The 110284-nt window shown below is 61.9% G+C and carries 114 protein-coding genes and 1 tRNA gene (2 of these 115 cut by a window edge); 56 read left to right on the forward strand and 59 right to left on the reverse strand.

What is annotated here, in order from left to right:
• From K1X12_RS15435 to lon, 3 genes are all read right to left on the reverse strand, one after another.
• Positions 1 to 255, reverse strand: partial view of a CPBP family intramembrane glutamic endopeptidase gene (locus tag K1X12_RS15435; protein WP_220988474.1) — the start only. It extends 636 nt beyond the left edge of the window; 255 of the gene's 891 nt are visible here — the first part of the coding sequence; its start codon is at positions 253 to 255; the stop codon falls past the left edge of the window.
• A gap of 22 nt (positions 256 to 277) precedes the next feature.
• Positions 278 to 1099: a helix-turn-helix transcriptional regulator gene (locus tag K1X12_RS15440; RefSeq protein ID WP_220988476.1), complete on the reverse strand. Its 822-nt coding sequence runs from the start codon at positions 1097 to 1099 to the stop codon at positions 278 to 280.
• A gap of 218 nt (positions 1100 to 1317) precedes the next feature.
• The gene (gene lon / locus K1X12_RS15445; protein WP_220988478.1) at positions 1318 to 3735 is read right to left on the reverse strand and encodes an endopeptidase La; all 2418 of its coding nucleotides are present in this window, start codon (positions 3733 to 3735) and stop codon (positions 1318 to 1320) included.
• 351 nt (positions 3736 to 4086) lie between these two features.
• Between lon and parE the strand changes: the two genes are divergently transcribed.
• The 3 genes from parE to K1X12_RS15460 all read left to right on the forward strand — a co-directional run bounded on the left by parE (position 4087) and on the right by K1X12_RS15460 (position 8086).
• Positions 4087 to 6084: a DNA topoisomerase IV subunit B gene (gene parE, locus K1X12_RS15450; protein WP_220988479.1), complete on the forward strand. Its 1998-nt coding sequence runs from the start codon at positions 4087 to 4089 to the stop codon at positions 6082 to 6084.
• Between the two features lie 178 nt (positions 6085 to 6262).
• Entirely contained in the window at positions 6263 to 6988 is a 726-nt protein-coding gene (locus tag K1X12_RS15455) for a hypothetical protein (protein ID WP_220988481.1), read from the forward strand.
• Positions 6989 to 7117: 129 nt separating this feature from the next.
• Positions 7118 to 8086: a hypothetical protein gene (locus K1X12_RS15460; protein WP_220988482.1), complete on the forward strand. Its 969-nt coding sequence runs from the start codon at positions 7118 to 7120 to the stop codon at positions 8084 to 8086.
• Here the strand turns inward: K1X12_RS15460 and K1X12_RS15465 are convergent.
• Positions 8070 to 8492 (reverse strand): BLUF domain-containing protein, encoded by a 423-nt coding sequence (locus tag K1X12_RS15465; protein WP_225908004.1) that lies wholly within the window; start codon positions 8490 to 8492, stop codon positions 8070 to 8072. The two genes, K1X12_RS15460 and K1X12_RS15465, sit on opposite strands and share 17 nt — an antisense overlap.
• 184 nt (positions 8493 to 8676) lie before the next feature.
• Here K1X12_RS15465 and K1X12_RS15470 point away from each other — a divergent pair, with 184 nt between their 5' ends.
• The 3 genes from K1X12_RS15470 to ald all read left to right on the forward strand — a co-directional run bounded on the left by K1X12_RS15470 (position 8677) and on the right by ald (position 11638).
• On the forward strand, positions 8677 to 9489 hold the full coding sequence (locus K1X12_RS15470) for an SDR family NAD(P)-dependent oxidoreductase (RefSeq protein ID WP_220988486.1): 813 nt from the start codon (positions 8677 to 8679) through the stop codon (positions 9487 to 9489).
• 197 nt (positions 9490 to 9686) lie between these two features.
• A complete protein-coding gene (locus K1X12_RS15475; protein ID WP_225908005.1) occupies positions 9687 to 10358 on the forward strand; it encodes a TorF family putative porin in 672 nt (223 codons plus the stop codon).
• A gap of 158 nt (positions 10359 to 10516) precedes the next feature.
• Positions 10517 to 11638 carry an alanine dehydrogenase gene (gene ald, locus K1X12_RS15480; RefSeq protein WP_220988487.1) on the forward strand — a complete coding sequence of 374 codons (1122 nt, stop codon included), beginning with the start codon at positions 10517 to 10519 and terminating at the stop codon, positions 11636 to 11638.
• A gap of 75 nt (positions 11639 to 11713) precedes the next feature.
• Here the strand turns inward: ald and K1X12_RS15485 are convergent, their stop codons facing one another.
• Entirely contained in the window at positions 11714 to 13024 is a 1311-nt protein-coding gene (locus K1X12_RS15485) for a metal-dependent hydrolase family protein (protein ID WP_220988489.1), read from the reverse strand.
• 119 nt (positions 13025 to 13143) lie between these two features.
• Here K1X12_RS15485 and K1X12_RS15490 point away from each other — a divergent pair, with 119 nt between their 5' ends.
• A complete protein-coding gene (locus K1X12_RS15490; RefSeq protein ID WP_220988491.1) occupies positions 13144 to 14010 on the forward strand; it encodes a pirin family protein in 867 nt (288 codons plus the stop codon).
• An 18-nt stretch (positions 14011 to 14028) separates the two neighbouring features.
• Here the strand turns inward: K1X12_RS15490 and K1X12_RS15495 are convergent, their stop codons facing one another.
• On the reverse strand, positions 14029 to 15600 hold the full coding sequence (locus K1X12_RS15495; protein WP_220988494.1) for an ATP-binding protein: 1572 nt from the start codon (positions 15598 to 15600) through the stop codon (positions 14029 to 14031).
• Positions 15601 to 15784: 184 nt separating this feature from the next.
• Between K1X12_RS15495 and K1X12_RS15500 the strand changes: the two genes are divergently transcribed.
• The 5 genes from K1X12_RS15500 (at position 15785) to K1X12_RS15520 (ending at position 20380) form a co-directional block, all read left to right on the forward strand.
• Positions 15785 to 17059: an FAD-dependent oxidoreductase gene (locus K1X12_RS15500; RefSeq protein ID WP_220988495.1), complete on the forward strand. Its 1275-nt coding sequence runs from the start codon at positions 15785 to 15787 to the stop codon at positions 17057 to 17059.
• Positions 17060 to 17205: 146 nt separating this feature from the next.
• Positions 17206 to 17832 carry an FMN-dependent NADH-azoreductase gene (locus K1X12_RS15505; RefSeq protein ID WP_220988497.1) on the forward strand — a complete coding sequence of 209 codons (627 nt, stop codon included), beginning with the start codon at positions 17206 to 17208 and terminating at the stop codon, positions 17830 to 17832.
• A 156-nt stretch (positions 17833 to 17988) separates the two neighbouring features.
• Positions 17989 to 18074: transfer RNA gene (locus K1X12_RS15510), tRNA-Leu, on the forward strand.
• Positions 18075 to 18135: 61 nt separating this feature from the next.
• Positions 18136 to 19584 carry an SLC13 family permease gene (locus tag K1X12_RS15515; RefSeq protein WP_220988499.1) on the forward strand — a complete coding sequence of 483 codons (1449 nt, stop codon included), beginning with the start codon at positions 18136 to 18138 and terminating at the stop codon, positions 19582 to 19584.
• Between the two features lie 130 nt (positions 19585 to 19714).
• Positions 19715 to 20380 carry a DUF2490 domain-containing protein gene (locus tag K1X12_RS15520; protein ID WP_220988501.1) on the forward strand — a complete coding sequence of 222 codons (666 nt, stop codon included), beginning with the start codon at positions 19715 to 19717 and terminating at the stop codon, positions 20378 to 20380.
• Positions 20381 to 20469: 89 nt separating this feature from the next.
• On the opposite strand, the gene K1X12_RS15525 is transcribed toward K1X12_RS15520, so the two are convergent.
• Positions 20470 to 20679, reverse strand: a complete 210-nt coding sequence (locus tag K1X12_RS15525) for a cold-shock protein (protein ID WP_220988503.1) — start codon at positions 20677 to 20679, stop codon at positions 20470 to 20472.
• Between the two features lie 208 nt (positions 20680 to 20887).
• Positions 20888 to 22099, reverse strand: coding sequence for an acetyl-CoA C-acetyltransferase (locus K1X12_RS15530; RefSeq protein ID WP_220988505.1), 1212 nt, complete (start codon positions 22097 to 22099; stop codon positions 20888 to 20890).
• Positions 22100 to 22272: 173 nt separating this feature from the next.
• Here K1X12_RS15530 and K1X12_RS15535 point away from each other — a divergent pair, with 173 nt between their 5' ends.
• On the forward strand, positions 22273 to 23049 hold the full coding sequence (locus K1X12_RS15535; protein ID WP_220988507.1) for a DODA-type extradiol aromatic ring-opening family dioxygenase: 777 nt from the start codon (positions 22273 to 22275) through the stop codon (positions 23047 to 23049).
• A 199-nt stretch (positions 23050 to 23248) separates the two neighbouring features.
• Here K1X12_RS15535 and K1X12_RS15540 read toward each other — a convergent pair whose 3' ends face one another.
• From K1X12_RS15540 to K1X12_RS15555, 4 genes are all read right to left on the reverse strand, one after another.
• Positions 23249 to 24031: an enoyl-CoA hydratase gene (locus tag K1X12_RS15540; protein WP_220988509.1), complete on the reverse strand. Its 783-nt coding sequence runs from the start codon at positions 24029 to 24031 to the stop codon at positions 23249 to 23251.
• A gap of 79 nt (positions 24032 to 24110) precedes the next feature.
• Complete coding sequence (locus K1X12_RS15545; protein ID WP_220988511.1) at positions 24111 to 24602, reverse strand: hypothetical protein; 492 nt, start codon at positions 24600 to 24602, stop codon at positions 24111 to 24113.
• 93 nt (positions 24603 to 24695) lie between these two features.
• Positions 24696 to 25454, reverse strand: coding sequence for a competence/damage-inducible protein A (locus tag K1X12_RS15550; RefSeq protein ID WP_220988513.1), 759 nt, complete (start codon positions 25452 to 25454; stop codon positions 24696 to 24698).
• Positions 25451 to 26779 (reverse strand): serine hydrolase domain-containing protein, encoded by a 1329-nt coding sequence (locus tag K1X12_RS15555; protein WP_220988515.1) that lies wholly within the window; start codon positions 26777 to 26779, stop codon positions 25451 to 25453. The genes K1X12_RS15550 and K1X12_RS15555 overlap by 4 nt, the downstream gene beginning before the upstream one ends.
• Before the next feature lie 113 nt (positions 26780 to 26892).
• Between K1X12_RS15555 and map the strand changes: the two genes are divergently transcribed.
• Complete coding sequence (gene map, locus K1X12_RS15560; RefSeq protein WP_220988517.1) at positions 26893 to 27714, forward strand: type I methionyl aminopeptidase; 822 nt, start codon at positions 26893 to 26895, stop codon at positions 27712 to 27714.
• A gap of 8 nt (positions 27715 to 27722) precedes the next feature.
• Here map and K1X12_RS15565 read toward each other — a convergent pair whose 3' ends face one another.
• Complete coding sequence (locus K1X12_RS15565; protein ID WP_220988519.1) at positions 27723 to 28463, reverse strand: cupin domain-containing protein; 741 nt, start codon at positions 28461 to 28463, stop codon at positions 27723 to 27725.
• Between K1X12_RS15565 and radC the strand changes: the two genes are divergently transcribed.
• A complete protein-coding gene (gene radC / locus K1X12_RS15570) occupies positions 28446 to 29168 on the forward strand; it encodes a RadC family protein (protein WP_220988521.1) in 723 nt (240 codons plus the stop codon). The two genes, K1X12_RS15565 and radC, sit on opposite strands and share 18 nt — an antisense overlap.
• Here radC and K1X12_RS15575 read toward each other — a convergent pair.
• On the reverse strand, positions 29146 to 30744 hold the full coding sequence (locus tag K1X12_RS15575) for an ABC-F family ATP-binding cassette domain-containing protein (RefSeq protein ID WP_220988523.1): 1599 nt from the start codon (positions 30742 to 30744) through the stop codon (positions 29146 to 29148). The two genes, radC and K1X12_RS15575, sit on opposite strands and share 23 nt — an antisense overlap.
• Positions 30745 to 31031: 287 nt before the next feature.
• Here K1X12_RS15575 and K1X12_RS15580 point away from each other — a divergent pair, with 287 nt between their 5' ends.
• The 5 genes from K1X12_RS15580 to rnhA are packed head-to-tail and all read left to right on the forward strand — an operon-like array spanning position 31032 to position 36140.
• The gene (locus K1X12_RS15580; protein ID WP_220988524.1) at positions 31032 to 32528 is read left to right on the forward strand and encodes a spinster family MFS transporter; all 1497 of its coding nucleotides are present in this window, start codon (positions 31032 to 31034) and stop codon (positions 32526 to 32528) included.
• Between the two features lie 37 nt (positions 32529 to 32565).
• Positions 32566 to 34062: a spinster family MFS transporter gene (locus K1X12_RS15585; protein ID WP_220988525.1), complete on the forward strand. Its 1497-nt coding sequence runs from the start codon at positions 32566 to 32568 to the stop codon at positions 34060 to 34062.
• 11 nt (positions 34063 to 34073) lie between these two features.
• Positions 34074 to 35060 carry a homoserine kinase gene (locus K1X12_RS15590; RefSeq protein WP_220988526.1) on the forward strand — a complete coding sequence of 329 codons (987 nt, stop codon included), beginning with the start codon at positions 34074 to 34076 and terminating at the stop codon, positions 35058 to 35060.
• Positions 35057 to 35647, forward strand: a complete 591-nt coding sequence (locus K1X12_RS15595) for a hypothetical protein (protein WP_220988527.1) — start codon at positions 35057 to 35059, stop codon at positions 35645 to 35647. The genes K1X12_RS15590 and K1X12_RS15595 overlap by 4 nt, the downstream gene beginning before the upstream one ends.
• 43 nt (positions 35648 to 35690) lie before the next feature.
• On the forward strand, positions 35691 to 36140 hold the full coding sequence (gene rnhA, locus K1X12_RS15600) for a ribonuclease HI (RefSeq protein ID WP_220988528.1): 450 nt from the start codon (positions 35691 to 35693) through the stop codon (positions 36138 to 36140).
• A 92-nt stretch (positions 36141 to 36232) separates the two neighbouring features.
• Here the strand turns inward: rnhA and ctrA are convergent, their stop codons facing one another.
• The 3 genes from ctrA to K1X12_RS15615 form a co-directional block, all read right to left on the reverse strand.
• Complete coding sequence (gene ctrA, locus K1X12_RS15605; RefSeq protein ID WP_220988529.1) at positions 36233 to 36946, reverse strand: response regulator transcription factor CtrA; 714 nt, start codon at positions 36944 to 36946, stop codon at positions 36233 to 36235.
• 134 nt (positions 36947 to 37080) lie between these two features.
• The gene (locus K1X12_RS15610; RefSeq protein ID WP_220988530.1) at positions 37081 to 37917 is read right to left on the reverse strand and encodes a nucleotide-binding protein; all 837 of its coding nucleotides are present in this window, start codon (positions 37915 to 37917) and stop codon (positions 37081 to 37083) included.
• A 3-nt stretch (positions 37918 to 37920) separates the two neighbouring features.
• Positions 37921 to 38928 (reverse strand): flagellar biosynthesis protein FlhF, encoded by a 1008-nt coding sequence (locus K1X12_RS15615; protein ID WP_225908006.1) that lies wholly within the window; start codon positions 38926 to 38928, stop codon positions 37921 to 37923.
• Between the two features lie 240 nt (positions 38929 to 39168).
• On the opposite strand from K1X12_RS15615, the gene K1X12_RS15620 reads away from it, so the two are divergent.
• The 6 genes from K1X12_RS15620 to K1X12_RS15645 all read left to right on the forward strand — a co-directional run bounded on the left by K1X12_RS15620 (position 39169) and on the right by K1X12_RS15645 (position 45129).
• Entirely contained in the window at positions 39169 to 39570 is a 402-nt protein-coding gene (locus K1X12_RS15620) for a hypothetical protein (RefSeq protein WP_220988531.1), read from the forward strand.
• Positions 39571 to 39595: 25 nt separating this feature from the next.
• On the forward strand, positions 39596 to 40516 hold the full coding sequence (locus K1X12_RS15625; RefSeq protein WP_220988532.1) for a pseudouridine synthase: 921 nt from the start codon (positions 39596 to 39598) through the stop codon (positions 40514 to 40516).
• Positions 40517 to 40607: 91 nt separating this feature from the next.
• Positions 40608 to 41885 carry a cytochrome P450 gene (locus tag K1X12_RS15630; RefSeq protein WP_225908170.1) on the forward strand — a complete coding sequence of 426 codons (1278 nt, stop codon included), beginning with the start codon at positions 40608 to 40610 and terminating at the stop codon, positions 41883 to 41885.
• A gap of 80 nt (positions 41886 to 41965) precedes the next feature.
• The gene (locus K1X12_RS15635) at positions 41966 to 43297 is read left to right on the forward strand and encodes a cytochrome P450 (RefSeq protein ID WP_220988534.1); all 1332 of its coding nucleotides are present in this window, start codon (positions 41966 to 41968) and stop codon (positions 43295 to 43297) included.
• Positions 43294 to 44037: an enoyl-CoA hydratase/isomerase family protein gene (locus tag K1X12_RS15640; protein WP_220988535.1), complete on the forward strand. Its 744-nt coding sequence runs from the start codon at positions 43294 to 43296 to the stop codon at positions 44035 to 44037. Before K1X12_RS15635 ends, K1X12_RS15640 begins: the two co-directional genes overlap by 4 nt.
• Positions 44038 to 44058: 21 nt before the next feature.
• Entirely contained in the window at positions 44059 to 45129 is a 1071-nt protein-coding gene (locus K1X12_RS15645) for a DUF2855 family protein (protein WP_220988536.1), read from the forward strand.
• Positions 45130 to 45132: 3 nt separating this feature from the next.
• Here K1X12_RS15645 and K1X12_RS15650 read toward each other — a convergent pair whose 3' ends face one another.
• From K1X12_RS15650 to K1X12_RS15675, 6 genes are all read right to left on the reverse strand, one after another.
• Positions 45133 to 45990 carry an OmpA family protein gene (locus K1X12_RS15650; protein WP_220988537.1) on the reverse strand — a complete coding sequence of 286 codons (858 nt, stop codon included), beginning with the start codon at positions 45988 to 45990 and terminating at the stop codon, positions 45133 to 45135.
• Positions 45991 to 46104: 114 nt separating this feature from the next.
• Complete coding sequence (locus K1X12_RS15655; protein WP_220988538.1) at positions 46105 to 47382, reverse strand: metal-dependent hydrolase family protein; 1278 nt, start codon at positions 47380 to 47382, stop codon at positions 46105 to 46107.
• Between the two features lie 71 nt (positions 47383 to 47453).
• A complete protein-coding gene (locus K1X12_RS15660; RefSeq protein ID WP_220988539.1) occupies positions 47454 to 47801 on the reverse strand; it encodes an MmcQ/YjbR family DNA-binding protein in 348 nt (115 codons plus the stop codon).
• The gene (locus tag K1X12_RS15665; protein ID WP_220988540.1) at positions 47798 to 48706 is read right to left on the reverse strand and encodes a hotdog family protein; all 909 of its coding nucleotides are present in this window, start codon (positions 48704 to 48706) and stop codon (positions 47798 to 47800) included. Before K1X12_RS15665 ends, K1X12_RS15660 begins: the two co-directional genes overlap by 4 nt.
• Positions 48707 to 48759: 53 nt before the next feature.
• On the reverse strand, positions 48760 to 49920 hold the full coding sequence (locus K1X12_RS15670; protein WP_225908007.1) for an MFS transporter: 1161 nt from the start codon (positions 49918 to 49920) through the stop codon (positions 48760 to 48762).
• Positions 49921 to 49988: 68 nt separating this feature from the next.
• Positions 49989 to 51077, reverse strand: coding sequence for a phosphotransferase family protein (locus K1X12_RS15675; protein WP_220988541.1), 1089 nt, complete (start codon positions 51075 to 51077; stop codon positions 49989 to 49991).
• A gap of 102 nt (positions 51078 to 51179) precedes the next feature.
• Here K1X12_RS15675 and K1X12_RS15680 point away from each other — a divergent pair, with 102 nt between their 5' ends.
• Together K1X12_RS15680 and K1X12_RS15685 are read left to right on the forward strand one after the other, a co-directional pair.
• Positions 51180 to 51779 carry a murein L,D-transpeptidase catalytic domain-containing protein gene (locus tag K1X12_RS15680; RefSeq protein WP_220988542.1) on the forward strand — a complete coding sequence of 200 codons (600 nt, stop codon included), beginning with the start codon at positions 51180 to 51182 and terminating at the stop codon, positions 51777 to 51779.
• 52 nt (positions 51780 to 51831) lie between these two features.
• Positions 51832 to 52086 carry a DUF3297 family protein gene (locus K1X12_RS15685; RefSeq protein ID WP_220988543.1) on the forward strand — a complete coding sequence of 85 codons (255 nt, stop codon included), beginning with the start codon at positions 51832 to 51834 and terminating at the stop codon, positions 52084 to 52086.
• Between the two features lie 3 nt (positions 52087 to 52089).
• On the opposite strand, the gene K1X12_RS15690 is transcribed toward K1X12_RS15685, so the two are convergent.
• Positions 52090 to 52749: a TetR/AcrR family transcriptional regulator gene (locus K1X12_RS15690; RefSeq protein ID WP_220988544.1), complete on the reverse strand. Its 660-nt coding sequence runs from the start codon at positions 52747 to 52749 to the stop codon at positions 52090 to 52092.
• 171 nt (positions 52750 to 52920) lie between these two features.
• On the opposite strand from K1X12_RS15690, the gene K1X12_RS15695 reads away from it, so the two are divergent.
• The 3 genes from K1X12_RS15695 to K1X12_RS15705 are packed head-to-tail and all read left to right on the forward strand — an operon-like array spanning position 52921 to position 55329.
• Positions 52921 to 53457, forward strand: a complete 537-nt coding sequence (locus tag K1X12_RS15695; protein WP_220988545.1) for a cupin domain-containing protein — start codon at positions 52921 to 52923, stop codon at positions 53455 to 53457.
• A gap of 8 nt (positions 53458 to 53465) precedes the next feature.
• On the forward strand, positions 53466 to 54251 hold the full coding sequence (gene budC, locus K1X12_RS15700; protein ID WP_220988546.1) for a meso-2,3-butanediol dehydrogenase: 786 nt from the start codon (positions 53466 to 53468) through the stop codon (positions 54249 to 54251).
• A gap of 16 nt (positions 54252 to 54267) precedes the next feature.
• Positions 54268 to 55329 (forward strand): zinc-binding dehydrogenase, encoded by a 1062-nt coding sequence (locus K1X12_RS15705; protein ID WP_220988547.1) that lies wholly within the window; start codon positions 54268 to 54270, stop codon positions 55327 to 55329.
• 118 nt (positions 55330 to 55447) lie between these two features.
• Here K1X12_RS15705 and purD read toward each other — a convergent pair whose 3' ends face one another.
• Together purD and K1X12_RS15715 are read right to left on the reverse strand one after the other, a co-directional pair.
• Positions 55448 to 56743: a phosphoribosylamine--glycine ligase gene (gene purD, locus K1X12_RS15710; RefSeq protein ID WP_220988548.1), complete on the reverse strand. Its 1296-nt coding sequence runs from the start codon at positions 56741 to 56743 to the stop codon at positions 55448 to 55450.
• Positions 56744 to 56793: 50 nt separating this feature from the next.
• Complete coding sequence (locus tag K1X12_RS15715) at positions 56794 to 57633, reverse strand: class I SAM-dependent methyltransferase (protein ID WP_220988549.1); 840 nt, start codon at positions 57631 to 57633, stop codon at positions 56794 to 56796.
• A 224-nt stretch (positions 57634 to 57857) separates the two neighbouring features.
• Here K1X12_RS15715 and xseA point away from each other — a divergent pair, with 224 nt between their 5' ends.
• From xseA to K1X12_RS15745, 6 genes are all read left to right on the forward strand, one after another.
• Positions 57858 to 59264, forward strand: a complete 1407-nt coding sequence (gene xseA / locus K1X12_RS15720; RefSeq protein ID WP_220988550.1) for an exodeoxyribonuclease VII large subunit — start codon at positions 57858 to 57860, stop codon at positions 59262 to 59264.
• A 93-nt stretch (positions 59265 to 59357) separates the two neighbouring features.
• Positions 59358 to 60683, forward strand: a complete 1326-nt coding sequence (locus K1X12_RS15725) for a tetratricopeptide repeat protein (protein ID WP_220988551.1) — start codon at positions 59358 to 59360, stop codon at positions 60681 to 60683.
• A gap of 75 nt (positions 60684 to 60758) precedes the next feature.
• Complete coding sequence (locus K1X12_RS15730; protein WP_220988552.1) at positions 60759 to 61379, forward strand: FMN-binding negative transcriptional regulator; 621 nt, start codon at positions 60759 to 60761, stop codon at positions 61377 to 61379.
• Positions 61380 to 61437: 58 nt separating this feature from the next.
• Positions 61438 to 62850: an FAD-binding oxidoreductase gene (locus tag K1X12_RS15735; RefSeq protein WP_220988553.1), complete on the forward strand. Its 1413-nt coding sequence runs from the start codon at positions 61438 to 61440 to the stop codon at positions 62848 to 62850.
• Between the two features lie 96 nt (positions 62851 to 62946).
• Positions 62947 to 64326: an endonuclease/exonuclease/phosphatase family protein gene (locus tag K1X12_RS15740; protein ID WP_220988554.1), complete on the forward strand. Its 1380-nt coding sequence runs from the start codon at positions 62947 to 62949 to the stop codon at positions 64324 to 64326.
• Between the two features lie 67 nt (positions 64327 to 64393).
• Entirely contained in the window at positions 64394 to 64726 is a 333-nt protein-coding gene (locus tag K1X12_RS15745; protein ID WP_220988555.1) for a hypothetical protein, read from the forward strand.
• Here K1X12_RS15745 and K1X12_RS15750 read toward each other — a convergent pair.
• The 3 genes from K1X12_RS15750 to mutL are packed head-to-tail and all read right to left on the reverse strand — an operon-like array spanning position 64709 to position 68538.
• Positions 64709 to 65950 carry a serine hydrolase domain-containing protein gene (locus tag K1X12_RS15750; RefSeq protein ID WP_220988556.1) on the reverse strand — a complete coding sequence of 414 codons (1242 nt, stop codon included), beginning with the start codon at positions 65948 to 65950 and terminating at the stop codon, positions 64709 to 64711. The two genes, K1X12_RS15745 and K1X12_RS15750, sit on opposite strands and share 18 nt — an antisense overlap.
• Positions 65951 to 65959: 9 nt before the next feature.
• Complete coding sequence (locus tag K1X12_RS15755) at positions 65960 to 66628, reverse strand: HAD family hydrolase (RefSeq protein WP_220988557.1); 669 nt, start codon at positions 66626 to 66628, stop codon at positions 65960 to 65962.
• Between the two features lie 5 nt (positions 66629 to 66633).
• A complete protein-coding gene (gene mutL / locus K1X12_RS15760) occupies positions 66634 to 68538 on the reverse strand; it encodes a DNA mismatch repair endonuclease MutL (RefSeq protein WP_220988558.1) in 1905 nt (634 codons plus the stop codon).
• 206 nt (positions 68539 to 68744) lie between these two features.
• Here mutL and K1X12_RS15765 point away from each other — a divergent pair, with 206 nt between their 5' ends.
• On the forward strand, positions 68745 to 69299 hold the full coding sequence (locus tag K1X12_RS15765) for a c-type cytochrome (protein WP_220988559.1): 555 nt from the start codon (positions 68745 to 68747) through the stop codon (positions 69297 to 69299).
• A gap of 4 nt (positions 69300 to 69303) precedes the next feature.
• On the opposite strand, the gene K1X12_RS15770 is transcribed toward K1X12_RS15765, so the two are convergent.
• The 5 genes from K1X12_RS15770 to K1X12_RS15790 all read right to left on the reverse strand — a co-directional run bounded on the left by K1X12_RS15770 (position 69304) and on the right by K1X12_RS15790 (position 73437).
• Complete coding sequence (locus K1X12_RS15770) at positions 69304 to 70008, reverse strand: hypothetical protein (RefSeq protein WP_220988560.1); 705 nt, start codon at positions 70006 to 70008, stop codon at positions 69304 to 69306.
• 122 nt (positions 70009 to 70130) lie between these two features.
• Complete coding sequence (locus K1X12_RS15775) at positions 70131 to 70496, reverse strand: hypothetical protein (protein ID WP_220988561.1); 366 nt, start codon at positions 70494 to 70496, stop codon at positions 70131 to 70133.
• Between the two features lie 369 nt (positions 70497 to 70865).
• Positions 70866 to 71375, reverse strand: a complete 510-nt coding sequence (locus K1X12_RS15780) for a DUF1543 domain-containing protein (RefSeq protein ID WP_220988562.1) — start codon at positions 71373 to 71375, stop codon at positions 70866 to 70868.
• A gap of 238 nt (positions 71376 to 71613) precedes the next feature.
• On the reverse strand, positions 71614 to 72108 hold the full coding sequence (locus K1X12_RS15785) for a MarR family winged helix-turn-helix transcriptional regulator (protein ID WP_225908008.1): 495 nt from the start codon (positions 72106 to 72108) through the stop codon (positions 71614 to 71616).
• Between the two features lie 264 nt (positions 72109 to 72372).
• A complete protein-coding gene (locus K1X12_RS15790; RefSeq protein ID WP_220988563.1) occupies positions 72373 to 73437 on the reverse strand; it encodes an enoyl-CoA hydratase/isomerase family protein in 1065 nt (354 codons plus the stop codon).
• Between the two features lie 125 nt (positions 73438 to 73562).
• Here K1X12_RS15790 and K1X12_RS15795 point away from each other — a divergent pair, with 125 nt between their 5' ends.
• On the forward strand, positions 73563 to 73850 hold the full coding sequence (locus tag K1X12_RS15795; RefSeq protein WP_220988564.1) for a PilZ domain-containing protein: 288 nt from the start codon (positions 73563 to 73565) through the stop codon (positions 73848 to 73850).
• Between the two features lie 44 nt (positions 73851 to 73894).
• Here the strand turns inward: K1X12_RS15795 and K1X12_RS15800 are convergent, their stop codons facing one another.
• Positions 73895 to 74734 (reverse strand): TauD/TfdA dioxygenase family protein, encoded by an 840-nt coding sequence (locus tag K1X12_RS15800; protein ID WP_220988565.1) that lies wholly within the window; start codon positions 74732 to 74734, stop codon positions 73895 to 73897.
• A gap of 112 nt (positions 74735 to 74846) precedes the next feature.
• Entirely contained in the window at positions 74847 to 75428 is a 582-nt protein-coding gene (locus K1X12_RS15805) for a TetR/AcrR family transcriptional regulator (protein WP_220988566.1), read from the reverse strand.
• Positions 75429 to 75483: 55 nt separating this feature from the next.
• Between K1X12_RS15805 and K1X12_RS15810 the strand changes: the two genes are divergently transcribed.
• Positions 75484 to 76293: an amidohydrolase family protein gene (locus K1X12_RS15810; RefSeq protein ID WP_220988567.1), complete on the forward strand. Its 810-nt coding sequence runs from the start codon at positions 75484 to 75486 to the stop codon at positions 76291 to 76293.
• A gap of 2 nt (positions 76294 to 76295) precedes the next feature.
• Here K1X12_RS15810 and K1X12_RS15815 read toward each other — a convergent pair whose 3' ends face one another.
• Both K1X12_RS15815 and K1X12_RS15820 read right to left on the reverse strand, forming a co-directional pair.
• Entirely contained in the window at positions 76296 to 76847 is a 552-nt protein-coding gene (locus K1X12_RS15815; protein ID WP_220988568.1) for a cytochrome b, read from the reverse strand.
• A 43-nt stretch (positions 76848 to 76890) separates the two neighbouring features.
• A complete protein-coding gene (locus K1X12_RS15820) occupies positions 76891 to 77280 on the reverse strand; it encodes a globin (RefSeq protein WP_220988569.1) in 390 nt (129 codons plus the stop codon).
• Between the two features lie 169 nt (positions 77281 to 77449).
• On the opposite strand from K1X12_RS15820, the gene K1X12_RS15825 reads away from it, so the two are divergent.
• On the forward strand, positions 77450 to 78298 hold the full coding sequence (locus K1X12_RS15825) for an SDR family NAD(P)-dependent oxidoreductase (RefSeq protein ID WP_220988570.1): 849 nt from the start codon (positions 77450 to 77452) through the stop codon (positions 78296 to 78298).
• Positions 78299 to 78301: 3 nt separating this feature from the next.
• Here K1X12_RS15825 and K1X12_RS15830 read toward each other — a convergent pair whose 3' ends face one another.
• Together K1X12_RS15830 and K1X12_RS15835 are read right to left on the reverse strand one after the other, a co-directional pair.
• Positions 78302 to 79282: a glycerophosphodiester phosphodiesterase family protein gene (locus K1X12_RS15830; protein ID WP_439649740.1), complete on the reverse strand. Its 981-nt coding sequence runs from the start codon at positions 79280 to 79282 to the stop codon at positions 78302 to 78304.
• 205 nt (positions 79283 to 79487) lie between these two features.
• Positions 79488 to 80627 carry an isobutyryl-CoA dehydrogenase gene (locus tag K1X12_RS15835; RefSeq protein ID WP_220988572.1) on the reverse strand — a complete coding sequence of 380 codons (1140 nt, stop codon included), beginning with the start codon at positions 80625 to 80627 and terminating at the stop codon, positions 79488 to 79490.
• A 60-nt stretch (positions 80628 to 80687) separates the two neighbouring features.
• Between K1X12_RS15835 and K1X12_RS15840 the strand changes: the two genes are divergently transcribed.
• Both K1X12_RS15840 and hemB read left to right on the forward strand, forming a co-directional pair.
• Positions 80688 to 81233 (forward strand): GNAT family N-acetyltransferase, encoded by a 546-nt coding sequence (locus tag K1X12_RS15840; RefSeq protein ID WP_220988573.1) that lies wholly within the window; start codon positions 80688 to 80690, stop codon positions 81231 to 81233.
• Between the two features lie 29 nt (positions 81234 to 81262).
• The gene (hemB, locus tag K1X12_RS15845) at positions 81263 to 82261 is read left to right on the forward strand and encodes a porphobilinogen synthase (RefSeq protein WP_220988574.1); all 999 of its coding nucleotides are present in this window, start codon (positions 81263 to 81265) and stop codon (positions 82259 to 82261) included.
• Positions 82262 to 82336: 75 nt separating this feature from the next.
• Here hemB and K1X12_RS15850 read toward each other — a convergent pair whose 3' ends face one another.
• Positions 82337 to 82774 carry an FKBP-type peptidyl-prolyl cis-trans isomerase gene (locus K1X12_RS15850; protein WP_220988575.1) on the reverse strand — a complete coding sequence of 146 codons (438 nt, stop codon included), beginning with the start codon at positions 82772 to 82774 and terminating at the stop codon, positions 82337 to 82339.
• A 200-nt stretch (positions 82775 to 82974) separates the two neighbouring features.
• Here K1X12_RS15850 and K1X12_RS15855 point away from each other — a divergent pair, with 200 nt between their 5' ends.
• Positions 82975 to 83328: a hypothetical protein gene (locus K1X12_RS15855; protein ID WP_220988576.1), complete on the forward strand. Its 354-nt coding sequence runs from the start codon at positions 82975 to 82977 to the stop codon at positions 83326 to 83328.
• Positions 83329 to 83343: 15 nt separating this feature from the next.
• Here K1X12_RS15855 and K1X12_RS15860 read toward each other — a convergent pair whose 3' ends face one another.
• The 3 genes from K1X12_RS15860 to K1X12_RS15870 are packed head-to-tail and all read right to left on the reverse strand — an operon-like array spanning position 83344 to position 85669.
• Positions 83344 to 83778, reverse strand: coding sequence for a DUF1801 domain-containing protein (locus tag K1X12_RS15860; protein WP_369426142.1), 435 nt, complete (start codon positions 83776 to 83778; stop codon positions 83344 to 83346).
• Positions 83779 to 83790: 12 nt separating this feature from the next.
• The gene (locus K1X12_RS15865) at positions 83791 to 84801 is read right to left on the reverse strand and encodes a TIGR00341 family protein (protein WP_220988577.1); all 1011 of its coding nucleotides are present in this window, start codon (positions 84799 to 84801) and stop codon (positions 83791 to 83793) included.
• Positions 84802 to 84805: 4 nt separating this feature from the next.
• Complete coding sequence (locus K1X12_RS15870; RefSeq protein WP_220988578.1) at positions 84806 to 85669, reverse strand: NAD(P)-dependent oxidoreductase; 864 nt, start codon at positions 85667 to 85669, stop codon at positions 84806 to 84808.
• A 180-nt stretch (positions 85670 to 85849) separates the two neighbouring features.
• On the opposite strand from K1X12_RS15870, the gene K1X12_RS17130 reads away from it, so the two are divergent.
• From K1X12_RS17130 to K1X12_RS15900, 6 genes are all read left to right on the forward strand, one after another.
• Positions 85850 to 86482 (forward strand): OmpA family protein, encoded by a 633-nt coding sequence (locus K1X12_RS17130; RefSeq protein ID WP_304608261.1) that lies wholly within the window; start codon positions 85850 to 85852, stop codon positions 86480 to 86482.
• Positions 86483 to 86588: 106 nt separating this feature from the next.
• The gene (locus tag K1X12_RS15880; protein ID WP_220988579.1) at positions 86589 to 87350 is read left to right on the forward strand and encodes an arginyltransferase; all 762 of its coding nucleotides are present in this window, start codon (positions 86589 to 86591) and stop codon (positions 87348 to 87350) included.
• Between the two features lie 70 nt (positions 87351 to 87420).
• On the forward strand, positions 87421 to 88530 hold the full coding sequence (locus K1X12_RS15885; protein ID WP_220988580.1) for a TRAP transporter substrate-binding protein: 1110 nt from the start codon (positions 87421 to 87423) through the stop codon (positions 88528 to 88530).
• Between the two features lie 18 nt (positions 88531 to 88548).
• Positions 88549 to 89220: a TRAP transporter small permease subunit gene (locus K1X12_RS15890; RefSeq protein WP_220988581.1), complete on the forward strand. Its 672-nt coding sequence runs from the start codon at positions 88549 to 88551 to the stop codon at positions 89218 to 89220.
• Positions 89210 to 90793 carry a TRAP transporter large permease gene (locus K1X12_RS15895; protein ID WP_220988582.1) on the forward strand — a complete coding sequence of 528 codons (1584 nt, stop codon included), beginning with the start codon at positions 89210 to 89212 and terminating at the stop codon, positions 90791 to 90793. The genes K1X12_RS15890 and K1X12_RS15895 overlap by 11 nt, the downstream gene beginning before the upstream one ends.
• 19 nt (positions 90794 to 90812) lie before the next feature.
• A complete protein-coding gene (locus tag K1X12_RS15900) occupies positions 90813 to 91958 on the forward strand; it encodes a pyridoxal phosphate-dependent aminotransferase (protein WP_220988583.1) in 1146 nt (381 codons plus the stop codon).
• Here the strand turns inward: K1X12_RS15900 and K1X12_RS15905 are convergent.
• Together K1X12_RS15905 and K1X12_RS15910 are read right to left on the reverse strand one after the other, a co-directional pair.
• A complete protein-coding gene (locus tag K1X12_RS15905) occupies positions 91952 to 92590 on the reverse strand; it encodes a hypothetical protein (RefSeq protein ID WP_220988584.1) in 639 nt (212 codons plus the stop codon). The two genes, K1X12_RS15900 and K1X12_RS15905, sit on opposite strands and share 7 nt — an antisense overlap.
• 202 nt (positions 92591 to 92792) lie before the next feature.
• Entirely contained in the window at positions 92793 to 93356 is a 564-nt protein-coding gene (locus tag K1X12_RS15910) for a LemA family protein (RefSeq protein WP_220988585.1), read from the reverse strand.
• Between the two features lie 147 nt (positions 93357 to 93503).
• Here K1X12_RS15910 and K1X12_RS15915 point away from each other — a divergent pair, with 147 nt between their 5' ends.
• A complete protein-coding gene (locus K1X12_RS15915; protein WP_220988586.1) occupies positions 93504 to 94205 on the forward strand; it encodes a VIT1/CCC1 transporter family protein in 702 nt (233 codons plus the stop codon).
• Between the two features lie 28 nt (positions 94206 to 94233).
• On the forward strand, positions 94234 to 95436 hold the full coding sequence (locus K1X12_RS15920) for an Aq_097 family APC-type transporter (RefSeq protein WP_220988587.1): 1203 nt from the start codon (positions 94234 to 94236) through the stop codon (positions 95434 to 95436).
• Here the strand turns inward: K1X12_RS15920 and K1X12_RS15925 are convergent.
• Positions 95433 to 95768 carry an ArsR/SmtB family transcription factor gene (locus tag K1X12_RS15925; RefSeq protein ID WP_220988588.1) on the reverse strand — a complete coding sequence of 112 codons (336 nt, stop codon included), beginning with the start codon at positions 95766 to 95768 and terminating at the stop codon, positions 95433 to 95435. The genes K1X12_RS15920 and K1X12_RS15925 overlap by 4 nt on opposite strands.
• 51 nt (positions 95769 to 95819) lie before the next feature.
• Between K1X12_RS15925 and K1X12_RS15930 the strand changes: the two genes are divergently transcribed.
• Both K1X12_RS15930 and K1X12_RS15935 read left to right on the forward strand, forming a co-directional pair.
• Entirely contained in the window at positions 95820 to 96290 is a 471-nt protein-coding gene (locus tag K1X12_RS15930; RefSeq protein ID WP_220988589.1) for an SRPBCC family protein, read from the forward strand.
• Between the two features lie 33 nt (positions 96291 to 96323).
• Positions 96324 to 97073 carry an SIR2 family NAD-dependent protein deacylase gene (locus K1X12_RS15935; RefSeq protein ID WP_220988590.1) on the forward strand — a complete coding sequence of 250 codons (750 nt, stop codon included), beginning with the start codon at positions 96324 to 96326 and terminating at the stop codon, positions 97071 to 97073.
• Positions 97074 to 97150: 77 nt separating this feature from the next.
• Here K1X12_RS15935 and K1X12_RS15940 read toward each other — a convergent pair whose 3' ends face one another.
• A complete protein-coding gene (locus K1X12_RS15940) occupies positions 97151 to 97492 on the reverse strand; it encodes a hypothetical protein (protein WP_220988591.1) in 342 nt (113 codons plus the stop codon).
• 120 nt (positions 97493 to 97612) lie between these two features.
• Positions 97613 to 99847 carry a DNA topoisomerase IV subunit A gene (parC, locus tag K1X12_RS15945; protein WP_220988592.1) on the reverse strand — a complete coding sequence of 745 codons (2235 nt, stop codon included), beginning with the start codon at positions 99845 to 99847 and terminating at the stop codon, positions 97613 to 97615.
• A 132-nt stretch (positions 99848 to 99979) separates the two neighbouring features.
• On the opposite strand from parC, the gene K1X12_RS15950 reads away from it, so the two are divergent.
• Positions 99980 to 100663 (forward strand): extensin-like domain-containing protein, encoded by a 684-nt coding sequence (locus tag K1X12_RS15950; protein ID WP_220988593.1) that lies wholly within the window; start codon positions 99980 to 99982, stop codon positions 100661 to 100663.
• Positions 100664 to 100731: 68 nt separating this feature from the next.
• Here K1X12_RS15950 and K1X12_RS15955 read toward each other — a convergent pair whose 3' ends face one another.
• The 9 genes from K1X12_RS15955 to rpoZ form a co-directional block, all read right to left on the reverse strand.
• Positions 100732 to 100920 (reverse strand): hypothetical protein, encoded by a 189-nt coding sequence (locus K1X12_RS15955; RefSeq protein ID WP_220988594.1) that lies wholly within the window; start codon positions 100918 to 100920, stop codon positions 100732 to 100734.
• Between the two features lie 86 nt (positions 100921 to 101006).
• On the reverse strand, positions 101007 to 101738 hold the full coding sequence (recO, locus tag K1X12_RS15960; RefSeq protein ID WP_220988595.1) for a DNA repair protein RecO: 732 nt from the start codon (positions 101736 to 101738) through the stop codon (positions 101007 to 101009).
• 10 nt (positions 101739 to 101748) lie between these two features.
• Complete coding sequence (era, locus tag K1X12_RS15965) at positions 101749 to 102696, reverse strand: GTPase Era (protein ID WP_220988596.1); 948 nt, start codon at positions 102694 to 102696, stop codon at positions 101749 to 101751.
• Positions 102693 to 103448, reverse strand: coding sequence for a ribonuclease III (gene rnc, locus K1X12_RS15970; protein WP_220988597.1), 756 nt, complete (start codon positions 103446 to 103448; stop codon positions 102693 to 102695). The genes era and rnc overlap by 4 nt, the downstream gene beginning before the upstream one ends.
• Positions 103445 to 103855, reverse strand: coding sequence for a holo-ACP synthase (acpS, locus tag K1X12_RS15975; protein ID WP_220988598.1), 411 nt, complete (start codon positions 103853 to 103855; stop codon positions 103445 to 103447). Before acpS ends, rnc begins: the two co-directional genes overlap by 4 nt.
• On the reverse strand, positions 103852 to 104595 hold the full coding sequence (locus K1X12_RS15980) for a pyridoxine 5'-phosphate synthase (RefSeq protein ID WP_220988599.1): 744 nt from the start codon (positions 104593 to 104595) through the stop codon (positions 103852 to 103854). The genes acpS and K1X12_RS15980 overlap by 4 nt, the downstream gene beginning before the upstream one ends.
• Positions 104595 to 105176, reverse strand: coding sequence for an orotate phosphoribosyltransferase (gene pyrE / locus K1X12_RS15985; protein ID WP_220988600.1), 582 nt, complete (start codon positions 105174 to 105176; stop codon positions 104595 to 104597). Before pyrE ends, K1X12_RS15980 begins: the two co-directional genes overlap by 1 nt.
• Positions 105166 to 107433 (reverse strand): RelA/SpoT family protein, encoded by a 2268-nt coding sequence (locus tag K1X12_RS15990; protein WP_220988601.1) that lies wholly within the window; start codon positions 107431 to 107433, stop codon positions 105166 to 105168. Before K1X12_RS15990 ends, pyrE begins: the two co-directional genes overlap by 11 nt.
• 8 nt (positions 107434 to 107441) lie before the next feature.
• A complete protein-coding gene (gene rpoZ, locus K1X12_RS15995) occupies positions 107442 to 107792 on the reverse strand; it encodes a DNA-directed RNA polymerase subunit omega (RefSeq protein WP_220988602.1) in 351 nt (116 codons plus the stop codon).
• Between the two features lie 157 nt (positions 107793 to 107949).
• Between rpoZ and K1X12_RS16000 the strand changes: the two genes are divergently transcribed.
• Complete coding sequence (locus K1X12_RS16000; protein WP_220988603.1) at positions 107950 to 108519, forward strand: LabA-like NYN domain-containing protein; 570 nt, start codon at positions 107950 to 107952, stop codon at positions 108517 to 108519.
• Positions 108520 to 108576: 57 nt separating this feature from the next.
• On the opposite strand, the gene K1X12_RS16005 is transcribed toward K1X12_RS16000, so the two are convergent.
• Positions 108577 to 110284, reverse strand: partial view of a phosphatidylglycerol lysyltransferase domain-containing protein gene (locus K1X12_RS16005; RefSeq protein WP_220988604.1) — the 3' portion only. It continues 5 nt past the right edge of the window; the window shows 1708 of its 1713 coding nt (coding positions 6-1713); its start codon lies off the right edge, out of view; its stop codon occupies positions 108577 to 108579.

Below are 110284 nucleotides of genomic sequence, written 5' to 3' on the forward strand. Positions count from 1 at the left end.
CGACCGGCGTTCGACGAACAATACCCACCCAAGCACCAGCGCCCCGGTTATCGCGAAAGGTATCAGAAGGAAGGCATATATACCGTTTGCGCCGATCGGGTTGCCACGGTCATCTACGAACCCCCATTGAATGAACGGCTCGTCAGTCAAGATGACCGGGGCGGCCACAAAGAAGATCAGGAGAAACGGGGCCAGCGCCCCCCACGGAAGCCATCCCTTTGCGGGTTCTGGCGAGTATAGCGATGTTGTTTTCATGGTGCTTCAATGCACCGATGCCCTAGGCCCTTATAGAACGATCGTGCGAATTCCGCACGCTCCCGAGCCAAGTTTTGGGTGTCAATCCAAAGGCCTGCTTGAACGCACGCCCGAAATGGCTCTGGTCCGAAAAACCACACTCATGGGCAATTTCGGCGATCGTGCCGCCGTCGCGCATCATCCGGCGCGCCAGATCCAGCCGCCGTAAAATAAGGTATCTGTACGGACTCGTGCCGAACATGGCGCGAAAATCTCGTGACAACTGCCAGCGGCAATGGCCCGTCGCATGCTCCAGGTCTTCGAGCGAGAATCCGCTTGAGAGATTGGCCTCGATGTAATCGCGTGCGCCGGCTGCCGCCTCACGATTGACCCGCTTGATGACGACGCCGGCGCCCGCTGCGGCCTGCAGCGCAATCGCCAGATCGTAGAGCCCGTCCTGATACTCTAGTCTCGACAGCGGCCGCTCGTAGTCTCCCAGCAGGGCTGTGGCCGACCTTTGCAGGCGAGCGTCAATCGAAACGCCGCCTTCAACGAACGGCAACGCCCTTCCGTTCAGCGCTTCTTGAATGTCGGCTGGAGAGATATAGGCGGCGCGATAGCGAAAGGCCGCATCGTCACCGGCGCGGCCATCATGCTTTTCGTCGGGGTGCAGGATGACCGCCTGGCCGGGATAAGAAGCTCTTTCAGCGCCACGATACGTGAAGCTCTGAATGCCGCTCAATGTGATGCCGATTGTATAGGTGTCGTGGCGGTGGGGCGCGTACGCTGCGCCGGTAAGGCACGCTTCTATTCGGTGAATGTCGCCGGGGGCTTCGACAAACCAGTTTTCGGCGGGCTCGGTCACTTCAAACTCACCACAATTTCCCGCTGAACCGACTGGGACGGCCGCGATCCGTCGAACCGAACGACCGCTCTCATGTATCAAGCGGACGGCAAGCCCTCAAGTCCCGCATCCGCACCGGGTCATTCGCGGGCTCCCACAGTCTGCCCATCACAACAAAAAAGAAAAACCCCTCCTCCGTCCGGAGAAGGGGTTTTCAGATTTGTCCGCCTGGGGACCGCTCAGTGCGTGCGCACAGCGTCGGAATCCCCGGCATTGGCCGCGCCGCCACCAAGGCTCGCCTGCAGGCGGGCTTCATCCTCTGCCGACCATTCGATCGGGGCGAGCGGGCGTGTCAGCGCCAGTTTCAGCACTTCCTGAATGTCAGAGACCGGAATGATCTTCAGGCCGGTCTTCACATTCTCGGGAATCTCGTCGAGATCCTTCTCGTTCTCCTTCGGGATCAGCACCGTCTTGATGCCGCCGCGCAGGGCCGCGAGCAGTTTCTCCTTGAGACCGCCAATCGGCAGCACCCGGCCACGCAGGGACACTTCCCCGGTCATCGCCACTTCGCGGTTCACCGGCGTGCCGGTCAGCAGCGAAACGATGGCCGTCGTCATGGCGATACCGGCGGATGGGCCGTCCTTCGGCGTAGCGCCATCGGGCACGTGCACGTGGATGTCGGTCGTGTTGAACACGGTCGGCTTGATGCCGAGATCGACCGAGCGCGAGCGCACCAGCGAGCTGGCCGCCTGGATCGATTCCTTCATCACATCGCGCAGGTTCCCGGTCACCTTCATGGCGCCGCGGCCTGGCATTTTCACCGCCTCGATCGTCAGCAGGTCACCGCCCACTTCCGTCCAGGCAAGGCCGGTGACGGCGCCGACCTGATCGGTCTCGTCCGCGAGGCCATAGCGATACTTGCGCACGCCGGCATACTCGGAAAGGTTTTCCGCCGTGATCGTCAGGCTCGGCAGGTCCTTCGTCGCAATGTCGCGCACCGCCTTGCGGGCAAGGCGTGCCACTTCGCGCTTCAGGCTGCGCACGCCCGCTTCACGGGAGTAGTAGCGGATCAGGTCGCGGATGGCTTCGTCGGTGACGATCCACTCCTCTTCCTTCAGGCCGTGATCCTCACGCACCTGCGGAACCAGGTGGCGTTTGGTGATCTCCAGCTTTTCATCTTCCGTGTACCCCGCAATACGGATGATCTCCATCCGGTCCAGCAGGGGCTGGGGCATGTTGAGCGAGTTCGCCGTCGTCACGAACATTACGTCCGAAAGGTCGTAATCGACTTCCAGATAGTGGTCGTTGAACGTCGCGTTTTGCTCCGGGTCGAGCACCTCAAGCAGGGCCGACGCCGGATCGCCGCGATGGTCCATGCCCATCTTGTCGATCTCGTCGAGAAGGAAGAGCGGGTTGCCCGTCTTCGTCTTCTTCAGGCTCTGGATGATCCGGCCCGGCATCGAGCCGATATAGGTGCGGCGGTGACCGCGGATCTCGCTTTCGTCGCGCACGCCGCCCAGCGACACGCGCACAAAGTCGCGTCCCGTGGCTTCGGCAATCGAGCGGCCCAGCGAGGTCTTACCCACGCCCGGCGGTCCGACGAGGCAGAGGATCGGGCCTTTCAGGCGGCCGGTCCGTTTCTGCACGGCGAGGTATTCCAGGATACGCTCTTTCACCTTGTCGAGGCCGTAATGGTCGTCGTCGAGCTGGTGCTCGGCTTTCACAAGGTCGGTCTGGATGTCCTTCCGCTTGCCCCAGGGCAGCGACAGCAGCCAGTCGAGATAATTGCGCACGACCGTGGATTCGGCAGACATCGGCGACATCTGGCGCAGCTTCTTGATTTCGGCCTCGGCCTTGGCGCGGGCTTCCTGGCTCAGCGGCGTGTCGGCGATCTTCTGGTCGAGTTCGGCCAGCTCATCGCGGTCAGAGCCTTCGCCCTGATCGCCCAGCTCGCGCTGGATCGCCTTCATCTGCTCGTTCAGGTAATACTCGCGCTGCGTCTTCTCCATCTGACGCTTGACGCGGTTTTTGATCTTCCGCTCCATCTGGAGCATGCCCATCTCGCCTTCCATCAGTGAGAAGACCTTCTCCAGGCGCTCCTTCACGTCCGGCATCTCCAGCAGGTCCTGCTTGTCGGAGAGCTTGACCGACAGGTTCGACGCCACCTGGTCTGCCAGGCGGCCCGGCTCGGTGAGCTGGCTGATGGTCGTCACAGCTTCCGGCGGGATCTTGCGGTTGAGCTTCACATAGCTCTCGAACTGCTCCTGCACGGCGCGCATCAGCGCCTGGATGTCGGAGCCAGCCACATCGGCTTCCGGGATCGTCTCGACCTCGGCTTCGAAATACTCCACCCGGTCGTGCAGCTGCACGAGGCGCGCACGGGCGCGGCCTTCCACCAGCACCTTCACGGTGCCGTCGGGCAGTTTCAGCAATTGCAGGATGGTGGCGAGCGTCCCGGTGGCGTGCATGTCCTCGGCCACGGGATTGTCGATGGCGGCGTCCTTCTGGGCCACCAGCATGATCTCATTGTCGGACTCCTCGATCATCTCGAGCGCCCGGACAGACTTGTCGCGGCCGACGAACAGCGGCGCAACCATGTCGGGGAAAACAACGATGTCCCGAAGCGGCAACACCGGCACTGTCTTGGATTTTGGCATCTGGAAGTGCCTCCTTTGATTCGGGCCCCGCTGAGCGGCAACCCAGTATACCCTCAAAACACCTGTCACAGCATCCTTCGGGCGACATACCGAATGTGGAAACCCCAGCTTAACCCTTCAAGCTGAACGCTGCTCAACAATCCTGTGAATATAAGTGATCGTTTCAGGGCAGGTAGACGGGCTGAGAGACAGCAGGTGAACCTCTCCCCTTGCCCAGCCACACGAACCCCGCCAGATGTCTGGCCTTGGCAGAAAGCCGAAGGTTAATGCGCCGTTAAGGAAATTGCCCTCCTGTCTGCCTCGCCCATTCCGCCGGGGATTCCGGCGTTTTCAGAGACGGAGAAGCAGTCCATGTCCTCAGCGCGGCAGATGAAACAGGATGATCTGCTGGCCGGCACTGCCGGCTATTCTGCCAAGGATATCGAGGTTCTCGAAGGCCTTGAGCCCGTCCGCAAGCGCCCCGGCATGTATATCGGCGGCACCGATGAGCGCGCCTGGCACCACCTGTTCGCCGAAGTCCTCGACAACTCGATGGACGAAGCCGTCGCCGGCCATGCCAGCCGCATCGAGATCAAGCTCACCGCCGACGGTTTCCTGACCGTCACCGATAACGGACGCGGCATCCCGATCGATCCACACCCGAAATTCCCCAAGAAATCTGCGCTCGAAGTCATCATGACGACGCTGCACTCGGGCGGCAAATTCTCCGACAAGGCCTACTCAACCGCCGGCGGCCTCCACGGCGTCGGCATCTCGGTGGTCAACGCGCTCTCCGAAAAGGTCGTCGTCGAGGTCGCCCGCGACCGCACGCTCTACCGGCAGGAATTCTCGCGCGGCCTGCCCGTCGGCAAGCTCCAGAAGGTCGGCCCCGTGCCCAACCGGCGCGGCACCTCGGTCAGCTTCAAGCCCGACCACCAGATTTTCGGCGACAAGCTCCGCTGGCGCCCCCAGCGCCTGTTCCAGATGGCGCGCTCGAAAGCCTATCTCTTCCGCGGCGTTGAAATCCGCTGGGCCTGTGATCCGGAGCTTCTGCCGGAGGACTCCAAAGTCCCCGCCGAAGCCGTCCTCTCCTATCCCAATGGCCTGGCCGACCAGCTGCTGGAAGTCTTCGGCGATAAGGGCACGATCACGGAAAGCCCCTTCACCGGCCTCGTGGACATGGGCGCCGAAGGCAAGGTCGAATGGGCCATCGCCTGGACGCAGGCCGGTTTCGGCGATGCCGACGGCTTCTCCCGCTCCTATTGTAACACCATCCCGACGCCCGAAGGCGGCACCCATGAGGCCGGCTTCCGCTCGGCCATCACCAAGGGCATCCGCAATTTCGGCGAGCTGACCGGCAACAAGAAAGCCTCCGAAGTCACCGCCGAGGATGTCATGGGCCATTCCGGCCTCCTCCTCTCGGTCTTCATCCGCGGGCCTGAGTTCGTCGGCCAGACCAAAGACAAGCTCTCCTCCACCCACGCTTTCCGCCTGGTGGAAAACGCCGTCCGCGATCACTTCGACCATTGGCTGGCCGGTTCGCCCAAAGAGGCCAACAAGCTGCTGAGCTGGGCCATCGACCGCGCCGACGAGCGGGCCCGCCGCCGCAAGGCGAAGGAAATCTCCCGCAAATCGGCCACCAAGAAGCTGCGCCTCCCCGGCAAGCTGGCCGACTGTTCGGCCAAGGGCCCGGAAAGCACCGAACTCTTCCTCGTCGAGGGCGACTCGGCCGGCGGCTCCGCCAAACAGGCGCGCAACCGCGAGACGCAGGCCATCCTGCCCCTGCGCGGCAAGATCCTGAACGTCGAAAGCGCGTCGGACGACAAGCTGATGGCCAACCAGGAACTGGCTGACCTCTCCCTTGCTCTGGGCACGGAGCTTGGCCGCAAGTTCAACATCGACGACCTTCGCTATGAGCGCATCATCATCATGACCGATGCTGACGTTGACGGCGCCCACATCGCATCGCTGCTGATCACTTTCTTCTACCGGATGACACCGGGTCTGATCGAGGCTGGCCGCCTCTTCCTCGCCCTGCCCCCGCTCTACAAGCTGTCAAACAAGGGTAACATCCACTACGCGATGGACGATGCCGACCGTGCCCGGATCATGAAGGAACACTTCAAGAGCAACCAGAAGGTCGACATGACGCGCTTCAAGGGCCTCGGCGAGATGAACCCCGCCCAGCTGAAAGAAACCACCATGAACCCGGCCACCCGCACGCTCGCCCGCGTGACGCTGCCCGCCACCATGGACGACCTGGAAGTCAAACCGGCGGACCTCATCAACACGCTGATGGGCAAGAAGGCCGAACTGCGTTTCCGCTTTATCCAGGAAAACGCCGCCTTCGTCGAAGAGCTGGACATCTGATCCTCGCCGCCCCGCGCCATACGGGGCGGCAGGACACCCCCTCCCCATTTCGGGGCAGGCATGTCCCCCAGCGCCTTATCCAACAGGTGCGCGGGAAAATCCCTCATTCCTTCAAGCCCCTGCAGGTTTTTTCTGCGATCTTGTCCACGCCTCTCCGGCCCATGCTAGTCTTTCAGGCATGGACACACCCGATCAGCCTGCGGACGATTACACCGAGCTAGACTACCTGCTTGGCCGGGCGTTCTATCTTGTCATGGATCTGATCGAGCTGGTCACCGGCGCCCTCACGCGTCTTGGCGCGGCCCCTATGGGCGCAGCCTTGCGCCGGCATCTGATCGCCCATGCGGTCGTCCCGGCGGAGGCGGCCATGCGCCGCGCCATCCTTCTCATCGCGGGCACCCTGCCCGTGCCCGCCGCGCCCGCCCCCGCATCCGGCCCCAAGCCCAAGGCCGCGCCCACCGGCGAGATGCGGGAAACCAGCGGCCCCCGCGCGCCGGTGTTCAGCATGTTTGAACCTCAGCCCAGCGCCGCAAAAAATCCGGGAACAGATTACCTGCTCGAACACCTGCTCCCGCGCGTCACGGCGCTGGTTGATTCCGTTCTCTATGCCCGCCCGGACGCGCCGAAGGCATCTGCGCAGGCGGCAGACCCGATGGCCCGCTTCCTGCGCCGGTTCGAGGCTTTGCAGGCTGCCCTGGATTGTCCCTTGCGGGAGGCGCGGCGCTGGGTGCGCCGTCAGGCCCGCCTGACTGCCGCCGCTGCGCCCCCGCGCTCTCCACTCTCACCCCGTAGAATCCCCGGCGACCGTCCCAGCCTCAATCATCATGCGCGAAGCCTTCTAAATGAGCTGAACGAGGCGGCAAACGAAGTCCTCGCCGGCGGCGCATTGCCCAACACGTCCTGACAGATCCCCAAAACACGCGGCCAAAACCACCTCCCAGCCCCGCTGGCGGGGATCGCGGCGCTTGCCGCTTGCACCTTTTGCCCAGATATGTTAGTGAACACTCACTTCTTTTGATCTGGAGTGAGTGCCATGACTGTGATCCGGCTTGATCTGGATGCCCTCGTGCAGGCGTCCCGCCTGACGCCCGAGGAGGCTGCCCGGCTTGCGGGCCTTGCCCTGCCGGACAATCGCGCAGGGCTCGCCGCCAATATCCTCCTGATCTTCGGCGCGGTCGCCGTGGCCATCGCCACCATCGCGCTGGTGCCCAATGCCGCCACAGGCCTCCTGCTCGCCGCCGCCGCGCTCGGCGGGGCAGAGGCGCTCCGCCATTTCAGCAAGGGGGAAAGCTTCGCCCTGCTCGCCATCGCCCTTGCCCTGATGGGCACGCTCGGTCTCGCCGGCTGGGTCGCGTGGGAGTTTGAGGACGCGCCCGTCACCGCGCCCGCCCTCCTCGTCACGCTGATCCTGTCGGCCGGTGCCATTCGTTATCGTTCGGCCTTCCTCGCCGCCCTCTCGATGGTCGCCCTCGGCCCGGTCCTCGGAACGGGCACAGGCTACTGGCACGCCAGCTATGCCCTGTTCGTTGAAGAACCCGTCCTCAGCATCCTGATCTTCGGCGCCCTCAGTGCCGGGCTCTATCGCCTGCGCCGGGAACTCGCCCCCGCCTGGCAATCGCTTGCCACCTCCGCTGCGCGCACGGGCCTAATCCTCCTGCATTTCAGCTTCTGGGTCGGCTCGCTCTGGGGCGATGTCATTGGCGATGCCTGGCTGCCGTATGACAGTGCCGGCGACGCTGGCCGCATTGCTCCGGCCTGGTTCTCGGTCGGCTGGGCCGCCCTTTCGCTTGCCCTCGCCCTGAAAACCCGCCGGGGCGGATTTCTCTCGGTCAGCGCGCTCGTCTTCCTGACGATCCATGCTTACACCCAGTATTTCGAGACCTTCGGGGCAGAGCCCGCCACACTGCTGGTGGCCGGTATCGCGCTCATCGGGCTCGCCATCGTCACCGCCAAACTCACACGGTTCGGCAGCGCCAAAGACAAGGTCAGCCCTGCCGGATGAACTTTGAGAAGGTGTAGATCAGGTCGCGCGGCGCGTCGGCAGACATCAAGCTGTCCACAGGATCATCCCGGCGCGCCAGCATCGAACCGTTTTGCCCGGAATGGTCCACACGGAAATAGTTCATGGACCAGCGGGGGAAGGCCCGGTGTTCGGCTTTCTCCGCCAGGATCCGCACAAGGCCGGTATGGCGCTGGTCGTGCATGATGCGGGTGTAAATGCCTTCAATCTCCGGGCGCGGGCCTTCAATGAGCTGCATGAAGCTCGGCCCGTTATGCACCAGATAGCCGGTGATATAGCGTTCCTCGTTATTGGATTGAGAAACGTCAAGAATATCCGCCACGTCCTGCTGAGACAGGCCGGGTGTGGCGGTGCTCACATAGATCAGTCTGAATAGGTCGTTGCTCATAGAAGTGGAACGGCCAGGCCCCTGCCCGGGTTCCATTATCAAGCGGCAGAGCGCGGTTGCGTACAAGCCCCCGGTCTGCGCTCGCGTGGCGTGCATTGGCGCCAAACGGCCCGAGGCTTGACTTACCCGCCCTCCCTCCGGCCATCTGCCGCAGGACTCGACAACGACTAAGGGAAGACAGGAAATGACCACGCAGGATCTCGCAGGACGCACCGCCCTGATAACCGGCTCCGCCACCGGCCTTGGCCGCTCGATCGCCCTGAAACTGGCCGAGCGCGGCGCCAGCGTCATCATCAACTGCACCAAATCCATTGCCGATGGCGAAGCCACCGTAGCCGACTGCCAGAAGGCCGGCGCGCAGGCTCGCCTCGTGCAGGCCGATGTGTCCACCGATGAAGGCTGCCAGAAACTGGCCGACGCCGCCGCCCAGTCCGGCCGCCTCGACATTCTCGTCAACAATGCCGGCATCACCAAGCACGCCCGCGATCACAGCGATCTGGATGCGCTGAGCCGTCAGGATTTCCTCGATCTCTACTCGGTCAATGTCGCCGGCCCATTCATCCTTATGCAGAAGACAAAAGACCTGATGGTCGAGGCTTATCGCCAGACCGGTCGCGCCTCCGCCGTTCTCAACGTCTCCTCGATCGCCGGCGTCGCCGGGGTTGGCTCCTCGGTCGCCTACGCCGCCTCCAAGGGCGCCTTCAACACCATGACGATCAGCCTCGCCCGCGCATTGGCCCCGGCCATCCGCGTCAACGCCGTTTGCCCCGGATTCATCGGCACGCGCTGGTTCAAGGACACAATGAGCGAGGAGCAATACAAGAAGATGGAAGCCGGTGTTGCCGCCTCGGTGCCCCTCAATGTGGCCTCCGGCCCAGACGACATCGCAGATTCTGCGCTGTTTCTGGTGACCGACGCGTCCCGTCACATAAGTGGTGAAACACTGCTGGTGGATGCCGGGATGCACCTTGGTTATGCTCCGCTGAAGGCACGCTGACTCGCTGTCTGCACATTTTCTGGACGCGAGGGCGCACAATTGCGAGGCAAAGGCGCCCCCGCCTGCCCAAAACCAGTGCGCAGCGCCCCCTCCCGCCTCAGTTCGCCTAACGGCAGCATCGGCAAGCCCGGTAAAGATCGGCAGGGTCACCTACGGCGCTCAAGCGGGAGCGTGATCAAAAGACGGGGTTAACACGCATGCGTATGAAATTTCTTCAGGCAGGTGTCGCACTGGCCGCCATGGTGGCAGCCGCAGGCACTGCATCTGCACAAGGCGAATTCTCGGGCAACGTCGCTCTGACGTCGGACTATGTCTGGCGCGGTGTGTCGCAATCGGGTGGCGACATGGCCATCTCCGGCGGCTTCGACTACACCAACGGCATGTTCTATGCTGGCACCTGGGCGTCCAGCATCGACTTCGACAGCGGCTCCGACCCGAACGTCGAACTCGACTTCTACGGCGGCCTGGCCGGTGAGTTTGCCAGCGGCATCTCCTGGGATGTCGGCCTGCTCTACTATACCTACCCGGACTCTGAGGATGACGATCTCGACTTCCTCGAGATCAAGGGTGCCCTGGGCTACTCCTTCGACAGCGGCCTCTCGATCGGCGGCGAAGCTTACTACGACCTCGACAATGAGAACCTCTACGTCGCGGCTTCGGCCGGTTACTCGCTGACCGACGCCTTCAGCGTAGACGGCAGCGTCGGCAACTACCAGTTCGACGCTGGTGGCGACTACACCAACTGGTCGCTCGGCGGCACCTACTCGGCAGCTGGCTTCGACTTCGACCTGCGTTACTGGGATACCGACATCGACGGTTCCGACCTGGCCGACGAGCGCGTCGTCTTCACGATTGCAAGGTCCATGTAATCTGCCTTCAGGGCCTGGCGACAGGGTCTGAAATCTGAAGCCGCGTGCGGGTTTCTCCATTTCCCGCACGCGGTTTTCTTTTGCCTGCATTTTGGGCGCAGGGTGGAACCGCCCCAATGTGAGGTTTATAGGCGTGATCTTTCCCAAAGGAGTGGATCATGCGCATTGGCGTTCCAACTGAGATCAAAAAGCAGGAATCCCGCGTCGGCCTGACACCTGAAAGCGTTGGCGAGCTTGTCCGCGCCGGCCATCAGGTGAACATCCAGGCAGGCGCGGGCATCGCTTCGGGCTTTGCGGACGAAGCGTACACAACCGTTGGCGCGCAGATCCTGCCCGGTGCCGACGAAGTGTTCGCCAGCAGCGAACTGATCGTGAAGGTGAAGGAACCGCAGCCGGAAGAAATCGCGCGCCTCACCCCAAACCATACCCTCTTCACCTATCTCCACCTGGCGCCCGATCCGGTCCAGGCCAGGGGCCTTATGAACTCCGGCTGTCTCGCCATCGCCTACGAAACCGTCACGGACGCGCATGGCGGCCTGCCGCTGCTGCGGCCGATGAGCCAGGTGGCTGGCCGAATGTCCATGCAGGTTGCCGCCGGCGCACTGATGCGCACCAAGGGTCGCGGTCGCGGCATCCTGATGGGCGGCGTTCCTGGCGTTGCCCCTGCCAAGGTCGTCATCATCGGCGGCGGCGTTTCCGGCACACATGCCGCGGAGATCGCCGTCGGCATGCGCGCAGATGTCTGGGTCTTCGATCGCAACAATGAGCGCCTCGGCGAACTCGACGAGCAGTTCCGCGGCACGGTCAATACGATGTATTCCACCGCCCACTCCCTGTCCGATGCGATCAAGGACGCCGATCTGGTCATCGGCGCCGTGCTCATCCCCGGCGCCTCGGCTCCCAAGCTGGTCAGCCGCGCGCAACTTTCGACCATGCAACCGGGCTCGGTCCTCGTCGACATCGCCATCGACCAGGGCGGCTGCTTTGAAACAAGCCGTCCGACTACGCATGATGATCCGATCTATGAAGTCGATGGCATCCTGCATTATTGCGTTGCCAACATGCCGGGCGCCGTTCCGCGCACATCCACCTATGCGCTCAACAACGCCACCCTGCCCTTCGTGATGCAGCTCGCCAATCACGGCGCCCGCAACGCGATCAACGCCAACAAGCATCTGGCCAATGGCCTCACCGTCGATCAGGGCGCCATCGCGCACAAGCTGGTGGCCCGCGATCTCGGCGAGAAATACGTTCGCCCGGACTGGCTGACAGTTATCTGATTGCCGCCCCGAAAATGAAAAGGCCCGGAAGGCGTCAAACCTTCCGGGCCTTTGTATTGAGGGGGTTACGTCCCTCTATTCCTTGATGACTTCGCCGCGCGCCATCACGAAGTTGACCGACTTCAACACCTTGATGTCCGCCAGCGGATCACCCTTCACAGCGATGATGTCGGCGCTCTTGCCCGGCTCCAGCGTACCCGCCACATCCGTCACACCCAGCAGGTCTGCCGCGTTCACGGTTGCGGCCTTGATCGCTTCCATTGGCGGCATGCCGAAACGAACCAGAAGCTCGAACTCGTCAGCGTTGCGGCCATGCTTGGAAACACCGGCGTCCGTGCCGAATGCAATCGGAACGCCCTTCGGGTAAAGGATCTCAAGGCTCTTGCCTGTGATGCCGATGCGCCATTCGATCTTGGCGCGCACATCCGGCTCATAGGCGTCGGCATTGGCTTCGATCCGTTCGATATATCCGTTCACGGTCGACAGGGTCGGCACGTAATAGGCGCCCGACGCAACGAAAGCTTCAATCGTTTCGGGGTCGAGGATCGTGCCGTGTTCGATCGAGTCGACACCGGCTTCGAGGGCGAGCCGAATGCCATCGCCACCATGGGCGTGCGCGGCAACTTTCTTGCCGAAAAGATTAGCCGTCTGCACGATGGCATAGGCCTCATCCTCGAACATCTGGCGGCCAAGGCCGGCGCCGATGCGGCTGTTCACGCCGCCGGTCGTTGCCAGTTTGATGACATCTGCTCCACGCGCGACCTGCAGGCGGACAGCCCGGCGGCAATCATCAGCGCCGTCACAGGTGTTTCCTTCCGCGCGGAAATAGGGGCGCAGATCGTCGCGGAAGCCCAATGAGCCGTCCATATGGCCGGATGAAACAGAGATGGACGCTGCGGCATCGAGAATGCGCGGCCCTTGAATCTGGCCATCATTCACGGCGTCGCGCAGCGCCAGCACAGCGCCGTCGCCATCGCCCAGATTGCGCACGGTGGTAAAGCCTGCGCGCAGGGTTTTCATGCCGTTTTCCCAGGCGTCGAATGCCTGAGCCCCAGGAGACAGCGTCACCCCCTGAAGCTGCCCGGCAATCCCGCCGGCGTCAGAGGTAAGGTGGACGTGGGAATCGATCAGGCCCGGCAGGACATAGCTGTCCTTCAGGTCGATCACGCGGGCTTTCTTGTCGCGCGCGGCCTTGAAGCCGCTTTCGAGCGAGACGATCTTGCCATCGGTAACGGTGATGGTGGTTGCGCCGCGCGGCGCGTTGCCGGGAATATCCAGCACCTTTCCGGCATGGATCACGATGGTCTCAGCCATCGCGGGAAACGCGGCAACCGCTGAGATTACGGCAATTGCGGCCGTGCGTTTCAGGCCAGTCAGCAGGGTCATTGGGGCTCTCCTCCAGGATAATTCAGATTTGGCATATGTCTTATAAGACGCATCCGGCGAGAAAACCCGCATCATAAGTCCCATGTGCGGTAGGGTGTTCACAGGCAAGGAGGAAGACCATGATCGAACTCATCATCGACAAGCGCACGCGTGACCTTGGCGGCGGCTTTGAAGTGGGCCGCGTCCTGCCCTTCGCAAAGCGGCGCATGGTCGGCCCGTTCATCTTCTTTGACCAGATGGGCCCTGTGGATTTCGCCGCGGGCATTCCCCGCGAGCTGGATGTGCGCCCTCACCCGCATATCGGCCTATCGACCGTCACCTATCTCTATTCCGGCGCGATGACCCACCGCGACAGCCTCGGCTTCAAGCAGGAGATCCAGCCCGGCGCCGTCAACTGGATGACCGCCGGCAAAGGGATCACCCATTCCGAACGCCTCGAATATGCGCGCATGCACGGCGCCCATATGCATGGCATCCAGGCCTGGGTCGCCCTGCCGAAAGAAGAGGAAGAAATCGACCCCGGCTTCTGGCACCATCCCGCCGACAGCCTGCCAGTCTGGACCGAGCCGGGCCTCAAGGGCCGCCTCATCGCCGGCAGCGCCGAAGGGCTGGACGCGGGCGTCAACGTTCGCTCGCCGATGTTCTACATGCATTGGGAAATGGAAGCCGGTGCCCGCCGCAAAGTGCCGGACGCTCATGCCGAACGGGCCGTCTATGTCGCGAATGGTGTTGCCCAGGTGGCCGGACAAAAGCTGGGCGCCGGCCAGATGGCCGTGCTCGGCAAAGGCGACGCCGTCGTCACGGCCGAAGAAACCTCAACCGTCATGGTGCTCGGCGGCGAGCCGATTGGCGAGCGCTTCATTTTCTGGAACTTCGTTTCCTCGTCCAGGGAACGGCTTGAGCAGGCCAAGGAAGACTGGAAACAGGGGCGGATGAAGCTGCCCGATGGCGACGATCAGGAATTCACGCCGCTACCGGAAAGCTGAGGCAGCCGAAGCCGGGCATCAGGCGGCGCGGTGCGGGCGCCCTGCCGCCAATGCCTGCGCGTCGCCCAGCTTGGTCGAGGTGGCATTGGTGTTGAATTTCAGGATGTAGACGATCGAGCCGTTGCGCGCCTCGCGCATTTCGACCTGCCCACCGATGGTCTGCATCAGGGCGCGCCAGACAAGACGGTTTTCCGAGCTTTCCGAGAGATAATCTTCGGTGATTTCATTGGACATCGGGCCGTTGGCAAGTTTTGCCGCCTCGACCGAGACCCAGCCCTGATCGCCGCGGACTCCGCAACGCACCCGCATCGCCCCGCCACCGCGGCTAACCTGGCCAAGCTCCAGCAACACGGCCGAGAAGACGCGCGAGAGGACCCGCGCCGCCTTGGCGCTGTCGATCATCGTGTCCTGGCCGCTCGGCTCTTCGTCGATCTGAACACCCAGTGTGGTGATGGCAGACTGCTTCTGCGAGATCACCTGAGACAGCGTTGACTTCAGCGACACATCCGAGCCATCGACGATACTGTCGCCGCCCTGGGTAATCGAGAGAACTTCGTCCACGAGGCTGAGGGCCTGATCGGCAAAGCTGACCATCTTGTCGCCAGCCAGGCGCACTTCGCCATCGTCGAACGGGATCTGGCTGCGCGTTTCAAAGCGCGAGGCAATCGTACGCAGCGTGCGCAGCGGCAGACGCAATTCGCGCGTCACCGAGCCAACGAAACGCTCCACCGCCAGGCGGGCTTCTTCGGCGTCGCGCCGAGATTCGTCCGCTTCCTGACGGAGGTCTTCCATCTTGGAAACATCGGTATGGATAATCACGCGGCCGCCCGAGCTGGTCGGCACGCAGGAGCGCATCACGCCGCCAACATCGGCCAGCTTACGCATCTCCGTACCGGGACGGAAATCGGACTTCTCCAGGCCTTTGGGGAACCAGCGCTGGTGCACAGCGTTCTGGATGATCACATTGCCCGAGGCATCGTAAATTGCGAACGCTTCGGGAATCGCAGTCACAGCGTCCAGCAGCTGTTCATGGTTCTGCGCAGCAAGACGCTTGGCTTCCATTTCGAGCAGCAGGTTACGATAGCCGTTGAGGCTCGCGAATGCAGAGGCGAGCGTCAGCACGATGCCGAGCATGACGATCGTGGCCGGCAAGCCAAGCGGCGCCATGAAGAAACCGAGGGTCGCCGTCGTCGCTGCGCCCAGCAGGAAGCGCGCCGCCACGTTGGCAACCGGAGAGACAACGGCCACCACGCCGGCACACATGCCAAACACGATGGCGAACATGGAAACCTTGAGACCGACATCCCCTGTCGGCGCCAGCATGACACAAAGGCCCCACCACGCGCCCACAACGCCGGTGGCAACTTCAGCGCGGCGCAGGAAGCGGCCACGTACCGGGCGCGCCGGTGAGCGGTCCCAGCGGCTGCGCGCCCAGAGAATCTGCGAAATGGCGAACACCCAGATCGGGATCATCCAGCCAAACAGCACAACAAGGCTCGTCTCGGTGTACAGCGTGAACACGACTGCGGCAGAATTGACGAGGTTGATGAAGCCCATCACCGTAAGTAGTGACACCAGGCGATGGTGCATATAGGCAGGGACGTCAGGCGTCTCGCGACGCTTGAATCTTCCGACCCCGACTATGGGGAACAGAACAACATCTGTCAGGCCTATCGACATCTTCATGCGAGCGTTACTAACAGGACATGATGAAGATCGGTTTTTACCGAACTGCGCGACCTTCACGGTCGCGTTAACCGAAGAATAACTATCTATGAGCCTGCCGGACCGAACTTCCCTGGCGATTGTCGGCGCAGGCCCCGGCGGGCTGACGCTCGCGCAATACCTGCGGCTCACAGGTTATTCACAGTTCACCCTGATCGAGCAGGCCGACCGTATCGGCGGCAAATCCGACAGCATGGACCTGGGAGACCTGATCGCCGAGATGGGCACCTGCTACGCGACAGGCGCCTACAAGGATGTGCTGAAGTGGATGAAGCGCCAGCGCAAACCCTTCCGCATGCTCCGCAAGACCACGGTCGATGGCGCGGGCATGCGCGATTATGTCAATGACGCGCCCGGTCCTTCCCTGCCCCAGCAGGTGCTGGCCTATCTGTCAAAACGCCAGGGGCTGCTTGGCCGTCTGAAGAAAAACCCGGACGACCCGCGCGCACTTGCTGAAGCGGCGATGTCCGCCGAGGCCTGGCTGACCGAACAGAAGCTGCCGAAGATCATGCGCATGATGTACCGCGCGGTAACGGCGCTCGGATATGGTTACCTCAACGAGGTGTCGATCTATCAGGCGATGATGTGGGTTGATCATCACGCCATTATCAGCGGCGCGACCGGCAAGCTGATCATGCCCTCCCAGGGCTGGTCGAATTTCTGGGACGTTCTGGCACAAGATTTCGATGTCCGCCTGTCCCACCAGATCACGAAAATCGAGCGCGGCCCGAAAGAATCCCTGCTGCATTTTGCCGACGGTCGCCAGCTCTCGGCGAATGCGTTGGCCTGCACCATTCCCGTCGATGACTGGGCGCGCCTTGTTACTGATCCGACGGCGGATGAAAAAACCGTCGCCGAGGCCGTGACGTGGAAAGGCTACGCCACCTCGCTCATCGTTGTCGAAAACTGGTTTACGGAAGAAGACATCCGCTCCTTCTCGCGCGCCTTCCTGCCGGGCTCCTATCCCGGCCAGCTGATTTCGGCCCGCTATGAAGGCCACAGCCCGGACTTTGGCGGCCATCTTTATGTCACCGGCCAGATCCCCGGCGACTATACGGTGCCGGAACTGCGCATTTTCCTTGAACGCGATCTTGCAGACCAGGGCGCGCAGCTCGTCAACGTGGTGAACGTCAAGAACTGGCGCTACTTCCCCCACCTCAATCTCAAGGCCATCGAAAACGGCCTGATCGGCCGGATGCAGGCAATGCAGGGGCAAAGCCAGTCCTGGTATTCGGGCGCGAGCTTCTCGCACGAATCCGTGGCCAACATCTCCCGCTTCAACAAGGCGATTGCGCCGCAGGTCCTCTCCGCTCTCAAACGCTGAGGCAGCTCCGCCGCGCATGGAGGGGCGCCCGGCGCCTTTATCCATCCCCTCCCCGCATAAATGTTATCAGGTCATCACGGGATCAAAGGCGACCGCACCTGCCCCATTTCCACGGCGTTGAACGAAACGCCATGGAGGCAATTCCAATGTCCAACCTTCTCGTCATCAATTCGAGCGCCAACACGGGCGCATCGGTTTCCCGCGTGCTGATCGAGGAAGCGGTCACCCAGATCCTCAAGGCCGCCCCGAACACCACCATTGTCCGCCGCGATCTTGGCTCCGATCCGATCCCGCACCTGACGACAGCAAACCTCGCCGGCGTGCGTGGCACGCCTTCCACATCGGAAGAACTCGCCGCCCGCGCCCTGTCCGACAAGCTGATCGCCGAGTTGCGCGCCGCTGACACGGTCGTCATCGCCGCCCCGATGTATAACTTCTCGGTGCCCACCTCGCTGCGCGCCTGGTTCGACTTCGTGCTGCGTACGGGTGAAACCTTCCGCTACACCGAAGCTGGTCCGGACGGTCTCCTGAAAGGCAAGAAAGTTATCGTGCTGACCTCGCGTGGCGGCCTCTATTCCGAAGGTCCCGGCGCAGCCGCAGACTTCCAGGAACCTTACCTGCGCCACCTCTTCGCCTTTGTCGGCATTACGGATATTTCCTTCATCCACGCCGAGAAGACCGGCTTTGGCCCGGACGCGCGCGACGCCGCCATCGCCAGCGCAAAGTCGCAGATCGCTCAGGCGGCCCAATCCCTCTCAACCGTCGCAGCCTGATACTTTCCCCATGGCCGGCGCCCCACCGGTCCATCAACTGCGACGCGCGCCCGCACTCCATCGTCCCCGGAGTGCGGGCGTTTCGCGTTTTGCCGGCACGCGCCGATCCCTTGCTTGCCAATCGGCCTGCCACCCCGTATCGCTCCGCCCCAAGGTGCCGGCGTGGTGAAATGGTAGACACAGGGGACTTAAAATCCCTAGGCCCAACGGCCGTGCCGGTTCGAGTCCGGCCGCCGGCACCATTTGCCCAGCCGCGAAAAACCGTTAGCCTTCCAGAAAAACGACACCAATGCGGGGGAATTGATGCCAAACGTAGCACTGCCAGACAGCGCTGTCGCCGGACCGGGTCTGGCCGCGCGGCTCGGGCTAATCATTGGCCCGCTGCTGGCGCTGCTGATCGCGGTGCTTCCCCCCCCTGAAGGGCTTGAACGTGGCGGACTTCTGGTCGCCGCCGTTCTTGTGCTGATGGCCGTGTGGTGGGCTACTGAAGCGGTCCCGATTGCGGTCACGTCCCTGCTGCCCCTCGGGCTACTGCCTCTCACGGGCGTTGCCAGCCTGAAGGAGATCGCCGCGCCTTATGCCGATCATGTCGTGCTGCTGCTGCTGGGTGGCTTCATCATGGCTATCGGCATCGAGAAATGGAACCTCCACAAGCGGATTGCGCTGAACGTCCTGATTGTCTCCGGGGCGCGCCTGAAGCTTCTGGCTGGCGGCTTCATGATTGCCACGGCCCTGCTTTCGATGTGGATCTCCAACACCGCCACCACCCTGATGATGACGCCAATTGCCCTGTCCGTTGCGATCGCGGCGGGCGGCGGCGCGCGCCTTGCCAGTGCCTTGCTGCTCGGCATTGCCTACTCCGCTTCCATTGGCGGGCTCGCCACCCCGGTCGGCACGCCCACCAACCTGATCGCCATGGGCTGGCTGAACGAGAATGCCGGGATCGACATCTCCTTCCGCGAATGGATGAGCTTTGGCCTGCCGATTGTCCTCATCATGCTGCCCTTTGCCTGGTTCATCCTGACCTGGGGTCTGAAGTCGGATACGGCCTCTGCCAAAGCGGCTGAAGCCGTGATCCGCGAGCAGCGCACCGCCCTGGGCCGGATGACGACACCCGAAGGCCGCGTTGCGATCGTTTTCGGCATTGTTGCGCTCGCCTGGATCACGCGGGAACAACTTGTCCACATTCCCGGCTTTGGCGGCCTCACCGACATGGGCATCGCCATCCTCGGCGCGATCTTCATGTTCCTGATGCCCCATGGCAGCCGCCTGCCGGAACACCAGCCCGGCGGCTGGGCACTTCTCAACTGGAATGACGCCAAAGCCGTTCCCTGGGAAGTCGTGCTCCTGTTCGGGGGCGGCCTCTCCCTCGCGGCAGCCGTACAGGCATCCGGACTGGCTGGCTGGCTCGGCACCTCCCTCGCCGGCGCCGCTGCCCTGCCGCCCATCCTTCTGATCCTGATAATCGCGACGCTGCTGATCTTCCTGACGGAAATCATGTCGAATGTCGCGGCGATGACCACCTTCCTGCCGGTTCTCGGCGCACTGGCAGCCGCAACCGGCATCGACGTGCGCAGCCTGATCCTGCCCTGCGCCATGGTCGCGTCCTGCGCCTTCATGCTGCCCATTGCCACCGGTCCGAACGCCGTTGTCTTTGGCGCCCGTCAGTTCTCGATTGGCCGAATGATGAAGTCCGGTTTCTGGCTCAACATTGCCTGCATCGTCATCGTGACGCTGTATTTCGGCCTCTGACATCCGGTTTTCCGGATTGAACTGATATGCAATTGTCACAAAACTAGCGTTGACCTGTAGGCCCCCTCCATCCTAGTTCGCCGCGCGGACTGTCAGGAACGTGTCAGTCGCACGGGGATAATCGGCGGCCATGAAACATACATTTCTTGTCCTGACAGCGCTGGCCTGCTGCCTGTCGCCCACTGCCATGGCCGAAAACCAAATCTGGACTTCAGCCAGCGTGAAGACCAAGCCGTTTACCGACGACCGGATCGAACTCAGCCTCAATAGCGACTTCCGCTACCAGCCCGATGGCGATCTGGACACGATCGAGCTGCGCCCCGGCATCGGTTACAAGCTCAGCAAGCGGTTCAAGGTGTCAGGTGGTTATCTCTGGTCCAGCGCCCGCCGCAGCGGGCCGGACCGCAAGGAACACCGCCTCTGGCAACAGGTGAGCTACGATATCGTAGACGCCCTCGGCGGCGAGTTTTCCGGGCGCAGCCGCCTGGAACAGCGCCAGCGCGAGGGCTGGGACGATACCGGCCTGCGCCTGCGCCAGGAATTCGGCTTCGACCGCCCCATCGAAGGCACGCCGTTCGAGCTGAAGCTCAGCACAGACCTCTACTTTGAACTGAACGAAACCGACTGGGGCCAGACAACCGGCTTCACCGAAGCGCGCAGCGAGATCCTCATCGGATGGGACCTCACCGACACGCTGGACATGGAAGTCGGCTACATGAACCAGTTCGAGAATGAAAAAGGTGGCCCGGACAATACCAACCACCACATCGTTCTCGGTCTCTCCAAACGCTTCTGACCAAAAGAAAAAGCGCGCCCCACAGGGAGGCGCGCTTCATCCGTCTGTTCATTTGACAGAGCAGCCTTTCCGGCGCTCTGCCCCGTGAATTAGACCAGTTCGATCGAGCTGACGGAAGGCTTGCCGGAGCGTTTGTCCATCTCGGTTTCGTAAGCCACTTTCTGGCCTTCGTTCAGAGTGGCAATGCCCGAACGCTCAAGCGCCGAGATGTGCACGAACACGTCATTGCCGCCATTGGTGGGCGCAATGAAGCCGAAGCCCTTCTGGGTGTTGAAGAACTTCACGGTACCGTTTGTCATATAAGTCTCATGGTCGTTTGTGAGCTGACAGTGTGTCAGCTCTTGCATATCGAATTTTGGAGAGTTTCTGAAACTGCAACTCACCTTGATGAGCGCACGCGCCTGATCGTCCGGCCAATGTCGATGGCCGCCATATGCGCTTTCCACAGGCAAATTGCAAGATTAATTTGCTGTCAGGCTCCGGAATTTCCGGAGCCTGACCGATAGTTTAGTTAACCCGCTCGAACACCGCGGCAAGCCCCTGCCCGCCGCCAATACACATGGTTTCAAGGCCGTAGCGCGCGCCGCGGCGGTCCATTTCCCGCAGCATGGTTGCCAGGATACGCCCGCCTGTCGCGCCGACAGGGTGGCCGAGCGAGATGCCCGAGCCATGCACGTTAAGGCGCTTGTAGTCGTCTGCGCCCAGTCCCATCGCCTTGGTGCAGGCGAGCACTTGCGCCGCAAAGGCTTCGTTCAGCTCCAGCAGGTCGATGTCTTTCAGGCTGAGCCCCGCACGCTGCAGCGCCTTCTCCGTGGACGGAACGGGACCGATCCCCATCACCGCCGGACCGACGCCGGCGACCGCCCAGGAAACGAGACGCGCCAGCGGCTTCAGGCCATTGGCCTCAGCCATTTCCCGCGTCATCACGAGGCAGGCAGACGCGCCGTCATTCTGGCCGCTGGCATTGCCCGCCGTAACTGTTGCTTCGGCGTCCTGCTTCTGACGGATCGGCTTGAGCTTCGAGAGCACTTCCACAGTCGAATCCGGGCGGGGGTGCTCGTCGGTGTCGATCACCGTGTCGCCCTTGCGGCCCTTGACCGTGAACGGAATAATTTCTTCCGAGAACACACCGGACTTCTGCGCAGCGACAGCCTTGGCATGGGAAGCGGCTGCAAATTCGTCCTGCGCCTCACGGGTGATCTGGTAATCGCGGCGCAGGTTCTCCGCCGTCTCCAGCATACCGCCGGGCACGGGGAAGTTCTTGCCGCCCGCTGTCAGGCGCCCGGTCACGAGGCCATCATTCACGGTCATGTTGCCCTGGCCGAGACCCCAGCGCAGTTGGGTGGAATAGAATGGCGCATTGCTCATCGATTCCGCGCCGCCTGCGATCACGCAGTCCATCGCGCCAGTGGCCACCTGCATCGTCGCATTGATGATCGCCTGAAGACCCGAGCCGCACCGACGGTCGATCTGCATCCCGGTCACTTCCACCGGCAACCCTGCGTCCAGCGCCACGACACGGCCAAGCGCCGGCGCGTCCATCGACGCATAGCATTGCGCGAAGATCACATCGTCGACCTTGTCTTTTGCAAGGCCCGTGCGCGCCATCAGCCCTGCGACCACAGCCGCGCCGAGGTCATGCGCCTGCACGCTCTTGAAAGAGCCGCCGAAACCGCCAACGGCCGTCCGCACCGGCTCTACAATCACAACATCGCGCATTCATTCCTCCTGGAAACTATCTGACTGGTGCCCTGATAAGCCCGCCGCTGCGCCTCGCGCAACCCGTGCCTTTTCATGCATCATTGGCATAACTGTCAGGCCGGGCGAGGCCTGTCACTGGCAAAGAAGCCGACTTACCTTGGGGGAAGCAAGACTATCGGAGCTCAATCCCCATGACCCCGCCCATTTTCGTTTCGCACGGCTCGCCCACCCTCATCTTCGATGATGTGCCCGCGCGTGACTTCCTGTTGCAACTTGGCCAGACGCTGCCGCGCCCCAAGGCGATCCTCGTGGCCTCTGCCCACTGGGAAACGCCCGCTTCGCGCGTCACGGCCTCGCCTGCCCCGCAGACCATCCATGATTTCGGCGGCTTCGCGCCCATCATGTATCAGCAGCAATATCCCGCTCCTGGCGATCCGGCGCTCGCCGCCCGCGTCAAGGCGCTGCTCGACAAGGCCGGTATCCCGGCTGAGCTGGACCACGCCCGCGGCCTCGACCACGGCGCCTGGGTGCCGCTGAAGCTCTCCTGGCCGGGCGCGGACATTCCCGTGCTTCAGCTGTCCCTGCAAACCCATCTGGGGCCGGCTTACCATCTGAAACTCGGCGAAGCCTTGCGCCCGCTGACGGAAGAAGGCGTACTGATCCTTGGCAGCGGCAGCCTCACGCACGACCTGCGCAGCGTCAGCTGGCGCGGCCCGAATGCCGAGCCTGACTGGGTGAAATCCTTCGGCGACTGGGTGAACCAGGCGCTTATCGAGGGGCGCACGGACGATCTGGTGAACTATCGCAAGCTCGCCCCGAACGCTGCACGCAACCACCCGACGGAGGAGCATTTCCTGCCCCTCTTCGTCGCCCTCGGCGCCGCCGGCCCGCAGCCCCGCATGGAGCTGCTGCATACGTCAGTGACGTTCAGCGTACTGAGAATGGATGCGTTCGAGTTTGCGAGGTGAAGTTAGAACCCCTTCTCCCATTGGGAGAAGGGGTTGGGGATGAGGGGGCGCCAAGATCACAACCGAGGGCAACGCACCTGGCGGAGAGAGAGGTCTCCCTCACCCCTGCCCCTCTCCCAAGGGAGAGGGGTTTAGCGTTGCGTTTGCGGCGAAGCCCCCTTCTCCCTCTGGGAGGTGACGGCTGGCAACCGCCCGAAGCTTACCCCTGCTGATTGCGGCCTCGCGCCGTCACCTGCTTGCGGGCTTCTTCCACGGAATCGGCGGTAACGCTCTGCGAATGCTCGATCGAGCGTTTCACTTCTTCCTTCATGCCTTGCGCAAAGGTCATGCCGAAACCGTCATCGATCAGCGCCTTGTACTTGCGCAGCAGGTCCGGATTGGTCGAGGTCATCTCGCTGGCGAGCTGCAGGGCAGCGGGCACCAGGTCTGCCGCCGGATAGACCCGGTTCACCAGGCCCCACTTCTCCGCCATATGCGCGTCGATGAAATTGCCGGTGAAGGACAGCTCCTTGGCGCGGCTGATGCCGATCAGGCGCGAAAGTTTCTGCGAAAGTCCCCAGCCCGGCACGATGCCGACGCGGGCATGGGTGTCGGCAAAGCGCGCATGTTCGGAGGCGAGCAGCACATCGCACATCAGGGCGAGTTCAAAGCCGCCGGTGATGGCAAAGCCATTGATCGCGCCGATGATCGGCCACGGGTAGGCTTCCAGCGCGGCGAGCATGTTGATCGCCTTGCTGTCTTCATCCGCGCCGAGGGCAAAGCCGGTCTGCCCGGCTTCCTTGAGGTCGATCCCTGCCGTGAAGGCGCGGCCATTTCCGGTCAGCACGACGGCGCGGATTTCCGGGTCATCCTTCAGCTCGGTGAACACGCGCACGATCTCGGCCCGCAGGGCTTTCGACAGGGCGTTCAGGGCGTCCGGGCGGTTCAGCGTGACGAGGCAAACGGCGCCATGGCGCTCGGTCAGGACGATGGGCTCGGACATGGGGCTTCCTCCGGTAATGTTGGCTGCCGAAGGTGTTAGGCCCGCCGGCGCCTGCCGCCAAGCCTGACGCCGCGTCGCGCTAGCCTGGGGCACGCTTGCCAGAGGCCAGCCGGAACAGCGCCACCAGCGCCGCTGCCGCCGCAATGGCTGCGCTGAGCCAGAACAGGCCGAATTTGAGTGGCGTGATCCAGGCTTTCGCATCCAGCGCATTGGCCGCGCCGGAGAGCGCCAGCGCCTGAACGGTGTTCTCGGTCAGATCGAACACGATCACCGCAAACCCCGGCAGCGCCGCCAGCCGCCCCCATTTGCCGAAAAAGCGCAGCGCCATGCCGGCAAACAGCAGGCCAAAGCTCAGGGGAAACACGGTGTCGAGCAGGACGGTCACCCAGAAGTGCGCCGTTTTCTGCTCCGGTGTCAGGCTGGCGAAGAGGGCGTTCACATCGGCGGGCGCCGAGATGAGGTCCAGATAAGCGCCGCCAACTGCCGGGCCGAAAACGCGGAACCCCGCCCCGGCCAGAACCATCAGCACAAAGAGCGCCCACAGAACGGGCGTGCGAGCAATCAATTTCATGGTCTCCCCCTTGGAGTGTTTTTGGAGTTTTCTAGCAGCTCGTTGGAGGAATGGTTGGAGTTTTTTTGTACCCCCTATTCACGCTTTTGGCGGTCAGAGTGGATCGAGAATGGGCTCCACGCCCAGGCCCCGCATAAGGCTTTCCAGCTCGCCCTGCACCGCGGCCAGAACCCCGGTATCGGTGGCGCGGGCCACCAGGGCAACGCCTGTGTCGCCAATGCCCTGATACCAGGGATAAGACCCGATGGACGCTGCAGGATAGGCCTTGGCAATATCGCCGAGGCGTTCGGCCAGATCGCCTTCGCGCAGGCCCGGCCCGCGCAGCTGCACCTTGTGGACAACGGCCCCGCCCTCTAGGCGCGGGCCAATGTCTTCCAGCATGGCGCGGACGATTTGCGGCACGCCTGCCAGGGTGAACACGTTCTCCATCTGGAAGCCGGGCGCGCCGGAGACGGGGTTTTTCACGATGCTGGCGCCATGGGGAATGCGCGCCATCCGCCGGCGGGCGGGCGTGAATTCGGTATTCATTGCCCTGTAGCGTTCAGCCATGTCGGCAAGCACTTCGGGATGTTCCGAAATGCCCGTGCCAAAGGCCGCGGCGATGGCATCGGCCGTGATATCGTCATGCGTCGGGCCGATGCCGCCGGTGGTGAAGACGTAAGTGTATTTCGCCCGCAGCTGATTGACCGCCGCCACGATTTCCTCTTCCACATCGGCCACCGTCCGGCATTCGCGCACAGGAATCCCAATTGGTTCAAGGTATTGGGCGATCTGTTGGAGATTGATGTCCCGGGTGCGCCCCGAGAGAAGTTCATCCCCGATCAGCAGGACGGCGGCGGTGGGCTGGGTCATTCGGCCTCCTCAAGAGCCTCGTAGACTAGGTGGACCGAGGCGGAACGGCCATCGAAACCGCCCTGCGCGCCACCGAAGTGTTGGATCATACCGATAAAATATAGATCGTTTACCGGGTCTACCCAGAACCATGTGCCGGCTGCGCCGCCCCATCTGTAGCTGCCAGCCGGATAAGGCATCGCCGGATCGCGTTCCAGCATGACGGCAAAGTCGAGCCCGAAGCCGACGCCGGTCGGCTGGTCGGTCGCCAAGCCATCATGGCTGATGTGAACGCCGGGCGGCAGGTGATCGGTTGCCATCAGGCGCACGGTTTCCGGTTTCAGGATCTGGATGCCGTCGAGCGTGCCCTCATTCACCAGCATCTCGGTGAAGCGGGCATAGTCGTCCATCGTGCCAACGAGGCCGTGGCCACCGCCTTCAAAGCGGATCGTGTCCTCGCGGAACTGATAGGGCCAGTCAGTTGCGGGCGCCCATGTCTTGCCGTCCCACAGGTAAAGATCGGCGAAGCGGTCATACTGATCGTCAGGCACAAAGAAGGCAGTGTCCTTCATGCCGAGCGGATCGAACAGGCGTGTTTTGAGGAACGCTCCGAACTTCTGGCCGGAGAGCTTCTCCACCAGATAGCCCTGCAGATCGACCGAGATGGAATAGTCCCAGACGGTGCCGGGCTGATGCAGCAAGGGGATGGACGAAACGCGCTCGATCAGCCCCTCCATGCCCGGCGACCGGAAGACTTCCAACTCGCGGAATTTCTCATTCACATAGTCGTTGCCGCGCAGGCCGTATCCAAAGCCTGCCGTGTGGCTCATCAGCTCCTGGATCGTGGGGGGACGGTTCATCGGTTCGAGGATCGGTTGGCCGGCATCGTCCATGCCGGTATAGACCTGCAGTCCCTCAAGTTCGGGGATGTATTTGGTAACCGGGTCGTCCAGCTGGAACTCGCCCTCTTCCCACAGCATCATCAGCGCGACGCCGGTGATCGGCTTGGACATCGAATAGTAACGGTAGATCGTATCGTCTTCGATTGGGGCGCCATCCTCTTCACGGCGGATACCGGCGCGCACTTCGCTGACAATCTTGCCGTCTTTGACCAGCCGGGTTGCGATGCCCTTCACCTGACCGTCGGTGACGTACTGGGCCATGCGCGCCTCCAGCGCAGCGATGCCTCCTTCGCTGAAGGACGAAACTTCCGTTTCCGCCGCAGCAGCCTGCGTTTCCGCACCGCCTGAAAGCGGCGACGCTGCGGGCGTCCCCGCACAAGCCCAAAGTGAAAATGCCAGCGTTACCGCTGCGCATCCTGTTCCGAATTTCCTGGTTGCTGCCATCTGCTGCCTCCCCTTTTATCTGCTTTACGGTCGACAAGCCCCAGTTCACCGCAGACAGCAAGTGAGCAGATATAGGTATGGAAAACGGACGCCGGGCCTGTCATATTACGCGCATGAACGATACGAACCTCCTCCTGCCCATGCGCACTGGCGAAATCCGCATTCACGATGCCGAAGGCTTCGAAGGGATGCGCCGTGCCGGCCGCCTGGTCGCCGAGTGCCTGGACATGCTGGTGCCGGAAGTGAAGCCGGGTGTAACCACCGAGCATCTCGACAATCTCGTTCGGGAGTTTGTGCAGGATAATGGCGCAGTTTCCGCGACCATCGGCTATCGCGGCTATCGCCACGCCTCGTGCATTTCGGTCAATCATGTCATCTGCCATGGCATTCCCGGCACCAAGGCGCTGAAGGAAGGCGACATTGCGAACATCGACGTGACGCTGATCCTGGACGGCTGGCATGGCGACCACAGCCGCATGTACGGCGTCGGCGAAGTGAAGCGCAAAGCCGAACGCCTGATGGAAGTGACTTATGAATCGCTGATGGCAGGCATCGCTGCGGTTAAACCCGGCGCCCGCTTTGGCGATATCGGCGGCGCTATCAGCGAAATCGCCCGCCTCAACCGGTATTCGGTGGTCGATGATTTCTGCGGACACGGCCTCGGCCGTCTGTTCCATGACGAGCCGAATGTGGTCCACTCAGCTCTCGCCGGATCGGGCCCGGAGCTGAAACCCGGCATGTTCTTCACGATCGAGCCGATGCTCAATCTCGGCCGCCGGGACGCGGCGATCCTTCCCGATGGCTGGACCGCCGTGACGCGCGACCGCCAGCTGTCCGCCCAGTTCGAACACTCCATCGGCGTGACCGAAACCGGCGTCGAAATCTTCTCCGCCTCCCCCAAAGGCTGGCATGAACCCTACAAGGTAAAACTCTAAGCGCCCCGCTACTCAGCCGCAGCAGATGGCGGCATGTAGAACTCCGCCGCTTCGACGGGCATTTTTTCCATTGAGATCGTGATGCCATGCTCCGCTGCGAGCTGGCTGATCACCGCGCCAAAATCTTCCGCAGACTCGGGCTTTGCCTCCGCAATCCGTGGCCCCGCCCCATTCATGAAGGTCTCGAAGGAACCGCCGGTCGTTATCATGATAAGTTCCGTCGGCGCGTCCGATCCGTTCCAGAACATGTGTGCATGACCACGATTGAGCGCAGCAAAGTCACCGGGATTTAGACGAAGCACCTGCCCGTTCGACAAGACATCCAGCGTTCCCGACACAACAAAGAAGTATTCGTCTTCGAGCGAATGGGTGTGCGGCGGCGAACCAGGGCTACGCGGCGGGAGCAGAAATTCGTAGACGGTGACATCGCCTGCCGACTCTTCGCTCGAAAGCAAAAGTCGAACCGGATGGAACGGATTGTCCACAGCGTGCCCGGTCGCCGCACGCACGAGCTTGTCGGAATGATCCACCGCCGATGCCCCGGCATGGTCATGATGATGCATATGCCCATGCGCATGATGGGCGCAGGCAGCCAGACTCAATGCCAAAGCTGGCAGGATTGTTGATTTGATTTGCATGTACGTGTCCCCACACTTGATGCCGCCTCCCAGCAGCGCTGCCATCATGGGGTCAAGCGTCCGATGTTTCAACATTCCGCGCGAAGTTGCTTTATGGAACGCAAAATCCATGTTTTCTCCGCGAGGATGAACTCAGAAACACCCCCTCCTCACTGGCATGGCCATAGAGACCGGCTACGCACCAAGCTGCTGAAGCGCGGCGCCAACGCACTGGACGACTACGAGATTCTGGAAGTTCTGCTGATGGCGTTCATTCCACGCAGGGATGTAAAGCCTATCGCAAAGGCGCTTGAGGCAAAGTTCAACAGCCTGTCGGCAATCCTCGCGGCGCCATCAGAAGAACTCGTCAAAGTGGATGGAATCGGCGAAACTGCAGCGGCCTACATTAAAGCCATATCAGAGCTACACTCGCGGGCTGGCCGCGAAGAGATCAAATCGCGAGAAGCAATCTCTTCCTGGTCGGCGTTGATTGCCTATGTGCGCCGCGAACTACAACATGAGAAGCGCGAGCAGTTTCGCGTGATATTCCTTGATCGGAAGAACCAGCTGATCCTCGACCAGATCATGGGACACGGCACCGTGGACCATGCCCCTGTTTATCCACGCGAGATCGCACGCCGGGCGCTTGAACTTCAAGCATCCAGTCTGATCCTGGTGCACAATCACCCTTCTGGCGACCCCAAACCATCCCGAGCCGACATTGAGATTACACGAGAAATTATCGACGCGCTCGAACCGTTCGATATCTCCGTACATGATCATCTTATTGTCGGCACATCCGGAGTCGCCAGCCTCAAGACAGCAGGCCTGATTTAAGATCCATCTTACGGGCGATCCCTGTTTTCTGCAGGAAAGTGTTGTCATGACTGACAACGAGCAGAGCGCCATCATAAGCATTGAGCCCCGCTTCGACGACCTCCAGCGATGAAATATCCAGATGATTGGTCGGCTCGTCGAGGATGAGTAGTTGCGGGGGCGCTTGCCCGCCAAGCACGCAGGCGAGCCCGGCACGCAACCGCTCACCACCACTCAGGGAACCTGCCTGCTGTAGCGCGGCATCCGCACGGAAACGGAAGCGCGCCAGCACGGCGCGGCAGGCATTTTCATCGGCCTCCGGATTTATGCGCCGATAATTCTGCAAAATCGTGTCGGCAGGATCGAGCAAGGTGACATCCTGATCCAACATCGCCATCCGAACATGCGTGCAAACCTCGCCAGCGATCGGCTGCAAGGCGCCCGCAACGGTTTTCAACAACGTTGACTTCCCCGAACCGTTCGGTCCGGAAACACAAACTCGCTCAGGTCCGACCATTTCAAAAGTTAGTCCACGGATCGTTGGATTGGACGCATCATACCCCACGACAAGATCCCGGGCTGTGACAACCTTTCGGCTCTTGGTGAGCCCTGTTCCGGCGAGTTTGACCGTGAAGGGTTGCAGAACTTCGATCCTGGCGCGCGCGGCGGACGCCGCTTCGTTGGCCTCGGACTTCTGCCTCTCGCCAAGCCGATGAATATCTCCCTTTGATGCTTCAGCGCGCCGCTTCAGCGTCCCGCTCAGAATGCGCGGCATGTCTCCCTTGGCACCTTTGCGACTACCCGCACCATCGCGACGGGCCTTGCGCGCTGCTGCAAGTCTCGCCTTTTCGTTCACCTCGCCGATCCGCCTTTCGGCTTCGGCAAGGTCTTGCTGGGCGGCGGCCAGCTCCAGCGCCTTCTGTGCTTCATAAGCACTCCACCCACCCCCATATCGCGCAGCGCCAAGCGTGGTGAGTTCCACAATTGCATCCATTGTTTCCAGAAGGGCGCGGTCATGGCTCACCACAATCGCGCCGCCCGGCCAGCCTCCGAGTAACTCGGCAAGCGCCTCGCGGCCTTCGCGGTCAAGATTGTTGGTCGGCTCGTCCAGCAGCAGGAAATCTGGCTGAGCAAGGATCAGCGCCGCGATGCTGATACGGGTGCGTTGGCCACCTGAGAGCGTGGCAAGCAACGCCCCCGGTGGCATTTCCGGAAGACCCGCCTGTGTCAGCGCCTCGGCAAGCCGCTGTTCGAGCGTCCAGTCAGCGTCTGCAAAGTCGGCTTCGTCGCCGCCGCCTGACTCTATGCGGGCAAGGCGCGCCAGCCCTTCGGTGACGCCCATCAGATCCGCGACGGTTTCAAACGGTTCAGGCTCAAACGACTGCCGCAACAGGCCAGTGGCCCCAACAACGGAAACTACGCCCGTTGTTGCAGGCATTGCGCCGGCAATCAGACCCAGAAGAGTCGACTTACCGACACCGTTCCGGCCAACAAGGCCGATACGCTCATGGCCAAAGCTGAAATTCAGGTCTGAAAAAAGGACCCGGCCGTCAGGTAGCGCAAATGTAAGCGACGAAAGTGTTATGGAAGCGGGCATAGCAGGAACTCATCCGGTAAACTGATCCGTGGGCGGTCGTTTTCCGATTGTTGTTCATGTATTCAGCCTCGCATTGCCACGTTCTGAACCTGTAAACTCTTTAGCTCAGGTTTTTGGACATAGGCCGCCTTCCGGCCGAATTCAACTCTCGCCTTGCGGGAAACGGCTGCGCCTGCCCGCGCCTTACCTAACGATAACACTTGCAGGCGTCGTCGGGCAGGTTACCGTTACTCCACAAAATCCAGCGCGCCGCCAGAAGCGCGTTTCCTTGGGAGGCGAGCTTTAAGATGACGGCACCCGCAGATGCGGCTCAAAGCGACAATGGGCACATCACCGGTTTTGGCACCAAACCTTACCGGTCCTATGTGCTTCTGGCACTCACGCTCATTTATACGCTGAACTTCATTGACCGCACTGTGATCACGGTGGTGGCTCAGCCCATCATCAACACATTCTCGCTGTCCGATGCCCAATGGGGCCTGCTGACGGGGCCTCCCTTCGCGATTTTCTACGCGCTGATGGGAATTCCGATTGCCATGTGGGCTGACCGTGGCAACCGCATCTTCATTATCGCCCTATGCGTTATTGTATGGTCCATCATGACTGTCGCCTGCGGGCTTGCTGCCAGCTTTATCTGGCTGCTCCTGTTCCGCATTGGCGTTGCTGTCGGCGAAGCCGGGTGCACACCACCGGCCAACTCGATCATTACCGATTACTACCCCCCGAAAAGCAGGGCCAATGCCATTGGCATCTACTCCATGGGCGTGACCATTGGCGGCGTCATGGCGCAGCTGTTTGGCGGCGCACTGGCCGGCCTGCAGGGACCTGACTTCGGAAACTTCATCGGCTCTATGGGGCTTGGCGGGTTGTTCTCAGGAATAAACTGGGAAGAGGTCGAAGGCTGGCGGCTGGTGTTCGTGATCGTCGGCGCGCCCGGCATTCTGATCGCTGCATTGCTATGGTTCACCGTCAAAGAGCCGCCTCGTGGATATTCCGATCCCAAAGGCGCGACGCCCGTTGAAAAGGCCGGTTTCTTCGAGGCATTCAAGGAATTTGGCAAAAAGCCTACTTTCTGGACATTGTCTTTGGGCGCCGCATTCGTCGCGTTTGTCGGCTATGGTTTGATTGCCTTCCAGGCGCCGTTCCTCATGCGTGTGCATGGGGTCAGTGTATCGGAAGCCGCCATCCATTATGGCGCTCCGCTGGCCGCCGTCGCGGCACTGGGTACGTTCCTTGGCGGCTTTCTCTCCGAGAAACTGTCTCCCCGCTTTCCCGCAATTGTTGCCTGGCTTCCCGGCGTCGGCCTGCTGGTTTCCATCCCGGCCTATGTCGGCGCCTTCCTTGCCCCCACGCTCAGCATGGCGTTTGGACTCTGGGTCATCGCCGCTGTTGCGCACTACGCCTACCTCGGGGCGCAATACACAGTGTCGACCGCGATCGTGAGCCCTAGATCCCGCGCGACGACCGTGTCGGTCCTGCTCTTGATCGTAAGCCTCATTGGCAACGGTATCGGCCCTCTGTTTACCGGCATCATGAGCAGCGCGTTCATGGGCGGCATCATCGAAAAAAACGGCCTTACGGAAGCGTACGCCACTTTCAATCCGGGCTTTTGCGGTGCTCGCATCGCCGAGCTCGGAGAGCAAGGGCCGGCGCTTTGCTCAGCCTATGCTGAGGGCCTGCGCCAGTCGATGGTTGCCACGGTGCTGTTCTTCCTGGTTGCGGCTGCTTTCTACTTTCTCGCTTCGCGCACCTTCCTGAAGGATCGCTGGAGCCCCGCAACCTAATCCATCAAAATTTGCCTGACTGTCCGTGGAGACCCGCATGACCGACGCCGCCACCCCAAGCCAGACAAGCTCTTCCATTGCTCCGGGCTACATGACCGGGTACGGAACAAAGCAATACCGAGCCTATGTGCTCGGGTCGCTCCTGCTGGTCTACATCTTCAACTTCATTGACCGCTCAATCTTTGCGATCCTGACCGAACCCATGCGGAAGAGTCTTCAACTTGAAGACTGGCATATGGGCATCCTCGGCGGATTGGCGTTTGCCATCTTCTACACCACGCTGGGCATCCCGATTGCACGCATTGCAGAACGCCGCAGCCGGATGACGATCATTGTCATTTCACTGGCGCTTTGGAGCCTGATGACGGTGCTGTGCGGCTTTGCTGTCAGCTTCATGACGCTGTTCCTTTTCCGGATGCTTGTCGGCGTGGGGGAAGCAGGCTGCACACCGCCGGCACAGTCGGTGATTGCAGATTATTTCAAGCCGGGCAGCCGGGCGACTGCAGCGTCGATCTACGCGCTTGGCGTTCCGCTTGGCGGGATGATTGCCGGCCTCGCTGGCGGCCCGATCAACGATTATGTGACTGGCCACAATGTCCACGCGCTCCTGGGCAATCTCGGAATGGGCTGGGCACAGAACCTGGTCGATTGGGAAAATGTCGAAGGCTGGCGGATCGCCTTTGTCGCCGTCGGCCTACCTGGGGTTGTGTTTGCGATCATCATCGGGATGACCGTAAAGGAACCGCCGCGCGGATATTCTGACCCGCCCGGAGCTGTGAAAATCGAACGGGAAACTTTCGGCGCCGCACTGAAAGTCCTGATGCAGAAACCAACTTATGTGCACGTCGTGCTTGGCGCCGCAATCGCCTCCTTCGCGGGCTACGGCATCGCTCAGTTTTCAACATCCTTCCTCATGCGGGTGCACAAGCTGACCCTTAGCGAAGCGGCGCTGATTTTCTCGCTGGTGCTCGGCCTCATGGCGGCGCTTGGAGTGTTCCTGTCCGGCTTCCTTGCTGACCGGCTTTCGAAACGTCACCCCCGCGCTCTTTCCTGGATGCCCGCACTCGGGATGGGACTTTCCGTACCGCTCTACTGGCTCGGCTATCTCAGCCCGTCGATCGCGCTAATGCTACCTCCGCTGATGCTCGCCGCAACACTGCACTACTTCTATCTCGGACCGATGTACGCCGTCTCAGCCGGTGTGGTGGACGCCCGGACACGCGCAACATCCGTTGCAATTACACTGTTTGCGGTCAATCTCATCGGCATTGGCCTCGGCCCGACGGTCGCAGGCTTCCTGTCTACCGGCCTGAAAACCATGTTCCTCAATGGTCATGACCTCAACCTCACGCTGAGCATCTGCAAGGCCGCTGTCGACCTCTCAGCCGAACAGATCGCGGCCTGCACATCTTCTGACGCAAACGGCGTGAAGTGGGCAATCGTCATCTTCACGACGCTCTATGGATGGGCGGCAATACATTACATGATCGCGGGCAAGACGCTTGGCCGTGACATGCTTCCAAAAACTGCGTAAGTGCGCCGCCTATGGCGGTATACACACAGGTTTCTGACGAAGCGCTCGCAAGCTTCCTCGCCGAGTATGATCTCGGCGAGGCGCTGGCATTCAAGGGCATTGCCGAAGGCGTAGAGAACTCGAACTATTATCTCGAGACGCGCAAGGGCCGGTACATTCTCACCCTGTTTGAAAAGCGGGTGAACGCGGCGGACCTGCCGTATTTCATCGGTCTAAAGCAGCACCTCTCGGCGCAGGGTTTCCCGTGTCCGCAGCCGGTGATGGGGCGCGACGGCGAAACGCTGCGCACGCTGGAAGGCCGCCCGGCGGTGATCGTCACCTTCCTCGAAGGTCTGTCACCCAAGCGCCCAAACGCAAAGCAGTGCCGTTCGCTCGGCGAAGGCCTCGCCCGGATGCATCTGGCGCTGGCCGGCTTTGACGGACAGCGGGCAAACGCGCTTGGCCCCTCGGCCTGGGGGCGCATGTGGGGAGGCCGTGCGGCAGACGCGGACGCGCTCACGCCCGGCCTCTCGCAGGAAGTGAATGCCTGTTTCGAGCGGATCAATGCGGCCCGCGCCTTTGCCGGAGAGCTTCCGCGCGGCACGATCCATGCCGACCTTTTCCCCGACAACGCCTTTTTCCTGGGCGACACGTTCACCGGCGCGATCGACTTCTATTTCGCCTGCACAGACGCCCTCGCCTATGACCTCGCCGTATGCCTGAACTCCTGGGCATTCGAGGAGGGCAACGCGACCGATGCTTCGCGCCTGGAATACAATTTTTCCAAGGGGGCGGCGCTGATTGCAGGCTACCAGTCCATTCGCCCGCTGGAGGCCGCGGAACTGGCCGCGCTGCCCGCACTCTGCCTCGGTTCGGCGATGCGTTTCTTCCTGACGCGGCTAGCGGACTGGTCCTCTACGCCGGCCGGTGCCCTCGTCCGGCCCAAAAACCCCCTTGAATACGCCGCCCGGCTGGCTTTCCATCGCAAGATGGAAACCGCCGAAGGCTATGGGGCATGACCGTCCGCACTGCTGCAGACCCTCCTCTTCCTGAGCTAGCGCCACAGAGCGAGCTGCCCGCTTATGCGATGGCAGCACGCCCGCACCGTGTGAAACGGGTGAAGCTGGCGCTGTTCCTTTCCTCTCTGGCCGCCTGCGCGGGCGTGGCCATCATCGGCTTTCTGGTAATAGCGGCCGGCTTCATAGCCCTGGGCATTGCGGGCCGAAGTGGCGACTTTGCCATCAGCAACAATGATTTTGGCAGCGGCGTGCTGCTGGCCGCGCAGCTTTCGGCAATGAATTTTGTGCTGTTCTTCGTAACGGTTCCGGCCGCTGCGCTGGCCCTTGGCCTTTCCATTGCGCGCTTCCCCGGCCGGGGCATCGCGGGCGTAAAACCCTATCTGCGCTGGGGCGCGATATGGGGCGCCATTCTGGTCGGGGGAACGACGTGTCTGTTCGGCCTGTTCGGCGGGGCTGCCTCTGCTGCCGGTGCCCTCATCTGCGGGGCGGCCATCGGCGGATTGGCGGGCTCCTTCTGCGGCTTCCTCTTCCACGCCATCGTGCAGCCCGCGCGCCAGCTGACGGAATTGGATGTGAGTGTCTTCTGATCCCGGCTTGACGCGGCCAGCAAAGCCCCGCACCCCGCCTGCCATGACTGATGATATCATTGAAATCTGGACCGATGGCGCTTGCAGCGGAAATCCCGGCCCCGGCGGCTGGGGCGCGCTGATCCGCTGGAACGGGCACGAGAAAGAGCTTTATGGCGGCGATCCGGCCACTACGAACAACCGCATGGAAATGATGGCGGTGGTCGAGGCGCTGAACGCGCTGAAGCGGCCCTCCAAGATCACCCTGCATGTGGATTCAACCTATGTGAAGGACGGCCTGACCAAGTGGATCAAGGGCTGGAAGCGCAATGGCTGGAAAACCGCCAGCAAGCAGCCTGTGAAAAATCAGGAGCTCTGGATGGCGATGGATGAGGCCTGCAAGCGCCACGACATCACCTGGAAATGGGTGAAGGGCCATAATGGCGACGAAGGCAACGAGCGCGCCGATGCGCTGGCCCGCCTGGGCACGGAAGAAGCCCGCGGCCGGAAATAATCCGCCGCCTGACATGCAGACCGTAAAATGCCAAAACGCCCGGAGAGCAGCACTCTCCGGGCGTTTGATTTTTTTCAGACGATGTCAGACGCTCAGGCGGCTTCTTCGATCTCGCCGGTCTTTTGGCTCGGACGCGGATCACGGAGCACATATCCACGGCCCCAGACGGTCTCGATGTAGTGGTTGCCGCCGGTGGCCTGCTGCAGTTTTTTGCGCAGCTTACAGATGAAGACGTCGATGATCTTCAGTTCCGGCTCGTCCAGACCGCCATAGAGGTGGTTGAGGAACATTTCCTTGGTCAGCGTGGTGCCCTTGCGCAGCGAGAGCAGCTCGAACATCGCATACTCTTTGCCGGTCAGGTGAACGCGCTCGCCTTCCACTTCAACCGTTTTTGCGTCGAGGTTTACAACGATCTCACCCGTGCGGATCACGCTTTCAGCATGGCCTTTGGAGCGGCGCACGATGGCAGTGATACGGGCGATCAGCTCGTCCTTGTTGAACGGCTTGGTGAGATAGTCGTCAGCGCCGTAGCCGAGCGTTTTCACCTTCGCTTCGATGTCCGGGTTGCCCGAGAGGATCATCACAGGCGTGTTCACGCGGCTCATCCGGAGCTGCTTGAGAACTTCAAAACCGGTAATATCCGGCAGTGACAGATCCAGAAGGATCATGTCGAATTCATAGACCTTACCGATGTCAACGCCATCTTCCCCCAGGTCTGTGAGGTATACATTGAAGCCAGCGGCTTTGAGCATCAGCTCGATCGAGCGAGCCAGAGCCCGGTCATCTTCAATTAGCAGGACGCGCATCGCTCGTCTCCCGAATCATCTTAAGGTCAGTCGTACCCGGTTTGGTTAACAATGTGAATCCTAACGCAGCTTTATTAACAGGTATTAAAAAAGCGTTGGACCACAGATGAAATGATTCACTTTCCCTGAACGGATCAGTTGCCAAGCTCAGCTTGAGCCTGCCCCATGACAACTTGCGCGACGGCAAGAACGTCCTGAACAGGCTGAGCCTGGGAATCAATCGACATCAGCGTCTTCTGGCAGCGGATGGCGTCTCTTACCTTCGGGTCGCGCATCACCGTTCCGGCAAGACGCGGCCTGAAGCCTAGGAAAGTCTGACAGGCACGAGCGATCGCTTCGTAGGTCCGTTGACCTGCGGCGCGGGTGTCAGCCTGGTTGATACAAATGACCGGCTCCACCGAAGGTGCGTACCCACGCAGCACCTTGATGAATGCGTAAGCGTCCGTCATCGACGCCGGGTCATCCGTAATCACGATCAGCGCCTTATCGCCCGAGCGGGCAAGACGCATACAGTTCGCCTCGATGCCTGCACCGAGATCGATAACCACGTGATCATATTGTAGCGCAAGCGCCGAGAGGCCGGCGGCCAGGCGAGCGACTTCCTCGGTCGGCAGTTCGGCAAGCGCGCCAGAACCAGAACGGCCCGGCAGCACATCGAACCCGCCATGTCCTGCACCGCCATCAACCGGGGTCACTGCGTCTTCCAGCTCAACCCAGCCAGCGACGACTGCAGCAAGATCTGTCTCCGGCGCGATGCCAAGCTGCACGTCGACGTTGGCCAAGCCCAGGTCACCATCAACGAGCAGCACTCGGCGCCCGGACTGCGCCAGTGATGAGGCCAGAGAAATAGACACGAATGTCTTGCCGACCCCGCCCTTGCCGCTAGCAACGGTGATGATGGAAGCCGGAGTCACCCGCGGAGGGGGGCGAACAGCGGGCCGGTCCTGCGATCTGCGAAGTGCAAAGCTCATGGATCAGGCAGCTCCTTTAAGGGCAATTACATCGCCGCGGGCGTCTTCCATGAGAAGCGCCGCCAGGCGCGAAGGCGCGGCCGGAACGAGGCCTCCTCCGATGAAGGGGGTGATTGCCAGATGCGAGAAAGCGATACCCGAGGAAGTCAGAGCCGCGATGGCCCCGCCCCGGCGCCGAACGACGTCCAACTTGGTAAGGATAGCGCGGCGGACCCCAGCGCGATGAAACGCGCGGGCAGATTCAGCAAGATCGTCCGGGTGCCCCTCCGCAGAAAGTACAAGCACCGGTTCTGCGCGAATAGCGGCAACAAGATCACCGAGGCTGGCGAGATCATCGCCTTCGAACGGATTGATCGCCGGAAGATCGATCACGCAGCGGCGGCTCTCCTTGCGCAGTGAGCGCAGCTCGGAAAACAACGTATCCGGCGTCTCAGCGATACGAATTTGATCCCGCTCGCGCTCGAGATAAGCAGCCAGCTGCTCACCAGCAGCAGACCCATCAAGGTCGGCTGCAAGCGGCGTGATCTCAGTGCGCGCAACCGATGCGCGACGGGTAAGCTTGGCGGCAGTGGATGTGCGGCCATGTCCGGGCGGGCCGACCAGCAGGATGTCGCGGTCGAGGCGCGCCGGGATTGGGTCACATGTCACGAGGCGAGAAAGCCCCTCAGCCATCGCCTCTTCCGGCGTCGTAAATTCACCCGGGCGGCGGCCAGCGCCTTCATTCGCAACCCGTTCTGCGAAGCGCTGCGGGGCACCATGCCAGAGCAGCGCATCCCGGACGCGCGCGAAGAGCGGATTGTCCACACCCCGCCCATGGCCCAGGCTGCGATCGCGCAGGAAAACGGGTTCGTTTCCGATTGCCGAAGCGCCCTTGCGGTCGGTGGCCGCACGCACTTCGACGCCGCCGTCCACTTCGCGTTCGGACAGAATGACCGCATCCTCGCCCATCTCCGCAAAGATCATCGCCTTGGCAGCTTCCATCGATTCTGCGGCGAACATCTTCATGCGCATGGGCGTCGTGTCCTTGAAGCTACGCTTGTGCGGCAGGGATTTGAGTGATTCTCAGGGGCGCCGCTGAACTCAGGACGATCAAGCCGCCCAAAGGTTAATTTTTTCCGAAATTGCGTTAGGGTTTACAGGAAATTCAGCAAACATCCCCAGCTTCCATCGTAGCCAGGACGCGTTTCGCCTGCCCCCTCGCCAGCCGGCGGCTGTGCTCTAGTTTACCGGACACGAATGGAGATGACCGCCATGCCGATCACAGAGATCCTTGCTATTCTGGGACTTGGCGCCGGAGCGGCCATGGGCATGGGGGCTCTCTGCGCACCGGAATGGGCCGCCGGCGTGGTCCGCTTGAAGGCCGATCCTAAAAAAGGCGGCGGGTATTCAGAGTTCCGTGCGACGTATGGTGGCCTGCTGCTAATGTTGCACGCCGTCGCCCTTGTGATCGTCCTGATCACGCCGCCCGCCGGCTCCGCGCTGGTTGTCCTGCCGATCGCGCTCGCGTGGCTGGGAGCAGCGTTCGGACGGTGCGTGGCGCTGCTGTTTGATCGCCAAAGGCTCGGAAATGCCCGGATCATCCCCATCTGGATGGCAACCGAAGTGGCGCTAAGCCTTGCTATTGCCGCGCCAGTCCTGCAATTCCTTCCCTGATATCACTCTGGAGAAAGTAGTCACCATGACGGAGCGTCGAGAGACGGGCCGCCCGCGCCGGAAACCTTCCGGCCCGAAACGCGCCCCCCAATCCCGCAAGCCTTCCGCCGCCCCCACTCCGAAGGACTGGAGCGAGGGCGAACGCATCGCAAAATACCTGGCCCGCGCTGGCATTGCTTCGCGCCGTGAGGTCGAGCGCTTGATCGAAGCAGGTGAGGTGACGGTCAATGGCCAGAAACTGACCTCGCCGGCCTTCAAGGTCACCGGGAAGGAGCTGATCAAGGTCGGCAGACGGACGGTTAAAGCGCCGGACGCGACGCGTCTCTGGCGCTATCACAAACCTTCTGGCCTCATCACGACCACGAACGATCCGGCGGGCCGCCGTACGATATTTGACGAACTTCCAAAATCGCTGCCGCGTGTCGTCACCGTCGGACGGCTCGACCTGACAACCGAAGGCCTGCTGCTGCTGACGAATGATGGCGAACTCGCCCGGTTCCTGGAACTGCCCAATACCGGGCTGGAACGCACCTATCGCGTGCGCGCCAAGGGAACAGTTACTCAGCTAAAGATCGATGAACTGGCCAGTGGCATCACAGTCGAGGGCGTAAAGTATCAGCCCATCAAAGCGGTGTTCGATCGCGAACTCGGCGCCAACTCCTGGCTGACAGTGACCCTTACCGAGGGAAAGAACCGCGAAGTCCGCAAGGCTCTGGAGTCTGTCGGGCTGACCGTGAACCGCCTGATCCGGGTCAGCTACGGCCCGTTTGTGCTGGACGAGCTGAAACCCGGCCAAGTCGAGGAGATCCCCGGCGAGCTGATGAGCGCTGCATTGGCGGAGCTCGGACATGAGGTCAGCGTGGTGGTTGAGAAGCCGTCCCCTGCCCCAAAGTCACGCCTTGGCAGGCAAGCCCCTTCCGGTAGAGTGAGGCGCAAGCGGTCGTAGACGCCGCGCGCCTTGCTCTGGAGGAAATTCGATGTCCGATTCGGCTGTGCTGGCGGTTCCGCCGGACACAAAGAAAGATCCTGCGCGCGCGATGAGTGCGGCGGCGGCGGCGACCTGTGATCAAATCGTGACACCAGCGGTCTATGCAGATCAATCCACGTTGGATGCTGCGTTCAAACGCCTGCGCGAGGAGGATCCCCTCGCATGGTGTGAACCCGAAGGCTTCCGCCCCTTCTGGGCTGTAACCAAGCATGCCGACATTATGGAAGTCTCACGCCAAAATCAGCTGTTCACGAACGGTCAACGTGAGATGCTCTCGTATCACGAAGCCGAAAAAGGCGTGTACGCGAAGTTCGGCCAACCGCACCTGCTCAAAACCCTGGTCCAGCTGGACGATCCGCAGCACTATAAACTGCGCCACCTGACCCAGGAATGGTTCATGCCGCAGAATGTAAAGAAGCGGGATGACGCCGTGAAGGCGATCGCCAAGCAATATGTCGACCGGATGGAAGACCTGGGAGGCGAATGCGATTTCCAACGCGATATCGCGTTATATTACCCCCTGCGTGTAATCATGCAGATCCTCGGTGTTCCGGAGTCGGACGAACCGATGATGCTCAAGCTTACACAGGAGATATTCGGCGCACAGGATGAAGACCTGATGCGCGATAAATCGCTCGCCGAAGAACGCGATGTGGAAAAAGGCCTCGCTTCGATTCAAGCGACACTGGCCGAGTTCTTCATGTACTTCACCAACATTACGGCAGACCGTCGCGCCAACGGGAAAGATGATGTCTCCACGGTGATTGCAAACGGCATGATCGATGGCGAACCAATCGGCCAGCTCGAGGCGATGAGTTATTATATCATTGTTGCCGCAGCAGGACACGACACGACCAGCGCATCCACAGGCGGAGGCGTGCTCGCAATGCTGCAGAGCCCCTCCGAGCTGAAGAAGATGATGAACGATCCGAAAGGCATATCGCGCACCGCTGTTGATGAGGCTATCCGTTGGACGACGCCCGTTAAGCACTTCATGCGCACCGCGCAAGACGATTATATGCTCCGTGGGAAGAACATTCTCAAAGGCGAAAGCCTTCTGCTTTGCTATCCCTCCGGAAATCGTGACGAAGAAGTCTTCGACGCCCCCTACTCGTTCCGTGCCGACCGCACGCCAAACAAACTGATTTCCTTTGGCTATGGCGGCCATATGTGTCTTGGGATGCACCTTGCCCGCCTGGAAATGCAGGCCATCTACGAAGAACTCTTCAGCCGAGTTAAATCGATCGAACTTGCCGGAGAGCCTACTTTCATCAAGGCGAACTTCGTCGGCGGCCCAAAATCCATCCCTGTCCGGTATAAATTCTGAGGCCGCTCGGCAGACAATTATTTACGAGGCCGTGCAGTGGATTGAAGCTGGAAGCGGCCCACTCAAACGGGGAAACTTGAATGGTTTTTCAGAACGTCACAGATACATATCAATCCGAAAGCTCACCTAAAGAGCCGCATTTCGGCAAATCGTATTCCCTGCAGCCCCCGGTGGACCTGACGCAACCGACAGTGTTCTCTGATTTTGGCGGATACACGCACGCTGCGTTTGCTGAAATGCGGAACAATGCGCCAGTGATGTGGCATCCGGAGCAACTAGGCACCGGGTTTTGGGCTGTCACGGCCTATGACCTTGTGAAGAAAGTTGAGCTCGCGCCCGAAACATTCTCGTCTCAAAAAGGCGGCATCCTGATGAACTATGGCATGGAGGGTGTTCCGCGCCATCCATTGCTTCACGCTTCGTCGCTCAATTCCCTTATCAATCTCGATCGCCCCTACCATACGCCACTGCGTATGGAGCATATGGCCTATTTCCGCGCCGATTTTGTAGCTGAGCTGAAGAAACGCGTCGATGCAGAGGTAAACCGCCTTCTGGATGGAATGGAGAAACAGGGCCCAGTTGTGGACATGGTTGAGATGTTCTCCGCCGAGCTGCCCCTGTTCACATTGTGCGAAATTCTTGGTGTGCCCCCAGCAGACCGGCCGAAGCTGGTTCATTGGATGCATTTCCTTGAGACCTCGCAATACCAGGCGCAGCAAGAAGGCCTCGGCAACGTCACACCTGAACAGATCATGACGTTCATGGCCGAGATCCAGGCTATGTTCGAGTATGGTCGCTATCTCTTGGAAGAACGTCGGAAAAATCCGCAGCCTGACCTTCTGTCTGCTATCGCGAATGTGGAAATAGATGGCAAGCCGCTCTCGCCTGAGTTCCTCGATGGGTCGTGGCTGCTAATCGTATTCGCTGGCAACGACACAACCAGAAACTCACTCTCCGGCACTATGCGTCTGCTCACGGAGAATGCACATCTGCGCGCACAGTTACAGGAAAAGCCGGAACGTTTTCCGAACTTTGTGAACGAGGCGATCCGCATGGTGACGCCGGTAACCTATATGCGCCGCACCGCTACGCAGGATACCGAACTGGGCGGCCAAAAGATTGCCGCTGGCGAAAAGGTCATCATGTACTATCCAGCGGCGAACCGCGATCCAGAAAAGTTCGCCGATCCAGATACATTTGATATTGACCGCACCAACGCCAGGGAGCATCTCTCCTTTGGTCACGGGCCACATGTCTGCCTGGGCCAGCGGGTCGCCAATATGCAATTGGAATCCGCCTACCGGAATATTCTCGGTCGCTTTCCGAACGTCCGCTGGACAGGCGAGCAGACCATTGCACCCAATAACTTTGTTCACGCAATTTCTTCACTCATATTGGAACTTGGATCATGATAGTTGTTACTCGACAGGACCGCGATGGCCTCGCCATCCTCACGCTCAACAGGCCCGACAAGCTGAACTCCCTGACCGTCGGCGTATTCGAAGAGCTGCGCGCCCATGTGCTCGCGCTCTACAAGGACGATTCCATCGGCTGCGTGGTACTACGCGGCGCCGGGAAGTGCTTTTCGGCCGGCCACGATTTGGCAGACATCGCCGAAGGGGAGAAGGTTCCTTCCCCAGGCTGGCACTCGGAAACACTCCGCCTGCTGGAGCGCCTGCCGAAACCGGTGATCGCGGCGGTTCACGGACATTGCTACACAGGTGCGCTGGAAGTCGCGCTAGCGGCCGATTTCATTCTGGCTGCGGAAAGCGCAAAGTTTGGCGACACGCACGCAAAATGGGCACTCACGCCTATCTGGGGCATGAGCCAGCGCCTGCCCCGCCGCGTGGGCATCGCGACTGCCAAACGCCTGATGTTTACGGCCGAAATGATCAAGGCCGATGAAGCCTTCAGAATTGGGCTTGCCGAAATCATTGTTCCGGATGCTGAATTCGATAGCGCCATCGACGGTCTCGCTCGGCAGATTCTCGCCAACTCTCCGTTCAGCCACGCTGCCAACAAGCGCCTGCTTGAGGCAACGGATGCGCGGGATATGGACAGCGGCCTGCAATGGGAAATACTTAACAATGAGGGCGTAGGCCCGGACATGCAGGCTCGCATCGGCGCATTCATGGGGAAAGGCCGCAGCTGAGTCCGAACAAGGGGACTATGAATGGCTGACTTTCTGATCCGGCGCAGCGATCTGCGTGACACGTTCTGGGCCGACACGCTCTCGGCTCCGCTTGGGCCTGGCAAGGCGCGCCTAAGGGTCGACGCATTCGCGCTGACAGCAAACAACGTTACCTATGCCAGCTTCGGTGAGGCCATGGGTTATTGGAACTTCTTTCCGACAGCCGATCCTGCGTTCGGGCGCGTTCCGGTGTGGGGCTTCGCGACCGTCATGGAATCCAACGCTGACGGCATCGCGCCGGGCGCCCGCGTTTACGGCTACCTGCCAATTTCCAATCATTTCGATGTTCAGCCCATTCGCACAAACGCCAACGGCTTCATGGATGGCGCACCGCATCGCCAGGGCCTTGCGCCAATCTACAACACCTACATCTTCAACTCGGCTGACCCAGGCTACGATCCGGCATTCGAAGCTCAGCAGATGTTGTTCCGCCCCCTGTTTACAACGGGCTGGATGATTGACGACTGCCTGATGGAAACCGGAGCGGAAATTCCTGAAACGGTTGTCATTTCCTCGGCATCCTCAAAGACCGCACTGGCGCTGGCCCATTGCCTGAAACAACGTGGCGCAGTCGAAGCAATTGGACTGACCTCGACCGCAAATAAACACTATGTCGAGAGCACTGGCCTCTACGCCCGCACTGTCACATACGATGATGTGGATGACCTGCATTCGCGCGGACTGACCGCTTATGTAGACTTCCTTGGCCGGCCCACACTTACGGCAGATGTTCATCACGCACTGAAAGACCGTCTGGTGCGCAGTCTGGTAATCGGCGTTACCGATTGGGAGGGCAACCGGACTCCGGTCGACGCTCCTGGCCCGAAACCAGAATTCTTCTTTGTACCAACGTATGCTGCAGAACGGGCAAAAGATCTTGGTGCAGACGAACTAAATGCCCGGATGGGCCGTGCACTCACCGGCTTTTACGCGGCGTCCTCCAAGTATCTGACCCCGGAAAAAGCAGGTGGTCAGTCAGCAATCACACAAGCCTGGACACAGACTCTGGATGCAAAGATACCGCCCTCAACAGGCTTGATTCTCAGCTTCTGATAGTCAGCGGGAAACAATGGTAAACTCGGTCCGGCGGTTGCGGGCGTGCGCCTCAGCCGTCGTCCCTGTGTCGATCGGGCGGCTTTCACCATAGCCGACAGCCTTCAGCGTATCTTCTGGAACGCCTTCGCTCACAAGGTAATCACGGATCGCGTCCGCGCGCTCCTGCGACACACGCATATTGTAATCATCGGCGCCGCGCGTATCTGTGTGTGCGCCAATCTCTACCTCAAAAGCCCTGCAAAGAATGGTGATGCCGCCCAACGCATCAAGCAACGGCAGGCTGACGGGCGAAATATTCGCATTGTTCACGCCAAACTGGATCACACGACCATCCAGAGTCGCATTGAATGCCGACTGGCAGCTCTCAGCAGAGCTAAGTTGCCCCGCAAGCGCCGCAAGCGGCGCGCCGATGCCCTGCTCTCCGCCTTCTACTGAAATTCCGTCGATGATCATCAGGCCTGCAGCCCCAGCGCGCGGATGCCCCTCAATGGCCGCCGACCCGGTCGCAAAGCCCTGCGCCTTGGCGTCCACATCTGGCGCCAAGCCGGTCACGATGGCCACCTGATCGCGCATTACAATGCTAAGCCAGTCGATGCCTGCAGCTTGCAGGCCGCTCTGAATTTCCTGTGCCCAAAGTGCGGGATTATTGGCAGCAAGCTCGGGCGAGGTCGAGCTGACCAGCAGCTTGCCGTCGCGCATCTCGTACATGCCGTCCGCAAGCGGCACACATTCGTCGCCGTTCACCACCTCAGAAGCCGACAGTCCAACAGCGGGCTTGGCGGAGGGCGAAGGGCCCTCTCCACAGGCCGTCAACGCCAGAAACGCAGTGGATACGAGCAAGCAGGGGCGGATAGCCATGACTTTCCTCTTTAATGGCCGGCACCAGCAATGCCGGAATTGACCATTCAAATTGCATAAGCAGGCAGGCCTGCGCCGTCAAAGCAATGGCCTCACCTTGCCCACCCCTGCAAATTACTTGCCGGATTTGTAGACGTTGCCGTCCTTCATAACGAAGTCGACACTCTCCAGTTCCCTGATGTCCTTCAGCGGATCGCCGTCGACTGCAATAATATCTGCATACTTTCCGGGCTCCAGGGTCCCCACGGATTTATCCATTTCAAGATGCTGCGAAGCTACCACCGTCGCCGCACGGATAGCCTCCTCCGGCGTGAAACCGGCTTCCACCATCAAAGCAAACTCTTTCGCGTTTTCGCCATGCTTGGAAACGCCAGTATCCGTCCCGAACGCGACATTCACGCCGCCCTCGTGCGCCCGCCTCAACATGTCGAGCATCAATGGGCCGACTTGTGCCGCCTTGATCCGCGAAGCTGGCGGCAGCCATGGCTCATTCGTCCAGCCAGTGACGGTCGCCCCGGCAAGCACAGTTGGTACAAGTGTTGCGCCATTCTCCTTGAACAGTGCAATCGTTTCATCGTCGAGATAGGTCCCATGTTCGATGGAATCGACGCCTGCCCGCAATGCGGCATCCACCCCGCCTTTGCCATGCGCGTGCGCGGTGACCTGGCGTCCCATCGCATGTGCCGCTTCAACGATTGCTTTTAGTTCTTCGTCGGAAAACTGCTGCTCAAGGCCGGCCGACGTATTCGACAAGACGCCACCTGTTGCCGTGATCTTGATAACATCAGCACCTTCCTTGATCTGTTGGCGTACAGCGCGACGGCAATCATCTGCGCCGTTGCAAATCGAAGATCCGGTAAACGCGGCCATCACCTGCGCCGAATAGCCGTTGATATCCCCATGGCCGCCGGTGACCGCAACTGAAGCGCCCGATGCGCGGATACGTGGACCTGGAACGGCGCCGCGCGCAATCGCATCCCTCAGTCCGAAGATCGCATCGTTTGACGCGCCAACGTCCTGCACTGTCGTAAAGCCGGCCTCCAGCGTCTTCAGAGCGTAGGCGGCGCCATCGAAGGCAGTATCGACATCGGAGTTTTCAAACCCCTTGATGCGATCCCCTGGCCCGTTCTGGCTGGTGATGTGCACATGGCTGTCAATAAGTCCCGGCAGTACATAAGCATTGCGGAGATTGATGACTTCATAGTCCTTCGGCTTGGAAAAGCCCGACGTGATCGAGACGATTTTGCCATCCTCGACCAGGATCGTTTGCCGCGCGAGGTATCCCTCGCCGGGTTTTGCGAGCACATAGCCAGCATGGATGATGGCGTCCTCTGCCACCGCTGGCCCAACTACCATCAGCGCGCCAACAGCCGCTGCCAAAGTCCTTCTCATGGGTATTCCCTCCCAACAATTGCCGACACGCTAGCGCCTTGCGCTATGTTTACAACGCCTTCCGCAGTCGATCAGCCATCAAAAGGTAGCAACGCAGCCTGAGCCTTCCGCGTCAAGCCAGCACGAACGATGGAATACGCTTGTCTCAGCCGCTGACACAGTTCGTTATCCGGCATGGCGCCCTCCGCAACCTGCACCCATCTGGCTCGCGCAAGATAAGGCGCCGGCTGCGCAATGCTCGCCTCAGTCAACATCAGGAACGCCTCTTCGCTGCATTTGAACGAGATGCGTGAGCAGGCGCTGTCCGTCACGGCGAACATCTTGCCGCTGATCTTATAAACCTGATCATCGCCCCATTGCCTGACGAACACCGCACCCGGAAGAGAAAGGCAGTATTCCCGCAAATGGTCGGGCGTCATGCAAGTCGCTCTTTGGGATAATGTGGATAGCTCGCTTTCATGACGCCATGGTTTAGCAGCATCTCCGCCACTTGTTTCTGACCTGACGCGTCGAATATGCGCGTGCGAATCCAGTAGTTTTCTACTCGGCGCGATTCTGAAAGCGCAACAACTTCACGGCGAAGCACATACTCTTCACCAACAAGTAGCGGCCCCTCAATCATCCGGATTTCAAGATCTGCGAAAAGGCCGATGCTTGGATGCTTCACTGGAAACCGCGCAGTGTTCGCCGTATAGTTCGCCAGCACACTGACCATTTCCAACGGAATGACGGGGTTACCCCAGGCAGACGCAGTCGCATCCGAATACATCGGATCGTTCTCAGTGATTACATTCAGCTTTTCTGCGAGCGAGAACGGGTACAGGTCACCCATATGTTGATCCGGCCCCATAACAACCCGCTCCTCCGCAGCGCCCGCGAGGCCGACCCTCATATCCGCAAGGATCACGAGATCGTTTGCGGGACGCAACGCATTCATTCGCCCTTCCAGCAGAGTTTCGCCATGGTCAGGCCCCAGTGACGCGCTCGCCTCTAGAACTGGGGTTCCGTCTTCCTTGAAGGCCCGCGCCAGCGTGCGTGTTGCGCCCGGCGCTGGCCGGTCCACTTCAGCACGCACCTTCTCACCATCGAACACCATGTTGAGGAAGTGGCAGGAAAAGCAACCGCGCTCAAACCAGTCTTTGCCCCAGGCTTCCGCCAGCAGCGGCACGAATTGCTGGAAGTGTGTCGGCCCCTCGATCGGTCCGGCCTTGATGCCCAAGCGCGCGGCCTCTGCGTCGTCGTGCAGGGATTTGTGGCCACCATATTTCTGTTCGGTAAGCATGTTCACAGGGCTGCGCAGCGGGCCTTTGAGAATGTCGGTCATGGTGCCTCCAGTTTTGCGAGAACTCTGCCATCTGGGCGGCGGCGCGTCACGCCCTAGCGGGACACGGTCTTTGGACCGAACTGCATAGCCAGGAAGGACAACGTCACGATGAGGGACGACAATGCCAGCGTGAGCATGGATGTGCCATGCCAGCCAGAGTGCTCATAAACATAAGTTGCCGCCCAACTTGCAACGCCGCCTCCGATAAACATCAATGCGATGTAAGCAGTCATCAGGCGGGTGCGCACGCCCGGGGGCTTGCTCAGGAAGGTCATGCGCCCGGTCACGTCAATGAGCGGTCCCACAACATTCATCATGAGGATGGGGATCATCAACAGCCACAAGCTATGGCCGAAAAATCCAAGCAGGCTCACTGCAGAAAACTGAACGAGAGAAATCAGGAATCGCGCCTTGCGCGGGCCAATCCTGTCTGCCCATGCGCCCAGACGCGTGGTCGTGAACAGATTGAGCAAGGCAAAGGCGGCCAGGTATCCCACTGTATCGGCGCCATAGCCCATTTCTGGCGATGTCAGGTGCAGTCCCAACCCCAACCAGACTGACAGGAAGATACCGAACCCGAGCCCCTGTATCGTCGCGGACAATAGCACCTCGGGGTGTTGCCGAACGACCGAAATGACCGACAGCACAAGAGAGAGATGGCTTTGAACCGGCTGGCTCGCGTCCGACTTTTCCCGTTCATCCATGATCCGTGGCAAGAGCAATGTGATCACCAGCATAACGGTAGCCGCGCCATAATAGACTGTCCGCCACCCCAAATGCTCGCCGACCCAACCAGCGCCCACCCGCGCAATCAGGATGCCCGCGATAACGCCGGTCGCCAGCGTCGCTGTCACCTGCCCCAATCGACCAGGTTCCGCGCGCTTGGACGCATATGCCGGTAACAGGTAAGGCGTGATCGTGGAAAAGCCCAGAAAGGTCGAGCCCGCCACAAACACTCGGAAATCGCTCGCCAACGCCATGACGATCAATCCCAGCAACTGTCCAACCGCGAACACGGTCGCCAGCCGACGGTTACTGAACCGGTCGCCCAACGGCAACAGGATCAGAATACCGAGCGCCAGCGCAATCTGGTTCAGCGCAGGCACAAGCCCGATCTCAGAAGGAGACACGCCGAAGTCCTTAGCGACCAGCGCAATAATCGGATGGATGTAGTAGGCGTTCGCCGTGACAACAGCGCTCGCCAGCGCGAGCAACCAGAGGTCTCGGCGAGTCAGCAGCCGCCGGCCACCCTCAGGCGCCGGCGGACTGGAAGGCTCTGCGCTCACCCCGGCATGCCGGCGCGGCGCGCATACTCATAAGCAAACTTCGCCAGTGGCACGACGCGCGCTGCGTTCGATTCCGCGTTGGCGCTGTTGGCCGTACCGTCCCGCACGCGGCCGACGATGCCCTGCAGGATGCCAGCGAGCCGGAAAGCGTTATAGGAGAAGTAGTAGTCGAGTTCCGGCAGACTTTTGCGGCCTGTATGCTCGCAATAGAGACCGACATACTCCTCCATCGTCGGAATGCCCCAGGCCTTCAGGTCCGGGATTGCCATGATGGAGCCGCGTGCAGAATCGCCTGGCGGCATCACCCAGTTCATCAGGTGGTAGGAGAAGTCCGCAATCGGATCGCCCAGCGTCGACAGCTCCCAATCAAGCACTGCTATGACCCTAGGTTCGGTAGGGTGCAGGACCATGTTGTCGAGGCGATAGTCGCCATGCACGATCGTAGTTGTCTCGCCGGGCGGAATGTTCGCAGGCAGCCATTCGATCAGCTTTTCCATCTCTGGAATGTTGATCGTTTCCGAAGCCTTGTATTGCTTCGTCCAGCGATGGATCTGGCGGGCTATATAGTCGCCTTCCTTACCGAAGCCTTCCAGCCCAGCCTTCTTCCAGTCAACATTATGCAGATCGGCGAAGGTCTTGACCTTGGCTTCATAAATCGTGCGGCGTTCAGCTGGTGTACTTTCGGGCAGCGTACCGTCCCAAAGGATGCGGCCTTCCACGCAATCCATCACATAGAACATGGTCCCTGTGACGCTCTCATCGAGACAAAGGCCATAGGGACGCGCCACCGGGTAACCCAGCGGATAGAGGGCATTTATAATCGTGAACTCACGGTCGACGGCGTGTGCACTGGGCAGCAGCTTGCCTGGTGGCTTCCGGCGCATCACGTATTTTTTCTTCGGCGTGATCAGCTGGTAGGTCGGGTTTGATTGGCCACCTTTGAATTGGCGAACAACCAGTGGGCCTTCATAACCTTCGACATTCTCCTGCATCCAGGCTGCGAGTTTCGTTTCATCGAAACGATGCGACTCGGCCACTTCCTTGGTGCCGGAATAAAGTTCCTGCGCGGTATCGCCCTCTGACATTTTCTCTCTCTCAATTCTGCCGGAATTTGGCCGTTACCATACAAACACCGGTCGGGACGCCAAGCCCTGCCGCGACGTCGCAGACACTACGAGGACGCAAGAATGAGCGCTGCCAGATTTGCTTTCGCCCTCATCCTGCTGGCATTTTCGTGCGTAGACGGCAGGGCGACCGCTCTGGATCTCGACCCGAGCCATCAGGTCAGGCCCAGCTTCCTGAGCGCTGCGCTGGCCGCCGCCGAGATTATCGCGCCGGAGAACGCGACAACCGGCAAGCTGGTCGTCGTCGACTACAGCCTTCACTCCAGCAAGGAACGACTATTCGTCCTGGATCTGGAGACCGGCGCTGTAAGCGGATATCGGGTCTCCCACGGGCTCGGCTCAGACCCCGACCATGATGGCTATCTGGACAGTTTCTCCAGCATCCCCGGCTCACAGGCTAGCCCGGAAGGCGTGCTGCGGATGGCCGAGGAATACACTGGCAAGCATGGCCGATCGATACGTCTTGATGGGCTCGAAAAAGGCAACCGCACGGCGCGCTCGCGCGCCATAGTGATCCACGCCGCCAGCTATGCCGAGCCCGGCCATCTCACCCGCTACGGCAAACTCGGGCGCTCCAATGGTTGCATCGTCTTCTCACAGGCCGATCTGGAGCGCTTCCTCGCCGAAGTCCCGGAAGGAACGCTGATCTTCGTGGGAAAGTAACGCCGCCTATTTCACTTGATCACACGGCCCCCGCCCGGCTAAACCGCCGCTTATGACCGATACACCTCCCGACCGCCTCTCCATCTATCCTGACAGCCCGCACTACAGCTACGACGCGCTCGTGCGCGGCATTGGCGTCCGCTTTCGCGGTGAGGAAAAGACGAATGTCGAGGAGTATTGTATCTCCGAAGGCTGGATCAAAGTTGCCGCGGGCAAAGCCGTGGACCGCAAAGGTCGGCCCCTGCTTATGACGCTCAAAGGCCCTGTCGAAGCCTGGTTCAAGGATGGTGAGGCCGCTGAAGGCTGAGCCTTAACGCGGCCGAGGCCCCAACATTTCATTGCAATGCACAATGTGCTGCGCGCGAATCTGCTCCAGCGCGCGATGGATCATTGCCCGGCCACGATCAAACATCAGCTCCAGCGTAATCCCGCGCAGGGTCAGGATCATGACCCGACCGTGCACCACGCAGGCCTCTACATCCTGCGCGCCCGCCCCCGCTGCCGTGGCGCGAGTTTCCGTGTCGATGTCCGCTTCAACGCGCATTGCCACTGGCCGCAACGCTTCCGCCAGCGCTTCGTCCCACCGCGACGCAAGCAATACTTCGGTCACGGCCGCAGCTTCGGGAATGTTCTGGGTTTCCCAGTAAAAGTCGCACATCGCGCGGTAACGTGCCGCCTGATCCGGCAATGTACGCATCCGCGCGCGCGTGTCCGCCATCATGATTTCCATGGCCGATTCCACCGCCGCCGCGATCAGCGCAATGCGTGTCGGAAACTGGTGCAGCACAGAGCCGCGGCTGACGCCGGCCCGCTCCATGACGGCTTCAATCGAGGTCGCAGCATATCCGCGCTCACAAAGGCATTCGATAGCGGCCTGGATCAGCTGCCTGCGCGTTTCTTCGCCACGCCGGGTTGTCCGGCGACGCGCCGCATATTCCTGCGGCAGCTCTACGGGCTTGTTCTGCATCATGATTGTTAGAGTCCCCCACTTCCGACCATGGTCAACCCTTCACCAAAAATAGTCAATATTGACTATTTTTGACCCCATGGTACCGATGCAATAGAATGCCGCGCAGCCGGGCGCAGCGCCAGAGGCTTTTAAAAGTCCGAAAAAAATGATCCGGCTTGGGAGGAACCGATCATGACTGCAACCACCGCCAGAGAACCATCTGCCAATAGCGGCGCCGGAATGGAAATCTTCCGCTTTGCCTCCGCCCCGACGCTGGACGAAACCGGCCATATGGAGGTCTCCGACCTCAACGAAGACATGCAACAGGGCATCGGCGGCGCACTGGAAGCAGGCTTCGCAGAAGGCAACGCGGTCAAAACACTCTTCTCGCGCCCCGGCTTCAGCCTTACCTATGCCTGGTTCAAGAGCGGCTTTCCACTCCCTCTGCATACGCACAATGCCGATTGCCTCTATTACATTATAGCAGGCTCGCTTCAGCTTGGCACTGAAACGCTGGGTGCAGGCGATGGTTTTTTCATCGGCGCTGACAAAGCCTACCGCTATACGCCCGGCCCTGAAGGCGTAGAGGTTCTGGAATTCCGGTCTGAAGAAAACTTCGACATCAAGTTCATGGCCAAGACGCTGCCAGCATGGGCCAAGATCACAGACGTGATCAAGCAGCGCCGCCCGGCCTGGGCCAGCGAAGTCCCTCCAAGCACTGCGCGCTGAGCCGATCGATGACCCGCAAGAGATTTGAAAACAAAGTCGCCGTCATTACCGGCGCAGCCTCTGGCATTGGCGCGGCAACCGCCCGGCTCCTCGCCCGCGAAGGAGCGCTGGTTGTCCTCGCAGACCTGAACGACGATGGCGGAAAATCCATCGCCGCCGATCTTGGTCCGTCCGCGATGGCTGTGCGCTGCGATGTGTCCAGTGCGTCAGATGTCGAAGCGCTTGTTCAAGCAGCAATAGATCGCCATGGCCGTATCGACATTCTGTTCAACAATGCCGGCATCGGCAGCTTCGGAACCAGCGTGGAGCTTCCGCCCACGGAATGGGAACGCGTTATCGCAATTGACCTACACAGCGTCTATTATGCCTGCCACTTCGCCATTCCGCATATGCCGCGCGGCAGCGCCATCGTAAACACAGCCTCCATTTCCGGCCTCGGTGGAGACTATCGCTTCGCTGCCTACAACGCCGCCAAAGGCGCCGTTGTGAACTACACGCGCGCTCTCGCCGTCGATCATGCGCGGGATGGCATACGCGTCAACGCGCTATGCCCCGGTCTCGTCGACACACCGATCACGGCAGGCGTTCAGCAAATGCCGGGCCTGCGGGAAGAATGGCAAAAACGCATTCCGCTTCAGCGCGCCGCCCAGCCTGAGGAGATGGCAAACGTTGTCGCCTTCCTCGCATCCGACGAGGCTTCATACGTGACCGGAACAATTATGGTCGCAGACGGCGGCACGACAGCGCACACCGGACAACCGGAAGTCGCGTTGTTCGCCTTGCCCCCTCAATAGCGGAACGGAGATCATCATGCGCGCCGCTGTCCTGCAAGGTAATTCCATAAACATCCGAAACGTTTCCGACCCCACGCCCGCAACCGGTCAACTCCTTGTCCGCCCCCTCTTCACAGGAATATGCGGCAGTGATCTCAGCACCCGGAAACAGATGGCCGCCATGGCGGCGTCCCTACCGCCTGAAGCGCAGCATCAGATACCCCAGATCATTCCCGGCCATGAGCTCTCTGCAGAGGTCATCGACATTGCTCCGGGCACGGAATCGGCGCTGAAGGCCGGGGACATCATCACCGGCCTGCCATTCACCCACACCCATGATGGCCCGCAGACCATTGGCCTTTCACCGGGCCATGGCGGCGGCCTGGCAGAGCTGACCTGTATCGATGCCGTGCGCAGTTTTCGCATCCCGGAAGGCGTGCCGCATGATCTGGCCGCGCTGACAGAGCCGCTGTCGGTAGGCCTTCACGCCGCCAATTTGGCCAGTCGCAATAGCGGGCCCAATGTTGTCATCGGCTGCGGACCAGTAGGCCTCGCCGTCATTCTGGCGCTCAGCCTTCAGGGGCGCGGGCCCATCCTTGCGGCCGACCTCTCGGCCGAGCGCCGCAGCGCCGCCGCGCTTCTGGGCGCCGACATCGTGATTGATCCGGACAAGGAGTCTCCGCTGGAGCGCTGGCAGTATCTGGGGCTGACGCCACATGCCATGTCGCCGCTGCTGCCGCGCACATTCCGCGGCCTTCCGCCCGGCGCAAACATCTTCGAGTGCACCGGCGCTCAGGGCATGATCGACCAGATCATCAAGGGCGCCCCGCCACACAGCCATATCATCGTCGCTGGCGTCTGCCCGCATGAGGAGAAGTTCGCCCCGCTGGACGGCATCCTCCGTGAGCTGACACTTGAATTCAGCTTCGCCTACAGGCCAGAGGAGTTTGCGGCCGCCCTGGCGATGATCGAAGCGCATCCTGGCAAGGCCGCACGCCTGATCACCAGCCGCCAGCCGCTCGCCAACACCGAAGCTGCTTTCGACAGCCTCGCCAAGAGCCCCAGCGAGATCAAGATCCTGATTGATCCCCGTTCCTGAGGCGCCACCGAACGCAACGAACGGCTCATCCTGAGCGAAGTCAAAGGACGAGCCAGGGGCGGGCGTCGGCGCCGCTTGTCCATCCTTCGACTTCGCTCAGGATGAGCGTCACATGCGGTTATGACTGGCCAAGCGCGCGCCAGCCAATGTCCCGGCGGCAGAAGCCTTCCGGCCAGTCGATGGCATCGACGCCGGCATAGGCGCGGTCCACTGCTTCGCGCAGGGTCTTGCCACTCGCCGTCACGTTCAGCACGCGTCCGCCCTTGGCGAGCAGCACGCCATCGGCGGCAACATCCGTGCCCGCATGAAACACGGTCACGCCATCAATGGCGCCCGCTTCCTTGACGCCCTTGATCGGGGTGCCTTTCTCATAGCTTCCGGGATAGCCCTTCGCGGCCAGAACAACCGTTGCCGAGGGCTGAAACCGGTCGAGCTCCAACAGGCGTTCCAGATCTTTCTCATTGCCCTTGAGGCCGCCGGTCGCAGCGATCAGGATCGCAGGCACAATATCGCCCTGCAGGCCCTTCATCAGCACCTGGCATTCCGGGTCACCGAAACGCGCATTGAACTCGACCACCTTCGGTCCTTCAGGCGTCACCATGATGCCGATATAGAGCACGCCCTGATAGGGCATCCCGTCCTTCGCCATGCCTTTCAGCATGGGCTCGGCAATCTCGCGCTTCACGCGCGCCATGATGTCTTTGCTCACCACTGGCGCTGGCGCGTAGGCGCCCATGCCGCCAGTGTTCGGGCCTGTGTCGCCGTCGCCAACGCGCTTGTGATCCTGCGCGGCGGGCAGATAGATTGCGCCTTCGCCATCGGTGATCACGAACACGCTGGCTTCTTCGCCATGCATGAATTCTTCGATTACCAGCGTCGCAGAAGCCGAGCCGAACTTCCCCGAGAGCATCTCGTCGATTTCCGCGTCAGCCTCTTCCAGCGTCGCGGCGATCACCACGCCCTTTCCGGCGGCCAGACCATCTGCCTTCAGAACATAGGGCGCCGTCATGCTGCGCAGGAATTCCTTGGCCGGCGCTGCGTCGGTAAACTCGCCATAAGCGGCCGTCGGCACACCGTACTTGACCATGCGTGCCTTGGAGAAAGCCTTGGACGCCTCCAGCTGCGCGGCTTGCTGCGAGGGGCCAAAAACGTCGAACCCGCGGGCGCGCAGAATGTCCGACAGGCCGAGCGCCAATGGCGCTTCCGGGCCAATCACGATCAGGTCCGGCTCGATCTGCAAGGCCAGCTTCACCAGGCCGTCAACGTCATCGACCGGAACGTCAAAACACGGGCCGATGTCATCCATGCCGGGATTGCCGGGCGCGCAGTGCACCACATCCACCAGCGGCGATTGCGCCATCTTCCATGCAAGGGCGTGTTCACGGCCGCCCGACCCGATCAGAAGTATGTTCATGGCGCCGCTCCTTGCGCGGAGCGGCGCCAGAGATCAAGAGGCAGTCTGGATCAGACCTGCACGGTCACACGCAGGAAAGTTGCCGGAAGCACCATGCGGCCAGCCTCTTTGCTGGTGTTCTGGCGGTTGAACAGGTCCACCAGTTCCGCCTCAAGATCGGCATCCTTGCCGTTCGCAGCGGCGGCTGCGTAGGCATTCATGGTCGGGCCGTAATAGTCCCGGAAGATGCCCACAAAGTCTTCTGCCGTGCCCGTCAGGTCAAAAATGAAGGTTTCGCGCTCAAAGCTTATCTGGTCGGCAGTAACCCCGGCCTCGCCAAAACGCTGGATCACATCTGCCTCGACACCCCAGCGAACCGGGCTGATGAAGCCTTCCGGAGGCGGGGGAGAATAAGCGCCGCTGATTTTCAGGATCTGGGCGATCAGGGTCGGATCACCGGCAATCCAGTTGCCCATCACGATCCGACCGCCCGGCTTGGCAACCCGCACCATTTCCTTGGCCACGTCGGCCGGACGTGGGGCAAACATGGCGCCGAATACGGAAATTACCCAGTCGAAACTGTCATCTGCCACGCTGGCCAGGTTGCATGCGTCGCCATGGTGGAACCGGCAGTTCTGCAGGTTTTCGGCAGCGGCGCGCTGGTTGCCAGCCGCAACCAGATTGCGCGCGATGTCGATGCCGGTCACCTCAGCGCCGATCCGTGCAGAAGGCAGCGCAGTCGTGCCGTCGCCGCATCCAAGGTCGAGTACTTTGTCACCAACGCGAACACCTGTTTTCTTGATAAAGTTTGTGCCGCTATCCCGCATTGTCGCGGCGAGGCGGGTGAAGTCGCCTTTTTCCCAGAGTGCCTGGTTGGGGCTGATGGTTGCTGTTGCAGTTTGGAGTGTCATGGTTTTGTCCCTCAATATTTCTGGCCAGGCTCAATGCCCGGCGGCATGAGGCGGAAATATCGCGGAGGGGCTGGCACGGACTAGTTCAGGAACTGAACCAGACCGCTACAGATTCTGAACCACTGGAAGAACGCCCGAAAATCCTGAAACTTTTTGTTTTGCGCTGAGATCAACCCGCCAAAGAAGGCCTTGCGGATGCGGGCAACGACCGCCAGAAACCTGCCATGCCTGACTCTCCCTCGACCAATCAGCCCGAACTGTCCGTCTCCGAGCTTGCCGCAAGCCTGAAGCGGACAATCGAGACCAATTACGACCATGTGACCGTGCGCGGCGAGCTGGGCCGGGTGACCATCGCCAAGTCCGGCCACATGTATGCCGACCTGAAAGACGACAAGGCCGTCCTTAACACCATCATGTGGCGCGGGCAGGTCGACCGGCTGACCTTCCGGCCGGAGGAGGGTCTGGAAGTTGTCGCCACCGGGCGCCTGTCGACTTATGAGGGCCGCTCCTCCTACCAGCTGATCGCCACGACGATGCGCCCGGCTGGCGCCGGCGCGCTGATGCAGCTGCTGGAAGAGCGCAAGAAGAAACTGGCCGCCGAAGGCCTGTTCGACGCCAAGCACAAGAAGCCCATCCCCTATATGCCGCGCACGATCGGGGTGATCACGTCTCCCACCGGCGCCGTGATCCGGGATATCCTCCACCGTATCCGCGACCGTTTCCCCGTGCGCGTCATTGTCTGGCCTGCCCTTGTCCAGGGCGATCAGGCCGCCGCCCAGGTGACGGCCGGCATTCGCGGCTTCAACGCCATGACAGGCGCGGACCGCCCGGACGTGCTGATCGTCGCGCGGGGCGGCGGGTCGATTGAAGACCTCTGGCCATTCAATGAGGAGATCGTCGTCAGGGCCGCTTTCGAGAGCGAAATCCCTCTGATTTCAGCGGTTGGCCACGAAACCGATACGACCCTGATCGACTACGTCTCCGACCGCCGCGCGCCGACACCGACCGGGGCCGCCGAGATTGCCGTGCCGGTTCGCACAGAGCTGATGCTGAGCGTGGGCGAATCCGGCCAGCGGCTAAAACGTGCCCTAACCCGCAGTCTTAGCCGCGCCCGTGACAAGCTCGGCTCCGCGCGCCTGCCGCGGCCAGAAAGTCTCTTGCAATCAAAACGTCAGCGGCTCGACTATGCCGCCGCCAGCCTGCCGAAAGCCGCGCTGGCGCTGACCCAGCGAGCACGCCTCAAGCTCTCCCGCCTACAGCTTTCCCCCGCCACGCTGCGCACCGAGATCCGCGCCCAGCGCCAGCGCCTGCGGGACAGCGCCGTGCGCGCCCGGCCCGCCCTGATGCGCCTGATCGACCAGAAGAAGGCCGCACTGACCGCCGAGGGCAAACTTCTTGAAACCCTGTCCTACCAGGCCACGCTGAAGCGCGGATACGTCATTGTGAGGGACACTTCGGGACAGATTGTGCGCAATTCGGGACAAGCAAGGACACTTGAGGTCATGCGCGTGACATTTGCAGACGGCGATGTGACAGCGGCGCCGTTTGAAGGCGACACCCCGCCACCCGCGCCGGAAAAACCCAGATCCGCCGCCCGCGCCAAAAAAGGAGAACAGGGCGACCTGTTCTAGGCCCCCGAAACGGGGGGGCGCTCCTCAGCACGCCACCCTCTAAAATAATTCAGACCCCGCGCCCGTTGCCGGGGCAGACGGGGAATCTGAGACATGGCCAACACACGCATTCTGTCAGGTAAAGCCTTCCTCGGCGGCCTCGCGGCGCTTGCCGTTCTCGCGCTGCAGCCAGCACATGCCCAGGGCGGCTTACCGCCGGGCGCGGAGAACTGGCCGGCCCAGTGTGAGGCGGGCGACATTGACGCCTGCATCAATCAGGGCATCCGCCTGCTGCAGGGCATCGAGACGCCGGTGGACCTTCCAGGCGCGGCGCGGTTTGCGTCAAAGGCCTGCCAGCTCGGCTCGCCCGATGATTGTCAGATTGCCTGGGAACTCTATAGCGGCGCCCATCCCGATTATGCCGGCGACACCGCCCGGATGGTGACAGTCGGCGCGGTTGCCTGCGACCGGGGACTGAGCACACCTTGCAGCGATGCGGCGCTGCGCTTGTTCACCGGCGATGGCGTACCGAAGAATGTGGAACTGGCCCTGCCGGTTTACGCCAAGGCCTGTGATCTGCAGGACGCACTGGCCTGCGCCATTCTGGCCACGGAATATCTGGATGGGGACCAGGGCACAGAGATCAATGCCGAGCAAGCGGTGATCTATGGCAAGAAAGGCTGCGCGCTGGGGCAGCCCGATTCCTGCCGCGTGGTAGAGGCAGCCTATATGCTGCCCGACTATTCGACCTTCGAGCCCAAGGCGGGCCTGGAATATGCCCTCGCCAATTGCACGGACGGCTCCAAGGAAAGCTGCGTCAACCTGGGCATCGTCTACACTCAGATCGAGGAATATGATCTGGCAGCGGAGAATTTCGACAAGGCCTGCGGGATGAACCATCAGGACGCTTGCGACAGCTCGAAAATCCTGAAGCAATGGCGCCAAGAGGTCGCCGAGTACGAAGCCTATCTGGCGCGGCTGGCCGAGCAGAAAGCCGCGATCAATGGCTTGATCGCCTCCAGCGGCCATGACGCCGCCATGAACGCTGCGCTGAACGATTACGGTTCCACGGAGCTGGCGCAATATGTGGCCAGTGCGGCGGGCAGTTATTCCGGCTTCTCGACCAGCAATCTCTATGTCCTCTCTTACTGGTTCCCCGGTCAGGCAATCGGGGAAGCAGCAAACCGTGAGCTCGCATCGCGCGGCACGGGCCTGGAAGGCCAGTTCGGGGAAGGCACCAATACGGCGGGCGCCGCCGAAGCGCGATATCGCGCCGCCTATGGCTCCAGCCCGCCGAGCTATTCCTCGCCTGCTTCCTCTGCCTCCAGCGCGCCGCCGATGAAAAGCGCAGCGCAGATCAGCGCCGAGACGCGTGACCGTTATCGCTGGGCCCATTGCACCATGAGCGGCAGCAATCGCAGCGCGAAAGTTTGCCAATAGGCGGTTCCACGCCCGCGTGACAGGGGCCGGGGATCAGGTCAGGATAACGTCCTGAATTGATCCGCGGACCCTGCCATGCACCCATCGCCCCGATTTCGTGAAACCGATCCGGCGCTCCTGCTGGAGCGGATTTCGGCCCACCCGTTTGCGCTGGTGAGTGTGAACGGGCCGGGGGCGCCGCTGGCGGCGCATACGCCGGTGATCGCGGAAATAGACGAGCACGGGCCGCGCCTGCGATTTCACCTGTCTGCGGCAAACCCGGTGACCCGCGCCCTGCTCGACGGCGCGCCGGCGCTGATCGTGTTCACCGGGCCGCATGCCTATATCTCGCCAGACTGGTATGGCGACGTGCCCGATCAGGTGGGCACCTGGAATTACCTTTCGGTAGAGGCGGCAGGCGAGGCGATCCCCTTTGACCGGGAAGACGCAGCGGCCTTTCTGGACGACCTTTCCGCCGTATTCGAAGCCACCCTTCTGCCCAAACCGCCCTGGACGCGCAGCAAGATGAACCCCGCCGCCTTTGAAGCGCTGCTGAACGGCATCCGCGCCTTCGAGATGCGCCCGCAAAGGCTGGAGGGCATCACCAAGCTCAGCCAGAACAAGAACGCAACCATGCGCGCGGGCGTGATCAAGGCGCTGGACGCCCAGCCCGAAAGCGCCGGAATTGCCACTGCGATGCGGGCGCTGGAAGAATAGCAGAGGGGCCTCCTTCTGCGGGATGGCGGGGCCGGATCAGGCGGAGTAAACTGGCGCCATGACACAGACATTGCCCCCCGCTTTCCTTGCCGCCGTCAAAGACCTGCTTGGCCCGAAAGGCTGGAGCGAAGACCCGGAAAAGCGCGACGCAGCATCAACGCCCTGGCGGGGCACCTACAAAGGCGAAACGCCGCTGATCGTGCGGCCGGCCTCAACGGCGGAAGCCGCCGCGCTGGTGAAACTCTGCGCGCAGCATGGCGTGGCGATGACCCCGCAGGGCGGCAATACCGGCCTGATCGATGGCGGCACGCCGCATGGCGAGGTTTGCGTTTCGATGACGCGGATGAATGCCCTGCGCGAGGTGGACCCGTTCAACAATTCGATGACGATTGAGGCGGGCGCCACACTGGTAACCGCGCAGCAGGCCGCCGAGGATGCCAGCCGTCTGTTCCCGCTCTCGCTTGGCTCTGAAGGCACAGCCACCATCGGGGGCCTCATCTCGACCAATGCCGGCGGCGTTGCCGTGCTGCGTTATGGCATGATGCGCGACCTGATCCTTGGCCTGGAAGTGGTGTTGCCCTCCGGCGAAGTGTGGGACGGTCTGTCCGGCCTTCGGAAGAACAATACCGGATACGACCTGAAACACCTTTTCGCCGGGGCCGAAGGCACGCTGGGCCTCATCACGGCGGCAACGCTGAAACTCTTTCCGCAGGTGGAAAGCGCGAGCGCCTGGGTGATCTGTTCGACTACGGATGATGTGGTGAAACTGCTGGCGCTGGTGCGCGGGCGGGTGGGCGACTCGGTGACGAGTTTCGAGATCATCCCCGGCAATGCCGTGGACATGGTGGTGGCCGATATTCCCACCGCGCGCGATCCGATGCCCTCGAACGCGCCCTGGCGCGTGCTGATGGATATTTCGCAGACGGACGGCGCCTATGCGCGCAGCCTTCTGGAAGGCGCGCTGGAAGCGGCGATGGAAGAGGGCCTGATACAGGACGCCGTGATTGCCGAAAGCGAAACGCAGGCCAAAGCCTTCTGGCATATCCGCGAGACGATCCCGCTGTCCAAGCGCGCCTATGGCACCGCGCTGAACCAGGACATTGCCGTGCCGGTGAGCCGCATTCCCGCCTTCATCGAGGCCTGCAATGCGGCGGTGCGCGGCGTTCTGCCAACGGCGGATTTCGTGATCTTCGGCCATGTGGGCGATGGCAATTTGCACTATTCGGTGGTGGAAGCCGCCGGGGCGGACGCGCCACTTCTGAAAGCGAAGGAAGCGGCCGTGACGCGCGTGATCTTTGACACCGTGATGGCCTATGGCGGCTCCATCTCTGCCGAGCATGGCGTGGGCCGCCTGAAGCGCGACGAACTCGCCCGCCTGCGCCCGCCCGCCGCGACGGACGCCATGCGCGCCATCAAGCGGGCGCTGGACCCACAGGGCATCATGAACCCAGGCCGGGTTGTGACTGTCTGACACCCTGCCCGGCCCGGCGAATCAGCCTCATATTAACCCCTCGCTAACCTTACTTCCTGAAACGCTATCCAGCCGCAGAACGCGATGGGGACATGAATGGTCTGGTATACCGACCTCCGGAACCGGAGATTGTTTTCCGAAGCTGAAAGCGATTGGACCTCGCGCCGCCTGCTGGAACTGCGTGCGCAGCTTGCTTCGCCCGCGCCGCGCGGCGTGCCCCGCCGGACAAAAGATTCCAGCCTCATCATCGGCACCTGGAACATACGGGATTTCGACAATAACAAGTTCCGCCACGGCCCCCGCCGCCGCGAAAGCCTGCATTACATTGCCGAGATACTCTCCGCCTTCGATGTGTGCGCCATTCAGGAGGTCAACGAAGATCTCGGGCCTCTGAAGGATGTGATCCGCCTTATGGGACCTGGCTGGGATTTCATCACCACCGATGTGACCACCGGCGCCAGCGGCAACCGCGAACGGATGTGTTTCGTGTATGACAGCCGGAAGGTCCGCTTCCGGAATATCGTCGGCGAAATCGTCCTGCCAAAACACGCCCTGTTGCCCGGCGAGCAGCAATTTGCGCGCACGCCCTTCATGGTTAGCTTCCAGGCAGGCTGGTTCAAATTTTCGCTGTGCACGGTACACATTTATTTCGGTGAAGTGGCGAAGGGAAGCGAGGGCTATGCCCGCCGCGTTTCCGAGATCGAATACATCGCCAAGGAAATGGCCAGCCGCGCCGAGCGGGAGAACGAGAATTATATCCTGCTGGGCGATTTCAACATAAAAAACCCGATGGACGAGACGATGGGCGCGCTGACCAAGGCGGGGTTCCAGCTGCCGCCGGAGCAGTATCCATCAAACCTTCTGGGGACGCACTATTACGACCAGATTTCCTTCCGCACCCGCAAGAACGAACTGACATTCCTGTCTTCCGGTGCGTTCGACTGGAACCAGTCAATCTATCGCCCCGATCATTACGAACATTATGCGCCCATCTTACCGGCACGCCACCGCGACCTGAAGCCGGATGGCGCCCCGCGCGACGCCGGCAAGGACAAGGATTACTATTCCAAGCGCTGGCTGACCTGGCAGATATCCGACCATTTGCCGCTCTGGGTGGAGCTGGCGATCGACTTCTCGGACGCACACCTCCTCAAGAATGTAAAACCGGAATTCGAAGCGGATAACGCACCGGCACAGGTGGAGATGACGGAGGAGGAAACGCCCGTGGAGGCGCCGCCCGTTCCGGCAGAGCCCGTCCGCCCCCTGAAGAAAAAACGCAGGGCACCAAAGGTGGCCGCCCCCGAGAAGCAAGGCACGCTGGCGCCGACACCGAGGCTGAGTTTTGCCGAAGGCTGGCGCATCTTCTGGTGGGTTGCCGGTGGCGGCGCCGACAGGTTGCGCAAGGCAAAGGCCGAAGCCAAGAAGGGCGGAAAGGCCCGCAAAGCAAGCAAGAGCGTTGCAAAGAAAGAGGGTTGACCCCCGCTTGCGCGGCGCCGCCGCAAAGCTAGTGTGGGTGCGCATATCCAACTAGAGACCGCCATCCATGAAGCTGATCGCCGCCCTGATCCTGCCTGTTTCCCTCTCGCTGGCCGCCTGCGCCGCGCCGATGCCTGGAACGCCGATGGTGGGCGGACCTTGCAGCTACGCCTTCATGACGACCATTGCGACGGTCAGCCGCGTGCTGGATGAAGACATCGAACTGGTCGATGCGGAAGGCCTTACCTTCTACAAGCCGCTGGATGAGTTTGATCCGGTCCCGGAGGTTGGTGCGCGGTTTGAAGTGGCCAAGCGCTATATCACGCAGGGCAGCTGCACGCCCTACGGTTTCGAAATCACGAGGCCCGCACCGGAAGAAACTTCAGAGAGCGGCGAGTAAGCCCTCCGCCGCCGCCCAGAGCGGAGCGGTTGCCTCCACCATCACCGGATGACGCGGCGCGCGGGCCGTGCCCGCTTGGGACGTGCCCGTAACAGCAAAAGCGATTTCGGCGTCGAGCGCAGGCGCGTGGAAGGCGCCGGAATAAAGTCCGTAGGCTTCGCCATGATGGCCGATGAGCGTGACGCCGGGAATGGGCGAGGCGGCCGCTTCATGCACCTGCGCGCCCGCTGCGAACGTCTCGAAATAACCTGCTTCATCATCGCCATTGGGCCAGGCCGCATCATGGCGCCAGAGAGGCGTTGCCAAAGCGGGGACCGCTGCGGCTGCGCGAGCGAGCGCAGCCATGTCCAGAAGGCTCGCCCGCAGGCCGCCCTGCGGGCTGAACAGCGTACCATTGGTACCGGTTTTATAGTCAGCGAGCGAATAGCCATCCTCGATAAGCACAGCTGGCTTCAAGGCGGTCAGCGCGCCGGGCCCATCCACTTCCACCTGCCATCCTTCCTCCGCCGCGCGGCTGTAAAGTGTCGCGCCAAGGCTGCGCTGTGCCAGCGAAACGCCTGACCAGTTGAAGCCAGCGTCAAGGCCAAGGGGGCCAAGCACCTCGCGCGCAGCCAGACGATCAAACCGAACGCCGGTCTGCACCTCAAGAACATGTGCGGCGAGGCCATAGCCGAAATTGGCATAGCGGAAGCCTTTGCCAGGCACCCCCCAATCGGGCGTGCGCCACATGCCTTGCGTGAACAGGTCTTCCGTGCGGCCCGGCAGGGCGCGCCAGTAAACGTCCGGGTCTTCCAGCCCGGCTGTATGGCTGAGCAGGTGATTGAGCGTGATGGCCGCATCCGGGAAATGCGGATTGATGAGCGCCGGGGAAAACATAGATCGAATGTCTGCATCCGGATCGATCCCCCCGGCGGCGGCAAGACGATGGACGGTGAGGGCCACCGCTAGCTTTGAGACAGACGCAATCCGCATCGCCGTGTCAGGCGTGAAGGAAACAGCGCCTGCCTCGCCGCCGGCGCCCTGCGCGCGGCCTTCGGCATGCGCGAATATGATCTCTCCATGCTGGCGCACCACGAGCCCTGCGGCGGGCACGATGGCGGAAAGAACGAGATCCTCAATCCGGCGGCGCGCAGATGACGCGGGAATATGCAAGGCGCCCCGATGGGCGCAGGCAGCAAGCGCGAGGCCGGAAAGGCCAGTGAGAACGGAGCGGCGGTTGATCATGCTGGCAAGCTAGCGCCCGCGCAGCGCGGTGGCAATTTCGGCATGCGTGGCATAGACCGCATGTGCCCCCGCATCGGTGAGACGCGCGGCAAGCTCCGCATCGGCATGGCCACCACCGGTAAAGCCCCAGGCGGTCATTCCGGCCGCGCGCGCCGCTGTCACGCCATTGACGCTATCTTCAATCACAAGGCAGCCTTCCGGCGCCGCCGAAAGTTTCTCCGCTGTCAGAAGGAAAAGATCAGGCGCGGGTTTGCCATGCGTCACGAGATCCGACGAATAGATATGCGGCATGAAGAGATCGTGGAGGCCGGTAATTTCCAGCTTGCGGACGAGCTTTGCGGCTTCGGAGGATGAGGCGACGGCAAGCGGCCCGCCAAATGCGGCGACTGCGTCGGCAACGCCTTCAATAGCGGTCAGCTCCGCTTCATAGCGCGCCCAGTTGTTTGCCTGCAATTGCTGCCCGAAGCCTTCCGGAAGCATCACGCCAAGGCGCGCCGCATCCGCAGCCAGGGCTGCGTAAAAGTCCCGGTTATGCAGGCCAACGAAGCGGGAGACGAAGGCTTCGAACCCGTAATCCAGGCCCCAGCTGCGCAGCAGATCTCGCTCGGCCTGAATGGCAATCGCTTCGGAATCGACCAGCACACCATCGCAATCGAAAATCAGGGCGCTGAATTCCATTCGTCCTATCCTCTGCGGCCGAACAGGCGCTCAATGTCTGCCAGCTTCAGTTCTACATAGGTGGGCCGGCCGTGATTGCACTGGCCGGAATGAGGCGTTGCCTCCATCTGGCGCAGCAGGGCGTTCATCTCGTCTGCCGCGAGGCGGCGCCCGGCGCGGATGGAGGACCGGCAAGCCATGTTGCCCATCACTTCCTCAAACCGTTCAGACAGGGTGAGCCCGGCCTCATACTCAGCAAAGTCGTCCGCCAGATCGCGGATGAGGCCGGCGGCATCCATCTCGCCAAAGAGCGCGGGCGTTGCGCGTACGGCGACTGCGCCGGGGCCAAAGGGTTCGATCTCGAGGCCCAAGGCCGCGAGTTCCTCGGCGCGGGCAGTGACGCGATCGGCTTCGTCTTCTGACAGCTCAACGATATCCGGGATCAGCAGAGCCTGACGGCGCACACCGCCTTCGGCCATCTGCCGCTTCATCGCCTCATAGACGAGGCGCTCATGCGCAGCATGCTGGTCAACGATGACGATACCGTCCGCCGTTTGAGCAATGATATAGGTTTCATGAACCTGCGCGCGGGCCGCGCCGAGCGGATACTCCGCCAGCGCGCCGGGCGCGGGGAGCGGGGCGTTCACCACTTGCGCGGCGGGCGCTGCTTCCGGGGCGCCAGGCTCCGGCACAAAGACGCGCGGCGCGTAAGGCGCATCCGCTGCGTCTTCCTCGACATGGCGCGGCGCATAGGATTGCGGCGGCATCACCGGGCGCTGGACATAGCCGCCCGTCTGCGGCGCCTGCCAGAGGAAGCCCGCCTGCGGCTCGGGCTCGGCGCGCGCCTTGCCGAGTGCGTAACCGGCAACGGTTGTGGAGGCGCGGTGACCGGCAGCGGCCAGCGCATGGCGTAGCGCCGAAACCATAAGCCCGCGCACGCCGCCCGCATCGCGGAAGCGCACTTCGGTCTTGGCCGGGTGGACGTTCACGTCCACGCCTTCCGGATCGAGATCGACAAACAGGGCCACCATCGGATGGCGATCCCGCGCCAGGAAATCCTGATAGGCGGCGCGGACAACGCCCGTCAGCATCCGGTCTTTCACCGGGCGGCCATTGACGAACAGGAACTGCATCTGCGCATTGCCGCGATTGAGCGTGGGCAAGCCGGCAAAACCGGATAGGCGGACGCCCTCGCGGGTTGCGTCGACCGAGACGGCATTGTCCGAAAACTCCCGGCCCATGATCGCGCCGAGGCGTTTCAGCCGGCCCGCATCGCCTGCCGCTTCGCCGCCATAGCGGAAGAGGTTGCGGCCATTGCTTTCAAGGGTGAAGCCGATTTCGGGATTGGCCATGGCGAGCCGCTTGACGGCATCGGTGACGGCCATCGTCTCGGCGCGCTCGCCGCGCATGAATTTGAGACGCGCAGGCGTTGCGTGGAATAGATCGTTCACGTCGATGCGCGTGCCGGTCGCGCTGCGGCCTGTGAAGGCGGCGGGACGGGGACCATCCAGGCGGCCAGCCTCGGAGAAGATCTCGGCCGCCTCTTCACCGGCGGCGCGCGAGACGATGCGCATGCGGCTGACCGAGGCGATGGAGGGCAACGCCTCGCCCCGAAATCCCATGGTGAAGATGTTGAGCAGGTCCACCCGGCCTTCGGTATCGGGCGCGAGCTTGGAGGTGGCGTGACGCTCCAGGGCAATCAGCAGATCGCCGGCGGAGAGGCCGCAGCCATCATCCTCGATGGTGATGCGCTTCAGGCCGCCTTCCTCAATCGAGATGGCGATATTGCGCGCGCCGGCATCAAGGGAGTTTTCCACAAGCTCCTTCACGGCAGCAGCAGGACGCTCGACAACCTCACCAGCTGCGATGCGGTTGACCACATCGGCAGGGAGTTTGCGGATCGTCGGGCGGGGATAAGCAGAATCAGCCATGGGCCGGAAAGACTAGCTGATCGGGAGAGCGCTGTCCTCAATTGCGCTGCGCCCCGCCCGCCTGATTTGACGGCCCGGCTCAGCGCCTTGATTGTGCGAGCTTTCCTGCAAACTGCTGGCTGCGACAGGCTGGCGGTTGAGTTTGCCCCGCAGGAAGGCAAATATGTCCGTGCATTTATCCCGCCAGATACAAGGTATTGAAACCGATGCGCTTTTCCGCTGCCGCCTCGATCGCCCTGATTGCCGCCCTCGCCCTTGCTGCCTGCGGCGGCTCCGGACCTGCGCCGGAAGCGCCTGCCGAACCGGCCGCCTCCACCACCCCGGCAACCACGGCGGCGCCTGCCACACCAGCCGTCGCGCCGGGCGAGCCGAGCCCGGAATTCGCCAACCTGCCCGCCCCTTACAACACCGCCAATTACGCGGTCGGCGCGCGGACCTGGAAACTCTGCCAATCCTGCCACCTCACCCAGGAAGGGGCGGGGAACCTTGTTGGCCCGAACCTGCATGGCATCTTTGGCCGGCAGGTCGCTGCGGCGCCTGACTTTGCCTATTCGCCGGCCCTGGCCGCCGAGAGCTTCATCTGGACTCCGGAACAGCTCGACCACTGGCTGCAGAACCCGCGTACCTTTGTGCCGGGTAACCGGATGAGCTTTGCCGGCGTCCGCAAGGAAAGCGACCGTCTGGGCGTGATCGCCTATCTGATGATCGAGACCGGCTACCAGCCCGAGACTGCCCCGGCAGAAGAAACCGCTCCGGAATAAGCGCTCAGCGCTTCATCACGACAGCAACCAGAACGGCGTTTTCATTGAAGGCTCCGCCGATCTCTTCCCGGTAACCGAGGGAAAGATCGAAAGATCTGAAATGAACGCCCAGCTGGGTTTCGGTTTTCACCGAACGATCGCTGATCTTGCTTTCTTCAAACCAGATTTGCTGGCCGATGAAGATGCGGTCTGTCAGATCCTGACCATAGCCCATTTCGATCCGTGTGCGGCCACACTGATCTCCCTGCGAGAGATGGGCGACATCGCTGAAGATGTAGAACGCCTTTTCCCGGTAATAGCCGGACCAACCGCCCCCAAGACGCGTTTCAAAGCCAGCGCCCTCACAAAAGATGAGGCCGCTGGCGGCGCTGCCATTGAGCGTGGCACCGTGGAAGACGCCGACTTCGGCGCCGGCGGTCCAGCCCTTGTAGCTGCCGAACGTGCGCCGGGCGGTGAGGCGCCAGTTTTCCTGATCGAAGGCCGGAGCATCGGCGTATTTCACCGCCTCATTCTTCAGGGTGAGCGTGGTTTTCGAGGTGAGGCCGTATTCGCCATAGAGGTCGGCCCGCCAGCCTTCGACGCCGTTGAGGCTGTCGCGGGCGACGAGGCCGCGGGCATACCAGCCGCCATCCTCCTGCACCCAGGGCGCCGCTTCGGCAATGCCGGACGCCGTGGCGCCGACCGTAATGACTGAGATAATCCCCCGCATGAAACTACCTTATGGAGAAAATTCCACAGGGTGAAGCCTTGTTTTTGTTTGAGGCAGCGCCGCTGGCCGGAACGCACGCTTTGGGGCGTGGCCGGTGGGGTGTGCTGCGGGTTGGCGGGCGCTTAGGACGTGTCGGGGGCGTGCCCGCTGATCCTTCGACTTCGCTCAGGATGAGCTTCGGGAGGTGGGGCGCCTGAGGCGTCCCCAAAACGACAGGAAAACTCCAGCGGGGCCTGGGCGAGGTTCGTCGGGAGATCGGATTCCCAGCGGGGATCGCTCCATTCCGGTTTCGTGCGTTCGGGCTTTTTATAAGCGCGCCAATGGTCGCCGACGCTGACGATGTGGATGCGGCCCCATTTGGTGACGGCGATGAGGAGGGTGCGAAGCTCGACATCCTGCCGTTTGAAGATCGCGCGCAATTGCAGCCAGAGGTATGGCCAGAAGACTGGCAATACGTGGGCGTAGAGGCGGGCGATCTGGGGTGTCATGAGGCTGAGTATATGTCAGCCGGCGGAGGGGGGGATACGATTTCCGGAAAGCGCGGAGTTGCGGCCGGTTTGACGGGATTTTTTGTTGGATAGGGAGCCCGCCCATCCTTCGACTTCGCTCAGGATGAGCTCCGAAATGCTGTGCCCAAGAAGCTCATCCTGAGCGAAGTCGAAGGATGGGCGGGCTTTGCTGGGTCCCGGTCTTCGCTTGCAGCGAAACCGGGATGACGGAGCCGAGAGGGCGGAGGCCCTCACCCCGGCCCTCTCCCGGAGGGAGAGGGGGCGGGTTGCATCCTGCCGAAAAGGGGACGCGCCGTGTCAGACTGTGTCTTTTTGAGGCATTTCAGGGACAGTTTGGGACACAGTGGATCACAGTTTGATATAGTCCGATACGATGCGGGACGGGTGTGTGCCGGGCGCGGGATGGTCGAGGCGAAGGTGCCAGCCTTCGGCTTCGAGGAGGCCGTTCACGTCGATCATCTCGTCGATGGAGACGAAGTTGTCTTTATGGCGGCTGGTCCATTCCGGCGAGAGCGCGCGGGCGCGGCTCCAGACTTCGGCTTTGTCTGCCCCGGCGAGGAAGAGGTAGTTGTGCTGCTCGCCGAAGAGGCCGGGCGTGTAGCCACCCAGGTTCACAAACCAGAGGCGGCGCGCAGGCGGCGCGGATGGGCGGCCGGGGACGACCTCCACCTGCCAGCCATCGACCTCGGTAAGCTCGGCATAACCATCGATGTGAAGCGAGGAGGGATTGCCCCACCAGCCTGCACGCAGGGCCGGGATGGTCGCCTCAAGGCTTTCGCCGACCACGGCGCGCAGATCGTGCACCTCGATATTGGCGCGGGGATGATCGCCCCCGACGAAGACGGCATAGAGTTTCATGGGCGGGCCTGCGACTGCGGGAAAACTGCGATGGCATGTAAAAGGATTTTGCCGGCGGGCAAAGCCCCCTTCTGGCCCCCTATTACCCCCCTATCGGCCTTCGCCAGCCGGAACGGTTATCCGCCCACAGACAAAAGAAAACCCCGGAGCGCCCCATCTGCGCTCCGGGGTTTCCCCCATTTGCCCCTTGGGCATCCTGCCCCGCCTTGCAGCGGGCCGGATGCTTCCCCCAAAGCTCTTAGAGACGATAACGGATCTGGTCGGACCAGAAACGCTCAAGACGCGAGATGGTCTTGTTGAGCTGGGACAGATCGTCAGCGCGGACGCTGGCGGTCGGCTCAAGCGCAGTTGCCTGCTTCTCGAACAGTTTCTCAACCCGTGCACGGACTTTTTTGCCGCGCTCCGTCAGACGCAGCGTTACCGTGCGCTTGTCGTCTTCCGAACGGGTTTGAACGAGGTAGCCACCTTCCTGAAGTTTCTTCACGTTGTAAGAAAGGCTCGTACCGGCAAAGGCACCGCGGGCACGCAGGACCGAAGCAGGCGCTTCCCCTTCGCCAATCTCGTAAAGGAGCAGAGCCTGAACGCCGGTCAGCGACCGCTCGCCACCACGCTCCAGATCATCCTTCACAACATCATGGAGACGGCGATGTGCCTGCTCCAGAAGCGAAAGCGACTTCAGGAAAGATTCGCCAATTGTGCCGTTTGCAGTTTCCTGCATGTCCATCATCATCATATTCACCACCACTCAACTTTTACTCAACTTTTGTTGTAGTTTGAGTAGATTTACAGGAGCGGGCCTAATAAATTGATAAGCACAACACGGTTTCAAATGATGTTGGTAAACAAATCAGAGAATTCATTAACCGTTACTTCCCCGTAACGGGTTTTGCCGCCTCTTTCCGTTTCATTTCGGCACAACTTGCAGAAAAAAGCCGCCCGGAAAGTATCCGGGCGGCTTTTGTCTTATGAATTACAGATTAGTCGGTCGCAGTATGCTTTATTCCGGGAATGTCAGCTCATCAGCGCCGAGCGGCGCGAAGTAACGCGCGACATCTTCATCGGAGACATCTTCTATACGCGCGGGCGACCAGACGGGCGCATTGTCCTTATCTATAATGACAGCGCGCACGCCTTCCTGGAAATCGCGGCTCTGGACCTTGCGCCAGCCGATGCGGAATTCCATGCGCATGTTGTCTTCAAAGCTTTCCAGCTTTGAGCCTTCGCGCAACTGGCGCAGCGAGACCTTCACCGTTTCGGGCGACTTGCTGCGCAGGGTGACGGCTTCGCCTTTTGCCCAGTCGCTCGAGTCCGCCTCAAGGCAACGGACGATCTCTTCAGCGGTTTCCTTGCCGAAGCAGCGGTTCAACGTTTCGAGATGGGCCGCAAAGCCCGGCGGGGGCACCTTGCGTGAGACCGCGGCGAGGATGGCGTCGAGACGCGCCTGCGCGTCCGCAGAGAAATCAGCCGCTTCAAGCCGGGCAGCGAGGGCGGGCAATTCCTCCGAGGGAAGATAATGTGTGGCAACACCGCAGGCGGCGACATCGGCGCCCTTGAGGCGCGCGCCTGTGAGGGCGAGCCATGTGCCGACCTCGCCCTGCAGGCGCGGGAGGAACCAGCCGCCACCAACATCCGGGAAGAGGCCGATGCCGGTTTCGGGCATGGCAAACAGCGTGCGCTCTGTTGCGACGCGGTGGGAGCCATGCACGGAGAGGCCGACGCCGCCGCCCATGGTGACGCCATCGAGAATAGCCAGAACCGACTTGGGGAAGGCTTTGAGCGCAGCGTTCATGCGATATTCGGTGCGGAAGAATTCGCGCGCCTCGGATGCGTCGCCCGCGCCGCTTTCGGCAAGCATGCGAATGTCGCCGCCCGCACAGAAGCCGCGTGTGCCTTCCTGATGGTCAATCCAGACCAGATGGATTGCGGGATCGTTTTTCCAGGCCGTGAGGGCGGCGAGGATGCCGGCACACATAGGCGTGTTGAGGGCGTGGAGAGCTGACGGACGCGTCAATGTAATACGGCCGATCCCGCCGACACTCCGGATAAGGACTTCTTCGCTCATTAAACCCCTCCCTAGGCGTAAAAATGAATTAACTTGAATCTATTGAATTAAACCGATGCCTTTTGACCGGATTTTACCTGTCCGTGACATGTTAGATTTCCAACAGCGATCTTCTGGCCATCCCCATGACCCAACCTCGCCATCAAATCAACCATACGCCGTTCATGCAGTATAACCGGCGTGGGCAGCGCATCCGCGTGGAAGGAAAGGTGTATGTGCGCCTGGGCCTGTTCAAGCGGCTGGAGTGCGAGTTGCGCGACATTTCGCCCGGCGGGGCACGCATCTGCCTGCCGGAGGGCGTGTCGCTGCCCGACGAGTTCCAGATGACGCTGCCGCAGTTCAAGTATCCGCGTACCTGTATGAAGCGGTGGCAGAGTGGCCGCGAAATCGGCGTCGAATTCCGGATGGATTGAGGCCCCCACGGCCCGCTTACGGGCCGGGGCGTAGCTTACCTACTTCAATTCAGCGCACAGCCTTCGATGGTGATACGGTGCATCAGGCGCCGCTCGCCATGATAATCATTCATCGCCCAATGCCAGGTGGAGCGGTTGTCCCAGAAGGCAACCGAGCCTTCCCGCCATTTGAACCGGTGGGCGTGATCGGGCTTCATCGCATGGGCATAGAGGCGCGAGAGCAGCGCGGATGACGCCTCTTCGTCATAACCATCAATCCGTATCGTGAAGGCCGGGTTCACATAGAGCGCCTTCTTGCCGCTGAGCGGATGGGTGATGACGACGGGGTGGGTCACGTCCTGCAGCGCGTCGGCGGCTGAAGTATTGCCGATGCGGCCATCAGTATCTTCATTGGCTTTATAGAAGTTATTATCGCCCGATCCGAAGATATGCTTGGCGGAATGGACCGCGCGCAGGGTTTCAATCTCTTTCTTTGTGGCTTCGTCCAGTGTTTCGTAGGCCGTATACATGGAGGCAAACCATGTATCGCCGCCGGCATCCGGCAACTGGCGCGCGACGAGAACCGACCCCATGGCAGGCTCGGCATCATAGGAATGGTCCGTATGCCAACCGCCGCCGATATTCGACTTCTGTTCCTTCTCCTTCAGCACCAGCGCAATTTCCGGATAACGCTCATGCGCGAGGAAGAAGCGGTTGATGTTGATCGGGCCGAAGCGGCGCGCAAAGGCGATATGGTCATCCTCGCTCAGCGACTGGTCGCGGAAGAAGATGACGCCATGATCGGCATAGGCGCCCTGGATTGCGGCGAACTGGTCAGCGGTGAGATTGCGGATGTCGACGCCTGTAATCTCAGCGCCGGCGCCTGCCAGCGGGGTGACCTGCATGTTTTCCTCCCTGCCCGCCTTGTGCATTCCGGCGGGTCGTCAGGAGGCGATTATGCCGCCGTGGGCGAAATTGGCAATAAGGCTGACTAAAGAGTGACTGCGGTTTGCGCTGTCAGCCAGCCCGCAGGATGGACCGCACAGCCCCATCGGCGAGCTGGCGCGCGCTGGCTGAGGGCTTCCTGGTGGCGCGGCCATCCAGCCAGCCCCGGCAGACAAGCTGGGCCGGGCCAATCAGGAATGCTGCGAACAATTCCCCCGACAACTCATGCAGACGGCCTGCCGCAACCCATGGATCGCGCCAGGCCGAGAGCGCAGCCCCGAAACGCTGGTTTTCGGCCCCCTGACGATCGCGCACGAGTTCGCGCCATTCGGCCTGCACATGCCGGAACATAAGGAGCGCCGCCGGCCGGTTTGCCTCCACCCATTTCAAATGGGCCAGGACCAGAGCGCGCAGCCCTTCCTCCGGCGCGGGATTGCCCGCAACGGCTGCGATCATCGCATTATGGTAACTCGACAGGCAGTCGATCCAGAGATGGGCGGCAAGCGCATCCTTGGAGGCGAAAGCATGAAAGAAGCTGCCATTGGAAACGCCCGCACGGGCGCAGACCGCGGCCACGGTCAACCCGGCGAAGCCATCGGCATCGAGAATCTGGCGCGCGGCCAGCATGATCTTTTCGGCGCTTGAAATCGACATATTGGAGTGATACTCTAGAGCGTTACTCTAAACAATCCATCAACGGAGCCGCCCGGTGATCATCGATGCCTGGGGACAACACCCGACACTCAGACATTCCCAGGACCCGATCTTCGACTCCCTGCGGCGATGGAACCGCCAGACATCGGCCCCGCAGACAGCCCTGCCCGTGGAGCGGACCCTGGCCGCCATGGATGCAGGCGGCGTCGACAGGATGCTGATCAGCGCATGGTACGCCCCGCGCAATGTGATGATCTCCAATGATGAAGTTGCAGAATTTGTCGCCCAGTCCGGCGGCCGGTTTGTCGGGGTCGGCTCTGTCGACATTTCAAAGCCCTCGCTGGCGCTGAGGGAGGTTCGCCGCTGCGTCGAGGAGCTGGGGTTCAAGGCAATTCGCGTGCTGCCCTGGCTGTGGGAGACACCGCCGACCGACCGGCGCTTCTATCCGGTCTATACTGCCTGCTGTGAAACCGGTGTGCCATTCTGCACACAGATCGGCCATACCGGGCCGTTGATGCCCTCTGAGCCCGGCCGACCGGTCTATCTCGATCAGGTTGCCCTGGACTTCCCCGAACTGGCCATCGTAGGCGGCCATATCGGCTATCCGTGGACGGACGAGGCCATTGCCGTCGCGACCAAGCATGAGAACGTCTATATCGATACCTCTGCCTATACCGTGAAGCGGTATCCCGATGCGCTGGTGAAATTCCTGAAGACCAACGGGCGCAACAAGGTGATGTTCGGCACCAACTATCCGATGATCACGCCGGGCAAGGCCCTGGAGGGACTGGACGAGATGAACCTGGAAGAAAGCACGCGCGCAGCCTTCCTGGGAGGGACGGCGGCACGCGTGTTCGGACTTTAGGATCAGGCCGCCTGCTTGCTGCTGATCATGCGGGCGAGTGTGGCGTCCTTGTCCAGCAGCGCGTGCTTCAGGGCGCCGAGGGTGTGGGCGAGGATCAGGGCCACGAAGGCATACGGCACGAGACCGTGGAGGCTGCGCGCGAATTGCTGGATACTCTCCACCTTCGAGAAGCCCGGAATGGAGAAGAGACCGTAGATGTCGATGGCGCGGCCGCCGAAGAGCGACATCAACACGCCCGAAAGCGGCATGGCGAGAATGCAGAGGATGAGCCCCCAATGCACCGCGCGGGAGGCCGCTGCCTGCCAGGCCGGGACACCGGCGACCGGCGCGGGGAAGCCCTCGCGGAAGCGCCAGACGATGCGCCAGAACGCAAAGACGAGCAGGACCGTGCCCGTTGCCTTGTGCAGGTCGCGGAGCGGGCCGGCCTGCTCGCGCGTCAGCAGATCGAAAGCGAGCGTGAAGCCGACGGCCAGCATTCCCAGATAGAGCAGCGCGCCAAGCCAGTGATTAAGCCGCGAGATGCCGCCGAAGGTGCCGTTCGTCTTGTCGCTCATATGGGATGCCCTCTGCTGATCGCCCTGACGGCAGATTAGAGGATCAATCGATGGCGGCAATCTCCTGAAGAAGATTTGACCAGGCCGTCTCGTCTTCGCCTGTCCATTCATCAGCGAGGAGTTCGCGGAATGTGTCGCGGATGACGCCGAACATCAGGTCCAGGTCTGCCTCCACGAGGCCGTAGCCTGTGTGGCTGAAGCGCGCCGACGAGATGATGACGCGCTGGGAGGGCTCGCCCTCCAGGAGGCCGAGGATGGCATCAAAACAGGTCTGCACCATGGAGCCGCGCACGCCGCCGTCGGTATCCATGTCAAACAGCGGTTCGAATTCCGGGCGCAGTTCGAAGAGGCGCTGATAGATCAACGGCGCGGGATCGGCGCATTTCTCGGCGGCACGCTCAAAGGTCGCGTAGATGGTTTCTGTATCCGGCATTGTTCCTCCCCGGTGTCATTTTTCCACGACTGAAACCAGACTTCGGGGCTCTTGCAACAGGTAGTTCCCCTGATTGACTCGCCCGAGGTAACGCAGCGTGAGCCTGCCCGCTCGATTGCGCGGCCCCATGGCCAGGCGCATGATCGAAAAAAACCAAGGGAGGAAACCAATGAAGAAACTGGAGGGAAGAACCGCGTTCGTAACCGGGGCCGCGTCCGGCATCGGCCTCGGCATCGCCACGGCACTGGCGCAGGCGGGCGTGAAGGTGATGCTGTGCGACATCGAGAAGGACGCGCTGGACAAGGCTGTGGCAGGCCTGCGCGCGACCAATGCCGATGTTGACGGCGTGGTGGCGGATGTGTCGCTCAAGGACAATCTGCAACGCGCCGCCGATGAAACCATCGCGCGGTTTGGCAAGGTGCACATTCTCGTCAACAATGCCGGCGTGGGCGGCGGGGGCGATTATGGCAGCTGGAACGATGCGGGCTGGAACTGGGTGATTGGCGTCAATCTGATGTCGGTCGTCTGGGGCATCGAGATATTCGGGCCGCTGATCGAAGCGCATGGCGAGGGCGGGCAGATCGTGTCCACCGCCTCCATCGCCGGCATGATCGCAGCAACCAACCCCTCCTATGACGTGACGAAGTTTGGCGTTGTAGCCCTTTCGGAAGGCTTGCGGCCGAAGCTGGCCGCGCGCGGTATTGGCGTTTCGGTGCTGTGCCCCGGCATTATCCGCACCAATATTCTCGACTCGCGCCGCCATATTCCGGGCCGCTTTGCCGGGCAGATCCCAGAAACGGAAGCAGATGGTCCGGGAACGGAGATGTTGCAAACCATCACCAACGCCATCGCCAGCGGGATTGACCCGCTCTATGTCGGCGAGCTGGTGCGCGAAGCGATCGAGGGCGACTGGCCGCACATCTTCACCGACTTGCAGTTCGAGCCGTATATCGAGGCACGTTTTGCCGCGATCAGGGAGGGGTTTGACCGGATACGGGACCGGGTGCCGCGACACTGACGCCTATGGCTGGGCCGGAAGCGCGGGGCCGGTGATCTCGATCCGGTCTGTCCAGACATAGCCGCCGAAGCCTTTGGGGACTTTGCGGAGCTGCTCAGGCGTGTCGGTGCCGGGCGTGCCGTCATTGCCTGTGCCGCCGGGCGTTCCGAAGAGGATGACGGTGGAGCCAGCCGCATTCATGCGGGCCTCGAAGGCGCGGGGCCAGCCCCAGATCAGCGGCGCATACTCAACGGGCATGAGGACGAGTGTGTTCTTGCAGCTATCGGGCACAAAGCCCGACCACCCCATAAGCAGATAGTCGATCAGGCAATCTTTCGCGCTGCCCTTGGTGAAATGGTTCATGTCCGGAATGCGCTCGACCAGGGCGTCCACCGGAATGGGCCCGCCATAGACGCCCCAGACCTGCGCGCGCCAGCGGGGGGGGGGTTCCTCCAGCATCTCTGCCAGCACGCGGCCTTCGACGGGGCGGCGGCTTTTGAAGTTGATGAGAAAGCGACCTTCAGGGAACGCATCAAGCACTTCGGGAAGCGATTTGATCATGCCGACGCCCTTGCCGCGCAGCGGGAAGGTCTGCCCGTCATCTGCGGTGTAGCCGTAGCCTGCGTCCAGTGTACGGATGAGGCTCATGGGCGTCTTGTTGGTCTGGCCTTCTGCCTCTGTGCGGCACTCCAGGGTCCAGTCATGGAAGACAGCAAATTCGCCATCGGAGGTCAGGTGAACGTCAATCTCGATGATCTCTGCCCCGGCCTCGAAGGCGGCCTGCATGGAGGGCAGCGTGTTCTCGATAAATTCATGCGTCGGCGGATCGATGCGGATCGCGGTACAGGTGTCCCGCTCCAGATCGACGCGGTGATAGGTCTGGTGGACGCCGCGATGGGAAATGAAGCGGGGCGGACCATCGGAGGCCGGCGGCGTGAACAGGCTGGTGTTGCGCAGCCAGAGCGCGGCGATGAGCACGCAGAGGACGATCAGGATTTTCTTCAGCATGTTTTAGCCCCGCGATTGATGGGCGAGGGTTTTGCCGAAGAAGACGGCGGGATAACGGCGGGTTTGGGATTGTTTGGGGTGGAGGCGCACGCGAGGCGACCTATCGCCCGAAGGATGCGTCGCCCCCTCACCCCAGCCCCTCTCCCAAGGGAGAGGGGTGAGGCGCGTCTAGCCGGGCTGTTGGGGACCGGAGGGCGGCGCCCTAGCCCTTCAGCATATCCCGGCTGATGATGACGCGCATCACTTCGTTTGTGCCTTCGAGGATCTGGTGGACCCTCAGATCCCGGACGATGCGTTCGACGTGGTAATCGGCGAGGTAGCCATAGCCGCCATGGATCTGCAGCGCGTCGTTGGCGACCTTGAAGGCGGTGTCGGTGACGAAGCGTTTGGCCATGGCGCACCAGCGGGTGGCGTCTGGCGTTTTGCGGTCGAGGCGGCCGGCGGCTTCGTAAAGCATAAGGCGGGCAGCCTGAAGCTCGGTTTCCATGTCGGCGAGCTTGAATTGGGTGTTCTGCAGCGCGGCGATGGGCTTTCCGAACTGCTCGCGCTCTTTGGCGTACGCGACGGCCTTGTCCAGCGCGAGCTGGGCGCCGCCGAGGGCGCAGGCGGCGATGTTGAGGCGCCCGCCATCGAGGCCCGCCATGGCGAAGCGGAAGCCGTGGCCTTCCTGCCCGATGCGATTGGCGGCGGGCACGCGGACGCCATCAAGGATGACCTGACGCGTCGGCTGGGATTTCCAGCCCATCTTGCGCTCATTGGCGCCGAAGGAGAGGCCCGGCGTGTCTTTCTCGATGATGAAGGCGGAGACGCCCTTGGCGCCATCTTCGGAGGTGCGCGCCATGAGGACGTAGACATCGGACGTACCTGCGCCGGAGATGAATTGCTTGGTGCCGGTGATGACGTAATCGTCGCCATCCTTGACGGCCTTGGTCTTGAGGCTGGCGGCGTCAGACCCCGCGCCCGGCTCTGTGAGGCAGTAGGAGGCGATCAGCTCCATGGAAGTGAGGCGCGGGAGCCAATGCTGGCGCTGGGCGTCCGAGCCGAACGTGTCGATCATCCAGCTCGCCATATTGTGGATGGAGATGAAGGCCGCGGTGGAGACATCGCCATAGGAGAGCTGCTCGAAGATCAGCGCGGCGTCTGTGCGCGTGAGGCCGGAGCCGCCGACTTCTTCCTTCACATAGATGCCGGCAAAGCCAAGTTCGGCCGCCGATTTGATGACATCGACAGGGAAATGACTGTCCCGGTCCCAGGCTTCGGAATGCGGGCCGAGCTTGTCAGCGGCGAATTTGGCCGCCATGTCGGCGATCATCTGCTGCTCATCCGTGAAGATTAGGCTCATTGGCTCGGCCCTCCGATTGTCTTAAGTCTTTGGCCCCGCTTGTCGTTTGAGGCCCTGTCCATGTCAATCCGACGCCCGCCTGCCGGGTATATGATCACCGGCGCGGCGCCGGAGGAAATTCCGGCGCTGATCGAGATAGACCTGGCGGCTGGCAAGGTGTTTGAGGGGACCGGGCTGCTGCCCGAGGCGCAGCTGGGCGATCATGTGCCGGCCGATGTGCTGCGCGAGGCGATGCGCAGCGGGCATTTGCATGTGGCCCGCCACGGCCAGGGCGAGCTGGCCGGCTTTGCGCTGACTTCCGTGCGCGAGGGCTGGCTCTACCTCGACCAGATCAGCGTGGACCCGGCGCATGGGCGCGGCGGCGTGGGCAGCGCGCTGATGAGCCGCGTGATGCTGGAAGCCAAGGACCGGAGCCTGAAGCGCGTGACGCTCTCCACCTTCCGCGATCCGCCCTGGAATGGCCCGTTCTATCGCAAGAACGGCTTCAAGGAGCTGCCCCGGAAGAAGATGGAAAAATGGATGATCGAGATTGAATCGATCCAGGATGATAACGGCCTGATCGTGCGCGACCGGTGTTTCATGGCGCGGCGTTTGGGCTGGTTGTGAAGGCGCCGGAAGAGGCGCAAGGAGCGGATATGACACAGTTTCCACAATCCTTTCCCGGAACCCGCATGCGGCGCCTGCGCCAGGCCCCCTGGACGCGCAGCCTCGTGGCGGAGAATGTTCTCACCCCCGCAGACCTTGTCTGGGCCGTGTTCGTGCATGATGGCGAGGGCCGCGTGCCGGTGAAATCCCTGCCCGGCGTGGACCGCCTCAGCGTGGCGGAAGCCGCCCTGACGGCCAAGCGCGCCAAAGCGCTGGGCATTCCGGCGATTGCGCTGTTCCCTTACATCGGCCCGGAGGGCAAGGATGAGGAAGGCACCGGCGCGCTCTCGCCCGACGGCCTTGTTCCGCGCGCGCTGAAAGCCATGAAGGACGCAGCGCCGGAAGTGGGCCTGATTACCGATGTGGCGCTTGATGCGTATACGGCGCATGGGCATGACGGCCTGCTGGACCCGGACGGGACCATTCCGAATGATGCGACCGTGGAGCGGCTTGTGGAGATGGCGCTTACGCATGTGGGCGCGGGCGCAGATGTGGTGGCCCCTTCGGACATGATGGACGGGCGCATTGGCGCCATCCGCTATGCCTTCGAGGAAGAAGGCTTTACCAATGCGATGATCCTGGCCTATGCGGCGAAATATGCGAGCGGCTTTTACGGGCCTTACCGGGAAGCCATCGGCTCTGCCACCGCCCTGAAGGGCGACAAAAAAACCTATCAGCAAGACCCCGCCAATTCGGACGAGGCGCTGCGCGAAGTGGCGCTGGACCTTGCCGAAGGCGCCGACATGGTGATGGTGAAGCCGGGTCTTCCGTATCTGGACATTGTGCAGCGCGTTTCCAGCACCTTCGGCGTGCCGACGCTGGCTTATCAGGTGTCCGGCGAATACGCGCAGATCATGGCCGCCGCGCAGAATGGCTGGATCGACGGCGACCGCGTGATGATGGAAAGCCTGATGTGCTTCAAGCGCGCGGGCGCGAGCGGGATCATCACCTACTTTGCGGAAAAGGCGGCGGAGAAGCTGGGCGGGTAAGCCCCGCAGTCACCGTCAAAAAAATACCCCCGGACACGCGCTTTGCGCATCCGGGGGTATTGAAAAGCAAAAAACCTACGCGGCCGCGTCGATGGCCATGAGTTCGATGTCGAAGATCAGGTCTTGCCCGGCGAGCGGGTGGTTGGCGTCGAGCGTGACGGAATTTTCGTCCGACGCGACGATGACGACCGGAATGACCTGACCATTCTGGGCCTGCATCTGGAGGCGCGTGCCGACTTCCGACGGCACATTGTCCGGAAACTCCGCCTTCGGAATATCCTGACGCATGGACGGGTTGACCGGGCCATAGGCTTGGTCACACGGCACGTTGACGGTTTTCTTGTCGCCCACGGCCATGCCGGGAATGGCGACATCGAGGCCCGGAATGATCTGGCCGGAGCCGACCTGGAAGGTCAGCGGGTCGCGGCCGGCAGAGCTGTCGAAGGTGGAGCCGTCTTTCAGCGTGCCGGTATAGTGGATGTGTACGGTGTCACCGTTTTTGACCTGGGTCATGGGAAATCCAATCGTTCTTGAGGAGTGTTTAAGTCGGCCAGACCTTGCGCGCGGCGCGTCTTGCATGAATCGGAGATGAACAAGGTAGGCGCTCGCGGCCGGATGTAAACCCACAGGCAGGGAATCTGCGTTCCTTCGTTTCGCAGGGAGGCGGGCTGGGGTAATCTCGCCGGGATATTCACAAGCTCCGGAGACGAACCATGTTCCGTTCTGTTATTGCCGCAGCAGCGGTCGCCTGCCTCGCCCTGCCCGCCGCAGCCGACTTCGATCCCGACCGGCTGGCGACGTGTATGAAAAGTAACACAACGTCGGCACTGAAAGCGAATGTGAAGCAAGTCATGGTTCACGCGCTGCAAGAGCAGAAGCAGGAAGCCAATACGGCGCTGATGAATTTCAGCCTCAACGCGCTGGCCATTGCGACCTCGCAATGCGGCATGAGCTTTGCCGACGTGCAGAACCCGAAATTCGAAAGCGCGGTGGAAACCTATGCGCAGCTTCTGGGCGAGGAAATCCTGAACGACGCCATCACGATGCTGGACATACCGGCGTTCTGAGATTTCGCCGGGGCGCTATTCGTCCCAGGTCTGATAATTCTTCCGCATGTAGGCGACGCCGTCCTGCACGATCTCCTCCAGGACGGACATGTCTATATCGGAGAGCTTGTTGATGTAGAGGCAGGACTTGCCGAGCTTGTGCTTGCCGAGGCGGGCGAGCTGGGCGGCCTGATCCTCGTAGCCGGGCATGATGTAGAAGACGAAATTGGCCTTGCGGGGGCTGAAGCCGGTGAGCATCGCTTCGCCGGAATGGCCGCTGTCATAGGTGTAGGCATAGCGGCCGAAGCCGATGATGGAGGGGCCCCACATTTTCGGCTTGAGGCCGGTGACCTTGCTCATCCATTTGAGGGCCACCTGCGCGTCCGCCTTGCGGGAGCCATCTTCCATCGCGGCGATGAAGCCTTCGGGGCTGAGCTCCGTCTGCTTCGTTTTAGCTTCGTACTTTGCCACCTGCCCGCTCCTTCAGTTGCCGATGTCGACAGTCTGGCCAAGGTCGAGCAGCAGGATAAGGGCAATCGACACAAGCAGGAAGATGCCCGAGAGCGCCGCATTCAGCCAGACTGCACGGTCTGCATGTTGCTGTTCGATCCATGTCCGGGGACGGATCTTGCGCAGGCGGAAGACGATCAGCGCCGAGAGGATCAGCGCGGCCACATTGAGGCTGAGCAGCAGCGCAGCGCGCAGGGCCAGCTGCCATTCGCCATAGCCAAGGAACAGGCCGAAGGCGGCGCCCGGTGGCAGCAGGGCCGCAGCGACCATGACGCCGACGAGCGCCGAGGAGGCGCCGCGCGTGACCGACAGCGCCGCCGCCCCGCCCGCCGCCATGGCGAGGGCCAGGCCATCAAGGCGCACTTCCGCGCGGGACATGAGTTCCCGGCTTTCCCAGTTGGGCGGCATGATCATCGCGAGGGCAAACGAAACGGCCAGCGCAATGCCGATCCCCGCCAACAGCGTGAGGATACCGCGCCGCAGCAGCGCCAGCTCGCCTAGCGCGGCGCCCATGGCAAAGCCGAGGATCGGCCCGAGCAGAGGCGCAATCACCATGGCGCCGATGACTGCCGCGACCCCATCCGACACCAGCCCGATGGCCGCCACAATGGTCGACAGGATGACCATGACGATGAAATCGCGGTCGAGCTTGGCGCCACTGGAGACCTGCACATACAGCTCTTCGCGCGTATTCTGCTGGCGGGCGTTTTTCTTTTCGTCTTTCGGCTCGGGCAACTTCGGGATTGTGACATCGAGCGAAGCGACCGTGATGCGCCAGTTCTTGCGATCTTCCAGCACTGACTGGAGGTTGTCCAGCAGGGACTGGGCCGGCCCATCGCGCATGTAGACCTGGATCAGCCGCCGGTCTTTCTGTTCGGGCTGGAGAACCAGATAGTCGAAGGGATCTGCCGCTTTTACCACCCGAAGGGCAATGTCGAAGGCTTCGCCATCGGCGAGGTGGATGTCGACGCGGCAAATGCCCATTCGGTCAGTCCTTCCGGTTGAGGCGGGCGATCAGGCTGGAGGTATCCCAGCGACTGCCGCCCATGGCCTGAACATCGGCGTAATACTGGTCCACCATCGCCGTGAGGGGAAGGCTTGCGCCATTCTCGCGGGCCGCGTCGAGCGTGATGCGGAGATCCTTGCGCATCCAGTCGACTGCGAAGCCAAAATCGAACTTGCCATCGGTCATGGTTTTCCAGCGGTTTTCCATCTGCCAGCTTTGCGCGGCGCCGCCGGAGATCGCGGCGATGACTTTCTCCGCGTCGAGGCCGGCCTTGTCGGCAAAGTGGAGGGCTTCAGCGAGGCCCTGGACGATGCCGGCGATGCAGATCTGGTTGACGGATTTGGCAAGCTGGCCTGCGCCGCTGGGGCCAATGAGGGTGACGGCGCGGGCGAAGGCATCCATTACGGGCTCGGCCTTGGCGAAGGCGTCTTCCTCGCCGCCGCACATGATGGTGAGCTTGCCGTTGACGGCACCGGCCTCGCCACCCGAAACCGGCGCGTCGATGAAGTGGGCGCCCTTCGCGCGGCAGCGGGTGTCGAGATCGCGGGCGAGCGCGGCGGAGGCCGTGGTGTGGTCGATGACGGTCATGCCTGCGCCGAGGCTCGGCTCGAAGGCATCGAAGACGGCGCGCACATCCGGATCATCGCCAAGGCACATGAGGACATATTCGGCGCCGAAGACGGCGGAGGCGGGGTCTTTGGCGACCTCACCCTTATGCGCGGCCGCCCAAGCGGCGGACTTCGCCGCGCTGCGGTTCCAGACGGTGACCTGGTGGCCGACCTTCGCAAGGTGGCCCGCCATGTGGAACCCCATCACCCCAAGACCCAGAAATGCGGTGCGTGCCATGCCAATCTCCTCATGAATTCAGGGCCAATTAGAGCGAATTTCAAAGAAATCCCACCCCTCGCGAAAGCGTGGCCTTCACCACGACCTGCTACACCGGCCTCATCCATCAGAAGGATCGGACGCAAAAGAGCAATGGCATTCGCCACGACCTCTCGGCGGCAGACGGGCAGAAGGCTCGTCATGCCTGCTCGCAAACAGGGCACCTGGAAGCTGGCCTATGCCGACTTCCTGACGGCCCTCGTTGCGTTTTTCATGCTGCTCTGGCTGGTCAGCGGCGTTTCGCGGGAAGACCGCGCGGCGATTGCCGCCGAGTTCACCGGCAACCGCGTGACGGTTTCGCAGAGCACGCTGCTGGCAGCGTCGGAAGCCGACAGGCTGATCGAAAATCTGACACTTTCGGGCGATCTGGCGACTGCCGGTGAGAGCGTGCGCTTTGCCGCTGACGCGGCAGGCGTGCGGATCGAACTGGTCGATACGGCAGGCCGCCCCCTGTTTGAGACGGGCAGCGGCGCGCTGACCGAAGATGGCCGGGCGCTGGTCGCCTCTGCCGCTGCCGTGCTGGCGGGCACGCCTTTCCCTGTTTCCATCGAGGGCCATACCGACGCTTTCTCGATGGCGGGCAGCGGATATTCCAACTGGGAGCTTTCTTCCCAGCGGGCCAATGAAGCGCGCCGGGCGCTGGAAGCTGCCGGATTTGGCGCTGAGCGGGTGACGTCCGTAACCGGATTTGCCGATACGCGCCCGCTGGAAGCTGGCCAGCCCCACCTTGCCGCCAACCGGCGCATCAGCCTGCAGGTGCATATCGGCGGTTGATCTGTCACCGCCGGAGCACACCGGCGTTGCATTTTTGCAGCACATTCGCCCCTGCCCCGAAAACGCCACTTGGCGGATTCGCGGCGCGGTGTATCGTTTCACCACGATGAAATTTGCGGATTCACATCTTCTGCCAGCGGGCCTGGAGCGGTCGCTGAGGTTCTACGTGACGAACCCCAGCCCCTGCCCTTATTTGCCTGACCGGAAAGAACGGAAGGCGTTTACGAACCTCGCCATTCCGGAAGCTGATGCTTTGCACAACGTGCTCAGCCAGTCGGGATTCCGCCGCAGCCAGTCCATCGCTTACCGCCCGGCCTGCGCGCGCTGCAATGCGTGCAAGAGCGTGCGCGTGGTGACGCGGGATTTCGAGCTGAGCCGGAACGATCGCCGGGCGATTGCGAAGAACGAGCATCTGGTGCGCCGCCCGGTTGCCGCGCAGGCGACGCGCGAACAGTTCCGCCTGCTCAAGACCTACGTAACGACCCGCCATGACAATGGGGGCATGTCGGACATGACCTACCGGGACTATGTGGCCATGGTTGGCGGCAGCCCGGTGCAGAGCCTGATTTTCGAATACCGCGACGGGCCGGAAGAGGATGCGCCGCTGGTGGCCGCCGCGATTACCGACGTGCTGCGCGACGGCCTGTCGATGGTCTACACCTTCTTCGATCCGGAAAAGGCGAGCCGCCAGAGCATCGGCCATTACATCATCCTCGACCACATCCTGCACGCGCATGACCTGGGACTGCCGCATGTCTATCTGGGCTACTGGGTCAAAGGCAGCCCGAAGATGGACTACAAACGGCGCTATCAGCCGCTGGAAGTGCTTGACGGCGACCGCTGGCGGCCCTTGAGAGACGAAGACTAGTTTTTCGCTGGCAAAACGGACAAGACGGCCCTGCGGCCGGGAGACACCGTGCCGCGTGGGGAGGGCATCGATGATCAACCGCCGCAACCTGATCGGCGCGAGCGTGCTTGGCGCAGCTGGCGCCGCCGCAACGTTTTCGACACCGAAGGCAGGCGCCGTGCTGGCGACCCCGGCCATCAGCCGCAACCGGCGCCGCTTCAACATGGTGACCACTTGGCCGAAGGGCCTGCCCGGCCTCGGCACCGCCGCAGAGCGGGTGGCCGAGCGGATCGGCGAGATGACCGACGGGCTGATCGAGATCAAGGTTTTCGCCGCCGGCGAGCTGGTGCCACCATTTGAGTCCTTCGATGCGGTCGCCAACGGCTCGGCCGATATGTATCACGGCGCGGAGTATTACTGGACGGCGAAGTCCACCGGCTTTCCCTTCTTCACCGCTGTGCCCTTCGGGATGACGGCGCAGGAGATCATGGGGTGGATCGACTATGGCGGCGGCCAGGAACTCTGGGACGAACTCTCCGGCCAGTTCGGCATAAAGTGCATCCAGGGCGCCAATACGGGCCACCAGATGGGCGGCTGGTTCCGGAAGGAGATCCGCTCCGTTTCCGACATGGCCGGCCTCAAGATGCGCATTCCCGGACAGGGCGGCGAAGTGCTGCGCGCGCTTGGCGGGGCATCCATCGCGCTGGCGGGCGGTGAAATCTATCAATCCCTGCAGACCGGCGCGATCGACGCCGCCGAATGGGTCGGTCCGTGGAACGACTATGCGCTGGGCTTCCACCGCGAGGCGCCCTACTATTATGGCCCCGGCTTCCATGAACCGGGCGCAAGCCTCGCCGTAGGCATCAACCGGCAGGTCTGGGACGGGCTGACGCAAAGCGAACAGGCAATTTTCCGCGCAGCTTGCGAGTCGATCAACCACCGCACGCTGGGCGAGTTCACCTATCAGAACTCCGTGCACCTCGACCTGCTGGTGCGCGAGCATAACGTGCAGATGCGCTCTTTCCCCGAAGACGTGGTGAAGCGGATGGCGGAAGCCTCTTATGATGTGCGCGCGGCTGCCGGACGCAGCGGCATCGAGAAGCGGATCTATGAGAGCTTTGAGCGATCGCTGAAGCTGATGCGCGGCTGGGCCGGCGTTTCCGACGGGCCGTATTACGCCGCCCGCGCGCTCGGCAAGTAAACGGCGCCGGGGCGGGCCATGGACACGAGCATCTTCCTTTATATCGGAACGGGGCTGAAATGGCTGGGCATTGCCAGCCTGCCGCTGTTCCTTGTGCCGTTGATCGCACTCAGCGTTCCAAAACTGATCGACGGGTTTGCGCTGAAGCTCAGCCAGCTGATCGACCGGGTGAGCGGCTTTGCACTGGGCGGGGCTGTGATCAGTTCGCTGGTGCTGGTGTTTGCCATGCTGGCGGTGGTGATCCTGCGCTACACATTTGCGCTTTCCTTCAGCTGGCTGAATGAAATCACGACCTATGCCTTCGCCGCGATGTTCATGCTGGGGACCGCAGCAGCCCTGCGCGACGGGGCGCATGTGCGCGTTGACATCCTGCGCCCGCGATTTGGCGAGACGGGCCGCGACTGGGTCGAGCTGGCAGGCATCTACCTGTTCCTGTTCCCGATCTGCGTGCGCATCCTGATGACCAGCGAAGCGGGTCTGACGCGTGCCTGGACACTGCTGGAAGGCTCGCGCGAGTCCGACGGCCTGCCCATCTTCTTCCTGTTCAAGACGCTGGTGCCGGTATTTGCCGTGCTGCTGATGGCGCAGGGGCTTTCTGAAGCCATCAAGGCGGCGCTGCGCCTGACGGGCGCCCTGCCACCGGAAACGCCCGAGCAGCTGGCAGCAGAAGGAGGCGGCCATGGAGCTTGAGGCGATCCTGGCAATCTCCATGTTCGTGGTGGCCATCGGCGCGCTACTGGCAGGCTATCCCGTCGCGCTGACGCTGGGCGGCGTGGCCCTGATCTTTGCGCTGATCGGCATTGCCACCGGCGTCTTCCCCGACACATTCCTGAAAGCCTTCCCCAGCCGCATAGAAGGCGGCGCGATCATGCAGAGCCAGACGCTGCTGGCGGTGCCTTTGTTCGTCATCATGGGCGTGATCCTTGAACGCTCGCGTGTGGCAGAAGACCTGCTGGGCATTGCCAGCCGCCTGATGAGCCGGGTGCGCGGGGGGCTTGGCTTTGCGGTGGTGCTGGTGGGCACGCTGCTGGCGGCTTCGACCGGTATTGTCGGGGCAACCGTGATCACCATGACGCTGATCGCCCTGCCCTCCATGCTGCGGCAGGGATATGATCCGCGCCTTGCCACCGGCACGATTGCCGCCTCCGGCACGCTGGGCCAGATTATTCCACCCTCCATCGTGCTGATCCTTCTGGCGGACGCGATTTCCAATGCGGCGAGCCAGGCGGCGCTGCGCACGGGCGGCGGCTCTGCCGTTGTGTCCGTGGGCGACCTGTTTGCGGGCGCGCTGATACCCGGCCTGATCCTCGTGGCGCTCTACATGCTGTGGATCGCCGCACTGGCGATCTTCAAGCCGGAAACCTGCCCGCCGGCGAAAGTGGATGATGATACCGCGCCGCTGACCTTCCGCGAGATCGCGCTGGGCCTTGGCGCGCCGCTGGGTCTTATCGTGGCCGTGCTGGGGTCGATCCTCGGCGGAATTGCGCCGCCGACGGAAGCGGCCGCTATCGGCGCGGGCGGCGCCATCCTGCTGGCCGGGATGCGGCTGGCACGCGAAGCAGGCAGCCGGCTGATGCCGGTGATGCTGGTGGGCCTTGCCGGGCTGATCCTCATCATTGCGCTACGCAACGTGCTCGACCTGCGGGCTGTCTCCACTGGCCATAGCGGCGCCGACATGATCGGCATGGCGATCACGGCGCTGAGCGCGGTCGCTTTTTTTGCGGCGCTGGTTTCCGGCCTGCTCGTGCTGCGCAAGATCGGTCAGCTGAAACCTGCCCTGACGAGCGCGGCACACATCACCTCGATGGTGTTCCTGATCCTGATCGGCGCATCGTTGTTCAGCCTCGTGTTCCGTGGCTTTGACGGCGACGACCTGGTGCATAACGTGCTGCACAATGTGCCCGGCGGCAAATGGGGCGCGCTGGTCGCCGCCATGCTCGTGATGTTCGTGCTCGGCTTCTTCCTCGACTTTATAGAGATCGTATTCGTCGTCGTGCCACTGGTGGCGCCACCCCTGATCGTGCTGGGCTTTGATCCTGTTTGGCTGGGCATCCTGATGGCGGTGAACCTTCAGACGAGCTTCCTGACGCCGCCTTTCGGATTTGCCCTGTTCTACCTACGCGGCGCAGCGCCTCCGGAAGTCTCCACAATGCAGATCTGGCAGGGGGCTGTGCCGTTCATTGGACTGCAGCTGATTCTGCTGGCAATGGTTGCGGCGATGCCGGCACTGGCCACCTGGTTGCCATCGCTGGCGGCGAAGTAATTTCAGACAGGCATTCCCCATGGGACAGGACATTGCGCCGTTTCAGGCGATCTCTCTCAGCCGCCGCGCGCATGAGCTAAAGGCAGCGGGCCAGCGCATTCTGCATATGGAGTTTGGCCAACCTTCGACCGGCGCGCCGGGTGGCGCGATTGCGCGGGCGCATGAGGTGCTCGACGCAGAAGCGATGGGCTATTGGGAAAGCCTGCCGCTGAAGGAGCGCATCTGCCGGCATTACCGCGAAGGCTTTGGCGTGGAGCTGAGCCCCCGCCGGCTGGTGATCACCTGTGGCGCTTCGCCGGCGCTGGTGCTGGCGCTGGCGACGGCGTTCAGCCCCGGAGCCCGGATCGCCATGGCGCGGCCAGGCTATGTGGCCTACCGCAATACGGTGCGGGCACTGAATATGGAGCCGGTGGAGATTGCCTGCGGCGCCGATGTGCGCTTCCAGCTATCCGCCGCAGCGCTGGAGGCCCTTGAGCCTGCCCCCAATGGCGTGATCATCGCCAGCCCGGCAAACCCGACCGGCACGATCATTCCCAAGGAAGAACTGGCGGCGATTGCGGAAGTCTGCAAACGCAGGGGCATACGGATCATTTCCGACGAGATCTATCACGGCCTCAGCTATGGCCCGAAGATCCATTCGATGCTCGAATTTGCGCCGGACGCCTATGTCGTCAACAGCTTCTCGAAATACTTCTCGATGGCAGGCTGGCGTCTTGGCTGGCTGGTTTCGCCTGAAGAAGGCGTGGCGCGCACCGGCGCCTATATCGGCAACCTGTTCCTCACTGCGCCGTCGCTTGCCCAGCACGCCGGACTGGTGGCGATGGACAGCCGCGCCGAACTGGAAGGGCATGTAGAAGTTTACCGGCGCAACCGCGAGCTGTTGCTGAACGCGCTGCCGGGGCTAGGCCTTGAGAAAATCGCGCCGCCAGACGGGGCCTTCTACATCTATGCTGATGTATCCCGCTTCACCGATGACAGCTTAAGCTTCTGCATGAAGCTGCTGGAAGAAACGGGCGTGGCGACGGCGCCCGGCGTTGATTTCGATCCCGTAGACGGCAACCGTTTCGTGCGCTTTTCCTTTGCGCTATCGACGCCGGAAATCGAGGAAGCCATCGGGCGCATTACGCCATGGTTCCGCGCGCAACCGCTGCGGCTTGGCTACTGAGCGGCGCAGGACGCCCAGAAACTTTCCATTCCCGGCATCTCGCCCTGGCCGATTTCCTGCTCGGGCACGAAGAGCTGAAAGTCCGCCTCCGGATTGACGCGAATGTAGAGCGTGCGCTTCAGGCTGGCCGGCGTTTGCTCGGCCTCGTTCCAGCAGCCGGGCGCCGCCGCGCCAAAGCTCAGCTCATTCTCGCCCGGTGCCACGCTCTTCAAGCGGGCAAGCTCTTCGCTGATCGCCATCAATAGGGGCGCGTCTTCCGTGCGCGTCCCATATGTCCATATCCTGAACCCCTCCCTGGCTTCGGCTTCCAAAAAAGGGCTGGATACCTCGCTCGTCTGGATGAGCGGGAACTCTTCCGAGACATCTACACCGAGGCGCTGGTTGATGACGTTGATCTGAAGATATGCGCCTTCGCCGGTCGCCTGGAAAGCTGCCGGGATCCGCATCGCGAGCGCGATCCGCGAAAGATCGAGCGCGGAAGGGTCAATCGCCGGGCGCGCCGTGGTTGACTGCTGAGCAGCAGAATCCACCGGAGAGGTGATCTCCGCTTTCAGCGTTTCCCCTTCCTCAACCTTGCTTGCCGGAGAGCAGGCCGTGAGCAGCGCTGTTGCCGCCAATATCAGATAACGCATGATGTGGCCTCAACCCAGTTTTCCGAACCTTCCGCATTCTGAAGCTCAGGCGGCCAGCAGTGTCCATGGCCGCTAACATTTAAGTTTTGCAATCATCGCGCCTGCCCCACCTTCGGGCAGATATGCAAACGGCGGGCACAAAGGCCCGCCGTCGCAATTGGATATGGATGCTATTCGGCCCGCTGATGCGCGCCGGGATAGATCAGAACGAAACCTTTGGCGGCTCGTCCATCGCGGCGCGGCCTTCGGCACCGACATCGAAAAACTCACGGGACTCGAAGTTGAAGCTGCCGGCAATGATGGAGCCGGGGAACTGTTCGCGCGCTGTGTTGTAATCCTGAACGGCCGAGTTGTAGAACCGGCGGGCAGCGGCAAGCTTGTCCTCGATGGAGGAGAGCTGCTGCTGGAGTTGCAGGAAGTTGGTGTTGGCCTTGAGGTCCGGATAGGACTCGGCCAGCGCGAAGAGCTTGCCGAGCGCCTGTGTAAGCACGCCTTCGGCGCGGGCCATGTCGCCAGCGGTGGAGGCGGCCTGCGCGGCGTTGCGCGCGGCGATCACCTGCTGCAGCGTCTCCTGCTCATGGGACGCGTAGCCTTTGACGGTTTCGACGAGGTTCGGAATCAGATTCTGGCGTTGTTTCAGCTGCACATCAACATCGGCGAAGGCCTGATTGACGCGTTGCCGCTTCATCACGAGGCCGTTGTAGATGAGGATGATTGCGCCGATGACGGCCACAACGATCGCCAGCAAGATAAGAAATACGTTCATTCGGGTGTCCCCTTATTGCGAATGTCAGCCCGGAAAGGCGTAACGGTGTGCGCCAACCTGCGCAAGAGCGGGTCAACTTGACCTTAACAGCCCGATTTTGCACTGGTTTATTGTTTCCTGTAGCCCCTGTTCCGGTGGAATTGCCCGATGCCTGACGCCTATTTGCCCAAAGAACACCATTACAGCCAACGCACTGGCTGGCTGCGCGCCTCCGTACTGGGGGCCAATGACGGGATCGTTTCGACCGCCAGCCTCATGATTGGTGTCGCCTCCGCCGAAACTTCGGCATCGGGCATCCTGGTGGCCGGGATGGCCGGACTGGTCGCGGGCGCGATGTCCATGGCTGCCGGAGAGTTTGTCTCGGTCAGCTCGCAAGCGGACACCGAAAAGGCAGACCTGGAAATCGAACGGGCAGCGCTTCAGGCCTACCCGGAAGAAGAACTGGAAGAACTGACGCAGATCTATATCGATCGCGGTGTTGAGCCCGTCACGGCACGGGCTGTTGCAGAACAATTGAGCCGGCACGACGCCCTCAGCGCCCATGCGCGCGATGAGATCGGACTGACGGAAGTGGCCAGCGCCAACCCCATCCAGGCGGCCTGGAGCTCCGCGGCCAGCTTCTCCGCCGGAGCGATCCTGCCGTTGATCGCCGCGGCGCTTGCCCCGGCCAATCTGGTGACGACTGTGGTCGCCGTCGTCTCACTGCTCAGCCTTGCCGTTCTCGGCTGGCTTTCGGCAAAGGCAGGCGGCGCCGGATGTGTCCGCGCCGTGGTGCGTGTCGTGTTCTGGGGCGCAGCCGCGATGATCGTGACCGGCCTGATCGGCGCCGCCTTCGGAACGGTAGTTTGACGCCCATCACAGGGAGACCTGACCTGTTTTGACGGCAGCGCTGATCCTGATCGCCAGCCTGCTCGCCGCCGGTGGGCTGCTTCTGCCGCGTGTCCGGAATTCCCCGTCCTGGCGCGCGACGGTGACGCCGCTTGCCTCGATCATCGGGAGTGGCTTCCTGGTATTGGGCCCGATCCTCAGTGAAAATTATGGGAAGTTCGCGCCGCTGGTGATGGTGGCGCTGTGCGCAGCGGCATACGCATTCGGATCGGCCATCCGCTTCAACATAAGCGCCCTTGACGAAACACCGGCGCGCCCGGCCACCGAAAAGCGTCTGGAGACCGCCGCGTCCTGGGCGCTGGCCTTCGCATACTGCGTTTCTGTTGCCTATTATCTGAACCTGTTTGGCGCCTTCCTTGTAAAGATGACGCCGCTGAATTCGGCGGCTAACGCGAAGCTCGCAACGAGCGCGGCCCTGATCTTCATTCTCGTGATGGGCTGGATGAAGGGCTTTGCCGCCATGGAGCGGATGGAACAGATCACCGTGAGCGTGAAGCTCGCGATCATCGTGGGGCTGCTCGCTGGACTAAGCCTTTTCTTCGGAAAGCAGGCCGCGCAAGACGCGCTGATCTTCGATGCGCCCACCCAGTCTGGCTGGCCCGCCGTCGCGATGGCATTCGGGCTGATCGTCACTGTGCAGGGGTTTGAGACTTCCCGCTATCTGGGAGAAGAATATTCCGCAGCGATGCGACGCCGGACAATGCAATATGCCCAATGGATCTCGACGGGCATCTATCTGCTCTACGTCCTTCTGCTGACATTCACTCTGGATGTCAGCGGGCACGCCTTGTCGGAAACCGCAATCGTGGAGCTGACGGTCGACATCTCCATTATCCTGCCGGTCATGCTGGTGGTTGCGGCGCTGGCCGCGCAGTTCAGCGCCGCCGTGGCGGACACGAGCGGCGCGGGCGGCCTCGCCGAGGAGCTGACACGCGGGCGGCTTCCAGCCAGGGCCGCCTATGTGATGCTGATCCTGATCGGGCTTGGCCTCACCTGGTTCGTCGACATCTTCGAGATCATCACCTTCGCATCACGGGCCTTCGCGCTGTATTACTGCCTGCAATGCGCCATCGCTGCGCGGACCGCCCTGGCATATCCGCGCGACAGAATGCGGGGTGTTTTCTACCTTGCGCTCAGCGCACTCGCGCTGGCTATCGTGTTCCTCGGAAAGTCCGTCGAGGGCGGCGGCTAACGACCCTCCAGATCTTGCCGCAGCCTTGAAAGCACATTGACGGCCGCCGCAGCATGCGGGCCGATCCAGCGGTCGTGAATGCCCTGAATTGGCAAGGCATTGAGATGGTTCCAGCGGACGCGGCCGACCTTGTGCGGGATCACCAGATCGGCTGTTTCGAGCACTTTGAGATGCTGCATCACCGTGCAGCGGTCGATCTCCGGAAAGCGGGCGCACAGCTCGCTCGTCGTCTGGGGATTGTCCTTCAGAGCATCAAGAATTGCGCGCCTGACGGGCGCGGCGAGCGCTTTGAAGACGAGATCGTCTGCGGTTTCGGTGACTGCGATTGACATGTTATATTTTTATAACATAATTGCCTCAAGATCAAGCCCCGGAGAAAAGCCATGGACCTGAAATTCGAAGTGAGCGGCCGCATTGCCCGCCCGGTGGACGACGTGTTCGAGGCGGTGGTGAACCCGGACATGTTGTCGGGCTATTTCACGACCGGCGGCGCCAAGGGCCGGCTTGAGACCGGCGCGACCGTCACCTGGGACTTTGCGGACTTTCCCGGCGCGTTCCCTGTTCACGTCGTCGAAGTGGAAAAAAACAAACGTATCATCCTGCAATGGGACGCTGGAGACACCGCCGCCGAGCCGGGCGGCGTGACCGGCACCTACCGGACGCAGGTGACGATGCGGTTTGAACAACTCGGCGATGGGCGCACGCTGGTGACAATCGCCGAAGAAGGCTGGCGGCAGACGCCTGAGGGGCTGAAATCAGCGCTCGGCAACAAGGGTGGATGGATGCACATGCTCTGCTGCATGAAGGCGTGGATCGAACACGGCATCAATCTGCGCGAAGGCATGTTCCGCTAGAAGCCAGCGCAAAAACTGTGTAGCTTCAGGCGCATGACTGAGACTGATGCAGACGACCTGGCCTTTCTGATCCGCGAAGCGGAGCGCGTTGTCGTGTTCACCGGCGCGGGGATTTCGACCGAAAGCGGCATTCCCGATTTCCGCTCGCCCGGCGGCGTGTGGAGCAAGATGAAGCCCATCATGTATCAGGACTTCGTTGCCTCACGCGAGGCGCGCCGCGAAGCCTGGGACCGCGTGTTTAACCGCACCGCCGGCTGGACCGGCGCGGCGCCCAATGCCGGGCATTTTGCGGTGGCGAAGCTCGTGGATGCCGGCAAGGTAACCAGCGTCATCACGCAGAATGTCGATAACCTGCATCAGGATTCCGGCGTGCCGGACGCCAGAGTGATCGAAGTGCACGGCAACGCCAGCTATGCCCGCTGCCTGCAATGCGGAAAGCGCTATGAGCTGGAAGACCTGCGCTATCGCTGGGAGTCCGGCGACGACATCACCTGCATCTTCTGCACCGGCCTGGTGAAAACCGCCGTGATCTCCTTCGGCCAGCCGATGCCGGAAGCGGAGATGGAACGGGCGACAGAGGAATCTATCCTGGCAGACCTGTTCCTCGTGCTTGGTTCATCGCTTCAGGTTTACCCCGCAGCGGGCCTGCCCGTTGTCGCCAAGAAAGCCGGATCGAAACTCGCCATCGTGAACCGGGAGGAAACAGATCTCGATCCGTATGCGGACCTCGTATTGAATACGGACATCGGGCCCCTGATGACGGCTGTAATCGGGCGGCTTTAGGGCGTTTTGCGCCTCACTCGGCTGGAGGGCGCACTTCGCTGGACAGTTTCGGACAAGTCAGCTCAGCAAAAAACCTCTCAGGCCTCATCACCAGCCTGTTGAGCTTTTTCCTCTTCCGCTCTCCGCCTCGCGTCGCGTTTGCCTTTCGGCGAGTTTTCGTAGGACCACATGGATGACATGTGACCCGTTGTAGCCTTCACGCCGCAGAAGTCTTCATCGGTGAGGCCGAGCACATTCCGCCCGAACCAGCCAAGCATCCATTCGATAGCAGGCGGTAGATATTTATACAGCACAAAGAAGACAAGAACGAAGGTGAGGAGCGCCACGCCGCCCGGCAAAGCACCCCCGGAATCGACAATGATGACGGCCAGCGTCGCCGTTATCCACGCGGATATCTTCTTGAGGACAAGGAAAGACATATATCCACACCCGAACATTGCACCGCCAGCACTATAAGGTGGACCGGTAAACATAGCTCAGGCGGCGACGTTACGAATTTTCCGCCGCCGGTTATCAATCGGTTTACCGTAATCCTGTCGCTAGCCGCTGAACGTACCCGCACGCGGGAAGCCCTTGGGCACGACCTTGCCGGCCTGAGCGCGCTGGCCTTTCCATTCCTTCCACTCTTCGAAGGCCCGGTTGCGACCGCCCGTCATGACGATGAGGCCATCGCGCTTGTCGAAGGTGATAAGGTCAGCGAGCTCCGCGCCGCCGCTATAGGATTGCAGCTTGTTACCCTTGCCGCGCGGCATTTCGGGCAGATCCTTTAGCGGGAAGATCAGCATTTTCCGGTTTGTGCCGACGACCGCGATCATGTCACCCAGCACTGGCACGCAAACATTCAGAACGCCGCCGCCTGTGTTGACGATCTGCTTGCCCGCCTTGCGGTTTGACTCAAGCTCCGTCTCCGGAACAACAAAACCGTAACCGGTGGAGGAGGCCATGACGCGCTTGCGCTCGGGCTCGAACTTGAACATGCCGACGATGGCGACATTGTCTTCCAGCTCGATCGAGAGGCGGATAGGCTCACCATGTCCGCGCCCACCGGGCAGCTTATCCGCCGCCAGCATGAAGGCGCGCCCGTCCGACGACATGAAGACCAGCTTGTCTGTGCTCATCACCTCCTCGGTGAAGCCCGGACCATCGCCTTCCTTGAACTTGATGGACTCCGGATCAAGGCCGTGGCCTTTCATCCCGCGAATCCAGCCCTGAGACGACAGGACAACCGTGACAGGCTCTTTCGGGCGGGTCGCTTCGAGGGCCGCGGCAAGATCAACCGTCGGCGCCTCACCGAAGGTGGCACGGCGACGACAAAGATCCGTTGACGGATCGAATTCGTCGCGGGCGACTTTCAGTTCCTTGGACACTTTCGTCCACTGGCGCCGCTCAGAGCCGAGCAGCTTCACCAGCTCGTCACGCTCTTCCTGCAGGCGGGTATGCTCGCCCTGGATCTCCATCTCTTCCAGCTTGCGCAGGGCGCGCAGGCGGAGATTGAGGATCGCTTCAGCCTGGATTTCGGAGATCTTGAAGCGCTGCATCAGGACAGGCTTGGGCTCGTCCTCCGTGCGGATGATCCGGATCACTTCATCGATATTGAGATAGGCTTTCAGGAAGCCTTCGAGGATGTGCAGGCGCTTCTCGATCTTGTCGAGGCGGAACTCTGCGCGGCGAATGACGACTTCGCGGCGATGGTCCAGATAAGCCTGCAGCACATCGCGCAAGCCCATCACTTGCGGGGCGCCCTTGTGCAGCACGTTCATGTTCATGGAGAAGCGCGTTTCAAGATCGCAGGTCTTGAACAGGCTCTCCATCAAAACGTCCGGCTCGACCGTCTTGGCGCGCGGGATGAGCACGAGGCGGACATCTTCAGCCGACTCGTCGCGCACGTCTTCCAGCAGCGGCACCTTCTTGGCTTCCAGAAGCTCGGAGAGCTTTTCCAGAAGTTTTGATTTTTGCACCTGGTACGGAATTTCCGTAACGATGATCTGATAGGTGCCCCGGCCCGTATCTTCGACATGCCAGCGCGCGCGAATGCGGAAAGCGCCGCGCCCGGTTTCGTAAGTATCCAGCATCGAGGCGGCATCTTCGACAATGATGCCACCGGTTGGGAAGTCCGGCCCCTTCACGAACTCCATGAGTTCGGCGGTGCTCGCCTTGGGCTTTTCGATGAGATGGCGGGCCGCGTCGATCACCTCGGCCACATTGTGCGGCGGAATGGAGGTCGCCATGCCGACGGCAATGCCGGTGGAGCCATTGGCCAACAGGTTCGGGAAGCCTGCCGGCAGCACGACCGGCTCTTCGTCATTCTCCGCATAGTTCGGGCGGAAATCGACGGCGTTCTCGTCGAGCCCTTCCATCAGCAGTTCGGCGCCGCGCGTCATGCGCGCTTCAGTGTAACGATAGGCAGCCGGGCTATCGCCATCGATGTTGCCGAAGTTGCCCTGGCCATCAACGAGCGGGTAGCGGACGTTGAAATCCTGCGCGAGGCGGACCAGCGTGTCATAGATCGAGCTGTCGCCATGCGGGTGGAAGTTACCCATCACATCGCCAACAATCTTGGCGCACTTGCGATAGCCGCCTTCGGGATCGAGCCGCAGGACGCGCATGCCGTAAAGGATGCGGCGCTGCACCGGCTTCAAGCCGTCGCGCACATCCGGCAGCGCGCGGGAGGTGATCGTCGAGAGCGCATAGGCAAGATAACGCTTGGACAGCGCCTCGCTCATTGGCTCATTGATGATCCGGTCCTCTGGGGGCTCGGCGGTGCGTTTGGACATTCTGGCCTCGTTTGCAGGTCTTGCCACATTCTGGTGCAGGTTTGCGCGTCAGGGTGGACCCGACTCACAGACAGCGCAGGTTAACAGAAACCGGCGTTTGGTTAAGGAACCTCAAAGGCTACTGCTGCAGATATGCGTGGAATCAGCATTCTTCTGACATATGCCTTCCTGCTGGCGGCCATCATTGTCGTCCTGGTGCGCGCCTTGCCGGCCCGGCACAACCCTTTCGCCCCCATCGACCTGACCGCGCGGCCCGGAATCGCCACCACCGCGCAGCTTTCACGCCTCAAGGGAGACCGGGAAGCCTGCTTTACGGCGCTCGATACTGCCAGCGTCCAATATACCCCGCTTGAAGATACGCCCCATGGCAAGAAATGCGGCCTGTTTGACGCCCTGACGCTGGACCGTACCCTGACGCCCTATTCGGCCACCTTGCAGATGACCTGCGCAGAGACGGCCGCCGTTTACATGTGGGAGCGGCATGTGGTGCGCCCGGCGGCTGTGGAAATCTTCGGCTCCCCGGTCGCCCGTATCGAGACCTATGGCAGCTTCTCCTGCCGCAACATTGCCGGCACCCGGCGCCTCTCCCAACATGCTTTCGGCAATGCCATCGACGTGTCCGGCTTCCGGCTGGAGGATGGCAGGGTGATCGATGTGAAGGCCCATTGGGGCAAGCGTGGCAAGGAAGGCCGGTTCCTGAAGCGCGTACACTCAGGCGCGTGCGAACTGTTCTCCGTCACGCTCGGCCCGGAGTATAACGCGGCCCATGCGGACCATTTCCATATGGATATGGGGCCGGGTGGCATCTGCCGCTGAGCCGGGAACAAAAAAGGCCGGAAAGCGCCCTCGCTTCCCGGCCTTTATGTACCCGGCGGAAATCCGGATCAGTTCACTTTGCAGCGGTAACCCTCGCGGGTCACTTCCGCGACATTGGTTTCACCGCCGCAGACGCGCACGGCAATGTCGGTGTTTTCCTGAACCCGGGTCGGGTTCGTGGAGCTGTCGGACACCGAGATGCAGCCGGCAAGCGAAAGGGTCAGCGCAGCGCTGGCGGCGATCAGGATAGTTTTCATGGCATCAGCCTTCTTCGTTGATGTGTATCAACTCCCCGCGCCGACTTATCCGCGCGCTGCCTGAATGGCTACTGAATAAACCAGTCTCAGCCGAGCGCAGCGAGACGTTTCAGCAGGCGCTCGCGTTCCGGCGGCAAGCCGCGATGCACGGACGCAAAAAGGCGCCCTTCAATGAAATAGCCGGTGAGGCGCAAACCTTCCTCGATGTCGCCCGGCATGAGTTGCGCACGCGCATCGATCAGAAATGTGGGCAGCCGGAACAGACGGTCTACATAGCCTTCCGCCTCAGAGCCGCGCACCGCACGGCCCGTGCGCGGCGACACATGGGTCAGCCCGTCATTGGCGCCGCTGATGGCGCATTCGTCGAGATCGAGCCCGAAGCCGAGGGCGGAGAGGAGGCCAAGCTCCCAACGCACATAGAGCGCGGGCCAGACATCCGGATTGGAGAGCTCGTCGAGCAGCAGCGTTGTGGCCTCGAAAAGACTGGAGCCTGCCGCGTCGCCCTCATTGAGACCCGCCCGAAGGAGCGCCGTGATAGAGGCAAGCGCGGCAAGGGCCGCCGGATCATCCAGCAGGCGCGAGGCGCGTTCCTTCTGCGCTTCGGCAACATCGAACCGGCCAAGCTGGTCGTCCAGGCGCCCGCTCCAGCTGAGCGCAAGGGTGTTGCCTGCCTCGAACTGGGCCCGGCGGCGGCGCGAGGCGCCGCCATAGACCAAGCCGGACCGCCTCCCCCGCTCCAGCGTCAACACATCAAGGATCAGCCCGCCCTCTCCAAAGCGGCGCCCGCCAAGCACTATTCCGTCATCGGACCAGTTCATGGCGCCTCAATCAGACATCAAACTCCAGGCCGATGCCGCGATAGGTCTCGCGGCGCTCCTGCCAGCGTTCATCCACCTTCACAAACAGGAAGAGATGAACGGGACGCTCCAGCATCTGCGTCAGCTCGATTCGGGACTGGCGGCCGATTTCCTTGATCAGGCTGCCGCCCTTGCCGAGCACCATCGCCTTGTGGCCATCGCGGCCGACGATCACGACTTGCTGGATACGCACAGACCCATCCGCGCGCTCTTCCCAGTTTTCCGTCTCGACGGTGAGCTGGTAGGGCAACTCCTGATGCAGACGCAGCATGAGTTTCTCGCGCGTCACCTCGGCGGCCAGCAGGCGCATCGGCAGGTCGGCCACCTGGTCTGGCGGATAGAGCGCAGGACCTTCCGGCATACGGGACGCAATCGCTGCTTCCAGCTTGTCGACGCCGTCGCCCTTGTCGGCAGAGATCATGAAGATATCTTCGTAGACGCCTTCACCGCTCAGCGCCTGCATCACAGGAAGGATCTGATCGTGCGGGAACAGATCAATCTTGTTGAGCGCGAGGATGGCGCGCGTGCCCGCCTCCTTCAGCTGCTCGATCACACGGCGATCATCCTCAAGGGAGTGGCGCTGGGCGGCGCTTGGGCGGCCTGTTTTCTCGGCGACCCAGGCGGACGCGTCGATCAGGTGGACGACGCAATCTGCCTCATCGGCGCCGCCCCAGGCGGCCTTCACCATCGCGCGGTCCAGTCGGCGCTTGGCGGCAAAGATGCCGGGCGTGTCGACGATGACGACCTGTGTATCGCCCGTTTGGGCAACACCGCGAACCGGGAACCGCGTCGTCTGAACCTTGTGGGTAACGATCGCCACCTTTGCGCCCACCAGGCGGTTGGTGAGGGTGGACTTGCCGGCATTCGGCGCCCCGATGATCGCGCAGAAGCCCGCGCGTTTAATGTCAATCTCGCTCATTGCGCACCTGTCAGTGTTCTGAGCATGAGAGCGGCCGCATGGCGCTCCGCCTCACGCTTGGAGGGGCCGGTGGCGGCCGCCTTGCCCATCGGCAAGCGAACTTCCACCTCATATACGGGCGCGTGGTCCGGTCCGGACCGCCCCGTCACGATATATTCCGGCAGCGGATGGCCCTGCCCCTGCACCCATTCCTGAAGCAGGGTTTTCGGGTCCTTGGTTTCCGCTGGTGCATTCTCGAATTGCGGCGCCCAGGCGCGCTCGATGAACTTGCGCGCAGCGGCAAGCCCACCATCCTGATAGATCGCCGCAATCACGGCTTCGCAGGCGTCGCCAAGCGTCGACTCCCGGTCGCGCCCGCCCGAGGCGACTTCGCTTTCGGAAAGGAGCAAAAAGCGCTGCAACGCCAGATGACGCATCGCCTCTGCGCAAGCGCCCTTCTTCACCAGCCGGTTCAGCCGGGGCGCAAGATCGCCCTCGCTGTCGGACTGGCGCCGGTCGATCAGGCGCTCGGCGATGACAAGGTTCAGCACCCGATCGCCCAGGAACTCCAGCCGCTGGTTCGAGAGCTTTACGGTATCTCCCGAGGGCGCGATGGCGCTGGGATGGGTAAAGGCCCGCTCGAGCTGTGCCGGCTCCTTGAAGCGGTAGCCGATGATCTCTTGCGCTTCTTTCAGCGTCTCTGGCGAAAGGGATGGCTTCACCGCTTTGACGGCGGCGCGCTGGCGCGTACGTTTGGGGCGTGCGGGCTTCATGGCACCACCACCGGCAAAGCCTCAATAATCACCTGCGCTTCCGCCCACGGATGATCATCCGTCAGCGTCAGATGCACCACGGCGCGATGCCCCGGTGGCGTCAGCTTTTCGAGGCGCTTTGCCGCCCCGCCCGTCAGCTCGAAACCCGGCTTTCCCGATGGTAGGTTGATGACGCCCAGATGCGTCCAGTGGACGCCTGCGCGCGGGACGCCGGTGCCCAGCGCCTTGGCCATTGCCTCCTTGGCGGCAAACCGCTTGGCATAGGTCTCCGCCACCCGGCGGCGGCCACGCGCCTTGGCAATTTCATACGGCGTGAAAACCCGCTGCTCGAACCGCTCGCCGAACCGGTCGAGAGACCGCTGGATGCGCTCGATATTGCAGAGATCATTGCCGATACCGATGATCATCCGCGCGCCTCATCCATACGGCGGCGCATTTCGCGGATCGCGGCGTCGAGGCCGATGAAGATCGCTTCCCCGATGATGAAGTGGCCGATGTTCAGCTCGGCAAGCTCGGGAATGGCCGCGATCGGCCCGACATTCTCGAAAGTAAGTCCGTGGCCGGCATGAGGCTCGATGCCCCGGCGGCGTGCCTCGGCGGAGGCGAGCTTCAGGCGCTCCAGCTCCGGCGCGGCGGCCTCTGCGCCGCCCTCGATCCACAGCTCCGCATAGCGGCCCGTGTGCAGCTCGACCACCGGCGCGCCAAGCACTTCAGCCACCGCGATCTGCACCGGATCGGGCTCGACAAAAAGCGAGACGCGCGCGCCAGCCTCATTCAGCCGGCTGACGATGGGGGCAATCTGGTTGTGCAGGCCAGCAACATTCAAGCCGCCCTCTGTCGTGCGCTCCTCGCGCCGCTCCGGCACAAGGCAGGCCGCATGCGGCCGGAAGCGAACGGCGATGTCCGCCATCTCGTCGGTTGCCGCCATTTCCAGATTGATCGGCAGGTGCGAGGCCGCGCGCACGGCTTCAAGGTCTGCGTCACGAATGTGGCGGCGGTCTTCCCGAAGGTGGATGGTAATGCCATCTGCCCCGGCGGCGGCGGAAATTTCCGCCGCGCGCATCGGGTCAGGATGAGCGCCTCCGCGCGCGTTGCGGATGGTCGCCACATGGTCGATATTGACCCCGAGGCGGAGGCGGCTTGTCATCAGGCAAGGCCCCGCGAGCCGGGCTTGATCGCTTCGAGCTTCTGAAGCTCCGGCGGCAGATCATCCGGCGCGTAATCGGGAAAGTTCACCTGCGCCAGCGAGATCAGCTTGCAGCCAACATCGGCGCGACCGCCGGAACGGTCGATGATGCAGGCGCCGCCCACAACTTCGCCCGGCAGCTTTGCGAGCGCCTCAACCGTTTCGCGGAAGGAGAGCCCCGTCGTTACGATGTCTTCCGCGATCAGCACGCGCTCACCCTCTGCAATCGAGAAGCCACGGCGGAACTGGAGCTGGCCGTCCACCCGCTCGGCAAAGATTGCGCGCGCGCCAAGATGGCGAGCAAGCTCATAGCCGGGAATGATGCCGCCAACGGCAGGACCGGCCACAACATCAATCTTGCCAAAGTCCGCCGTCAGCTTCGCGGCGAGCGCCTTGCAGAGCTTTTCCGAGAGGTCCGGCCGCGAGAAGACGAGCGCCTTCTGCAGGAACACAGGGCTGCGGCGCCCGGAGGAGAGGATGAAATGCCCCTCCAGCAATGCACCCGCCTCTTTGAATACGGCGAGTACGTCTTCACTGGTCATTCTGCCCCTCCTGGTCGCGCACGGCTCTGTCTACCACGGCCAAGGACCGCAGTGCCGCAAGGATTTGCGTCATACGCTTCAGGTCTTCAACCTCAATATCCATAACAAGTTCGATGAAATCGGGATGGCGCGAAGCCGTCGAGATTCCGATGATGTTTCCATTCGATTCGGCAACCGCCGCGCAGAGCTTTGCAAGCACGCCGCGCTGGTTGGATGCGTTGATGCGGATGCGCGTGACGGCAACGGCGTCCGTGCGCGCAAGCTCGGTCCATTTCAGGTCGTGCCACAGCTCCGGACGGTCATCATATTCTGCAAGACGCGGACAGCTGGAAACGTGAACCATCAGCCCCTTGTCGGGCACCTGCACGCCGATGATGCGGTCCCCCGGCAAAGGATGACAGCAGGTGGAGAGGTGCAGCGTGACGCCCGGCGTCAGGGTGCGCCCTTCCACGAACATCGGTACGTGATCGCTGTCGATCGGCGTCTTGGCGGAATCGTCTGTACGTTCCGGCTGGTAGCCGGGGAACACGGCCTGAATGACGGCAGACGTCTTGAAGCGCCCACGTCCCACAGCTTCGCGCAGGTCGTCCACCGTCTTGAAACCGAACTTCTGGGCGACCTCCAGCAACATCACATCGACCGGGTCAGCGCCCGCGCGGCGGAGCGCCTGGTTGATGAGCCCTTCGCCAAGGCGGCGGAACTCGGCCACCTCACGCTCGCGCTCCAGCCGGCGCAAAGCGGATTTCGCGCGGCCTGTATGGGTCAGCATCTCCCAGCCACGGATCGGCTCAGCCGTCTTTCCACGGATGATATCGACCACGTCGCCATTCTTCAGCGGGCGGCGAAGGGATTTCTCCTCGCCATTGATGCGCGCGCCGATGGTGGTGTCGCCGACGACCGAGTGAACAGCATAGGCAAAATCGAGCGGCATGGCCCCTGCTGGTAGGATGATCAGCTTGCCCTTCGGCGTGAAGGAGAAAACATGCTCGCGGTACATTTCGAGCTTGGCGTGCTCAAGGAACTCGCCTGGCTCTGCCCCGTCGCGCAGCAATTCGGCAAAGGCTTTCAGGTTGGCGTCGGGGTCGAGGCCCGCCGCACGCGCCGAATCAAGGTCGAACCCATAAGCCCGGTTCTTGTAGCCCCAGTGGGCCGCCACACCATATTCCGCCGTGCGGTCCATCGCCTCTGTGCGGATTTGCAGTTCCACGCGCCGGTTGCTGGACGCCCGAACTGTCGTGTGAAGGCTCGCATATCCATTTGGTTTGGGTACGGATATAAAATCGCGAAAGCGCTCAGGAATGCACGCCCAATGCGTATGCAGCGCGCCCAGAACGCGGTAGCAGTCCGCCACGTCCGGCACAATAATACGGAAGGCGAAGATATCCGCAACATCGCGGAAGGAGATCGACTTGCGTTCCAGCTTCCGCCACAGCGAATAGGGCTGCTTCCGGCGCCCCTTAAGGCGGTAACGGAAACCGACTTCGCTCAACATTTCGGTCAGGTCCGAACGAATCCGTCCGAGGTCGTCCTTGTTTTCCCGCTCCAACTCCTCGAGCCGGTAGATGATCGCGCGGCGCGCTTCCGGGTTCAGCTCCTTGAACGCCAGGTCGTCCATCCGGGCGGCCATGTCGTAAAGACCGATCCTGCGGGCGAGCGGCGCGTAGATGTCCATCGTCTCGCGCGCCGTACGCTGACGGCTTTCCGGCTTCTTCCGAAAGTGCAGCGTTTCCATATTGTGCATCCGGTCGGCCAGCTTAACGAGCAACACACGGATATCGCCGGTCATGGCGAGGATGAACTTCTGGAAGTTTTCGGCCTGCGCGGCCTCCTTGGAGGTGAACTCCAGCTTGTCGAGTTTGGTGACGCCGTCGACCAACTCGGCAACCTGCGGCCCGAAGCGCACTTCGATGTCGCCGATATCGATCTCGGTGTCTTCGACCACATCATGCAGCAGGCCGGCGGCGATCGTCACCTCATCGAGACGCACATCCGCCAGGAGGCTCGCTACCTGCACAGGGTGGGAATAATACGCCTCGCCGGAATCCCGCGATTGTTCGCCATGATGCTTCTTGGCGAAATCATAGGCGAGGCCCAGGAGTTCCGACTTCACCCGCGGGTGATAGGCGCGCACCTTGGCAATCAGCTCTTCACGGCTGAGGACATGCGGCAGGCCGGACGCAGAATCGCTGGCAGCGGCCGGCTTGCCAGCCTCTGTGCCAGCCCCTTTTTCCGGTCCGGAAAGGGCGCTGCCGTCCATTGATGCTCCTAGAGCCGGTCGTCGCGCCCGGATTCGAGTTCAGCCTGATAGGCACGCAGCACGTCTTCTTCGGTCGCTGCCGGAGCAGCCTGAAGCGCCTGACGGTCAGCCTCGCGCTCGTTCTCTTCGCCCGGACGAATGTCCTGCAGGTTGGAGATGAGGGCTTCCTTGACGATCTTCAGATCCACGGAAGTATCGGCGATCTCGCGCAGGGAGACGACCGGATCCTTGTCATTGTCCCGATCCACCGTCAGCGGCGAGCCTTCGCGGATCATGCGCGCGCGATGAGCGGCGAGCAGCACGAGCTCGAAGCGGTTCGGAACCTTCTGGATGCAGTCTTCAACGGTAACGCGGGCCATACGGGGATATTCTCCTGAGGAACCGCCCTTTATATGCGCTGCAGCACGCCGCCGCAACCCGATCCTTGCAGACTCGGCAAGGGACCGGTATTCCGGAGCGTAAACGCGTCTGGGCATGAATTTGGCCCCTCCCTATTGGAAGAAGAGGATAAAGCCAATGGCTTTTTACAAGGATGAGCGCCTGGCGCTGTTCATCGATGGGGCAAACCTCTACTCCGCCGCCCGGGCCGTTGGACTGGAGATCGACTTCCGAAAGCTGCTGAAGGAGTTCCAGTCACGGGGCCGGCTAGTGCGGGCGAGCTACTATACGGCGCTGGTGGAAAGCGACGAATACAGCCCCATCCGCCCCCTGGTGGACTGGCTCGCCTATAATGGATTCAATGTCGTACGTAAGCCGGCGCGGGAATTTGTGGACCGCGAGGGCCGCAAGCGGGTGCGCGGGAACATGGATGTCGAGCTGACGGTCGACATGCTGGAAGCTGCCGCCTACTGCGATCACATCGTGCTGTTCAGTGGCAATGGCGATTTCCGGAGACTGGTGGAAGCGGTGAAGGCGAAGGGGGTTCGCGTGTCGGTCGTCTCGACCATGAATGCGACGCCGCCGATGATTTCAGACGACCTTCGCCGGGAGGCCGACACGTTTATCGAGTTGACCGATCTGGGCGATCTGGTGGCCCGTCCGCGGCGTGATACGGGCGATGCACCTGCGCTGGACCAGGACGACTAATCCGCATCACAGCGGGGCATTTCAGGGACAAACAGGGTCAGACAGTGCCTTTTCGGGTCACTTCTGTGTATTTTTGGGGACGATCAGGCCCAGAATGCCCCCGGATGTGAGCAAGGCGACCGACATCAGGGCGACGGGCAAGGACACCCTTGGCGGCGCGGCGATGAAGAGCGGTTTCCACTCCGGCGCAAATTTGGATTTGTAGGCCCGCAGCCCCCGGAAGCCGTAAAGGCTCTCGCCCCGATCATAAGCCATCTGGCCGACATTATTGAGAGCGGGCGAATACCGCCCGGCGCGCAGCCCCGAAAGCGGGGCCATGCCGAGATCGAAAATATGGACGCCCTGATCCTTGGCCCAGAGGGTGACCTCAATGAACAGGAAGTCCATGACGCCGCCCGGCGCGTCGGGGCCGTGGCGCATCAGGTCAACGGCCATCTCCTTGCCGCCGGGGGCGGGCCAGAGGGAGGCGAAGGCGACGGGCTGGCCAGTCGATTCGTGGCGGACCAGCGCGAGAGGAAAGCGGGCGAGATAGGCCGCATCATAGCGCCCGAGGGAGAAGGCCTTCTCTCCGCCGGAATGGGACCGCAGCCAGGCATCCGATATCTGCTTCAGCGCGGCCCAGGGCGCGTCGCCGCCAGCGGGGATGACTTCGACACGCCAGCCATCGCGGTGGGCGCGGCTGCGGGCCTGTCGCAGGCGTGAGCGCGACGGCCCCTCCAGGCTGAAGGCCTGCACGTCGATACAGGCAGTCTCCCCGATCTTGCGGATGGCATAGCCAAGATCGACCAGCGAGGGCAGAAGGTCTCCGGCGGCGGCATAGATGACGGGCGACTTGCCGGCATGGTCAGCGGCTTCATGGAACGCGATCAGGGCCTCTGTCTGCTCGTCCGCCGGGCCGACGGGATTGCCCATCGCGATCCAGAGACCGCCGCGCTGGCCATACATGACGACGCTTTTGCCGCTGGGCGTAAAGACGAAGGACTTGTCGCCCACGAACATGAGGTTGGCATCGGGATGGCCATCGGGCGCGCTGGCGAAGATGGCCTCAGCGCGGGCGATATCTTCCGCCCTCGCCTGCCCGGCCCGGCGATTCTGGCGCACCGCGCTGAGCTGCCAGACGGCAACGACCAGCCCGAGCATTACCGCCCCGGCCAGCGCGCGCATGGAGCGCGGCGCATCGGAATCGCGCAGGAAGGTCCACCAAAGGTCTTCCTGATACGGAACTTTTTCATAGGCCGCGAGCAGGAGCCAGATGGCCAGCCCCGTCACGGCAAAGATCAGGATGAACCCCGGCAATGACAAAAGGCCATCGGAGATATGGCCGCGCCGGTAGAAGGAACTGCGGAAGGGAAACAGCGCGGCCGCGACAAGGCACAACAGGGCCGCCTCTTCCCAATGCAGAGCCTTCAGTACCGAGAAGGCCGCACCAGAGAGAAGCACCGCGATGGCAGCCCACCAGGCCGTATCAATGCGCCGCCAGAGGCCTACGGCAAGGAATAGCAGCAACATACCAAGCAGCGAGGCCGCAAAATGCGACACCTCCACCAGCGACAGCGGCAGGACGGTAAGCAGGTCGCCCATCCTGTCTGCCAGGTTGGGTTGGGCAGCTGAGAACAGCAGGAGGACACCGGCAGCAAAGCAGACAATGGCGGCAGCAGGCGGCACGGCGGCATCGACGAAGATGCGCCAGCCAAACTCGCCGCTGCGGGTGGCCGCCGACGGTTCCTGCGCTTGCCTTGCAGACCCGGTGTCGTTTGCGGTTTCG

The sequence above is a fragment of the Hyphomonas sediminis genome (assembly GCF_019679475.1).
Lineage (GTDB): Bacteria > Pseudomonadota > Alphaproteobacteria > Caulobacterales > Hyphomonadaceae > Hyphomonas > Hyphomonas sediminis.

Coding starts and splice junctions, on each gene's coding strand:
- lon (WP_220988478.1), bottom strand. CDS start 3,735: ATGCCAAAATCCAAGACAGTGCCGGTGTTGCCGCTTCGGGACATCGTT.
- parE (WP_220988479.1), top strand. CDS start 4,087: ATGTCCTCAGCGCGGCAGATGAAACAGGATGATCTGCTGGCCGGCACT.
- K1X12_RS15455 (WP_220988481.1), top strand. CDS start 6,263: ATGGACACACCCGATCAGCCTGCGGACGATTACACCGAGCTAGACTAC.
- K1X12_RS15460 (WP_220988482.1), top strand. CDS start 7,118: ATGACTGTGATCCGGCTTGATCTGGATGCCCTCGTGCAGGCGTCCCGC.
- K1X12_RS15465 (WP_225908004.1), bottom strand. CDS start 8,492: ATGAGCAACGACCTATTCAGACTGATCTATGTGAGCACCGCCACACCC.
- K1X12_RS15470 (WP_220988486.1), top strand. CDS start 8,677: ATGACCACGCAGGATCTCGCAGGACGCACCGCCCTGATAACCGGCTCC.
- K1X12_RS15475 (WP_225908005.1), top strand. CDS start 9,687: ATGCGTATGAAATTTCTTCAGGCAGGTGTCGCACTGGCCGCCATGGTG.
- ald (WP_220988487.1), top strand. CDS start 10,517: ATGCGCATTGGCGTTCCAACTGAGATCAAAAAGCAGGAATCCCGCGTC.
- K1X12_RS15485 (WP_220988489.1), bottom strand. CDS start 13,024: ATGACCCTGCTGACTGGCCTGAAACGCACGGCCGCAATTGCCGTAATC.
- K1X12_RS15490 (WP_220988491.1), top strand. CDS start 13,144: ATGATCGAACTCATCATCGACAAGCGCACGCGTGACCTTGGCGGCGGC.
- K1X12_RS15495 (WP_220988494.1), bottom strand. CDS start 15,600: ATGCACCATCGCCTGGTGTCACTACTTACGGTGATGGGCTTCATCAAC.
- K1X12_RS15500 (WP_220988495.1), top strand. CDS start 15,785: ATGAGCCTGCCGGACCGAACTTCCCTGGCGATTGTCGGCGCAGGCCCC.
- K1X12_RS15505 (WP_220988497.1), top strand. CDS start 17,206: ATGTCCAACCTTCTCGTCATCAATTCGAGCGCCAACACGGGCGCATCG.
- K1X12_RS15515 (WP_220988499.1), top strand. CDS start 18,136: ATGCCAAACGTAGCACTGCCAGACAGCGCTGTCGCCGGACCGGGTCTG.
- K1X12_RS15520 (WP_220988501.1), top strand. CDS start 19,715: ATGAAACATACATTTCTTGTCCTGACAGCGCTGGCCTGCTGCCTGTCG.
- K1X12_RS15525 (WP_220988503.1), bottom strand. CDS start 20,679: ATGACAAACGGTACCGTGAAGTTCTTCAACACCCAGAAGGGCTTCGGC.
- K1X12_RS15530 (WP_220988505.1), bottom strand. CDS start 22,099: ATGCGCGATGTTGTGATTGTAGAGCCGGTGCGGACGGCCGTTGGCGGT.
- K1X12_RS15535 (WP_220988507.1), top strand. CDS start 22,273: ATGACCCCGCCCATTTTCGTTTCGCACGGCTCGCCCACCCTCATCTTC.
- K1X12_RS15540 (WP_220988509.1), bottom strand. CDS start 24,031: ATGTCCGAGCCCATCGTCCTGACCGAGCGCCATGGCGCCGTTTGCCTC.
- K1X12_RS15545 (WP_220988511.1), bottom strand. CDS start 24,602: ATGAAATTGATTGCTCGCACGCCCGTTCTGTGGGCGCTCTTTGTGCTG.
- K1X12_RS15550 (WP_220988513.1), bottom strand. CDS start 25,454: ATGACCCAGCCCACCGCCGCCGTCCTGCTGATCGGGGATGAACTTCTC.
- K1X12_RS15555 (WP_220988515.1), bottom strand. CDS start 26,779: ATGGCAGCAACCAGGAAATTCGGAACAGGATGCGCAGCGGTAACGCTG.
- map (WP_220988517.1), top strand. CDS start 26,893: ATGAACGATACGAACCTCCTCCTGCCCATGCGCACTGGCGAAATCCGC.
- radC (WP_220988521.1), top strand. CDS start 28,446: ATGGAACGCAAAATCCATGTTTTCTCCGCGAGGATGAACTCAGAAACA.
- K1X12_RS15565 (WP_220988519.1), bottom strand. CDS start 28,463: ATGGATTTTGCGTTCCATAAAGCAACTTCGCGCGGAATGTTGAAACAT.
- K1X12_RS15575 (WP_220988523.1), bottom strand. CDS start 30,744: ATGCCCGCTTCCATAACACTTTCGTCGCTTACATTTGCGCTACCTGAC.
- K1X12_RS15580 (WP_220988524.1), top strand. CDS start 31,032: ATGACGGCACCCGCAGATGCGGCTCAAAGCGACAATGGGCACATCACC.
- K1X12_RS15585 (WP_220988525.1), top strand. CDS start 32,566: ATGACCGACGCCGCCACCCCAAGCCAGACAAGCTCTTCCATTGCTCCG.
- K1X12_RS15590 (WP_220988526.1), top strand. CDS start 34,074: ATGGCGGTATACACACAGGTTTCTGACGAAGCGCTCGCAAGCTTCCTC.
- K1X12_RS15595 (WP_220988527.1), top strand. CDS start 35,057: ATGACCGTCCGCACTGCTGCAGACCCTCCTCTTCCTGAGCTAGCGCCA.
- rnhA (WP_220988528.1), top strand. CDS start 35,691: ATGACTGATGATATCATTGAAATCTGGACCGATGGCGCTTGCAGCGGA.
- ctrA (WP_220988529.1), bottom strand. CDS start 36,946: ATGCGCGTCCTGCTAATTGAAGATGACCGGGCTCTGGCTCGCTCGATC.
- K1X12_RS15610 (WP_220988530.1), bottom strand. CDS start 37,917: ATGAGCTTTGCACTTCGCAGATCGCAGGACCGGCCCGCTGTTCGCCCC.
- K1X12_RS15615 (WP_225908006.1), bottom strand. CDS start 38,928: ATGCGCATGAAGATGTTCGCCGCAGAATCGATGGAAGCTGCCAAGGCG.
- K1X12_RS15620 (WP_220988531.1), top strand. CDS start 39,169: ATGCCGATCACAGAGATCCTTGCTATTCTGGGACTTGGCGCCGGAGCG.
- K1X12_RS15625 (WP_220988532.1), top strand. CDS start 39,596: ATGACGGAGCGTCGAGAGACGGGCCGCCCGCGCCGGAAACCTTCCGGC.
- K1X12_RS15630 (WP_225908170.1), top strand. CDS start 40,608: ATGAGTGCGGCGGCGGCGGCGACCTGTGATCAAATCGTGACACCAGCG.
- K1X12_RS15635 (WP_220988534.1), top strand. CDS start 41,966: ATGGTTTTTCAGAACGTCACAGATACATATCAATCCGAAAGCTCACCT.
- K1X12_RS15640 (WP_220988535.1), top strand. CDS start 43,294: ATGATAGTTGTTACTCGACAGGACCGCGATGGCCTCGCCATCCTCACG.
- K1X12_RS15645 (WP_220988536.1), top strand. CDS start 44,059: ATGGCTGACTTTCTGATCCGGCGCAGCGATCTGCGTGACACGTTCTGG.
- K1X12_RS15650 (WP_220988537.1), bottom strand. CDS start 45,990: ATGGCTATCCGCCCCTGCTTGCTCGTATCCACTGCGTTTCTGGCGTTG.
- K1X12_RS15655 (WP_220988538.1), bottom strand. CDS start 47,382: ATGAGAAGGACTTTGGCAGCGGCTGTTGGCGCGCTGATGGTAGTTGGG.
- K1X12_RS15660 (WP_220988539.1), bottom strand. CDS start 47,801: ATGACGCCCGACCATTTGCGGGAATACTGCCTTTCTCTTCCGGGTGCG.
- K1X12_RS15665 (WP_220988540.1), bottom strand. CDS start 48,706: ATGACCGACATTCTCAAAGGCCCGCTGCGCAGCCCTGTGAACATGCTT.
- K1X12_RS15675 (WP_220988541.1), bottom strand. CDS start 51,077: ATGTCAGAGGGCGATACCGCGCAGGAACTTTATTCCGGCACCAAGGAA.
- K1X12_RS15680 (WP_220988542.1), top strand. CDS start 51,180: ATGAGCGCTGCCAGATTTGCTTTCGCCCTCATCCTGCTGGCATTTTCG.
- K1X12_RS15685 (WP_220988543.1), top strand. CDS start 51,832: ATGACCGATACACCTCCCGACCGCCTCTCCATCTATCCTGACAGCCCG.
- K1X12_RS15690 (WP_220988544.1), bottom strand. CDS start 52,749: ATGATGCAGAACAAGCCCGTAGAGCTGCCGCAGGAATATGCGGCGCGT.
- K1X12_RS15695 (WP_220988545.1), top strand. CDS start 52,921: ATGACTGCAACCACCGCCAGAGAACCATCTGCCAATAGCGGCGCCGGA.
- budC (WP_220988546.1), top strand. CDS start 53,466: ATGACCCGCAAGAGATTTGAAAACAAAGTCGCCGTCATTACCGGCGCA.
- K1X12_RS15705 (WP_220988547.1), top strand. CDS start 54,268: ATGCGCGCCGCTGTCCTGCAAGGTAATTCCATAAACATCCGAAACGTT.
- purD (WP_220988548.1), bottom strand. CDS start 56,743: ATGAACATACTTCTGATCGGGTCGGGCGGCCGTGAACACGCCCTTGCA.
- K1X12_RS15715 (WP_220988549.1), bottom strand. CDS start 57,633: ATGACACTCCAAACTGCAACAGCAACCATCAGCCCCAACCAGGCACTC.
- xseA (WP_220988550.1), top strand. CDS start 57,858: ATGCCTGACTCTCCCTCGACCAATCAGCCCGAACTGTCCGTCTCCGAG.
- K1X12_RS15725 (WP_220988551.1), top strand. CDS start 59,358: ATGGCCAACACACGCATTCTGTCAGGTAAAGCCTTCCTCGGCGGCCTC.
- K1X12_RS15730 (WP_220988552.1), top strand. CDS start 60,759: ATGCACCCATCGCCCCGATTTCGTGAAACCGATCCGGCGCTCCTGCTG.
- K1X12_RS15735 (WP_220988553.1), top strand. CDS start 61,438: ATGACACAGACATTGCCCCCCGCTTTCCTTGCCGCCGTCAAAGACCTG.
- K1X12_RS15740 (WP_220988554.1), top strand. CDS start 62,947: ATGGTCTGGTATACCGACCTCCGGAACCGGAGATTGTTTTCCGAAGCT.
- K1X12_RS15745 (WP_220988555.1), top strand. CDS start 64,394: ATGAAGCTGATCGCCGCCCTGATCCTGCCTGTTTCCCTCTCGCTGGCC.
- K1X12_RS15750 (WP_220988556.1), bottom strand. CDS start 65,950: ATGATCAACCGCCGCTCCGTTCTCACTGGCCTTTCCGGCCTCGCGCTT.
- K1X12_RS15755 (WP_220988557.1), bottom strand. CDS start 66,628: ATGGAATTCAGCGCCCTGATTTTCGATTGCGATGGTGTGCTGGTCGAT.
- mutL (WP_220988558.1), bottom strand. CDS start 68,538: ATGGCTGATTCTGCTTATCCCCGCCCGACGATCCGCAAACTCCCTGCC.
- K1X12_RS15765 (WP_220988559.1), top strand. CDS start 68,745: ATGCGCTTTTCCGCTGCCGCCTCGATCGCCCTGATTGCCGCCCTCGCC.
- K1X12_RS15770 (WP_220988560.1), bottom strand. CDS start 70,008: ATGCGGGGGATTATCTCAGTCATTACGGTCGGCGCCACGGCGTCCGGC.
- K1X12_RS15775 (WP_220988561.1), bottom strand. CDS start 70,496: ATGACACCCCAGATCGCCCGCCTCTACGCCCACGTATTGCCAGTCTTC.
- K1X12_RS15780 (WP_220988562.1), bottom strand. CDS start 71,375: ATGAAACTCTATGCCGTCTTCGTCGGGGGCGATCATCCCCGCGCCAAT.
- K1X12_RS15785 (WP_225908008.1), bottom strand. CDS start 72,108: ATGATGATGATGGACATGCAGGAAACTGCAAACGGCACAATTGGCGAA.
- K1X12_RS15790 (WP_220988563.1), bottom strand. CDS start 73,437: ATGAGCGAAGAAGTCCTTATCCGGAGTGTCGGCGGGATCGGCCGTATT.
- K1X12_RS15795 (WP_220988564.1), top strand. CDS start 73,563: ATGACCCAACCTCGCCATCAAATCAACCATACGCCGTTCATGCAGTAT.
- K1X12_RS15800 (WP_220988565.1), bottom strand. CDS start 74,734: ATGCAGGTCACCCCGCTGGCAGGCGCCGGCGCTGAGATTACAGGCGTC.
- K1X12_RS15805 (WP_220988566.1), bottom strand. CDS start 75,428: ATGTCGATTTCAAGCGCCGAAAAGATCATGCTGGCCGCGCGCCAGATT.
- K1X12_RS15815 (WP_220988568.1), bottom strand. CDS start 76,847: ATGAGCGACAAGACGAACGGCACCTTCGGCGGCATCTCGCGGCTTAAT.
- K1X12_RS15820 (WP_220988569.1), bottom strand. CDS start 77,280: ATGCCGGATACAGAAACCATCTACGCGACCTTTGAGCGTGCCGCCGAG.
- K1X12_RS15825 (WP_220988570.1), top strand. CDS start 77,450: ATGAAGAAACTGGAGGGAAGAACCGCGTTCGTAACCGGGGCCGCGTCC.
- K1X12_RS15835 (WP_220988572.1), bottom strand. CDS start 80,627: ATGAGCCTAATCTTCACGGATGAGCAGCAGATGATCGCCGACATGGCG.
- K1X12_RS15840 (WP_220988573.1), top strand. CDS start 80,688: ATGTCAATCCGACGCCCGCCTGCCGGGTATATGATCACCGGCGCGGCG.
- hemB (WP_220988574.1), top strand. CDS start 81,263: ATGACACAGTTTCCACAATCCTTTCCCGGAACCCGCATGCGGCGCCTG.
- K1X12_RS15850 (WP_220988575.1), bottom strand. CDS start 82,774: ATGACCCAGGTCAAAAACGGTGACACCGTACACATCCACTATACCGGC.
- K1X12_RS15855 (WP_220988576.1), top strand. CDS start 82,975: ATGTTCCGTTCTGTTATTGCCGCAGCAGCGGTCGCCTGCCTCGCCCTG.
- K1X12_RS15865 (WP_220988577.1), bottom strand. CDS start 84,801: ATGGGCATTTGCCGCGTCGACATCCACCTCGCCGATGGCGAAGCCTTC.
- K1X12_RS15870 (WP_220988578.1), bottom strand. CDS start 85,669: ATGGCACGCACCGCATTTCTGGGTCTTGGGGTGATGGGGTTCCACATG.
- K1X12_RS17130 (WP_304608261.1), top strand. CDS start 85,850: ATGCCTGCTCGCAAACAGGGCACCTGGAAGCTGGCCTATGCCGACTTC.
- K1X12_RS15880 (WP_220988579.1), top strand. CDS start 86,589: ATGAAATTTGCGGATTCACATCTTCTGCCAGCGGGCCTGGAGCGGTCG.
- K1X12_RS15885 (WP_220988580.1), top strand. CDS start 87,421: ATGATCAACCGCCGCAACCTGATCGGCGCGAGCGTGCTTGGCGCAGCT.
- K1X12_RS15890 (WP_220988581.1), top strand. CDS start 88,549: ATGGACACGAGCATCTTCCTTTATATCGGAACGGGGCTGAAATGGCTG.
- K1X12_RS15895 (WP_220988582.1), top strand. CDS start 89,210: ATGGAGCTTGAGGCGATCCTGGCAATCTCCATGTTCGTGGTGGCCATC.
- K1X12_RS15900 (WP_220988583.1), top strand. CDS start 90,813: ATGGGACAGGACATTGCGCCGTTTCAGGCGATCTCTCTCAGCCGCCGC.
- K1X12_RS15905 (WP_220988584.1), bottom strand. CDS start 92,590: ATGCGTTATCTGATATTGGCGGCAACAGCGCTGCTCACGGCCTGCTCT.
- K1X12_RS15910 (WP_220988585.1), bottom strand. CDS start 93,356: ATGAACGTATTTCTTATCTTGCTGGCGATCGTTGTGGCCGTCATCGGC.
- K1X12_RS15915 (WP_220988586.1), top strand. CDS start 93,504: ATGCCTGACGCCTATTTGCCCAAAGAACACCATTACAGCCAACGCACT.
- K1X12_RS15925 (WP_220988588.1), bottom strand. CDS start 95,768: ATGTCAATCGCAGTCACCGAAACCGCAGACGATCTCGTCTTCAAAGCG.
- K1X12_RS15930 (WP_220988589.1), top strand. CDS start 95,820: ATGGACCTGAAATTCGAAGTGAGCGGCCGCATTGCCCGCCCGGTGGAC.
- K1X12_RS15935 (WP_220988590.1), top strand. CDS start 96,324: ATGACTGAGACTGATGCAGACGACCTGGCCTTTCTGATCCGCGAAGCG.
- K1X12_RS15940 (WP_220988591.1), bottom strand. CDS start 97,492: ATGTCTTTCCTTGTCCTCAAGAAGATATCCGCGTGGATAACGGCGACG.
- parC (WP_220988592.1), bottom strand. CDS start 99,847: ATGTCCAAACGCACCGCCGAGCCCCCAGAGGACCGGATCATCAATGAG.
- K1X12_RS15950 (WP_220988593.1), top strand. CDS start 99,980: ATGCGTGGAATCAGCATTCTTCTGACATATGCCTTCCTGCTGGCGGCC.
- K1X12_RS15955 (WP_220988594.1), bottom strand. CDS start 100,920: ATGAAAACTATCCTGATCGCCGCCAGCGCTGCGCTGACCCTTTCGCTT.
- recO (WP_220988595.1), bottom strand. CDS start 101,738: ATGAACTGGTCCGATGACGGAATAGTGCTTGGCGGGCGCCGCTTTGGA.
- era (WP_220988596.1), bottom strand. CDS start 102,696: ATGAGCGAGATTGACATTAAACGCGCGGGCTTCTGCGCGATCATCGGG.
- rnc (WP_220988597.1), bottom strand. CDS start 103,448: ATGAAGCCCGCACGCCCCAAACGTACGCGCCAGCGCGCCGCCGTCAAA.
- acpS (WP_220988598.1), bottom strand. CDS start 103,855: ATGATCATCGGTATCGGCAATGATCTCTGCAATATCGAGCGCATCCAG.
- K1X12_RS15980 (WP_220988599.1), bottom strand. CDS start 104,595: ATGACAAGCCGCCTCCGCCTCGGGGTCAATATCGACCATGTGGCGACC.
- pyrE (WP_220988600.1), bottom strand. CDS start 105,176: ATGACCAGTGAAGACGTACTCGCCGTATTCAAAGAGGCGGGTGCATTG.
- K1X12_RS15990 (WP_220988601.1), bottom strand. CDS start 107,433: ATGGACGGCAGCGCCCTTTCCGGACCGGAAAAAGGGGCTGGCACAGAG.
- rpoZ (WP_220988602.1), bottom strand. CDS start 107,792: ATGGCCCGCGTTACCGTTGAAGACTGCATCCAGAAGGTTCCGAACCGC.
- K1X12_RS16000 (WP_220988603.1), top strand. CDS start 107,950: ATGGCTTTTTACAAGGATGAGCGCCTGGCGCTGTTCATCGATGGGGCA.